This window comes from Pseudarthrobacter sp. fls2-241-R2A-168, assembly GCF_030209335.1.
Classification (GTDB): domain Bacteria; phylum Actinomycetota; class Actinomycetes; order Actinomycetales; family Micrococcaceae; genus Arthrobacter.
On record NZ_JARVSG010000047.1, the window covers coordinates 1 to 85,547 of the forward strand.

The window sequence follows — 85,547 nt, forward strand, 5'->3', positions numbered from 1 at the left end:
CAACCGAACCACCCGGCTGGATCTCACCCACGGGCCGGCACTACAAAAGCGAACATCAGGACTGGGAACCACCCCACTGGCCAGAACAAGCCGTGCCGGAAAGCATCCGCGCCTTTGACGACCTCCTGGACCTGTGGGAGCCGCCCGATGACCCGTCGGATCTGTGCCCACCATCCGGCGACCCGTTGGAGAAATGGCCACCGCCGGACTACTCAGCTGCCGCTGAATCTTGGCGAAACGAGATTCCCGAAGAGACCTTCGCGGACTGGTTCCTATCGGCAGACACCACCACAGACCCGATCCCGGAAGACCTCTTCCCGGAGATGGCGCATGATGCAAACGCTGGCGTTACGTGAACCGTCGTGGAGGGCTTCGTATTGCTTGAGGCTGCGGAGATGGAGTGCCATCGAATGTGACCCGGGCGAGTGTGTCGGGGACAAAGGTCGTCCGAGTCGAGAGCGCCTTGGAACCCTGCGCGTGCGCTCGGTGTGCCTGGGGAAACAGGAACGTGCGGGTCGAGTATGCCGGGATCGAATGGGGCCGGACCCGAAAGCGCCGTCCGAATCGAGGATCCCGCGAGGGCGGGCCCACCGAGCGTCCAGAGTGTCTGCGGTTAGGAAGCAGCAACGCGGCAATCATTGCTGCCTCAACTTTCCCCAACGCACCAAGGCAGCTAGATTCATCAGCAAGATGACTAATTCACGCGCGCCAAGACATGCAACGGCTTACTGGACAACGGCCCGGGAGCACGGTGAGCTCCGGCCCGAGGAGTTGCCGGCACCCGGAGCAGGTGAGGCCCTGGTTCGTACCTTGTACTCGGGAATCAGCAAAGGCACGGAGATGGTGGTCCACCACGGCTCGGTCCCGCCCCGGGTCGCAGAAAAGATGCGCGCCCCGCATCAGGAGGGGCACTTCCCCGGTCCTGTGAAGTTCGGCTACCTGTCCGTAGGCGTGGTGGAGGAAGGGCCGGCGGAGTGGATCGGCCAGCGCGTGTTCTGCCTGAACCCGCATCAGGACCTGTACGTAGTGGAGTTGGCTGCGCTCACCAAAATTCCGGATGACGTACCGTCCCCGCGCGCGGTCCTCACCGGAACAGTGGAAACAGCCGTTAATGCTCTGTGGGAGGCCGGTCCGCGCCTGGGTGACCGCGTCGCCGTCGTCGGTGCAGGCCTGGTGGGCGGCATGGTTGCTGCCCTGCTGCGGAGCTTTCCCTTGCAGCGCCTCCAGCTCGTGGACCTGGATCCGGGGCGGAAGCAGCTTGCAGACACCGTGGGTGTGGAGTTCGTCCACCCGGACGATGCCCTTGCCGATTGCGACATCGTTTTTCACTGTTCCGCTTCCCAGGAAGGGCTGGAGCGCAGCCTGCAGCTGGTGGGTGATGAAGGCGACGTCATCGAGATGTCCTGGTACGCCAACCGCGAGGTCACCCTCCCGCTGGGAGAAGACTTCCACGCCCGCCGGCTGTCCATCAGGGCCAGCCAGGTAGGAGCAGTGGCGCGGGCGCGGCGGCATCGCAGAACGAACGCCGACCGCCTGGACCTGGCAGTATCACTCCTCGCGGATCCGGTGTTCGATGCCTTCCTGACCGGCTCTTCACCGTTCTCCGAACTGCCCGGCGTGGTGCAGGAACTGGCAGACGGCACGCTGGACGCACTGTGCCACGTCATCGAGTACCCCCAGGACGAAAAATCCCGGGAAGCCCACCCCGAAAACCCCATCCGCGAAGCATCCGCCGAAGACCAGAGGTAGCCATGTTCAACCTGACCGTCCGCCGCCATTTTATGATCGCCCACAGCCTTCCCCGGGAGGCTTTTGGTCCTGCCCAGGCCCTGCATGGGGCAACGTTTGTCGCGGAGGTGGCTTTCCGCCGTCGGACGCTCAGCGACAACGCCATCGTCCTGGACATCGGCGCCGCAGGCACCATCATCGAGGAGGTGCTGGCCGGGCTGAACTACCGGAACCTGGACGAGCACCCTGACTTCGAAGGCAAGCTCAGCACCACCGAGGCCCTGGCGGAATACATCGCGCAGTCCGTGGCGGAAAAGCTGAAGGAAGACGACGACGGCGGCCAGCTCGCCGGAATCGACGTCACCTTACGGGAGAACCCGGACGCCTGGGCAACCTACTCGCTGGACCTTCGCGCCGCCTGAACCCATGCGCTCGCTTCGGCTGCTCGTGCCCGCCAACATCCGCCATAACTCGGGTGGCAACGTCTACAACGCCCGGCTGGTAGCGGGCATGCGGGCTTTGGGTGCCGAAGTGGAAGTGCTCCCGGTGGAAGGCTCCTGGCCGGAGTCCACTGCAAAGGAACGACGGCGGCTGGGCACTATGCTCGGCGCAGGGGAACCTGGCGAGGTGCCCGGGGCAGCCGTGGCAATTGTCGACGGACTGATCGCCATGGGTGCACCTGATTCGCTGGAGTCTGCCGCCAAAGCCGGACGGGAAACCTGGGTACTGGTGCATATGCCGGCGCCGGCAAACTACGATCTCGAGGCCCGGTCGCTTCGCGCGGCTTCGGGAGTCATCTGCACCAGCAGTTGGGCCGCGGACATCCTCGAAAAGCGGCACCACCTGCGGGGACTCCGCGTCGCCCTGCCCGGGACCGACAGGGCGCCGTTGGCGGAAGGCTCGGTTCCGCCGCACATCATTACCGTGGCCGCGCTGTTGCCGAACAAGGACCAGGTGCTGGTGGTCGAAGCCCTGGCCAAAATTAGGGAGCTCGAATGGACCGCATCACTGGTGGGTGCGGTCGAGGCGGACCCGGAATACGCCGGACGTGTGCGTGCAGCCGTCGCCGCTCATGGGCTGGAGAGCCGGGTGCGCATAACCGGTGAACGGAAGGGCCCGGCACTCGAAGCCGAATGGAACCGCGCGGACCTCAGCGTCCTGGTTTCAAAAGCTGAGGCGTTCGGCATGGTGGTCACGGAATCGCTGGCACACGGAATCCCCGCGGTGGTACGGGCTGGAACCGGCGCTGTGGAGGCCCTGGGCTTTGCCGCGCCTGGAGCGGGGAAAAACGGACGGCTGCCGGGAACGGCCGTGAGCTTCCAGGCCAATGATGCTCCCGGGAATCCGGCCCTCCTGGCGGGAGTGCTGCGGGACTGGCTGCAGGACGGCGGCACCAGGGTAGCGTGGCGGGCTTCAGCCCTGGAGACAAGGGACAGGCTGCCCGGATGGGAGCGGCCGGCCCGGCTTGTGCTGGAGGCAGTCACCACCATGGCAGGCTCAGAAACAAGGGACACAGAGCCCTAGGGGCCGCCGATGCAGCGGGAACATCCGATCGCTCACAGCTGTTAAATCAGGTGGAGAAACCATCGTGAACACGGCAAATTACACAGCATTGATCATTCCGGCGAACAGTACGGACCCCCTGCGGCTGGAGCGCCTGGAAGACCTTCCGCGCGACCTGGAACAGCTGGTTGGCGGGCCCGCGGAGGGCATCATCCGGGGAGACTGGCACGTCTACGTGAACGCGGAGGGTCACGCTTCGGGCCTGCTTCCCAACCTCCGCGCAACCCAGCTGCTGAGCGAGTGCGGTGCGGACGGCCACCTTGTACGCGGAACAGCCGTATTTCTGGGCCGGGGCAGGCACTGGGAGGAAGCGGACGTTCCGGAGCACCTGGTCCGGCTGGCGGAGCAACACCTCGGCTTCGCCCGGGCGGCCTGAAAAATCGGGGCTTGAAACCAAGCACCCTAAATCCGCGTTCGGTGCTCCAGGAAAAAGTCCCGCAGCAGCCCGCCGCATTCGGCCTCGCGGACCCCCGCGTACACCTCAACCCAGTGATTGAGCCGGCGTTCGCGGAGGACGTCAAACACCGAACCAGCGGCGCCGGCCTTCTCGTCCCACGCCCCAAAAACCACGCGGGGGATCCGGGCCAGGACAATCGCGCCGGCGCACATGGCGCACGGTTCCAGCGTCACCACCAGGGTGCAGTCCGCCAGCCGCCAGCCGTCTCCGCTTCCGTCGTCGGCCATGGACAGCTCCCGCAACCGGGCAGCGGCCTCCCGGATGGCCACTACCTCTGCGTGGGCGGTGGGGTCTCCCAGCTCCTCCCGCTGGTTCCGTCCAGAACCCAGCACAGCGCCGTCGGGCCCTATCACCACGGCGCCGATCGGCACATCCTCAGTCACCAGAGCACGGCGGGCCTCCGCCAGGGCAAAACCCATCCACACATCGTGATTCTTCTCTGCGGAGACCATGGCTCAATGATAGTTTCAAAGGATATCCGGAGCCCGTGACGTACATCCGCCGGGAGGCATAATGAGCACCGTCCGAGACCGTGTGGACATGTGGATCAAGCCGTATGCGGCACTGTGGCTGACCCTGATCATTGGCGGGGCCCTGGTGCTCACACTGGCCCTGCTCGGAGCCGAGGTCTATGCGAATGTGGTGGATGACGAAGGCTTGGCCAGCCTGGATATTCCTGCCCTGGAATACTCGCAAACCCTGCGGAACCCGGAACTCGATGCCTTCGCCACCGGCTTCACCAACGTGGGCGGCGGAATCGGAATGCCCATCCTCGCCAGCATCCTCACGGCTTGGCTGACCTTCCTGAGCCGGACCTGGCGACCCATCGTCCTGGTGGGCGGGGCGGCGCTCGTCTCCACCACCGCCACCACCTTCGGCAAGCGCCTGGTAGGCAGGACCCGCCCGGACCATTCGGAAGCAGTTCCGCCTTACGAGTCAACGCCGTCCTTCCCCAGCGGCCACACGTTGAATACCACTGTTGTGATCGGGGTGCTGGTCTACATCATGTGCCTGCAGTTCCAGATCCTCTGGGCCAGGATTACAGCCATCACCGCCGGAGTGATCTTCATCATCGCCATGGGCCTGAGCCGGGTCTTTTTGGGGCATCACTGGCTCACGGACGTGATGGCCGGGTGGTTCCTGGGGCTCGCCTGGGTGTGCATGGTGATCCTTGCCCACCGGCTGTTCCATCTGATCCGGAAGCGGGAGCATGCCGGGCCTGCCCCCACGTTCGAGCATCCGGTCATCCGCGAGGACCATTCCGGCGAAGAGCAGCAGGGCGCCGGCACTGCGGCAACGCACGACGGCGGCACTCCAGGAAGGAGCGACGGCGGCCCCCCGCAGCCAGGCGCACGGGGCTGAGGCCAGGGGATGTGCGCAACTACCGGGTGGTAGTTTTGACCCATGCGCACTCTCGTTGTGGACCACCCCCTGGTCGCCCATAAGCTCACCGTCCTGCGGGACAAAAACACTCCGTCCCCGGTCTTCCGGCAGCTGACGGAGGAGTTGGTGACGCTGCTCGCCTACGAGGCCACCCGTGAGGTCCGCACCGAACCCGTCACCATACAAACGCCGGTCAGCACCACCGTGGGAACCGCGTTCACCAAGCCCACCCCGCTGGTGGTGCCTATCCTGCGCGCCGGCTTGGGCATGCTCGAAGGCATGACCAAGCTTGTCCCCACTGCCGAGGTGGGCTTCCTGGGCATGGCCCGCGACGAGGAAACCCTGGACATCATTACCTACGCCGAACGCCTCCCGGAAGACCTCACGGACAGGCAGATCTTTGTCCTGGACCCCATGCTGGCTACTGGCGGGACCCTGCGCGAAGCCATCAAGTTCCTCTTCAAGCGAGGCGCCTCCGACGTGACCTGCATATGCCTGCTGGCCGCCCCGGAAGGCCTGGCCAAGCTGGAAGAGGAACTCTCGGGAGCGAACGTCACCATCGTCCTGGCCTCCATCGACGAAAAGCTCAACGAGAAGTCCTACATCGTTCCCGGGCTCGGGGATGCAGGCGACCGCCTGTACGGCATCGCAGGCTAGCCCACAACCCTTTTCCATTCCCCCTCGCGCCGCTAGCCTGTGCGGATGGACTGGAAACTGGAACTTGTGTTTGTCCCTGTATCGGACGTGGACCGCGCCAAGGATTTCTACGTCAACAAGGTGGGATTCAACCCGGACTTTGATGAGCGTCCCTCGGACTCCATCCGCTTTGTCCAGCTGACCCCCCGCGGCTCGGCCTGCTCGATCTGCATTGGGGAAGGGCTTACGGACGCGCCTCCCGGCTCCGGGTCGAACCTCCAACTGGTGGTCAACGATATCCACGCGGCCCACAAGCACCTGAAGGACAACGGAGTGGACGTCAGCGACGTGGACGTGCAGGAATGGGGCCACTTCGTGTACTTTGCCGATCCCGACGGCAACAAGTGGGCGGTCCAGTACATCCCGGGCCGCGAAAGCTGAGATCTACCGGCAGAATGGGAACTATGGCTGCCTCCACCCCTGCTGGAACCTCCACCCCTGCTGGAATCCGGAACCTGACGTGCCGCGCCGTGCTCTTTGACATGGACGGCACCCTGGTGGATTCGACCGCGGTGGTGGAGCAGGTCTGGGGTGAATTCGCCGCGCGCTACGGGCTGGACCTGGAGGAGATTCTCCGCACCTCGCACGGCGTCCAGGCACGCGATACTGTCACCCGGTTTGCTCCTGAGGGTGCTGACGTGCCGGCACTGACGGCCGAACTCGGGGCGATGGAACGCGTCCGGACCGAAGGGATTGTGGCCCTGCCCGGTGCTGCCCGGTTGCTGGCAGCCCTGCCGGCGGACGCCGTCGCCCTGGTCACGTCCGCTGACCTCGTCCTGGCTGGCATCCGAATGGAAGCAGCCGGCCTGCCCATGCCGGCCGTAGCAGTCACAGCTGAACGGGTGACCCGCGGCAAGCCCGATCCGGAGGGATACCTGAAGGCCGCCGCCAACCTTGGCGTGGACCCGGCGGACGCCGTGGTGTTCGAAGACGCTCCAGCAGGAATCGCCGCAGGGGTGGCCGCCGGAATCCGCACGGTGGCCGTGGGACCCAACACCGGCCCGCTGCCCGCAGGCGTCCTGCACGTAGCGGATTACAGTGCTGTCACCGTCCGGACGAGTCAGGACGAGGCGGGCCGGACAGTCATTTCTTTCCGGCTTTAAGGTCGGCTACCACCTTGGCGATACGCCGCGACCGCGTTTCCGGCGTCTTGGCGTCGGCCAGCGGCTCCACGTACCGTCGCTGGGCGCTGTAGCTCAGCGTCGCGTAGAACTGCAGGGCGGCCGGTTCCGCCGCCATCGCAGCGGCAAGGTCTTCGGGGACTTCAACCACGCGGGGTTGGGTGTCGAGCTCGATGACCACGTCAACTGTGTCCCCAGCCGAAACGCCAACGAATTCGCGGTTGGCTGCGCTGAGCGAAATGAGGTTCTGGCCACCCATCACCGCGATGCTGCTGCGGTAGCTCCTGCCGTTGATGGTCACCACTACGGGCGGCCGTTTGCCCGCGTCCAAGGCCGCGAGGACCTCATCGGGAACTTCGATGCCGGTCTTGTTTCCGCTGCCTTGGATGGTGGTGGTGAACTTCATGGGTCACAGTATGCCGGGCCTTTTGCCACTCCCACGGATACGGCGCGCGCCATGGGGCATTGATCACCGAGTGCTCGGTACCAGTTGTGGACTCAGTACCAGTTGTGGGAGAGGTGGAAATTCAGCGCACCACACGGGGACTGGTAGCGCTCCTGGATGTAGTTCAGGCCCCAGTTGATCTGCGTACGGTAGTTCGTCAGGTAGTCCGGACCGGCGCTGGCCATCTTTTCAGCAGGCAGGGACTGGACGATGCCGTACGCGCCGCTGCTGGCGTTTGTAGCCGTGGTGGTCCAGTCGGATTCCTTGTCCCACAGGGTTACCAAGCACTGCATCTGGTCCGGCGCCCAGCCGTAGCTGGCAAGCTGCCCGGCGGCGTAAGCCTGGGCGCCGGCGGGGTCGTTGACCGCGACGGCGGGGGCCGGCTCAGGTGCGGGGGCCGGCTCAGGAGCGGCAGCAGGAGCCGCGGCCGGCTCGGGAGCCGGTGCCGGTGCCGCTTCGGCTGCGGGCGCTGATGCCGGTTCGGCAGCGGGTGCCGGTGCGGGCTCTGCCGCCTGCGGGGCCACGGCAATCTCCTCAGCAGCGGGGGCCGGTGCCGGGTTGGCCCGGATTTCGCTCTTTTCGATGCTGAGGTTGGACTGGGCCTCGGCGGCCTGGGTTTCGGTGGCGGCAACCCTGATGCTTGACTCGGTAGCCTGTCCGGCCGCCCCGACTCCTACCAGGAGTGCAGCGGATGCGGCGAAGACAGCGGCGCGCTTGCCGATGAAGGGAAACTTGCCGGCTTTGCGTCCGGCGTGGGGTGCAGACCCGGATTTCGGGCGCGGTTTAACCAGGAATTTGGACATGATGAATCGCCTCTCACACCTGCGGAGTTAGCTGTCGGGTTCGGATGAGGGCATCCGGCCGCACGGAAAAATTCACGTGCGTGCTTAACCCCAAGGGCACTCATTGCCCGGGACGGTGGGTCCCCCGCCTCTGCCGTTGCTCAAGCGGAATCCGGGAAGCGGCAGAGCTTGGCGTCATCCGGATATGGGTTCCCGATCAGGAACCTCACCCAATCGACGGTACAGGAGTCCGGCGCTTAAGTCACATTTTGGTAACAGAGATCACGACGGCGGCGCGTCGCTTTGCTACGAAAGCGAATGAAGGGGGAGCTGCAGGGCAAACTGGGTGCGCCCTGGCTGTGACGTCACCGTTACCCTGCCGCCGTGGGCCTCGACGATGGATTCCACGATGGACAAGCCCAGCCCGCTGGTGCCTTCGGCAACGGCGGCCCCGGACTGGCCGGACGCGCCCTTCCGGGCCGCGTCTGCGCGGGCGAAGCGCGAGAAGACGTGGTCCACGAACTCCGCAGGGATCCCGCCGCCGTCGTCCGTTACCGTTACTACCGCCGCGCCCTCAGACGACGTGCACACCCCGGTGACCACAGTGGTTCCGGCGGGAGTGTGTTTGCGTGCGTTGGAGAGCAGGTTCATCAGGACCTGGCGCAGCTGAGAGGCATCGCCGTTGACCACCACGGGCTCCTCGGGAAGCTCCAGCCGCCAGTTGTGGCCCGGGGCCATCACCTTTTCGTCGCTGACGCCCTCGATCACAAGCTGCGTGAGATCCACCCCGCTGAGCTTGAGCGGCTGGCCCTCATCGAGCCGGGCCAGCAGCAGCAGGTCTTCCACCAGGGCGGTCATGCGCTCAGACTGGCTCTGCACGCGCGCCAGCGACTTTTCGCCGTCGGGGGTGAAGTTCTCGGTCATCCGCATCAGTTCCGTGTAGCCGCGGATGGCCGTGAGGGGAGTACGCAGCTCGTGCGAGGCATCGGCCACAAACTGCCGCACCTTGGTTTCGCTCTTCTGCCGCGCCTGCAGCGCGTTGGCCACGTTGTCCAGCATGAGGTTGAGCGCGTGGCCCACGCTGCCCACTTCCGTTCCAGGGTTGGAGTTCGACGGCGGGACGCGCACCGCGAGTGCCACCTCGCCGGCGTCCAGCGGCAGCTGCGAAACGCGCGTGGCCACCTCTGACAGCTGCTCGAGCGGCTTCATGGTGCGCCGGATCAGCACTGTTCCTGCCAGCCCGATCAGCAGCAGACCGCCCAGGGATACGAACACAAAGGTCCAAACGAGGGAAGTGAGCGTACTTTCCTTGCCAGCGAGGGGGAGCCCGGTCACCAACACGTCGCCGAAGTCCGTCTTCGCGGCTGTCAACCGGTAGTCGCCGTTGGAGAGGGTGCGGTCCACCGGCTGTGCATCTGTGGCCAAAGCCAGCAGGGCCTGCTTGTCCTCGGCGGACAGTGGCGAGCGGGTGGTGTCCGAGGCCAGGAACCCGGCGCTGTTGACTTGTCCGTTGAGGATGCGGGCGTTCAGGGTGCCCACACTCTGGCCGCGGGCGTCCAGTGGATCCCGGCCTTTGAAGCCGCCCATGGGAGGCCGGCCCGGATCGTTCGACCGCTCCGCCGCCTGGCTGAGCTGGTCATCAAGCTGGCGGGTGAGGAACGCGTCCATGGAGGCGTAGCTGACCACACCCACGGCGCCGCAGATGGCGATCAGCAGGGTCATGGCAAGGAGGATGAGGCGGGTGCGCAGGTGCCAGGTGTTCGGCTTCAGCCAGCTCCGGCGCTGGGACGCAGCCTGTTGTAAGGCCATGGCGCCTACTCCGCTGGCTTGATGACGTATCCGGCCCCGCGCACCGTGTGGATCATGGGCGGATGCACCGCATCCACCTTCTTGCGCAGGTAGGAGATGTACAGCTCCACGATGTTGGCCTGGCCACCGAAGTCGTAATCCCAGACCCGGTCCAGGATCTGCGCCTTACTTATGACCCGCTTGGGGTTTTCCATCAGGTAACGGAGCAATGCGAATTGGGTGGCTGTGAGCTGGAGTTCCTCGCCCGCCCGGCTCACCTCGCGGGTGTCGATGTTCAGGACGAGGTCGCCCACCACCAGCTCAGCCGTATCCATGGCGGCCACCCCGGAACGCTGGACCAGGCGGTGCAGCCGCAGGAGGACTTCCTCCATGCTGAACGGCTTGGTGACGTAATCGTCACCGCCGGCTGCCAGGCCCACGATCCGGTCCTGCACTGCGTCCTTGGCTGTCAGGAACAGTGCCGGGACCTCGGGTGCGAAGGTGCGGATCCTTCCCAGCAGCTCAACGCCGTCGAATCCGGGCAGCATAACGTCCAGGACCAGGACGTCCGGGCGGAAGTCCTTGGCAAGCTTCACTGCTTCCGGCCCGTCCGCTGCCACAGCAACGGACCAGCCGGCCATGCGCAGGCCCATGCTCATGAGTTCTGAGAGGCTCGGCTCGTCATCAACCACCAGCGCGCGGATGGGGGATCCGTCGGGGTGGGAGAGCTGGGGAAGGTTGTTTGTCATGGAGTGCGGTGTGGCCATGGGACAACTCTCCGGTCACTCGTTGAGCCGGGGCTTTGGGATTCCTGTGTCCCGGCTGTGAATCCCAGCCTAGCCAGCTGGATGTGGAAGTGATGCTGCGGTAGGACAGTGCGTGGGGCGGGCAGAGACTTTGAAACTCTTCTTTGGAGGCATTCCCGGGTCTCCCCTGGAAAGATGGGACAAATTTTCTTCGCGGGGACGGCGCGCCACTGGACAAGAACCATCGCTGGCCTGCCGATTTTGGTATTCCACATGCACTTGAACAAAAGGGGGCAAACCGGACGCCGGTCCGAATTAAGTTCCCTAAAACGGCAGCTGGGGGACCGGGAGCTGGATAATGAATGACGTTCTGCCAGCACGCCAGAATGGTGATCTACACCACAAAGCCGGATTCTGTCTCATAATGCGGACTGATCGGTCCATTGTTACTTGCAAGTTAGCATTGTTACGCTGCACACTCTCATTGTGAACAAGAACTCAACAGCACCTGCAGCCGCAGACTATTGGCCCAGCACATCCGCTGCTGCCGACATGCGCTGTTGTCGAATGTACGCCTGACCTTCCCACCCCTCGAAGTTCTCCAGGCATTCGCCCCCCAGCCCAGCGTCGGGCGTCCCTCCCCAGTTTTCAGTGCGGGGAACCCAGCATTCGAGCCGTGATGACGGCCATTCACATTGAGGTAAGCATCCATGTCAGTTGCATCCGGATACGTCCACATTTCTGTCCGTAACGCCGCCAAGGCCGGCCAGCCCTCCGGCCTCCGCCCCGGCTTCGCCCCGCGCCCATCGCTCGCACCCTCAGCTCCCGGAAGCAGCTTCCCCGCCTCTGGCTATGCACCCCAGGGCTACAACCCCAACTCTTACGGCCAGCTCCGCGCAGTAACCCCGGCCGAGTCCGCGCCGGTGACCGCTCCCACGCCCGTCGTGGCCGGACCCAACACGGTCCGTCCGGTCGCCAACGACAATGTTGCCCGCGGCTTCGTCCTCTACATGGGCATCGACGAGGAAACCGCTGCCGCCGCAGGTACCTCCATCGCCAAGCTCGCACAGGAGATCCGCGCCTACGCCCAGTCCCTGGTGTCCGGTGCCGAGAGCTACGCCGCGGTTGCAGTGGCCCCCGCCGGAACGCCCGGCTCGGCGCTCGACGTCGTCCGTTCCACCTTCGGTGACCCCACCGTCAACACCCGGCAGCGCACCGAAACCCCCCGGCCGCAGCAGCCGCAGGAACCGCGCCCCTCCGGCGTCCTGATCGACCTTGCCCGCCGCGAAGTACACCTCGACGGCGAATCCCTGAACCTGACCTTCAAGGAGTTCGAGCTCCTGAACTACCTCGTGGAGAACGGCACCCGTACCGTGGGCCGCGACGAGCTGCTTGAAGGCCTGTGGCGCAACGCCGAAGAAGTGCCCAACGAGCGCACCATCGACGTCCACATCCGCCGCCTCCGCTCCAAGCTTGGCCGTCTCGCCAACACCGTGCGCACCGTCCGCGGCCAGGGCTACCGGTTCTACGAGCACCCCGAGGTTGTTGTCTGGGCCGCTCCGGAATACTCGATCTAACTCTTACTCTGAAGCGCCTGTCCCGCTTGGGCGGGCGCTTCCGCTTTCGCGGCACGATCCCTCGGCGCCTGCGCTCGTCCCGCCCCACCGCCTCCCTCGCCTCGCAAGCTCGGCCAGGGAACCCGGGCGGCGGGGGCCCAGCGACAACGGCGCTTTCGGGATGTCCCGCCTTTGGCGTTCACCCAGACTCTCCGAGCATTAGGCCTCCGCGGCTGGTTTAAGGCTGGTCGCGTGTCACCACGAGCATGCTTTTGTGGGCTTGATCTTGGCTGAGGCCTGATGCGGCGCGGATCTTGGTCGCGTTGGCAGCCAAATGCGTGCTTGGCGTGACGTTGTGCGGCTGGACGGCGGCTGGTTTTGCTGGCTATAGGCTTGGGCCATGAGTGAGCACCATCTTCGACGCCTTGTGATTATGCGCCATGCAAAGGCGGACTGGCCGGGCGGGGTTGCTGACCACGAGCGCCCCTTGGAAGAACGGGGCCATCGTGAGGCACCGCTGGCCGGGCGCTGGCTGCTCAAGCACAACATCGTTCCCGACTTCATCCTGTGCTCCAGCGCCCTCCGCACCCGGCAAACCTGCACCTGGGTATGCTCCGAGCTGGGGGACAAGGCGCCCACGCCCAAACTTGAGGACGGGCTGTATGCGGCTTCTGCGCTCCGCATGCTCACCGTGGTCAATCATGTACCGGACACTGTCACCACATTGATGCTGATCGCGCACCTGCCTGGCGTGCAGGACCTTGCCATGCACCTGGCCTCACGCGACTCCGATCACGACGCCTACATGGACGCCGCCACAAGGTTCCCCACCAGCGCGCTCACCGTCCTCGAAACCGAGAAATCGTGGGCGGAGCTGGACGGCCAGGACGCGCGGATCACAAAATTCAAGGTGCCGCGGCCGCACTGAGGCCGGTTACTTCTTCGGGGCAGGACGCCGCGCAGGCTGCGGCACAGAACCCTGCCGCGCCGCACTCTGCCGCGTGGAACTCTGCCTGGGGACACTTTGTCTCTGGGGCACCTGCCGGGCGGACGACGTCGGCTGCCGCACAGGGGTGCGTCCCGCAGAGGAGGTGCGTGGCGGCGCTGCTCCTGCCGCGCCCTGGCGCCGGGCAGGCGCCTGTCCGCGCGCACCGTTTGCGGGCCGGGAGGAGGCCCGTGCGGAAGCAGCCCGCTCGGGCGGACGCTGGTGTCCCGGCCACGCCGCCCCGAGGAACAGTGCGGCAAGGGCCGTCAACAGCGAGAGGGCGGCCAGGAAGAAGTAGTTGTCGGGGTCGTCCGTGGGAAGCGGGGTACCAAAAATCGAAGATTCATCGGTGAACGCCAGCTCCCACGTGCTCAGGAAAGCTAGCGAACCTGCCAGGGCCAGGCTCGTGGACAGGCCGGCGATCGCCAGCATCACGTACCGCCGCCGCCGGAGGACCTCCATGATGCAGGCAAGGTAGGCCAGGGCCAGCATTCCAAGGAATGCCAGGAAAACAGGCTCGGCCAGCGTCATGCCTGTCAGGACCAGGAGCCCCGCAGCCACGAGGCCACAGATGACCGCAAACTTTCCGCTGTTCCCCATATGACGCATATGCACCATCATCCCCGAGGCGGGGTCTCCCTCAGCACGTAGCCGCGCATGATGGCCATGATTGCCGCAACGCTTTGGTCACGGGTCCGTTCCGGGTTGTACGTCTGCCGGTCCAGCCCCACCACAAAGCAGGCGCCAAAGATGGCTGTCTCCAGGCTGCCGCGCGAGACTGATGGATCCACCGGGTAGACCCTGGCCACCCTTTCCACTGCCTCGCCGATGACCTGCAGGAGTTCAGCGCGCAGGAGGGTGAAGGTTCCCTGCCATTCGCTGGGCGTCCGCCAGTTTTCGCTGACCCACAGGCGGGCGAAGGAAGGGTATTCCGCCATGAAATCCATGGCCTGGCCAATCATGGCTTCCATGGCCAGCAGGGGATCCCCAGCCGCTGTATCCGCCTCTTCCGGCGCGCCCAGCAGGCGGCCTTTGAGGATATCGACGCCGTGCCGCAGGAGCTGGGCGATGAGGTCCGATTTGCTGCCGAAGTTGTAGTAGACCGTTCCCTTGGAAACGCCTGCCGCTGCGGCAATTTCATCAACGGTCACACCCGCCGCCCCGCGCTCACCGATCAGTTCCATCGAGGCGTCGAAGAGCTTCTGCCGGGTGGCTGTGGTCCGGGCGGGACGCAGTTTTTTCGCAGCTCCCGGTTCGGCTTCCTCCCGGGCCGCCGACTCCGGCTGCATGGAAGTCATACCGCGATCTCCGGTTGGAGCGTCTTCAGTGTCCAGAGCTTGCCCTTTCGGACTGCAAGCGTGGACATGGCCAGGCCCAATGCCGTGTAACCCAGCAGCCCCAGGACGGTGGGGAGGATCATCGACAGGTCGGCACCATAGATCAGGTGCCGCATCCCCGTCACCACGTAGCCCATGGGCAGGATCTCATGCACCACGTGCAGTGGCTGCGGAGTCGTCTGCCAGGGGAACGTGCCGCCCGAGGAAACCAGCTGCAGCACCAGCAGGATCAGGACCACCAGTTTTCCGGGGGAACCAAGCAGCGCCACGATTCCCTGGATGATCGCGCTGAAGGCCATGGCCGCCGCCAGCATAAAGAGCCACATCAGGACCGGGTGTGCGGCATGCAGGCCCAGTGCGAGGTTAACCACCAAGGTGAGGAGGGTGGCCTGCACAACGGAGACCGCGAAGAAGGGCAGCCAGCCGCCCAGGGCGATCTTCCACGACCCGGCATTGGAGGCCAGCGCCCTCTGCGTGAGCGGCCGCATGGCCTGGACCAGCATAAAAACGCCGATCCACAGGGCAAGGGTCAGGAAGAAGGGGGCCAGCCCGGCGCCGTAGGATCCTGCCTTCGCCTGCGACACGTTGCTGACGGCCACCGGATCCGCGATCACCCGGGACAGGTTGCTCTTCTGTTCATCGTCAGGGTTGGGAACCTGCCCCGCACCCTTGCCGATTTCGTCCGCCAGGGTCCTCGAGCCGTCAGCGGCTGTGCCCGCCCCCTGTTCGAGCTGTGCCACGCCGTCGTCCACCTTATGGGCCCCCTGGTCCAAGGCGGCGGCGCCGTCCACGGCTGCCTGCTCGCCGGTGGCCAGCGCTGCCGCCCCGGTGTGGAGCTGGTCGGCGCCCCCTGAGGCCTGCCCTATGGCTTCCTTCAATGCCGGGGTGGCTGCGGCAAGCTGCGCTGCGCCCACGCTGACGGCCTCGGAACCGTCCGCCAGTTGCTGGATCTGGGCAGCGTCCGTTTGGACCTTTGCCTTTGCGGCCGTGACCGGGTTCGAGGCAGCCACGGCGTCGAAATCGGCCAGGATGCTGTCCGCCTGGGCCTGGGTGAGTACGCCGGAGGCAATGAGTCTGTTGTTCGACTCCACCACGCGGGTCCGGAGGCCCTGGTCGGCTGCCTCCAGCTGCGCTGCGACGTCCTGGACCTTGGTATTCAGCTGCGCGTTTCCGGCGGCCACCTGCGCGGCACCGGCTGCCAGCGTCTGCGTGTCGCTGGGCAACGTTGCCGTCTTGTCCTTGAGGACGGACAACCCGCTGCTCAGCTGGCCTGCGCCGTCGGTCAGCTGGTTGGCTCCGTCGCGCAGCTTGAGCTGGCCCGCGTAGAGCTCGTCGGCCCCGCTGGCCAGGCTTGTGGTTCCCTCGTGCAGGGTGGCGGTTCCGTCCCGGAGGGCAGCTACGCCGTTGGCAACCTGGCCTGCGCCGTCTGCCGCTTTGACCATCTGGGTGTGGATGGTGCCAAAGCCGGTGAGCAGCTGGTTGGCGGTCTCTTCGCCAACGTCTGCGGCAACAGTGCTGTGCACGGAGGTGGTCAGCTTGTCCACGATGGTGCTCAGCAGGTAGTTGTTGGCATCGTTGGTGGTGACGTTCAGCATGGCCTGGCTGGCGGAATCAAAGCTGCCGGGGGACACGAGGTGGGCGGAAAAGTCCTCCGGAATCTTCAGCGCGAAGGCGTACTTGCCGCTGCTGACTCCCGCATCGGCCTCCTGCCCGCTGGACACCGGGATCCAATGGAAAACATTGCCCTCCACGAGGCTGTCGGCCACCTTCGTGCCGGCCTGGAGTCCGGTGCCGTCGCTGGCGGTGGCGCCGGCGTCCTCCACTACCAGGGCCGCGTCGATCTGGTCCAGGTTGCCGTATGGATCCCAGTTGGCGTAGAGGTATACGGCGCCGTACAGCAGGGGAACCATGGTGAGGGCGAGGATGGTCAGCTTGGGCAGCAGCCCGCCGGTCATCCGCTTCAGTTCTGAGCGGGCCAGCCGCAGTACAGTCACTTGGCATCCTCGATCTCGAAATCAATGTCCCGGGCAACCATGTGGCCCTCCGGCACTGCGTGGCTTGTGTTGTGGGGTTCTCCGGGCGCCACCGTTTCCTCCCGCAGCGCTTCTGCTTGGGTTTCCGCATTGCCGATGCTGGCGAAAGAGCCGGACCACGACGGCGGCAGGGCGGCCACGGTGGCCACGACGGCCAGCGGCCTCCCGGCGTCGGACGCCATCTGCTCAAGGCGGGGGAGCCAATTAGCGGTGTCTGCAGTGTGCCGGTCGGGGGAGTCGACCACGAGCAGGTCAGTGTGCGGGTTGGCCAGCGCCAGGGCCGTCAGGAGTTCCAGCCTGCGCAAGGGGTCCAGCTGCTCGATCCACAGGTCCGCGATGTCCTCGAAGCTGTTCACTTTGAGCCACGGGTTGCTGAGCAGGGCGCCCCGGTAGCGGCGGGGAATCAGTGCCAGGTCCTCGGTCACCAGGTCACGGACGCTGAGGTGGCGCTCGGGCTCATTGACGCCGGGGGCATCGACAAGAGCGCTGGCCATCCGCACACGCCTGGTTCCGCCGTTTCCGTCCCAGCTGATGCTGCCGCCGGTGGGTTTCATCCGTCCGCTGAGTACCAGTGCCAGGGCGGTGCGCTGGTCCTGCCGTTCGCCGGATACGAGGACCAGTTCGCCCCTTTGGACGTGGAGCGATGTATCCGGAAGCAGGGGGTCGCGGCGGCCGCGGACATGGAGCTGTTGAGCTGAGAGCAAGGAAAGCCTTTCACAGACGGTTGCTCCATCCAGTGTATCTAAACTGACCGGTCAGTTCAAATAACTCAAAGCCCGTACTTTTCCAGCAGGCGCAGCCAGACCTCGCTGACGGTGGGGTAGGAAGGAACGGCATGCCACAGCCGGTCCAGCGGCACCCCGCCCACCACCGCGATGGTTGCCGCGTGCAGGAGCTCCGCTACATCCGGCCCGGCGAAGGTGGCTCCGAGCAGGACCTTCCGGTCCTCGTCAATGACCAGCTGGGCCCAGCCCTCATAGTTTTCGGAATGCAGTGAGGATCCGGCCACCTGGATGGGAAGTTCCACCGAGGAAGCGTTGTAGCCGTCCTTCCGCGCAGCTTCCAGGGTGCGGCCCACGGCGGCGAGTTCGGGGTCGGTGAAGACAACGCCGGGTACGGCGTGCTCGTTGGCGGTCTGGGCGAAGCGGCTCCAGGCCGTGGCGGCGCCGGACAATTCCCCCTTGGCGCGCGCGGCGATGGCGTCTCCGGTGGCCCTGGCCTCGTACTTGCCCTGGTGGGTGTACAGGTTCTTGCCGGCGGCATCCCCCACGGCATAGAGCCACGGTTCGGCTCCGGGAGCCCCGTTGACCAGTCCGGAGTTATCAGTGGTGAGCTTCAGGTGGCCGGCTTCGTCAGGCTCAAAGCCCACACTTTCCAGTCCGAGACCTTCCAGGGCCGGATGGCGGCCGGTGGCCACCAGGACCTGGTCTGCCGCCACGCTGGAACCGTCGGCGAATTGCAGCCTGACGGTGCCGTCGTCGTTCTCGCTGATGCTGTCTGTGGAAGTGTTGAGCCGGATCTCCACGCCGTCCGCACGCAGCCCTGCTGCTACAAGGCTCGCAGCCTCCGCCGGGAAGTTCTTCAGCAGCCCACTGCGCGCCACCAGCGTCACGGTGGAACCGAGCCGGGCAAAGGCCTGTGCCAGTTCGGTGCCGGCGACGCCGCCGCCGAGCACTATGAGACGGTCCGGAACCTCCTTGGCGGAGGTGGCTTCCCGGGTTCCCCACACCTGCACGTCCTGAAGTCCCTTGATGGGGGGAGTATTGGGTGCGGAGCCGGTGGCCAGCACCACCGCATGACGTGCCTGGAGTTGGTAGGAGTTGCCGTCCAGCCCGGCCACCTCTACTGATTTGGGCGCCGTGAGCCAGGCGTGGCCGCGGATGAGCTCAATGCCCGTATCGTCCAACCACTTCACCTGGCCGTCATCCTGCCAGTTGGACGTCATGTAGTCCCGGTATTTGAGGACGGCTGCAGCATCGAGGGTGCGGGTGACGGCTTCCTTGGCCCCCGGTAACGTCTGGGCCCCATGGAGCGCTGTGCCGGGACGGAGCAAGGCCTTTGACGGCATGCAGGCCCAGTAGGAGCACTCGCCGCCCACCAGTTCCGCCTCCACTACCACCGCTGTGAGGCCACCCTGGACCACCCGGTCCGCCACGTTTTCCCCCACGGCGCCGGCGCCGATCACCACAACATCGAACTCACGCAGTACTGCCTCGGGCATCATGGGGAAAGCCTACGCCGGGGATCCGACAATGCAGGCCGCTGGGGGCAGCGTTCGAGGCCGCGTGCAGGCAGAGGGGGAGAGTTCCGGCGCAAAGCAAAAGGTCCGCACCGGCGAACCGGTGCGGACCTTTTATCTGTGCGCCCAAAGGGATTCGAACCCCTGACCTTCTGTTCCGTAGACAGACGCTCTATCCAGCTGAGCTATGGGCGCATCTCGTGTTCCTGGAGAAGAACCGCTCTCCCTGAACCTCGAATTACTTTACGCGAGGGTTGGCCGCGATGCCAAATCGGAGCGCGTGTAATCTCCGCGACTAGACCGGTATAGGTGACCTTCGTCACTTAATTACTCCAAATCCGCCTCAAATTCCTTGATTTCGCGCGGAAGTGCTTTTCAAGAGCCCCAAAACGTCAGCATACGTCCAAAAAAGTCCAGTGGTCCGGACCATAGCATTTAGCACACACCGATGAACCCGAGGAAGGGAACCGCAATGGGCGATCTGGCGCAGAAGCCGCTGCTTGATAACGCACCCACTACACATGCCGGTCTGCTGGCATGGGTCGAGGAGGTTGCTGAGCTTACGCAGCCGGACCGTATCTACTGGGTGGACGGCTCCGAAGAGGAGAACACCCGGCTCACCGATGAACTGGTGGCCGCCGGAACGCTGACCCGGCTCAACCAGGACCTCTTCCCCAACTCCTTTGCCGCCTTCTCCGATCCCGCGGACGTGGCGCGTGTGGAGGAACAGACCTTCATCTGCTCCGAGAAGGAGCACGACGCCGGCTTCACCAACAACTGGATGCCGCCGGCACAGATGAAGGAAAAGCTCCGCGGCCTGTTCGCCGGTTCCATGCGCGGCCGGACCATGTATGTCATTCCCTTCGTGATGGGCCACCTTGACGCGGAAGACCCCAAGTTCGGCGTCGAGATCACGGACAGCGCCTACGTTGTCGCCTCGATGCGGATCATGGCGCGCATCGGCACCGACGTCCTGAACCGCATCACCGAAACGAACGCATTCTTCGTTCCCGCCCTGCACTCCCTGGGTGCGCCGCTGGAAGCCGGCCAGGCCGACGTCCCGTGGCCCTGCAACCCGGACAAGTGGATTGTCCACTTCCCCGAAGAGCGGTCCATCTGGTCCTTCGGCTCGGGCTACGGCGGCAACGCCCTCCTGGGCAAGAAGTGCTACGCCCTGCGCATCGCTTCCGTCATGGCACGCGACGAGGGCTGGCTGGCCGAGCACATGCTCATCCTCAAGCTCACCTCGCCGGAACAGAAGACGTACTACGTTTCCGCTGCCTTCCCGTCCGCCTGCGGCAAGACCAACCTTGCCCTGCTCGACCCCACCATCAAGGGCTGGAAAGTCGAAACCCTGGGTGACGACATCACCTGGATGCGGTTCGGCAAGGAGGGCGAGCTCCGTGCCGTCAACCCCGAAGCCGGCCTCTTCGGCGTCGCTCCCGGAACCGGCTGGGGCACCAACCCCAACGCCATGCGTGCCATCGCCAAGGGCAACAGCATCTTCACCAACGTGGCACTGACCGACGACGGCGGTGTCTGGTGGGAGGGCATGACGGAAGAAGTGCCCGCGCACCTGACCGACTGGCAGGGCAACTCCTGGACGTCGGATTCGGACAAGCCCGCCGCGCACCCGAACTCCCGTTTCTGCACCCCGATCGACCAGATCGACATGCTGGCCGAGGAATACCACAGCCCCAACGGGGTTGAGTTGTCCGCGATCCTGTTCGGCGGCCGCCGCAAGACCACCATCCCGCTGGTCACCGAGGCCCGCAGCTGGTCCAACGGCATCTTCATGGGCGCCACCCTGTCCTCGGAAACCACTGCCGCCGCAGCCGGTGCCGTGGGTGTGGTCCGCCGCGACCCGATGGCCATGCTGCCCTTCATCGGCTACGACGCAGGCGACTACCTGAACCACTGGGTCAACCTGTCCGCCAAGGCCAACCCCGAGCGGCTGCCCAAGATCTTCCTGGTCAACTGGTTCCGCCGGAACTCCGAGGGCGGCTTTGCCTGGCCCGGATTCGGCGACAACGCCCGCGTCCTGAAGTGGGCCATCGAGCGCCTCGAGGGCAAGGCTGACGCCGTAGAGACGCCCATCGGCTTCGTCCCCACCGGTGACTCCATCGACCTCGAAGGCCTGGACATGACCCCCGCCCAGGTGGAGGAAGCCGTCAAGGTGGACCCCACCGAATGGGCTGCCGAACTCGCCTCCATCGAGGAATGGTTCGCGAACTTCGGCAGCTCCCTGCCGGATGCCCTCCAGTCGGAGCTTACGAGCCTGAAGTCCCGTCTGGGCTGAACCTCTTAAGTACAACGGCGTCTTAAGATCGACGGCGGCCCCGCACCTTTCCAGCAAAGGTGCGGGGCCGCCGTCGTCCCCGCTACCTCCCCAATCTCGCAAGCTCGATTGGGGCCCCTCGGTGCGTGGGCCCAGCTAGGGAGGCGGGGATTCAGCCGGCCAGCCAGATGTCCGGGCCGAACACCTCGTAGTGGATCTGGGTTGCGGGAATGCCGGCGTTGATGGCCTCGTTGCGGATGTTCTTCATAAAGGGCAGCGGGCCGCACAGATACAGGGATGCGTTGGCCGGCAGGTCAACCTCGCGCAGCGACATGAAGCCTTCCCGGGCGCCCGCCTCAGGCTGTTCCAGCCACAGCTGCAACTCGGCTCCGTCCAGGCGCTCGACGTCGTCCGTCATCTGGCTGCGCAGCGCCCAGTTCTCCAGCGAGCTTTCCGCATGGAGCACCAGTACCTGCCGGTCGGAACCGGCCTCTGCCAGTGAGCGCAGGATCGAGGCGGTGGGGGTGCAGCCGATACCGGCGGAAGCAAGCACCACCGGACCCTCACCGTCCTTGAGGGTGATTTCACCGTAGGGGTTGGAAATCTCCAGGATGTCGCCCACCTGTACGTTGTTGTGCAGTACTGGAGAGACTTCGCCGCCGTCGTCCAGTTTCGTAGTGAAGCTGCGGCTGGTGCCGGCCTCTCCGGACAAGGAGTACTGGCGCACCTGGCGGAGGCCTTCCGGCAGGACCACCTTGACGCTGATGTACTGGCCCGGAAGGGCCGGCGTCACCGGGGTTTCGTCTGCCGGTTCAAGAGTGAATGTCATGGATCCGGCGCCAGCGGGAGTTTTCGCGGCCACCCGCCAGGGCATCCACATCTTGTCGTTGGCCTGGCCTGCATACAGCGCCTTCTCAAGCTTGATCAATGCGTCTGCCATCAGCCAGTACACCTCCGTCCAGGCTGCTGCGATCTCGGGCGTGATGACCTCCGCCAGGTCGTCGGCGATGGCCGCGAACAGGTGCTCGTAGACCACCTGGTACTGCGGCTCCGTAATGCCCAGTGAAGCGTGCCTGTGGGCGATGCGGGACAGGACCGTCTCGGGGAGGGTTCCCGGGTTGTTGACTAGGTGCGTGGCGAAGGCCGCGATGCTGCCCGCCAGCGCCTGCTGCTGGTTGCCCGAGCGCTGGTTGGAGCGGCTGAAAACCCCATCCAGGAGTTCGGGGTGCGCGGCGAAGAGCCGCTGGTAGAACTTGGGCGTGATGGCGCCGATCCGGGAATCAACGAGCGGCAGCGTGGCCTCGATGACAGGGCGGGATTTGTCCGAGAGCATAGGAACTCCTGAGGTAGCGGCCGGGGCCTTCGTCCGGCCTTAGCGAATACCAGCATTCAAAATGCGTGTATTCATATCCCAAGTTCTACACCCTGTAGAAGTTGCAATCAAATTACTCGGGTGGGTCGCGAAATATGGGAGATTCCAGGCCGCGGCAGCCTGTGGACCCGCGGCTTACAGCCCGGGCCGGAGGCCGATCATTTCGAAGACGGGGTCCATTTGCCGGGATACGGGAAGGTCCGCGATCACCACGTTGTCGAGCTCGCGGTAGAAGGCTTCGCGGGCGCGCGACAGGGCGGAGCGGAGCTTGCACTCATTGATCAGCGGGCAATCGCCGCCCGGGGCCACGCACTCGGCCGCATCCGTCCGGGTGTCGAGTTGCCGGAGTATTTGTCCCACCGTTGCAATCCGTCCGGCATGGCTCAGCCGGGAACCGCCGGTCCGGCCCCGCTCCACCTCGATCAGCCCGAGGTTCCGAAGCTTTGCCATCGCCTTGCTGACGTGGTTATAGGGCGTCCCCACACTGTCGGCAACGTTTTGTGTGGTGAGCAGGGTGCCGCCGGGAGCGGCGGCCAGCACCATGAGGGCCCGGAGGCTCACGTCGGCAAAAGCGTTGATTTTCATGGGCTGCGTCCCGGTCTAGTCCACCCAGATGGTGGGCTCGCTGGCGTCAGCCGCAAGTTCGCCGAACTCCCACGTCCGGTTCCTGGCATCGGGGGAGTACGGCAGCACGGCCGCGAAGACCTGGCCGTCGCGGTGCTCGGTGGCAACATGGATGGCGTCTGACTCTTCCTCCACCAGGAGGATGTCGCAGACCACCGCAGCAGCCCGGAAGTCTTCCCGGTTCTGCCGCAGCAGCGCGGTAAGGTCGCTGATCATGCCGTCGGCGTCGAAGTCGCCGTCGGAACCCTCTTCAGCGTCCGCCGGCGAGACGGCAACCATGCGGACTTCGCCGTCGGTCTGCACCGTCAGGGCGAAGGGCAGGAAGCCCCCGTTGCGCTGGAGCTGCTCCTGCGCGGCACTGATACCCGTACCCAAGAGGTTCTCAAGGTCCGTAGCAGTGCTTTCCGGGACGGAGTCGCGCCAGGACGCCTGCCCTCCGGTTCCTGGCGCGGCGTCCAGTCCGTGATCCTCAGCCATGCGGAGGCTAGGCCCGGACGATCGAGAGGACGTGGTCGCGGATCCGCTCCATGGTGGAGCGATCCGTGGCCTCCACGTTGAGCCGGAGGAACGGTTCGGTATTGGACGGGCGCAGGTTGAACCAGTAGCTGCCGTCGTTGGCCGTGAACGTGCTGCCGTCCATTGTGTCGATGGTGAGGTCTTCGCCGTCGAATGCGAGCCGTACCCGCTCCACGGCTGCCGCCTTGTCTTCGACTTCGGAGTTGATTTCACCGGATGAGACGTACGGTTCGTACTCGCGGCCCAGCTCAGACAACGGCCCGTCCTGCTCGCCGAGGGCTGCCAGGACGTGCATCGCGGCCAGCATGCCCGTGTCCGCGTTCCAGAAGTCTCGGAAGTAGAAGTGGGCTGAGTGCTCTCCGCCGAACACCGCCCCTTCCTCTGCCATGACTGCCTTGATGAAGGAATGGCCGACGCGCGTGCGGACTGGCCGGCCGCCGTCGTGCTCCACCAGTTCCGCCACAGCGCGGGAGGTGAGGAGGTTGTGGATGATGGTGGGGGTTGTTTCGCCCAGGGCCTTGGCGCGGGCAATTTCGCGCCGGGCCACCATTCCCGTAATGGCCGACGGCGAGACGGGCTCGCCCTTCTCGTCGATGACGAAGCAGCGGTCGGCGTCGCCGTCGAAGGCCAGGCCGATATCTGCGCCGTGACGCACCACTGCTGCCTGCAGGTCGCGGAGGTTCTCCGGCTCCAGCGGATTGGCGGGGTGGTTGGGGAAGGAGCCATCAAGCTCGAAGTACAGGGGAACGATGTCCAGGGGCAGCTTGGGGAGCAGGGCGTCGCCCAGGACTGCCGGGGTGGTCAGGCCGGCCATGCCGTTGCCTGCGTCCACCACTACTTTCAGGGGGCGTGAGCCGGACAGGTCCACCAGCTTGCGCAGGTACTCGGCATAGTCCTTGAGGACGTCGCGGACGCTGATCTGGCCGCGCTGTTCAACGGCGGGGATGGAGCCGGTGTTGAGGTACTGCTCGGCGAGCGCCTGGATGTCCTTGAGGCCGGTTTCGGAGGAGATGGGCACGGCCCCGGCTTTGGACATCTTGATGCCGTTGTAGCCGGCGGGGTTGTGGCTGGCTGTGAAGGTGGCACCGGCACGGTTGTAGAAACCGCAGGCGAAGTAGAGCTCATCGGTGGAGATCAGGTCCAGGAGTTCGACGTCGGCGCCGCGGGCTGCTGCACCATTGGCGAACGCCTTGCTGAACTCGGGGGACGAAGGGCGCATGTCGCCGCCCACCAGGATGGTCTGTCCCTGGAGCTGCAGGATGTCCACAAACGCGGCCCCCACGGCTTCGACGATTTCGGCCGTGATCGACTCGCCCACGATGCCGCGGACGTCGTACGCCTTGAAGGATGCCGAGAGGTCAAAAGTCGCTGTCTGTTCGCTAGTCACGGGCTTTATCTTACGTGGACGGCGGAGGTCCCTGTGGAGGGCCGGTCGAGCCGCTGTATGTGACGCTGGCTCCAGAGGTGCCGCAGCCCCGTATTTCCACATAGCGCCCCTGCCCGGTGCCGGGTGTCAGGGGCGGCTGGGATACTGAATCAATGGTCGATAACCAGTACGCAACAGCAACTTCAGAGCCTGCCCCGGATTTTGACGGCTTGCCCGGCGATGCACCGTCCGGCGTCTCCGTTTCTGCTTCCTCAACCTCCGGCGAAGCTCTGGCTGTCCTCCGCGAGCTCGTGGGGCATCCGGAAGCTGCCTTCCATGAGGGACAGTTCGAGGCCATCGAGGCGCTGGTGGACGGCGGCCGGCGGGCTTTGGTGGTCCAACGCACCGGCTGGGGCAAATCGGCCGTCTATTTTGTGGCGTCCCTGCTGCTGCGCCGCCGCGGAGCCGGGCCTACGCTGATTGTCTCGCCGCTCCTGGCACTGATGCGGGACCAGGTGGCCGCGGCCGCCCGCGCCGGGGTGCGTGCCGTTGCCATCAACTCCGCCAACCAGCTGGAGTGGGACAGTGTTCGTGAACAGCTCGCCGCAGACCAGGTGGACGTCCTGCTGGTCTCCCCGGAACGGCTCACCAACCCCTCTTTCCGCGAAACCCAGCTGCCGGAGCTGATCCGGCGCACGGGCCTGCTGGTGATCGACGAAGCGCACTGCATTTCCGACTGGGGCCACGACTTCCGCCCCGACTACCGCCGCATCGCGGACCTGATCACCCAACTACCGGATTCTGTTCCGGTGCTCGCCACCACGGCCACGGCCAACTCACGGGTGGTCCATGACATCGAGGAGCAGCTGGGGGACGGGGTGCTCACCATCCGCGGTTCCCTGGGACGTGACTCCCTGCGGATGGGTGTCCTGTCCTTGCCGGACTCGAAGCAACGCCTGGGCTGGCTGCTGACCCACCTGGCTGATCTTCCCGGCAGCGGCATTATCTATACCCTTACCGTGTCCGCGGCCGAGGACACTGCGCGGCTCCTCGCCGAAGCCGGCCACCACGTGCTGGCCTATACCGGCCGGACGGACCCGGCGGACAGGGAGCGTGCCGAGCAGCTGCTGAAGGACAACCAGGTCAAAGCCCTGGTGGCCACCTCGGCCCTGGGGATGGGCTTCGACAAGCCGGACCTGGGTTTTGTGGTCCACCTCGGGGCGCCGTCGTCCCCGGTGGCGTACTACCAGCAGGTGGGCCGCGCGGGTCGAGGTGCCGCCAACGCCGATGTCCTGCTGCTGCCGGGCGCGGAGGACCGGGACATCTGGCAGTACTTTGCCACTGCTTCCATGCCGTCCGAAGAAAAGGCCGCGGCAGTCCTCACCGCCTTGGGTGACGCCGGAACGGCGCTCTCCACGGTTGCCCTGGAGGCACGCGTGGACCTCCGGCGTACTCCGCTGGAACTGCTGCTCAAGGTCCTGTCCGTTGACGGCGCCGTGGAACGGGTGGGCGGCGGGTGGCGGGCCACCGGGCAGCCCTGGGTCTATGACGCCGAGCGGTACCGGCGGATCGCCGAGGCGCGTGTGGACGAGCAGGACTCCATGGTCATCTATCAGGACACCGCAGGGTGCCGGATGGAATACATCACCTCCGTCCTCGATGACGAAACCGCTGCCCCTTGTGGCCGGTGCGACAACTGCGCCGGCCGGTGGTTTCCGGCAGAGATCGCGGAGGCTGCTACGGAGGCAGCCAGCCAGACGCTCAGCCGCGCAGGCGGCGTCCTGGAGGCCCGCTTGCAGTGGCCCAGCGGTATGGACCGGCTGGGCGTTCCGGTCAAGGGAAAGCTCAAGCCGGGGGAGGGGCTCGCGGAAGGCCGTGTCCTGGCAAGGCTGACCGACCTCGGCTGGGGCGGCGCACTGCGGGAGCTCTTTGCCGCGGGAGCTGAGGACCGGCCGGTGGATCCGGGCATGCTTCAGGCCTGTGTGCAGGTCCTGAAAGAGTGGGGCGCCGGGGACGGTCGCACGCCGGGATGGAGTGGCGTTGGCAGGCCGGCTGCCATCGTCAGTATTCCCTCCCGGAGCAAGCCGCAACTCGTGGAATCCCTGGCCCGGGGAATTTCAGAGATCGGGCGGATCCCCTACCTCGGGGCGCTGGAGTTGGCACACGGCGGTCCCACCGGGGGCCGCGGCGGCAACAGCGCCTACAGACTGGCGGGCGTCTGGGACCGTTTAGTGCCGGGGCCCGAGCTTGAGGCTGCGCTGGGCGGCCTCAACGGCCAGGCCGTGATGCTGGTTGATGACCTGGCGGACAGCCGGTGGACCTTGACGGTCGCCGGGCGCGCCCTTCGGCAGGCGGGTGCGGGAGCTGTCCTTCCGCTCGTGCTGGCCCAGGCGGGCTGACCCAAGGGCTGATGTGCCGGGGCCGGGTAAGGGCCGGCTGTTATTACCCGCCTGTTGTTAACTGCCGGTTCAGACCCGCTGCGCCTTGCGCTGGCTGACTTCCGCCCCGGCGTGGCGCGGCAGGAAGAGGCTGTCTGCGGTGCTTGCGAGCATCAGCACCGTCATGGCGAGGAATGCCCCGCGGAAGGGCCCGGCGGAGTCGTCAGGGAAGGTGCTGAGCCCGTCGAACACACGGATCAGCAGGGCGCCCACTGCAATGCCTGAACCGGTGGCGAGCTGCACCAGGGTGGCGGACACCGAGTTCGCGGACGTCAGCTGCGCGGGCGCGATATCCGCGTACTGCACGGAGGCATAGGCGGAGAAGCCGATGGAGCGGAAGGCGCCGCTGCAGACCAGCAGGGCGAACGTCAGGGGCTGCGGCGTGTCCGGGGTCAGCAGGGCGCAGAGGGCGAAGGTGGCCGCTGAAGCGAGAGATGCGAACACCAGCATGGCCCGGAAACCGAAGCGCCGGATCAGCGGTGTTGTGGCCGGCTTGATGCCGATGTTGCCGATAAAGACGGCCGCCACCATGGCCCCGGCATGCAGCGGGGACCAGCCGAAACCTGCCTGGAACATCAGCGGCAGGAGGAAGGGAACTGAGCTGATGGTCAAGCGGTAGGCAAAACCGCCGGTGGCCATGGCCCGGAACGTACGGGTGCGGAACACCCCGAGATCAAAGAGCGGATGAGGGGCCCGGCGCATCCACAGGACTGCGCAGGTAAGGAATACCAGGCCCAATCCGGCACTCAAGGCCGCCCAGGCGGCTTCAGGGTGGGTGCTCACCAGTTCGAGTCCCACTACCACGGCGCCCACGCCCAGCGTGGTGAGGAGCAGCCCGAGCCAGTCCAGCCGCCGGTCCCGGTCACCTGCCACTGACGGGACCAGCCGCAAGGCGGCGATGAAAGCAGCAACACCCAGCGGGAGGTTGATCAGGAAGATCCAGTGCCAGGACAGATACGTGGTCAAGGCCCCACCCACCAGAGGGGCAAGAACAGGTGCCAGCAGCCCGGGCCACACCAGGAATGCCGTAGCGCGGAGCAGGTCTGCTTTGGGCGTGCCGCGCAGGACAAGGAGGGTACCCACCGGAACCATCATGGCGCCGCCGAACCCCTGCACGACCCGGCTGAGGGTCAGCAGGGTGAGGTCCTGGCTCAGTGAACACGCCAGCGAAGCAAGGGTGAAAATGGCGATGGCCAGGCAGAAAACCCGGCGCGCGCCGAGCCGTTCCGCCAGCCAGCCGCTGAACGGAATGCCCATGGCAACCGTCAGCAGGTAGGCCGTCATGGTGATGTTCACGTCCGCGGCCGGCACGTGGAAGTCGGCGGCAATGTTCGGGATGGCCGTCGTGAGGACTGTGCCGTCGAGGAACTCCATAAAGAACGTGGCGGCCACCAGCAGTGCCAGGCGGGGACTCCATGCCTGGGTGGTGCCGGGCGCGCTGTCCACGGTGTTGCTTGCTGCCATCTGCCCATCCTCCCACCGCCCCGGCCTGCGGAACTTCTGGTGTCCGTACCCCGGACGGGAGGAAGACAACGGCCAGCCTTGCGGTCAAGGGGAAACGCAAAAGGCCCCGGTCCAGGACCGGGGCCAAACGCGGAGACGGGGGGATTTGAACCCCCGGTGGAGTTGTGCCCCACACTTCATTAGCAGTGAAGCCCATTCGGCCGCTCTGGCACGTCTCCAATTGCTATTCCTAGCCCACCAAGGATACGCAGATCCGGCCATCCAGCGCAAAACGGGCCGCCAGGAACTCCCGAGCAGCATGCCAAGGACAATTTCACCGGCGAAATACAGGCTGCCCGGGCCGTACCATCCGGATTTCACGCAGGTTTTCCCACTCCGGAATCACGTCGGCGGCCCCATCGGGGGCAAAACCGAAGTGCCCGTAAAAACCGATGGCCTGCGCATTGTCCGCCGCCACCCACAGGCTCGCCGCCTCGCCGTCCAGCGCTGCCTCGAGGAGCCGCCGTCCCAGGCCCAGCCCCTGGTGCGACGCCAGCAGGTACAGCCCCCAGAGTTCCAGGTCCCCGGACGACGGCGGCGCGAACCCGTGCGAAGAAGCTCCCGGCTCCCGGCGGACGCCCGAAAAACCCACCAAGGCGCCGGCATCGGTTGCCACCCAAGCATCAGCCGGCCGGTCGGCTCCCAGCAGATGGTGCCAGAGCCGCAGCCGGTCTGCAGGATCCACCGAGGCAAGGAATTCCTCAGACAGCATTCCGCGGTAGGTCTCCTGCCAGCAGCGGACGTGGACCTCCGCCAGCTGCTCCACGTCCCCGGCCGCAGCCCGCCGCACCAGCAGTGCCAAGGCTACGAGGCCCCGCCGGCCAGCGCCTTCCACAGGAAATGCTGGCTTCGGGCCTGCAGGGCGGCTGCCTGCCGGTTGTCCGACGCTCCGGCGTGACCGCCTTCGAGGGCTTCGTGGAACCAGACGTTGGGGATGCCCATGGCCAGCATCCTGGCAGCCATCTTCCGCGCCTGCACCGGGCCTACCCTGTCGTCCGAGGTAGCCGTCCAGATAAACGTCTCCGGGTACTCCACCCCGTCCTTGAGCAGGTGATACGGAGAGAAGGTGCGGATGTACTCCCACTGCTCCGGCACGTCCGGGTCGCCGTACTCGGCGATCCAGGAGTGGCCGGCGGAGAGCCTGGTGTAGCGGCGCATGTCCAGCAGCGGCACGCCGCAGGAGACTGCCCCAAAGAGCTCCGGGTATTGGGTCAGCATGTTTCCCACCAGCAGGCCACCGTTGGATCCGCCCACGCAGCCCAGCCGTTCCGGTGAGGTGACGCCGCGCGAGATGAGGTGCCGGGCTACCGCTGCGAAGTCCTGGTACGCCTTGTGCCGGTTTTCCTGCAGGGCCGCCCGATGCCAGGAGGGCCCGTATTCGCCGCCGCCGCGGATGTTCGCCACCACATACACACCGCCCCGGGAGTGCGGCGCATCCCCGTTGGTGCCGGCGGACAGGGACGTCCGGCGTTCCAGCCAGGCCCTGCCCACCGTGCCGCTGTAGGCCGGAGTGCGGGAGACCTCGAAACCGCCGTAGCCGGACAGCTGCGTCGGGTTCTGCCCGTCCAGTGCCAGCTCCCGCGATGCCACCTGGAAGTAGGGAACCCGGGTGCCGTCGTCGGACACGGCGAAGTGCTGCTGCACTTCATAGTTCTCGTCGGCAAAGAACGACGGCGACGTCTTCACCACGGCGTGCCGGCTCACCACTCCACTGGTCCCGTCAGCGGCGCACTCCAGGGTGCCACGCATCAGCGTACTGGGGGTAGTGAAGCCCGTGGCGACGAGCCAGAAGTCGTTGCCCGCACCGCCGTCGGCCTCGTCTTCGTCGTCCACGGCGTAGGCGTTGACGTCGTGCAGCGGCGGGCAGGCATCAAGCAGCGAAGACTCCCAGGCCGCCTCCGCTGATGCGCCGGGGCGGGAAGGATCAAGCACCCGGATCTCGGAGGAGACGTCCTTCAGGAGGTTCAGCAGCAGGAAATTCCGGGTCCAGCTCCAGGACTGCAGGGATGTGTTGGCATCTGGGGTGAACAGCACGGAAACGTCGCGTGAGCCCGCCAGGTAGTCCTCAAACGGCGCAGCGAGGAGCGAACCGGCCGGATACGTGACGCCGTCGAGCACCCAGTCCTGCTGGGGCCGGAACAGCAGCCACTCGCGGTGGGCGCTGACGTTGACGTCGGTCGGAACATCGATCACCACCCAGGAGCCATCCCGCAGCACCGCGTTGGAGCGGTTGTAGAAATCGATGTAGTCAACCGCGAAGGTCCGTTCGAAGCCAGGCGTCGAGTCGTGCGCCACCACGGCCATCATGTGGTTCTCGGGCACCTCGAAGAGGCGGGGAGCATCCGGCAGGGAGCCACCGCGCTTGAGGGTGACGGCGGTACGGGCGTAGGAGGAGGCTGTCCGCGGAAGTCCATCAGCAGTGGAGGCGACCAGCAGCGTGTCCGCATCCAGCCATGAAACGTTGCCCTTCGCCGTCGGCAGGTCAAAGCCGCCCTGTGCCGGGTCCACGAAGGTCCGCGTTTCGACGTCGAACTCCCGGTACCGGTTGGCGTCGCCGCCGTCCGGGGACAAAGCCAGCAGCGCATGCCGGTACGGTTCACCGTCCGCCGGACGGAGGAAGGTGGCGCCATGGAAGACCCATTCTTCGCCTTCAGCAGCGGACAGAGCGTCGACGTCCAGCAGGACGTCCCATTCCGGGGCATCGGTGCAGTAGCTCTCCCATGCGGTGCGGCGCCAGAGCCCCTTGGGGTTCTGCTGGTCCTTCCAGAAGTTGTAGTACCAGTCGCCGCGCTTTCCCACCATGGCGATCCGGTCCGTGGAGTCAAGCACCTCCAGGATGCTGCCCTCCAGCTGCACATAGTCGGCGTCTTCCAGCAGGTCCTCCGTGCGGGAGTTCTGCTCCTTTACCCAGGCAAGCTGTTCCTCGCCGTAGATGTCCTCAAGCCAGACGTTCTCGTCCGTGGGCTCGGGCGCAATGCCCTGCGGATCGGTGCCGGAGGAGTTGCCGAAACCGGGGGCGGGCGCTGGATCAGCTGCAGTGGTGGTCATGCGCCCCATCCAAACAACATCGGCAGACGGCTGGCAAGTCAAGCGCCGGGCGCATACTTTCTTTCCAGCCCGTACGCTGGATGCCGTGGAAATATCGCAAAGCATCCGGACCGCCATCATCGGGGCCGGTCCGCGGGGCACCAGCGTCCTGGAACGCCTGCTGGCCCGCTGCGCGGCGCAGGCCGGTTCCGGCCCGGTGCGCCTCCACATCGATGTGGTCGATCCCTATCCCGCGGGCCCGGGGCACGTGTGGCAGCCGCAGCAGTCCCGGCTGTTCCTGATGAACACACAGTCGTTCTATCCCACCCTGATCCCCGAGGACCCTGACCTGGCGCCGCCCCTCGCCGGCACCACCTTCGAACAGTGGCGGGCCCGGCAGCGGCGCAACCCCTCTCCCTCGCTCAGCGAGGAAGAGCTCGCAGAACTGGCCGTCCTGGAGGCCAGCGATTTCCCCAGCCGTGCCCTCTACGGCCGTTACCTCCGCGGCATTGTGGAGGAGCTGACCGGCAACCTGCCCGACGGCGTCAGCATCGACTTCCACGAAACGACCGCGTTATCGGTGCGCCCCTCGGGGGACGGAACGTTCGACGTCGGCCTGGCCACCGGATCGACGCTGCGCACCGGTTCGGTGGTGCTGGCGCTGGGCCACATCCCGTCCCGGCTCAACCCCGAACAGCGGGAGCTGCAGGCTGCGGCGGAGCAATTGGGACTGCAGTACCTGTCGCCGGCGGTTCCTGCGGACGTGGACTGGTCCCGGATTCCTGCCGGCGAACCGGTGCTGGTCAGGGGTATGGGCCTGAACTTCTTCGACACCATGGTCCAGCTGACCGAGGGCCGGGGCGGAAAATTCCTCAGCAACGGCACGGGGCTCCGCTACGAGCCCTCGGGCCAGGAACCGCACATCATTGCCGCCTCCCGGCGCGGAACTCCCTATCGTGCCAAAGCGGCCCTGAACGGCTACTACCCGGAGTCGGTCACGCTGCGGTACTTCACGGAGGCGGCGCTGGAACGCTTCCGCACCGCTGGGATCCGCCCGGCCTTCGACCATGACCTCTGGCCGCTCCTGCACCGGGATGCGCTCTGGGCGTACTACTCCACCCTGGTGCGCTCGCAGCCCAACGCCGTACCTGACTCCGCCGCTTTCCTCGCCGCACTGGACGAGGCCCTCCATCCGCACGCCCACAGCGCCGCGAACTGGGAGGACAGCGTGGAAAGCGTGCTCGCCGTCCACGTGGGCCCCCGGCACCGCCTGGACCTGCCGGCGCTCGCCGCCCCCCTGGCCGGACGCTCGTTTGCCTCGCGCGCCGAACTCGACGCCGCCGTCGTGGACTACCTGCTGGACGACGCCCGCCGGTCCGCGCTCGGCGAGGACGATCCCGTGAAGATGGCCATCGGCGCCCTCCACCACGGGCGTGCCGTCCTGAAGACAGCAGTGGCCGACGGCGGCATCACCGACGAATCATGGGTTGCTGGACTGCGTGGCTGGTTCGAATCGTTCGTGGAGGGCCTGGCCAGCGGGCCGCCCGCCCTGCGCGCCGAGCAGCTTGCCGCACTGGCGAGGGCAGGCGTGGTGAGCTTCGTGGGGCCCGACCCCAAGTTCGCGGTGGACCGCCGGAACCGCACCTTCACTGCCTTCTCGCCCTGGGTCCATGATGGCCCGGTGACGGCAAAGACCATGGTGGAGGCACTGGCGCCCGGCAACAGGATCTCCGCCAATGATTCGCCCGTCCTGGAGCAGTTGCTGGCGGACGGGCTGGTGCGTCCGCGCCTCATGATGACAGTGGAGGGCGCCCCCGTGCAGTCCACCGGCCTGGATGTTGTGCCGCACCCGTACCGGCCCCTGGCAGCCAACGGTTCCGTCACGGAAGGGCTGTACGTGCTGGGACTGCAGCTCTCCTCCGTCCAGTGGGGGACCGCTATTGCCGCCGAGGCCTTCCAGCCCGGCGGGCCGAACTACCGCAGCGGCCAGCGGACCCTCCGCGACGCCGACGAAATCGCCGGCGCCATCCTGGGCTCCTGACTCCTGGAGTTTTCGGGCAGAAATGCAGGGTCCGAGCCCTCAAAAGGCCGCATAGCTGGACAAAAACCCGGGGCTGCGTGAGGACGTGGATCTGTAACACTGTGGCACTCCGGGCAGAAATATTCTGACCATTTCGTCGGGCCTTGCCCGCGTTGCGGCCGCTGTGACTTGCGCCGGGGCTGCCGTGCGTCATGGATCCGGCCGCCCGCATGCACTGTTCGTTGCGCCCTGAAGTCGCGGCGGGACAGCATATGGCCGTACGTGACCTTCCGTGGCCCGGATGTCTTACGGGGCATGAGCCGGTATTTCGGCATACGGCTTTGCGTGTCCCGAAGTGTCACCAGGCGACGCCTTGGAACCTCCCATGACCCTGCACGTCCCGCAGTTTCCCCTTATTTCCTGCGGTTAACCAGCCCCTTCTGCCCCGGATTCTTTCCTGTTCTAGTTGTCCCCACGGCCAGCCCGGCCAGGCTCTCCAACTGCACCGGTCCCCAACGCAACCGGTCCCCAATGAACAGAAGAAAGTACAGCGCCATGAAAATCGGACTCTTCCCCAAACGGCCCCGCCCCGCCGCAGGCGTGGCAGCAGCCATCGCTGCCGCCTCGGCTATCATGCTGGCGCTGTCCGGATGCGGCGGCCCCGCCACTGCCCAGCCGGGGGCACAAAGCGGCCCGGAAACAAAGAAAGTCCGCTACCAGGGCTCGCCCAACAGCGTCGCCCTGCTGGAAGTGGCCGAAGACCTCGGCTACCTGGGCGACGTCAAGCTCGAATGGGTCAGCAACACCACCAGCGGGCCCCAAAGCATCCAGTCCGTCGCCACCGACCAGACGGATATTGGCGGAGCTTTCACCGGCGCTGTGATCAAGCTGATCGAGGCCGGCGCCCCGGTCCAGGCGGTCGTCAACTACTACGGCGAGGACAAGGACACCTTCACGGGGTATTACGTGGAGGAAGGAAGCCCGATCAAAACCCCCAGGGACCTGATCGGCAAGAAGATCGCCGTCAACACCCTCGGCGCCCACCACGAAGCGGTCATCACCACCTACCTGAAGAACAGCGGGCTCACGCCCGAGGAGATCAAGCAGGTGCAACTCGTTGTGGTGCCGCCGAACGAAACCGAGGTGGCGCTGCGCAAGAAGCAGGTGGACGTGGGCACCCTGGGCGGTGTGCTCCAGGACCGTGCGCTCGCCGAGGGCGGCATCCGGGCCCTGTTCACCGACGTCGGGGTCATTGGGGGACCGTTCGACGCCGGACAGTACGTCCTGCGCAAGGACTTCATCGCGAAGAACCCCGAAACCAGCCGCACGGTAGTGACGGGCGTGGCCAAGGCCATCGAATGGGAGCGCACCACCCCGCGGGAGCAGGTGATCGCCAAGTTCGAAGAGATCATCGCCAAGCGCGGCCGGAATGAGAGCACCGAAGCATTGAAGTACTGGAAGAGCGTGGGTGTGGCCTCACCCGGCGGACGGATCCAGGACCAGGACTTCACCCGGTGGGAGGACTACCTGAAGTCCGCCGGGATCATCAACGGCTCCCTGGACACCGCAAAGCTCTACACCAACGAGTTCAACCTGCTGGAAACCTCCGCGCCGGCAGCAACTTCCAAAGGATAAAGATGACTCCCAAGATCAGCCTCCAACACGTGACCAAGGAGTTTGCCGTCCGCCAGGCCAAGGGCCAGGGCAGGGGAAAGGGCAAGGCAGGCCGGCGGCCGGCGGAACCGTCCGTCCTGACAGCGCTGTCCGATCTCAGCCTCGACGTTGCCGCCGGCGAGTTCCTTACGCTGGTGGGCCCCAGCGGTTCCGGCAAAACAACCCTCCTGGACCTGCTCGCCGGGCTCTCCAGCCCCACGTCCGGAACCGTGCTGGTGGACGGCAAGCCTGTGACGGGCCCCGGCCAGGACCGGGCCGTCGTTTTCCAGCAGTACGCCCTGTTTCCCTGGCGCACGGCATCGGCCAACGTCTCCATCGGCCTCGAGAACACCGGGCTGTCCAGGAAAGAGCGGGCCGCCAAGGCCAGCCAGTTCCTGGACCTCGTGGGCCTGGCCGGATTCGAGGACCGGTATCCGCACGAACTGTCCGGCGGTATGAAGCAGCGAGTGGCCATCGCCCGAAGCCTCGCCTATGAGCCGGACATCCTCCTGATGGACGAACCCTTCGCAGCCCTGGACGCCCAGACCCGCGAACAGCTCCAGGACGAGCTCCTGCGGATCTGGAAAGCCACGGGCAAAACCATCGTGTTCATCACGCACGGGATCGATGAGGCCGTTTACCTCGGCCAGCGGGTCGCAGTGCTCAGCGCCCGTCCGGGCCGGCTCAAGGAAATTGTCGACATCAACATCCCCGACCGGGACGGCGACGAGGACATCCGCTCCCACCCGGCCTTTGTGGAACACCGCCACCAGGTCTGGTCCCTCCTGCACGACGAGGTCCGCCTGGCCCAGGACTCCGGCCACCGGAAGATCCTTCCGGACGGCACCGCACCCGACGAAGAGCCCGCTGAAAGGAGCGCTGCCTGATGAGCGCACTGCTGACCCCACCGCACACGGCGGCAGCCGCCGTCGACCCTTCCCGCCCTGCGGAACCATCACCCGGCACACCCGAGCAGCGTACGACGCCGGCAGGACGGTTCACTGCCCTGGCAAACCTCGCCGCACGGGCGGGCTGGAAGTCCCTCGCCGTGGTGCTGTTCCTCGCCTTGTGGGAATTCGGCCCTACTTTCCTGGCCGCCCCGGCCACCAGGGTGTTCCTTCCGCCGCTGCACGAAGTCCTGGCCGCCGGCGCCCGGCTGGTGGAGACCGGGCAGCTGCAAAGCCACCTCCAGGCAAGCCTGACCCGCTCGGTGTCCGGCTTCACCATCGCAGTGGTGTCCGCCGTGCTCTTGGGACTCCTGATCGCCTGGTACGGCTGGCTGAACTCGTTCCTGAACCCGCTCCTGGAGCTCTTCCGCAACACCGCAACCCTGGCACTGCTCCCGGTGTTCACCCTGCTGCTGGGCATCGGCGAGGAATCCAAGATCACCATCGTGGCCTACGCCGCGTTCTTCCCGGTACTGCTGAACACCATCGCCGGTGTCCGGACAGTGGACCCGCTGCTGATCCGGGCCGCCAGGTCCCTGGGGCTGGGCAGCTTCCGGCTCTTCCAGAAGGTGATCCTGCCCTCCGCCGTGCCAACGATCTTCACCGGCATCAGGATGGCCGGCACGTCATCCATCCTGGTGCTCATCGCCGCGGAGATGGTCGGCGCCAAAGCCGGCCTGGGCTATCTGATCGTCAATTCCCAAATGAGCTTCCTGATCCCGGACATGTACGCCGGCATCCTTACGGTCTCCGTGCTCGGGCTGCTGGTAAACGTCCTGCTCGTGGCACTGGAACGGCACTTCTCCCGCTGGCGCACCGCCGTCGGCTCCGGCAACTGACCGCCAACCCAATCAACTGAACCAACCGCACTGAAAGGCAAGGAACCACCATGACCGTCATCACCGAAACCAAACTCGAATTCACCAAACTTGGCGCCCGCATCGGTGCCGAAATCCGCGGCCTGGACCTCAGCGCCGAGCTTAGTGACGACACGATCGCCCAGATTCGCGAAGCTCTAAACACGCACAAGGCGCTGGTGTTCCGCGAGGCCAACATCGGCACGGACGAGGACCAGGTCCGCTTCGCCAGCCGCTTCGGCCCGCTCACCAAGGCACACCCCACCGTAGCGTCGGTGGACGGCAAGCCGGCGGTCCTGCCCGTTGACAGCGAGAACGGCAGCGCGAACAACTGGCACACGGACGTCACGTTTGTGGTGAACCCTCCGCAGGCCTCCACCCTGCGCAGCATCACCTTGCCGGCATACGGCGGGGAAACCCTGATCGCGTCATCCGCCGGGGCTTACCATGACCTGCCCGACGAGCTGCGGAACTTCGCCGACACCCTCTGGGCCATCCACACCAACGACTACGACTACTCAGTGCCCAAGAACCTGGAGCACGCCAACGCGGACGAGCGGCGCAAGGAGTTCACCCGGATCCACTTTGAAACCGCCCACCCGGTGGTGCGCGTCCATCCGCTGACGGGGGAGCGCGGGCTGTTCATCGGCGGGTTCGCCCAGCGCCTGCGGATCGTGGGGCTGTCCAACACCGAATCCAAGGACATCCTCCGCATTCTCCAGGCCTACATCACGCGTCCGGAGAACGTGGTGCGGGTGAACTGGGAGCCGGACCAGCTGGTGCTGTTTGATAACCGGATCACCCAGCATTACGCCCCGGACAACTACGACCGCCAGCCGCGCACGCTGAACCGGGTCACCATTGCCGGCGATATCCCGGTGAGTGTGGACGGCCGCAGCAGCACGGCCATCAAGGGCGACTCGTCCGCATATTCGGAAACCGTGGTGCTCCCCTAAAACCCGGAGCTTTTGTCCAGATCTACAGGGCGGAAGCTGTCAGTGCTTGGGGTGACGGCCGGAACAGCATGTGCCGGCCATCGCACAAAAGAATACCGGCCGGTAGCTTAACGCAAGCTCCGGCCGGTATTTTTAGGGCGGTGTGTCAGGCAGAGGGGCTGGAGATCACCTTGAACATGCCGCCTGTGGGATCGGCAAGTTGCGCCACCCGGCCGAAGTCGCTGTCCGCCGGTCCGTCAAGGAGTGTGCCGCCCATGGCCAGGGCACGCTCCACCGTGGCGTCGGTGTCCTCAACGGCGAAGTACACCTGCCAGTGGGAAGGAACCTCGCCGGGCAGGTATCCGGAAGCATCCATGATTCCCGCCTGCGCCGTTTCGCCCGAGCCCAGGGTGGTGTACCGGAACTCGGGAGCATCACTCATAACGCTCGTCTGCCAGCCGAAGGCTTTTTCATAGAACGTCACAGCGCCCTGGTAATCCTTGGTGTGCAGCTCGTGCCAGGCGGGCGCCCCGGGTTCTCCCGCGACTTCATAACCGCGCATCTCCCGGCGCTGCCACGCACCCACCGACGCCCCGCTAGGGTCGCCGAACATGGCCATGATTCCCTGCGCAGGGACGTCCATGGGCTCCATGTGGACCTGGCCGCCGTTTGCGGCCACCGAAGCTGCAGTGGCTGCGGCATCGTCAGTGCACAGGTACGTGGACCACATGTCCGGGAAGCCGGCCTGGTCCTCCTGCTTCTGCATGATCCCGGCCACCATCTTTCCGTTCCGTGACGCGGTGATGTAGCCGCCGTAAAGTTCCTGGTCGCCGGACTGGAACTCCCAGCCGAAGAGTCCGCCATAGAACTCCCGGGCTTTTGTGGCGTCCGAGGTGATCAGGTCAATCCAGCAGGGGGAACCGGGTTTGATGTCGGGACTGGGCATAAGGATCTCCTGGTGAGGTAGGTGCTCTGATGGCCGGTCCGGAGCGATCGTCAATTCCGGACGGGACACCACGAGGCTATGCGCAGGCTCTGACAGTGGCAATGGTTCGCCCCGCACCAGGCTCCGCAGGGAAAAACGAAGGACCCCTGCCGGCCAGCATGCTGGCGGACAGGGGTCCCAATCGCGGAAGGTAAGAGATTCGAACTCTTGGTACGGGGTTACCGCACACTAGTTTTCAAGACTAGCTCCTTCGGCCGCTCGGACAACCTTCCTCTACTAGTAGTGTTTCATAGGCACTTGCCTGCAACAAAACAGAGGCGAAGAAGGTGTCCGGTGCACACTGGTTGCAGCGAGTATTGAGTCAGAAACGGGAGTGTTCCATGAAAGCCGTCTACATTTCGGAACCGGGCGGCCCGGAGGTCCTGGAGGTCCGCGAAACTGAGGCTCCGGTACCCGGGCCGGGGGAGGTGCTGATCGACGTCGTCGCCGCCGGCCTGAACCGGGCGGACGTGCAGCAGAGAAGGGGCTTCTACCCGCCGCCGCCCGGTGCTTCGGAAATTCCCGGCCTCGAGGTATCCGGCCGGATAGCCGGATTCGGCACTGGCGTCAGCAAACCCTTTTCCCTCGGTGACAAGGTGGTGGCGCTGCTGGCCGGCGGCGGCTACGCCCAGCAGGTGGCCGTTCCTGCCGAGCAGGTCCTGAGGGTTCCGGACGGCGTGGACCTGGTGACGGCCGCGTCCCTGCCGGAGGTGGCCGCCACGGTTTACTCCAACCTGGTGATGACCGCCCAGCTCCAACCCGGAGAAACCGTCCTGATCCACGGCGCCACCGGCGGGATCGGCACCATGGCCATCCAGCTGGCCAAGGCGCTGGGCGCCAAGGTGGCAACAACGGCAGGTTCGGACGAAAAAGTGGGAACGGCGAAGGCTTTCCTCGGCGCGGACATCGCCATCAACTACGCGGAGGAGGATTTCCCTGCGAGCCTCCGCGAGCAGAACGGCGGGCGCGGTGCGGACGTGATCCTCGACGTCGTCGGCGCCAAGTACCTCGCCCAAAATGTGGACGCACTCGCCGACTACGGGCGGCTGGTGGTGATCGGCCTGCAGGGCGGCACGAAGGGTGAACTGGACCTGGGCCAGCTGCTGAAGAAGCGCGCCGCCGTGGTGGCCACCGCGCTCCGGCCCCGCCCTGTCGAGGAAAAGGGTGCCATTATGAACGCCGTCCGCGACGCCGTCTGGCCCATGATCACTGACGGGCGGATCCGCCCGCTGGTGGCCAAAACCTTCCCGCTGGAGCAGGTCCAGGCTGCCCACGCCTACTTCGACAGCGGCGATCACGTAGGCAAAATCCTCCTGCTGCTCTAGGCAGGCGGGGTCCGGGCCCTAGGTTTAGATACTGAGTATTGCCCAAACGAAACTAGTCGGTTAGGCTCGTGCCTATACGCGGTATGCACGGGCCATTGGGGGACCGTGCGAACTGCCGCCCAGACCAAGGAGCACCATGTCCATCCGCCACAGCCTCCTCGCCCTGCTGCAGGACCAGCCGCGCTACGGCTACCAGCTGCGGGTCGAGTTCGAAAGCCGCACCGGTGCCACCTGGCCACTGAACATCGGGCAGGTGTACACCACGCTGGACCGGCTGGAACGCGACGCCCTGGTCACCAAGGAAGGCGACGACGGCGACGGCCACGTGGTCTACAGCATCACCGACGCGGGCAAAGCTGAGGTGAATAACTGGTTCGCGGCGCCGGTGGAGCGGAACAACCCGCCCCGGAACGAGCTCGCCATCAAGCTTGCGCTCGCCGTGACGTTGCCCGGTGTGGATGTCCAGGCCATCATCCAGGCCCAGCGTGCCGCGTCCATGCGGGCGCTGCAGGACTACACCAAGGCACGCCGGGACACCACCGCCAACCAGCGCGCCGGCGATACTGCCTGGTTGCTGGTCCTTGATTCCCTGATCTTCCAGACCGAAGCGGAGGTCCGCTGGCTGGACCTCTGTGAGGCCAGGATGGTCCAGCAGGCGCAGTCCGCCGGGCCGGGCCAGGCACGCAAAACGTCCAACGGGGTCACGGAAGACGCCGCCCCGCTCAACGCGGACAGCCGCCGGTGAGCGTCCAGGGACCGCAGCAGGTCCTGGAACTCGCGAAGGTCAGCAGGACGTTCGGGGAAGGCGCGACGGCGGTCGCCGCCCTCCGCGATGTGGAGCTCACCATCAAGGCGGGCGAGTTTGTCGCGGTGATGGGGCCGTCAGGGTCCGGCAAGTCGTCCCTCCTGGCGCTGGCCGGGGGACTGGACCGCCCGACGTCGGGCGGTGTCTTTGTGGAATCCACCCCGCTGGCGGGACTGGGGCTGAACGAACTGGCGCGCCTTCGCCGCCGTGCCGTGGGCTATGTCTTCCAGGACTTCAACCTGGTGCCCACCCTCACGGCGGCCGAGAATGTGGCGCTGCCGCTGGAACTGGACGGCACAGCCTGGAAAAGGGCCCGCCGGCAGGCACTGGATGCCCTGCGGCAGGTGGGAATACCGGAACTCGCGGACCGCTTTATGGACCAGATGTCCGGCGGGCAGCAGCAGCGGGTGGCCATCGCGCGGGCCGTGGTGGGACAGCGCCGGCTGATCCTCGCCGACGAGCCCACCGGGGCACTTGACTCCACCACGGGCCAGGGGGTGATGGAAGTTTTGCGCGCCCGCGCTGATGCCGGGGCCGCCGTGATGCTGGTGACCCACGAGGCCCGGCATGCAGCCTGGGCAGACCGGGTGGTGTTCCTGCGTGACGGGCGCATCGTGGACCAGGCAGCGGCCATGCACGATCCCGCCATGCTCCTGGCCCAGGCAGGGCTCTGATGCTTGATCTCGCTCCCACGAGGACTGGGCGACGAAGCAGTTTCCGCGTGGCCCTGCGCGTGGCCCGCCGGGACATCAGGAGGCACAAGGGGCGGTCTCTGCTCATCATCCTGCTGATCATGCTTCCTGTTGCAGGCATGACCGGGGCCGCCACGTTGTTCCAGAGCAGCCAAAAAACGCCCGAAGAAATTGTCCGGTTCGAGCTCGGCGGAACGCAGGCCCGGTTCAGCACCCTGCCTGCTCCCAACGCCGACTCCGTCCAGGACCCGCTCAACGACGCCATGGTGGTTTCCAGCTCCGGCGTCTACGATCCGGACTTCAAGCCGGCCAATCCCCGGGACCTTCTTCCGCCGGGCTATGAGGTGTTGCCGCTCCGGCAGCTCAACCTGACAACCGGGGTCGGGGCGGCGCTGGTGTCACTGCAGGGCAGGGTGGTGGACGCGCTGCATCCTGCCTTCGCCGGGAAATTCACGCTGCTTGAGGGCAGGGCTCCGCATGCCGCCGGCGAGGCCCTGGTGTCCCCGGGGCTGCTTGAGCGGTTCAGCCTGGGATTCGGCGAGGAATTTACGACGTCGGCCGGTACCTTCGTGCCGGTGGGAACCGTCCGCGATGCGGATGCCTCTGACCGGAACTCCGTCATTTTCCTCGGGCAGGAGCAGGTGCCGGAGGCAGTCCTCAACGAGGGGCCGCAATCCCCGCACTCGATGTCCTACTACCTGGCTGGCTCCGAACCGGTGACCTGGCCGCAGATCCTCGCGGCAAACCGGCAGGGTGTCAGCGTGCTCTCCCGCAGCGTGGTGCTCAATCCGCCGTCCCTGGCCGAGCGCAGTGTCGACGGCGTCCCGCCGCCACCATCGTCGTCGGGAGCTGTGGCGCTGTACACAACGTTCGGCCTGGTCGCTGCCCTGGCGCTCCTGGAGGTGGGCCTCCTGGCGGGGGCTGCCTTCGCCGTCGGTGCTAAAAGGCAGGTCCGGGAACTGGCTTTGCTGGCAGCATCCGGAGCCGACACCCCCACCGTCCGCTCCGTGGTGACATCGGCCGGGCTCTGGCTTGGCAGCATCGCCGTTCTCGCCGGGGCCGCCCTGGGGCTCGGGTCCGGGGCAGCAGTGGTTTACTGGGTCCGCTCCATGGGTTCGGCCCGCTTTGCCGGCGTCCACCCCGACGTCCTGCTGACGGTAGTGGCCATGGTCCTGGGACTGGTGTGCTGCCTGCTCGCAGCCATGGCCCCGGCCAACCAAGTTGCGAGGCAGGCGGCCCTGGTCGCACTCAAGTCGGGGCGGGCACCCGCCGGTAGTGCGAAGCGAACCACCATAGCCGGCGCCGTGCTGCTGCTTTTGGCTGGCGCACTGCTGGCGGCGGGCTGGCTTCTGGGAGAGTCGGCCGGGGATCCGGACCGGAGGGCCGGGCAACTGCCGGTGGTCACCTCCCTGCTGATTGGGGGCGCCGTGCTGGCCGTCGCCGCGCTGGTGCTCCTGGCCGGATACCTCGTTGCCCTGCTGACCGCGCGGACGGGTGCGCTGCCGTTGTCCTTGCGGATGGCTGCCCGTGATTCGGCCAGGAACCGGGGCCGCACGGTGCCGGCGGTAGGGGCCGTCCTCGCCGCCGCCACGCTGGCCAGCGCCGCACTGGTCCTTGCGGCCAGCCAGCAGGCAATGATGCGGGAGAACCATTCATGGACCGCGCTGGAAAACCAGGCCTTCCTGCCGCTGTCCCTGGAGCAGCCCCTCCTGCCGGACGGAAGCACCCAGCCGGCGGTTGTCGTCGATCCGGCTGAACTCGCTTCCGCCGTGGAAGGTGCCACCGGCAACGTTGCCTGGACCAGGACCATCAGTGCGCCGGGGTACGTTCAAAACTGCGCTTTTGGCAATGGCACGGACGTGTCGGGGCCGGCACGCACTGCCACCTCCAATTGTCTGCAGTACTTGCTGTCCAGACCGGCCGGCAACGAGTGCCCGATGACACCCGAGCGCAGGGTGGCGGACCCTGAGGACTGGCGTTGCCGGGGTTCCCTCGCCCAGTCGCCGGGCTCCCAGGGTTCCATCCTGGTGGGCGGCGCGGACGAGATCAGTGCCGTCCTCGGCATCGAGGCCGGACCTGAGGCCCTGGCAGTTCTGGAGGCCGGCGGCATGGTGGTCACCAACCCGGTCTTCGTTCGGAACGGGACGGTGGTGCTCGAGGGCCAGGACGTGCGCACGCAGGCCCAGGATCCGGCCGACCCTTCCCGGATGCATCAGACGGTTACCAGCAGCACGCTTCCCGCCATTGTGGTTGAACCCGCCCAGGCCCTTCCCTACTACGGAGTCATTTCGCCGGAGACGGCCCGGCGACTGGACCTGCGTCCCGAGCCGGCCGAGCTCCTGGTCCAGCTCAACAGCTTTCCCTCGGCCGGTGAGAGGGACGCTGCAGCCGGGGCCGTCGCCGCCGTGTACCAGCAGCCCGCCGTCGGATTCTGGGCCGAACCGGGCATCACCCAGGGCGACTCATGGATGACCTGGTCCATCGTGGCCATCAGCGCCGTGATTACCTTCAGCGCCGCAGGCATCACCACAGGTCTTTCCCTGGCAGATGCGCGCGCGGACCATGTAACGCTCGCCGGCATTGGTGCCTCGCCCCGCCTGCGGAAGAGCCTTGCCGGTTCCCAGGCGCTGCTGACCGCTGGGCTGGGGACCCTGCTCGGCAGCATCGCCGGGGCCCTGCCGGCGGTGCTCGTTGCAGGTTCCACCGAGCTGCGCACCGCCGTCGAGGTGCCCTGGCTGCACCTGCTGGCGCTCGTCTTTGCGGTGCCCCTGGCCGGCGGCCTGCTGGCCTGGCTCTTCACCCGTGCGCGATTGCCGGCGTCACGGCGCACGCTGGGTACCTGAGAGGGACCCCCGCGCACCTGAACAGGGTCTTTGGTCCCGCGGGGGTCTTTCTGATTGGCGCCGGCAGGCTTACCGTGGGGTGAGGAGCTGCCCTCCGGGCAGCCGTGCAAGGGACCGGCACCACCTTCGACGGCGGTGCGGCCCGACGCTCGTCGCCGGGTGCCTGCCGTTCGGCGCAGGCTGGTCCTGATCACGGCAAAACACAGTCCGGTCCAAGCTCCCCGTTGGTAGGGTGCCTGTCAGCAGATGGGGACGAATCTCAAGGAGGAGACATGGCCGGAACACCGGATCATCGACGGAGCGCAACCCGGGGGGAAGGTGCGGTCGCCACCGACACCTCACTACCGCCGTCGGCAATTGACGAGACCGTCCGCGAGGCGGAAGAGAAGAAATGGACGCCCGGAAAAGTTGCCCTCTGGGCAGCGATTGCCCTGCTGGGCGGCGTGGCCTGGTTTATGCTCGCGATCATCCGCGGCGAGACAGTCAACGCCATTTGGTTCGTTTTTGCTTCTGTTTGTACGTACCTGATCGGCTACCGCTTCTACTCCAAGGTCATCGAGCGTTACATCACCAGGCCTGATGACCGCCGGGCCACCCCCGCTGAATACAAGGCGGACGGCAAGGACTACGTGCGCACGGACCGGAACGTCCTGTTCGGCCACCACTTTGCCGCCATCGCCGGCGCGGGCCCCCTGGTGGGCCCGGTCCTTGCCGCCCAGATGGGCTACCTGCCCGGCACTATCTGGATCATCATCGGCGTCGTGCTTGCAGGCGCAGTGCAGGACTACCTCGTGATGTTCTTCTCGATGCGGCGCGGCGGGCGCTCGCTGGGACAGATGGCGCGCGAGGAACTCGGCGTCATCGGCGGCACCGCTGCCCTGGTGGCCACCCTGCTCATCATGGTCATCATCGTGGCCATCCTCGCCCTGGTGGTGGTCAACGCCCTGGCCGAAAGCCCGTGGGGCGTCTTCTCCGTTGGCATGACCATCCCCATCGCTGTGTTTATGGGCGTCTACCTCCGGTTCCTGCGGCCCGGCAAGGTGATGGAAGTTTCGCTGATCGGGTTTGTCCTGCTGATGGCGGCCATCATCGGCGGCGGCATGGTGGCTCAGACCCAGTGGGGCGTGGACATCTTCACCCTGGACCGGGTGACCATCGCCTGGGGCCTCATTGTTTACGGCTTCATCGCGGCGATCCTGCCGGTCTGGCTGCTTCTGGCCCCCCGGGACTACCTGTCCACGTTCATGAAGATCGGCGTGATCGTGATGCTCGCGCTGGCCATCATTGTGGTCCGCCCGGAGATCACCGTTCCGGCGTTCAGCGAATTCGCCAGCAGGGAGAACGGCCCAGTGTTCCCCGGCGCGCTGTTCCCGTTCCTGTTCGTGACCATCGCCTGCGGAGCCCTGTCCGGCTTCCATGCATTGATCTCCTCGGGCACCACCCCCAAGCTGGTGGAAAAGGAACGGCAGACCCGCTTCATCGGTTATGGCGGCATGCTGATGGAGTCCTTCGTCGCCATCATGGCCCTCCTGGCAGCAATCTCGATTGACCGCGGCCTCTACTTCGCCATGAACTCGCCCGCGGCCCTGACCGGCGGAACCGTCGAAACGGCCGCCACATGGGTCAACAGCCTCGGCTTGTCCGGCGTCAACCTCAGCCCGAACCTGCTCTCGGAGACCGCCGCGAACGTGGGCGAGGAAAGCATCGTCTCCCGCACCGGCGGCGCACCCACACTGGCCGTGGGACTCGCCCACATCATGCAGCAGTTCATCGGCGGCACGGCCATGATGGCGTTCTGGTACCACTTCGCCATCATGTTTGAAGCCCTCTTCATCCTCACTGCTGTTGACGCCGGAACGCGCGTTGCCCGGTTCATGCTCCAGGATTCCATCGGCAACTTTGTTCCCAAGTTCAAGGAAGCGTCCTGGCGGCCCGGCGCCTGGCTATGCACGGCGGTCATGGTGGGTGCCTGGGGTGCGGTGCTGCTGATGGGCGTCACCGATCCGCTGGGCGGCATCAACACGCTGTTCCCGCTGTTCGGCATCGCCAACCAGTTGCTCGCGGCCATCGCCCTGGCTGTTTGCCTGGCCATCGTGGCCAAGCAGGGCACCTTCAAGTACCTCTGGATCGTGGCCTTGCCGCTGGCCTTCGCAGCGGTGGTCACCATTACCGCCAGCTACCAGAAGATCTTCTCGCCCACCCCGGCGGTGGGGTACTTCGCCAACAACGCCGCCTTCAGCAAGGCGCTCGCGGACGGGAAGACCGAATTTGGCACGGCTAAATCCGTGGCAGCCATGGAAGCTGTGGTGCGCAATACCGCTATCCAGGGCTGGCTTTCAGTCATCTTTGTGGTGCTCAGCATCATCGTGATCGTGACGGCGTTGCTCGCCACCGTGAATGCGTTCCGGAGCCGCGCGCACGGGACAGCCGTGAAGGACAACGAGGATCCCGCCAGGCCTTCGCGCGTCTTTGCCCCCGCCGGGCTGATTCCCACACCCGCCGAGCGGGAGCTGATGGCTGAATGGGACAAGGTCCCGGCCGAGCTGAGGTTCGAACGGGCAGGACACCACTGATGAGCACCGGACTGGCTGCCGTCACCCGCGGCTTCCGCGGGTTCGCGCGCTACCTCGGCGGTGTCCTGGGGGCGGACGCCTACACCAAGTACCTGGAGCACCACCAGGCCTCAGGGCACAACACGCCGCCGCTGGGCGAGCGCGAGTTCTGGCGGGACCGGACCGACCGGCAGGACTCCAACCCGCAGGGCCGGTGCTGCTGATTGGGCCCCGCAACGGATGATTGAGCCCGTAGCGGACAGCGTGTCAGCGGAGTTCATGGAGTGGACCCCGGGCGGATCGCTCATGAGAGTATGAACGCATGAGCGATCCGAACGACACTCAGGCACCTGAGGACCTCCCGGTAGAGGGCACCACCATCGATGACGGCCAGCCGGCGCCTGCGCCGGCAGTGCCGGAAAACGGCAGCAAACCTAAAGGCAGCAACCTGCAGGACCTGGTTGATGAACCGGCCAAGGTGATGCGGATCGGCACCATGATCAGGCAGCTCCTGGAGGAGGTGAAGTCCGCCCCGCTGGACGACGCAGCACGGGGAAGGCTCGCCGAAATCCACGAGCGCTCCATCAAGGAACTCGAGGACGGGCTGGCGCCTGAACTGGTGGAGGAACTCGACCGGATCAGCCTGCCGTTCTCTGACGACGCAACCCCCTCCGACGCTGAACTGCGGATAGCGCAGGCCCAGCTGGTGGGCTGGCTCGAGGGGCTGTTCCACGGCATCCAGACAGCCATCGCCGCACAGCACGCCGCCCGCGAGCACGCTGCGGCGCAGTTGCAGCTCCGGCAGCTCCCGCCTGGCACGGTGATCGCGCCCGGTGTGGTGATCGGGGAAAACGGCGAGCCGCAGCGGGCCCCCGCCGGCCCACGGCCCGCCGCTCCAGGCCGCCCCGGCCAGCCGAACGACCCGGACCACGGTCCCGGACAGTACCTCTAGGTTCATTGGGCTTTTTCAGCGCCGCCAGGCAGGGGCGCAAGGACGACGTGGAATTGGGGAAGGGGTTGTGGCGGCGCGCCCACGACCGTTTCCAGAGGGGGCTGGACCGCTTCCACCAGGTTCTCGAAGGCGTGGAGGATGACCAGCTCTACGGCGAGCTCGTGGAGATCGCCAATGAGCTCGCCGCGCTGCTGGAACGGGTCAGGGCTGTCTGTATGGAAGCGCAGCAGCGCTCGCCCAGCGAAGGACTGGACATCCCGGTCCGGCTCGCAGGCGTCCACCGGGCGCTGTCCAAGGCCGGCAATTCCCTGGCCACCACTTCCGAAGCTGCCGCCATGCTCCGGCTCGCCGTTGGCCCCATTCCGGTAGGCGCCGCGTCCGTACGTCGCCGCGCCGAGGCAGTATTCCAGCAGGTGGCCGACGCCGAGAGGCACCTTGCCGAGGAAGGTTCCGGCTCCGATGCCGCCACCGGGCGGGAAGATATTCCCGGTTAAGCGTCTGGCTTACTCTGCGGTATTTCGCCGGCCGGCCCGTTGTGGTTTGGCAGGATAAAAGAATGACTTCTTCACCCACACTGACGTTCAACGACGGTAACCAGATTCCCCAGCTCGGCTACGGCGTATGGCAGGTTGAGGACGGAGTGGCGGAAAAGGTGGTCCGCCAGGCCTTCGAAGCGGGCTTCCGCCACATCGACACCGCCAAAATCTACGGCAATGAGTCCGGTGTTGGCCGGGCCATCGCAGGCTCCGGCCTGTCACCTGAGCAGCTTTTTATCACCACCAAGCTGTGGAACGCGGACCAAGGCTACGAGTCCACCCTCGCCGCATTCGAGGAGTCCATGGACCGGCTGGGCCTCAAGACTCTGGACCTGTACCTGATCCACTGGATGCAGCCCAAGCAGGACAAGTACGTGGACACCTGGAAGGCGCTGATTGAGCTGCAGAAGCGCGGCCGGGTGAAGTCCATTGGTGTCTCAAACTTCACCGTTGAGGGCCTGCAGCGGCTCATCGACGAAACCGGTGTGGTCCCGGCCATCCACCAGATCGAGCTGCACCCCTACTTCAGCCAGCGGGAACTGCGCGAATTCGGCGCTTCCAAGGGGATCCTGACCCAGGCCTGGTCCCCGCTGGGCCAGGGCGGCGAGCTCCTGGAGGACCCGGCAGTGGCCGCGATTGCTGCCAAGCACGGAGCCACGCCCGCCCAGGTTGTCATTGCCTGGCACCTTGCCATCGGCAACGTGGTGATCCCGAAGTCCGTCACCGAGTCCCGGATCCGTGAAAACTTCGCAGCACTGGACGTCTCCCTGGACGCGGACGACGTCGAAGCCATCAATGCACTGGACCGCACCGCCAAGGGCGAAGGCCGGATCGGCCCCGACCCGGCAGTTTCCGACTTCGCCTAATTCCAACGGGGCGTACAACCCGCGTTGCCTGGCATTTTTGCCCGCGCAACGCGGGTTGCTTGCGTTAAGCGGCTGCACGAGTCCTGGGCTTCGCTGGGGAGTGGGAAGGCTCAGGCGGCGATGCGGACCTGCTGCACGGGAACGGCGTCCACAACAGCCCAGCTGTCCTCGCCGTGGCAGTGGCGGCTGGCGAAGCGTTCTGCCTCTGCCAGGGTGTTAAAGACTTCAGCCCGGGCACGGCCGCAGTCGGCGTCGAAGTAGGTGACGTGAAATTCCTGTACGGGTTGGTTTTCCATAAATCCAGTGTGCAACCGGGGTCTGACATTCCTTGGAATCAGGACGGCGTGTCCGTGCTGCCCAGCCGCAGGACCCGCTCATGCGCCAGCATGGCAGTCCGCTCTGCCTTGTCCGCAGCCCGCACCGCCTGCTTTGCCTCGGCAGCAGTGGCGGCGAGGCTTCTGCGCAACTGCTCGAGCCGGTCCTCAGCCGCCCTGAGGCGCGTCCGGAGTTCGGCTGTTTCCTGGAGGAGTTCAGCCATCTCGGTGCGCGCCCCCTCCGCCCGGTTCTGCAGGTCCCGGGCAAGCTGAGCCGTCTCCGCCTGGGCGGCCTCCGCTTCGGCCAGGGCGGCTTTTGCTTTCTCGAGCGCGGGCGGTGACTTTGGCCGCGGTGTTTGCCGGACTGCCTCGAGCCGCGGCTTGTCCGGCTTCGGACGGGAGGCCCCCGCCGTCGTCGTACCCTCCTTCCGCGGCCTGTCCGGTACCGCCCCAGCCGGAGCAGGAACCGGCCGGGGCGCCGCGGGGAGGGCAGCGGGCACTGCCACCAAACCGTCAAGGTCCACGGCGTTTACGCCGTCCGCCGAGAGCGTCTTGAGCAGGCGCCCGCTTTGGACAGCGGCGGCCGCTCCGACATCGGCGGTCAGGGCGCGCAAGGTTTCTTCGACGTCCGTTGCCATGGCCTCGCTGATGGTCCGGCCCTGCTCCTGGGCCACCGCGCGGGCGGTGTCCACGGCGGCGGCCAGCACGGTGCGGCGCTCACGTCCCAGCTCACGCAGTGCCGTGGCGTCCAGTGAGGCCTGCGCCTCACGCATGCGGCTGCCGAGATCACTCAGCCCGGCGAGGACGTCTGGTTCATGCAGGGCCAGCATGTTCACGGCCCAGGCGGCAACCGACGGCTTGGGGAGCCCGCGCACAGCCGCCCCCAATTCTTTGTCCCGGCCGGCGGCTTCCTTCGCTGCAGCTGCGCGGGCGCCGATGAAATCGTCGAGCGGCTTGGCATAGAGCTCGTTGGCAATCTCTGCCAGGGCCTCGTCATCCATGCACGCCATCTTAGGGGCCGGTGTTGCTCCTTGCTGACAGGCCTGCAACCGGGCCCCGGCCTTTAGTGGCTACGGTTCCTCTATGTTCTGCTGCCGCCGCACCATTTCGCCAATCCAGGTTGGCGCAAAGGGCGAAGTGCAGCCAGGAGGAGTGGGGTAGTCCTTGAGGACTTCCAGCCGCTCCCCGATTTCGACAGCCCTGGCGCGGTATTCGGCGTGCCGGATGCCGATAGTGGCCAGGCAGGTGTTCATCGCCCACTGCAGCCGCTCCGGGGCATCCTTCATGTCAGCTTCGATGACGTCGAGCAGCTTGGTGAGGTCAAGGCCGTCAGGCTGTTTCGCCACGCGTTCACTGGTCAGAGCCCAGCCGGCGCTGGCAACCACCGGATCGTGGTCAGCCAACCATGCGGCGCGAAGTTCTTCTGAATGGGCGCTTTTCTTCATCACATAGTTCACAAACCAGTCATGCACTTTGGGTGTGCGGGCCTCCCGCAGCATGGCGTCCAGCTCGTCGCGCCCGAACGCCTTGGGGCGGCAGATGAGGAGTGCCAGCAAACGCGCTGCCGTGTCACCCGTGGCCCACAGCTCACGGGCGAGTTCCGGTTGCGTCTTGAGCCGCTTTGCCACGGCGCGGAGCTTGCTGAGGTTTACACCGTGATCGTCACCGTGCCTTTCGTTAACCTCCCGCGCCCGCGGGTCCTCAAGGGCAGCCAGCTCAGCCATCACCTCGGCCACCACACCGGTCAACGCCGCCTCGTTCAATGCACTCTCGTTTAATGCCGTCCCGGCCACGTCTGGCTCCTTTCCGTCGCCCGCGAGGTTCAGCCTACGACGCAAGCCTGCCGGCCGCATACCTGCAGGGTACTTTCCGGCGGGGCCCGCACTTGCAACCAGTGGTACGACGGCGGCGCGGAGCCTTGCTTGCATGGAAGACTCCAGCGTGCCTTCCTCCCTCGGGATTTCTCCCGAGTCTGCTTTCAGCATCCCGGCAGTGGCGGGGGACGCCTATCCGGCCCTGTATGTCTGCCGGGACAGCCAGCAGAGATCTACACTGAACTATTCCCCCGTGTAGCGGGCTGGGCTGCCGGGCGCACGATTGGATTACAGGTGCATATCGGGAAGGGCCGGTCATGGGCAGTGTCTCGGGGAAAGCTAACCGGGCGGTATCCGAAGCTGCGTCGGCCAGCCGAAGCCCGGCCCTGCGGATCCTGGCTCGAACGGGCTATGTCTTCATCGGACTGGTGCACATCCTGATCGGCGTCATTGCCCTCCAGGTGGACCGGGGCCAGGGCGGGGAGGCCGACCAATCCGGTGCGATAGCATCGATCGCCTCCAAGCCGGGCGGGCCCGTGCTGCTCTGGGCGGGTGTGGTGGCATGTGGGGCACTGGCGCTCTGGATGGTCAGCGAAGCGTTCTATGTGGCCCGTACCGAAAGCGAGTCGAAGAAGAAACTGAAAACGGCGGGGGCAGCCGTTGGAAAAGCAGTGGTCTTCGCCTTCCTGGCCTTCACCTTCGCTGTCTTCGCATCCGGCGGAAGCAAGAATTCCGGCCAGTCCGCGAGTGATTTTACGGCCAGGCTGATGGGTGCACCCGCCGGCGTGGTGCTGCTGATTGCCGCCGGTCTGGCGATCATCGTTGCAGGCGCCTATTACGCCTACCGCGGTGTCACGAGGAAGTTCATGAAGGACCTGCAGGACCCGGGAAACGGCCGTTCGGCCATCAAATGGATCGGGACCGTCGGCTACACAGCAAAAGGCGTTGTCCTTGCGGTGGTGGGTGTCCTGATCATCGCTGCAGCGGCAACGGCGGATCCTTCGAAATCCTCGGGCCTGGACGGCGGCCTGAAAACGCTGGGTTCGCAGCCGTACGGCGTATTCCTCCTCGCCGCAATTGCGGCAGGACTGATCTGCTACGGCGCATACTCCATGGCCCGGGCACGGTTCGGGAAGTTCTAAAGGGGCGCTTGGTCAGCGCCGCTCGGGGCCCCGGACCTGAGGACTGGCTCCCTCGTCATTTCCCGCCGCCACGATAAAAGAATTGATTCAGGAACCGCCCGGAGCCTGCGGGGTCAGCCACGCCAAGGCTTGCTGTTCATCGGAGAAATACCGTATGGGGCACCGCGGCACCGGTAGTCCCCTCCGCCCGTGGGCGATGACCCGGTCCACGTCGGTGGTGCCCAGCGTTGCAAACGCTGTGACGGTGACAGCTTCAACGATGATCCGGACGGCCTCCTTGCTCACGGATTCCACCCCGGTGACCTGCAGCAGGACAGCGGCACCGGCACCGGCAGTCAGCGTCAAGAAACGGTCCCGGATCAAAGTCCCGTCCTCTGCCGTGATCCGGCTGCCCGGAGGCACCGTAATGCGCACCACTCCTTCACGGGCGTATTCGATGGTGGCCTGCCCTCCAGCCGTACCTGAGGCTTCGTCGGGGGCATGCGGGTTGATGGGCTCAGTGGCACTGCGCCCATTCGTAGGAAATTGGCGTCCCAAGTCGGACACGAGAACCATCATCTTCCCCCCGATGTGCTTCAAGTGCGGCCCCGCCGGCGCAGTTGAACCGGCCTGCCCTCAGACCGCGTGGAGGTCAGCCTACCCCCGAATAAACCGGGAGTCCATAAAGATCAGTGTCCGTGGAAGGCTGGCCCGCGGCGCATGCTGAGCCTGCGGCAGAAGCGGGGAAGGGAGGAGTTCGCGGACTGCCGGAACCGGGAACATTCAGCGGCGGCCGGCGCCTGTTGACAGTCTGTGAGGGCGGGAGTAAGACGGCCAGTGGCGGCCCAATCCTGTGCCGCTGCAGATAATTGTGTCCGCGCCGCCGAAGACCATGCCCTGACGCTCACTGCCCCCGGGCCGGTCAGAACGAACAGCGCGGCACGCTTCAAAGGAGAAGCACCATGACCGTTGCAATCATCCTTCACCGCGTCGCCGACTACGACTCCTGGCGCAAGGTCTACGACTCCGTTGGCGACATGCAGAAGGCCGGCGGGGTGACCCAGGAATCGGTACACCAGATGGTTGATGATCCTAACAACGTCCTCGTCATCCATCATTTCGCCAGCGTGGACACCGCCAGGGCGTTCTTTGGCAGGGAAGACCTGAGGGACGCCATGCAGCGCAGCGGCGTCCAGGGCGAACCGCGCGTCGAGCTCTTCGAGTAGCCAAGGGCACCGAAGACCAGGCGCACCCTCTGACGTTCGGCTCCACGACGCCTTCGGCCGCTAACCCTGAGATCTGCGGCCGCAATGCCTGGAGGCGCAAACGGGGTGACGTCGCTTAACCAGCGAAAAACCCCGGAAACCCCTGAATTCAGGGGCTGTCCGGGGTTTATCCCGAGCTTCCTATCAGAATCGAACTGATGACCTTTTCATTACGAGTGAAACGCTCTACCGACTGAGCTAAGGAAGCACCGCATAACCGCCCGGAAGAACCGGGCCCTTCATGCAAGAGTCAACTGTAATAGAGTCCCCGCGCCCGGGTCAAAATGGCCGGGGCTATCCGGCTGAGGCCTTCAGCACACCGTGTTGTCGGCGGGCACTTGACCGCTCACCAGGTAGCGGTCCACCGGGTCCTCAAGGCAGCTGTTGGACCGGCCGTAAGCTGTGTGGCCTTCGCCTGTCCAGGTCAGCAGGGAGGCGTTGCCTAACTGCTTGCGGAGCGAGGCGGCCCACTCCACGGGGGTGGCGGGGTCGCCCGTAGTACCAATCACCACGATGGGGGCATCACCGGTGTATTCCACGGGTGCGGGGGTGCGGAGGTTCTTGTACGGCCAGTCAGCGCAGTTGGTGCCGCCATAGGCGAAAAAGTACCCAAAAGTGGGGGAGTCCTGCATCAGCCGCTCCTGCTCAGCCCGCATGGCTGCGGTATCCGACTCCATGGGATAGTCCAGGCAGTTGATGGCGTTGAACGCGAAGGTTGAGTTGGACGTGTACGTGCCGTTGGACGCCCGGTCCGCACCCAGGTCAGCCAGCCGAAGCATCAGGCTCACGTCCCCCGCCATGGCAGCGTCCAGGGCCTGCGTCAGTGCAGGCCAGCTCTGGTCGTTGTACAGCGGGGTAATCAGGCCACTGACGAACATCGTGGCGTTGACCACCCGGCCATCCTTGGCCGTGCGCGGCGTTTGCTGGACAGCGTTGATGAGGTCGCGGATCTGCTGCACGCCGGAATCGGCGTTTCCGCTCAGAGGGCACCCGTCCTGCTTCAGGCAGCTCTGGACATAAGCCCGAATGGACTTTTCAAAGGCGCGCGCCTGACCCCGGGTGAGCTCCTCGTTGCTGATGGACGGATCAAGTGCGCCGTCGAGCACCATGCGGCCTACGTTGTCCGGGAAAAGTGAGGCATAAGTGGACCCCAGGAACGTGCCGTAGGAGTATCCGAGGTAGTTCAGCTTCGAGTCGTTGACTACGGCGCGGAGGATGTCCAGGTCCTTGGCCGAACTCACGGTGTCGATATGGGCCAGTACGGCCCCGGTCTGCTCGGAGCACTTGGCGGCAATAGCTTTGTTGTCTGACAGCACTTCCTGCAGGCCGGCGTCCGTGTCCAGGTTGTAGATCTTGGCCCGGGCAGCATCGCGTTCGGCATCCGTCATGCAGGTCACGGGGGCCGATCGTTTCACGCCCCGGGGGTCGAAGCCCACCAGGTCGTAGGCGTCGCGTACCGCCTGGGAAAAGTGTGTGCCTGCGGCATCCTTGACGAAGTCGTACCCGGACGCCCCCGGTCCGCCAGGATTGACGAGCAGGCTGCCTGTTCTGTTGCCGGTACTGGGGGACCGCAATGCCGCGAGTTCGATGGTGTCGCCGCCGGGATTGCCGTAGTCCATGGGCACTTCCACCTTGGCGCACTGGAAGCCGTTTTCGCACGGCTCCCACACCACTTCCTGTGAATAGAACTCCTCAAGCCCGGCCGGAGCGGACGCCACAATCGAGGGGTCGGCTTTTGCCGTGGCTGGCTCCTGGTTGCGGTCGCCGCCGTTCAGGAGGCTGCAGCTGGCCAGAATCATGGCAAGGGCCATGGCCCCGGCGGCACGTGCCGCAATCACCCAGGATGCGGGGCGTGCGGGCAGGGGGCGGGCAGTCATCGGGTCTCCTTGGAAGGGTTAGATCAGGCTGGCTGCCATGGACTCAATGGTCAACAGCGGGGCTACGTTGGTGGTGGTGATGCGTTCACGGGCTTTATTGATGGCATCCATCCGGGCAAGCGTGGCTTCTGGAGTGGAGCGGCTCGCAAACTCCTCCAATTCACTCCTCAACTCAACGTTTACGAGCTCCACAGCATTCCCGAGCTGGATAATCATCACATCCCGGTAGAAAGACAGCAGGTCCGTGAGGGTGCGGTCCAGCGAGTCGGTGACGGACCGCTTGGCACGGCGCTTCTGGTCCTCCTCAAGCTGCTTCACCTGGCTCCGCATGGCCGGCGGCAGCGTGCCCGATTCCGGTGCTCCAAGTGTGGCCAGCAGGGCGGCCTTCTCGGCCGCGTCGCGTTCCTCGTTGGAACTCGTGGCCTCGGCCGTTGCGATCTTGACCAGCTTTTCCGCCATCATCACCGCAGCAGTGACCCCGCGCAGTCCCAGTGGGAACCGCACCGTCTCCAGCCTGCGCTCCCGCGCCGCGGGGTCCCGGGCCAACCGCCGGGCGATGCCCACATGGCTTTGGGCCGCGCGCGCCGCACGTTCCGCCAAAGCCGGCTCGACGCCGTCGCGCTTCACCAGCAGGGCGGCCACATCGGCGGCGGGCGGAAGGCGCAAAGCCACGCTGCGGCACCGCGAACGGATGGTCACCAGGACATCGGCGGGGGACGGTGCGCACAGCATCCACACCGTCCGCGGGGTTGGCTCCTCGATGGCTTTCAGCAGGACGTTCGTGGTCCGTTCGGCCATCCGGTCCGCGTCCTCCACCACGATGATCCGCCAGCGGCCGGCAGATGGCCGGTTGCCCGCCGTAGCCACCAGCTCACGCGCCTCATCAATGGTGATGGTCACCTTTTCAGTCCGGACGAACGTGACGTCCGAGTGGGTTTCGCCCAGGATGGCCAGGCACGCGGGGCAATGCCCGCAGCCGCGTCGGGTGACGTCCTCCTGGTCGCAGTTCAGGGCCGCCGCGAATGCTTTGGCCGCGTTCGAGCGGCCGGAGCCCGGCGGGCCGGTGAAAAGCCATGCATGCGTCAGGTTTTCTCCGCTGGCGGCCTGGCGCAATTGTTCGACGACGGCGGCCTGGCCCTGCAGGTCGTCCCAGACCGTCATGCGCTGTCCACCTTCGCCGCGGCCAGCAGGGCGTCCACGCGCTGCAGGATCTGCGCGGCCAGGTCATCGACGGGAAGATGCGCAGGAAGCACCAGGTAGGAACCGGCGCGGCTGGCGGCCAGTTCCAGGAAGGCGTCCCGGATCCGCAGGTGGAACTCGTCAGCTTCGGATTCCAGCCGGTCTTCCGCAGCCTCGCCCGCGGTCCTGCGGCGGCGGCCAACCTCCGGGTCCACATCAAGCAGCACTGTGAGATGGGGCTCCAGGCCGGAGGTAGCCCACGCGTTAATGGACCGTACGGCGTCCTTGCCGAGGTTCCGCCCTGCGCCCTGATAGGCAACCGAGGAATCGATATAGCGGTCCGTCAAAACCACCTCGCCGCGTTCCAGGGCAGGCCGGATCACCTGGGTTGCATGCGCTGCACGGGAGGCGGCAAAAATCAGTGCTTCGGTGTGGGCATCGATGTGCCCCTGGCCGTGGTCCAGGACCAGGGACCGCAGTTTCTCACCTATCGGCGTTCCGCCGGGCTCCCGGGTGCGCAAAACGGTGAGTCCGCGTGATTCAAGGGTGTCCGCAAGCCGGGCTGCCTGGGTGGACTTGCCGGCGCCGTCCCCGCCCTCAAATGCGATGAAAAGACCCGCGCGTTGTTTGCTCACTGGACAAGCCTACCGATCCGCACCGTCAATCGCAGTTTGAGGCCGGCGCTATGTGGACAGGGCCGGAGACGGCTTTCAAGGCTCCCGCATGCGAACAGTACGCTTTTCTCCATGAGCCTTTCCGAACAGCAAGCGGCGTCCCTGGCAGCTGAGACGGTAGTGGTCGCCGCCGGACGTCCCCCAAGGGACCGGGACCAACCGGTCAACCCGCCCATCGTCCTGTCCTCCACATACTTTGGCAGCGGTCCTCTTGCCGACGGGGACCGCGGCTACGGCCGGTACTCCAACCCCACCTGGGATCCCTTTGAAGAGGCGCTCGGACAGCTCGAAGGCTCGGAACTGCCCGGCCTCCTCTACGCGTCCGGCCTGGCCGCCGTCAGTTCGGCGCTTTCCCTCATCCCGGCCGGGGGAGTGCTCGTGATGCCCTCGCACAGCTATTCCGGTTCCCTGGTGATGGCCGCCGAGCTCGCCCAGAAGGGCTTCATCGAACTCCGGACCGTTGACATTGCGGACACGGAGGCCGTCAAGGAAGCGCTCTCGCCCCGCGGTCCGGCCACACGCCGGGCTGCCATGCTCTGGCTGGAAAGCCCCACAAACCCGATGCTGGGCATCGCGGACGTACCTGCCCTCGCCGAAGCCGCGCACGCCGCCGGAGCGATCGTGGTCACGGACAACACCTTTTCCACTCCCTTGGTCCAGCAGCCCCTGCTGCTGGGATCGGACGTCGTCCTGCATTCGGTGACCAAGTACCTGGCCGGCCATTCCGACGTCGTCCTCGGCGCCCTGGTGACATCCAACCCCGATATCCGCTCCGCACTGCTTCATCACCGGATCATCCACGGCGGGATCGCGGGCCCGTTCGAAGCCTGGCTTGCACTGCGCGGGCTGCGCACCCTGGCTTTGAGGATTGAACGGTCCCAGGCCTCTGCACTGGTCCTGGCTGATCGGCTGGCTGCCCATCCACTGATTGAATCCCTCCGGTTCCCGGGACTTCCCGCCGATCCCGGACACGAACGCGCGAAGGCACAGATGAATGGCTTCGGCTCGATCATCTGCATCCAGGTGGCGCCGGTGGCAGGGCTCAGCGGCGCCGAGGCCGCGGACGCCCTGGTGCGGGCCCTGGAATTGTGGCTCCCGGCGACCTCACTGGGCGGGGTTGAATCCCTCATCGAACGCCGCCGCCGGCATACCGCCGAACCGGCCAGCGTTCCCGAAAACCTGGTACGCCTCAGCGTCGGCATCGAAAACGTCGAGGACCTCTGGGCCGACCTGAAGCAGGCGCTGGACGCGCTGGGCGGCTAGGCTGGGCTTGTGGACGGTGAACTGATTATCCAGCCTGTAGAGCGGGCCGTGTACTTCATCCTTGCCTTTGTGGCTTTCGGGCTGGAGTTGTGGGCGGTTGTCGACTGCGCAAGGCACAGGGCCAATGCCTTTGAAGCCACCGGCAAGCGGACCAAGACTTTTTGGCTGGCCCTGACCGGAGGTGCTGCGCTGGTCGGCGCTATCTCCGTTTTCTCGATGCTCAACAACGGTGGCAACGGCGGATTCTTTGGCACGCTGGGCCTGTTCGGGCTCGCGGCCGTGGTGGCGGCGTCCGTCTACCTCGCCGACGTCCGCCCGGCAGTCAAGGATGCCGGCCGTGGCGGCACCCGCAACACGGGCCCTTACGGGCCCTGGTAATCCCCACCGGCCCCTGGACTCCCGTGGTTGATCTACCTGCGCGGGGCCACTGCTTCCCAGTCCACCGTCAGTTCGCCCAGCCGCCAGCGTGCCGGCCCGTCCTGCACCGGCCACCCGGCATCGCGCAGAAGGCGGCACATCGATTGCCAGCGCTGCCGGTTGCCGAACGACGCAAGCGGGGCCGATTCCAGCCATGCCCGGTCCATGGCCTGCATCAGGGCGTGAACCGGTTCGCCGGGGACATTGCGGTGGATCAGGGCTTTGGGCAGCCGCTCGGCGATCTCGGAGGGCAGGGCAAAACTGCCGAACCGGACGGAGAAGCTCAGTGACAGCGGCCGGTGGGCGTCAAGCGCCACCCACGTGACCCGCCGCCCGATCTCGTCGCAGGTGCCGTCGATGAACAGGCCGTCCGCGGACAGCCGGTCCTGCACGAGGCGCCAGATGCCCGCCACATCCGCTTCCTCGTACTGCCGCAGCACATTAAAAGCCCGCACCAGCACCGGCCTGCCCGGAACAGGGATTTCGAAACCGCCCACCTGGAAACTCAGCCCGGGCCGTTGCAGCGGCAAGGCGGCACGGACCCTTTCCGGCTCGATTTCTATCCCGCACACCTGGACGTCGGGCCGGATGGCGCAGAGCCGCTCAAAAAGTTCGACGGCGGTGGCCGGCGTGGCACCGTATCCCAGGTCCACCACGAGGGGGTTTGGGGCGGAGCGGAGCCGCCAGGCCTGCGGCCCGGTCAACCAGCGGTCCAGCCGGCGCATGCGGTTGGGGTTGGTGGTGCCCCGGGTGACGTTGCCCACCGGCCGGCCCTGCCGGCCATTCGGGTTCCTGCCGGTTATCTGCGGGGCGGCCACCCGTTCAGCTTTTTGCACCACCGGCCCACCTTATCGTTGCGGGCATATTGTCCGCTGCCGGCCCCTTCGTAACGCTGGAGCGGCGCCGGCTGTAACGCTGGGCGGGCGGCAGCGGCGCTCGGCTAGGATGAAAATCATGACTTACAAGCTGATTCTGCTGCGCCACGGCCACAGCGAATGGAACGCCAAGAACCTGTTCACCGGCTGGGTGGACGTAGACCTCAACGACCAGGGCCGCACGGAAGCAGCTCGGGGCGGGGAGCTCCTGGTTGAGAACGATGTTCTCCCGGACATCCTTTACACCTCCCTGTTGAAGCGCGCCATCAACACCGCCAATATCGCCCTGGACAAGGCTGACCGCGGCTGGATCCCGGTCAAGCGCGACTGGCGCCTGAACGAACGCCACTATGGCGCACTCCAGGGCAAGGACAAGGCCCAGACCCTGGCCGAATACGGTGAAGAGCAGTTCATGGAGTGGCGCCGTTCCTACGACACCCCGCCGCCGCCCCTGGACGACAACTCCGAGTTCTCCCAGGCCCACGACCCCCGCTACGCAGACCTCGGCGACGCCCTCCCGCGCACCGAATGCCTGAAGGACGTCCTGGTCCGCCTGCTGCCGTACTGGGAATCGGACATCAAGGAAGACCTGAAGGCCGGCAAGACCGTGCTGGTGACTGCCCACGGCAACTCGCTGCGCGCACTGGTCAAGCACCTGGACGGCATCAGCGACGAAGCCATCGCGGGCCTGAACATCCCCACCGGCATCCCGCTGGTCTACGACCTGGACGAAGACTTCCAGCCGATCAAGCGCGGCGGCACCTACCTCGATCCCGAGGCTGCGGAAGAGGCCATCCTCGCCGTTGCCAACCAGGGCAAAAAATAAAGTAAAACGACGACGGCGGGCCGGTCACTTTTGGTGACCGGCCCGCCGTCGTTTGCTCCAAAGTCCGGAACGTCAGCTGTGTTCGATGCCGTTCGGCTGCCAGGCGCCGGTTACCAGGTAGGTGACTTTCTGGGCAACGGAGACTCCATGGTCCGCGAAGCGCTCGAAGTACCGGCTGGCCAGTGCAACGTCCACGGTGGTGGCCGGGCTCTCGGCCCATTCGGGAGCCGCGATGGCTTTAAAGACGCTCAGGTGCAGATCGTTGATGGCGGTGTTGGCCTTCAGGATGTCCCGGGCCACCTCAAGGTCGCGGGTCTCCAGCAGAACGGTGAGTTTGTCCGCAATCTCCTGGTCCAGGTCCGCCATGCTCTTGAACGTTGCCGTCATGGATTCGGGAATAACGGTTGAGGGGAACCGGAGTCGGGCCAGCTGGGCGATGTGCCGGGCGAGGTCACCCATGCGCTCCAGTGACGCGCTCATCCGCAGGGATCCCACGATCATCCGCAGGTCGCTGGCGACGGGACCCTGCAGTGCCAGGATGTCGATGGCCCGCTCATCCAGGCTGTTCTGCAGGAAGTCGATGCGGGCATCCGCCGCGATTACATCCTGGGCAAGATCAACGTCTGCCACCTGGAACGAGGTGGTGGCCTTCGCCATCGCTTCGCTGACCAGCCGGGAGATCTCCACCAGCTGGTCACCAACCTGGGTGAGCTCTTCCTGAAAAACCTTACGCACGTAGGCGTCCTTTCCTTGGAACTCCCGTCCCGCCCGCACCCGGACAGCAGGAATTCATGTCGCCGTTCGGCAGTCCAACTCGTTACTCTGCCAGTATCCGGTAAACGGTTAAGCCTTTGAAGATGAACGTTAGTTGAACCGTTGGTGCAGCAGCCCGGGACGTGCTGATGGCCGCCTGCCAGCGCATAAGGTGGAGCTGTGGATCCTATGCTCATCGGTCTGGTCGCCGGCCTCGTTGGCCTGGCGCTCGGTACGTTCGGAGTGCTTGCCTACAGGGTCAGTGAAAAGCAGCGCCGGTTGCTGGATATTGATGCCGACGAACTCGCCCTGCCAGCCGGTGCAGCCGAGGTGTTGGCCGTCGTCGGGCGCGCCTTTGTGGTGGTGGACGATGTTGACGGCGTGGTCCGCGCCAGCCCCGCCGCCTATGCCTACGGACTGGTCCGCGGGCACACTGTGGTGCACAAGGAACTGCTGGACATGACGGCAGGGGTGCGGCGCGACGGTGTCATCCTGGAGAAGCAACTGGAGCTGCCACGGGGACCGCTGGGGCAGGGCACCATTGTTGTCCAGGTGCGCGCAGCCATGCTCGGTGAGGAATACATCCTCCTGCTGGCAGATGACCGCACGGAAATCACGCGCACCGAGGAGATCCGCAACGACTTCGTGGCCAACGTCTCCCACGAACTGAAGACGCCAGTAGGCGCTATTTCCCTGCTCGCGGAAGCCCTGGAGTCCTCGGCCGATGACGAAGAGGCAGTGCGCCGTTTTGCCAAGCGCATGCACAAGGAGTCCGGCCGGCTCGCTGCTCTGGTGCAGGACATCATCGAGCTCTCCCGGCTGCAGGGCGCCAGCGTTACGCAGGAGGGCGGCCCCGTTGACGTCAACGCGGTGATCGCGGAAGCCGTTGACCGCTCCCAGCTCCCGGCCGAAAGCAAAAACATCCGCATCGTTGTGGGCGGCCGGACCGAGGGTATGGTCTTCGGTGACCAGGACCTGCTGGTGACCGCGCTGCGCAACCTGATCGACAACGCCATCCGCTACTCCCCGCCGAACACCAGGGTGGGCATCGGTGTCCGGTCCAGGGACGGGCTGGTGTCAATCTCGGTAACGGACCAGGGCGAGGGACTTAGCGCCGAGGACCAGGAGCGCGTCTTCGAGCGTTTCTACCGCGTTGACGCAGCCCGGTCCCGCCACACCGGCGGCACCGGCCTGGGACTGAGCATCGTAAAGCACGTCGCCTCCAACCACGGCGGGGAAGTGACCCTCTGGTCCCAGCCCGGCCAGGGTTCCACCTTCACCCTGCGCCTCCCTGAGATGGAGGGCCAGGACGCCGAGGAGGAGCTCCCGCAGCCTGCGGCGAACAGCGCGGCCGGGCAGGGATCCCTTAAGTCAACTGTCACCCAGGTACCACGCGCCGCCGGCGCAAAAGAACGAGGAGCCAACGCTTGAGCAGGATCTTGATTGTGGAGGACGAGGAATCGTTCAGCGATCCCTTGTCCTATTTGCTGGGCAAAGAGGGGTTCGAGGTGGAAGTGGTGGACAACGGCCTTGACGCCATCACCGAATTTGACCGGAACGGTGCGGACCTTGTCCTGCTGGACCTGCAGCTTCCCGGGCTGTCCGGCACGGAGGTCTGCCGCCAGTTGCGCCAGCGCTCCAGTGTCCCGGTGATCATGCTGACGGCCAAGGACGCCGAAATCGACAAGGTAGTGGGCCTGGAGCTGGGCGCGGATGACTACGTCACCAAGCCATACTCCTCCCGTGAACTGGTGGCCAGGGTCAGGGCTGTCCTGCGCCGCCAGGGCGAACCGGAGGAACTGATTTCCTCTACGGTCCAGGCCGGTCCGGTGCGGATGGACATCGAACGCCATGTGGTCAGCGTGGGCGGGGAACAGGTGCTGCTCCCGCTGAAGGAGTTCGAACTCCTGGAGATGCTGCTGCGCAATTCGGGCCGCGTGCTCACGCGGGGGCAGCTCATAGACCGCGTGTGGGGCTCAGACTACGTGGGCGACACCAAGACCCTCGACGTCCACGTCAAGCGGCTGCGCGGCAAGATTGAACCCGACCCCTCAGCGCCGCGGTACCTGGTGACCGTCCGCGGACTTGGCTACAAATTCGAGCCGTAGCACCAAGGGCTCACCAAAAATAGGAGCACAGGGAAAGGGAGGGGCCGGCCGGCTCCTCCCTTTCCCTGTGCTTGATACGTCTTTGTTGACTGGTCCGGCGCTAGTGGCCGGTTCCGCCGGCTGACGGCGAGGGCGTTGCGCTTCCGGAAGCCGTCGAGGACGGGGTAGCCGAGGTGCTCGGTGAGGGAGTGCTGCCGGCGGGCAGGTATTCCTTGTACTCGGGGAGCGTTGCATCCAGTACAGGAACCTTGACGGTGTTGCTGACGTTCGTGCCGTCTTCGGTGACCTTGATGTCCACGAGTGAACCGGGGGCCCCGCCGGACGTGCTCAGGATGGCCTCATCCGAGTTCTCATTCAGCAGCGTGTAGGAGTTGGCCTTGACCGGAACTTCCGTCTGCGAGCCCTCAGCTCCGTTCAGCTTCAGCGTTACATCCTTGGAGGATGAGTTGTAGACGGCACCAATCACACGGCCGGGCTCATCCTCGCCGGAAGAAACGATGAGGATGTTGCGCAGCTGGAGCGGGCCGAGGTCGGCGCGGATGCCGTCCGACGCGGAGTACTGATGGTTTGTCTGCTGGGGTGTGATGTATCCGCAGCCTGCCGTCAGCAGGCCGACGCCAATGGCGGCCGCGGTCAGTGCCAGTTTGGCGTGGTGGGCCCGGTTCATCGCAGTGAAACGCACGTCACGTACTCCTCGAGGGTTTTGAAAGATTATTCAGCCCATAGCCTAGCCGCAAAGGCCGTCAAACGAGGATTCGAGGGCCGTCACATCACCCTTGGCAGGGCGCGCGCGATGCACTATTATCCGCTTTCGTCAAGGGGGTGAAGGGGGTCGATTGTGCTGTTTTTCCGCGGATTTTCGCGGTTCGGGGCCTTTTTGCCGGCCGGTCATATGCCTGAATCGTGATAAACTGGTCTGCGGGAAAGGGGAAATGTCCACATGGTATTTGAGGTCGGCGAGACAGTAGTTTACCCTCACCATGGTGCTGCGAAGATTGAAGAAATCAAGATGCGCACCATCAAGGGCGAAGAGAAAATGTATCTCAAGCTCAAGGTGGCTCAGGGTGATCTGACCATTGAAGTTCCAGCAGAGAATGTTGATCTTGTTGGGGTTCGGGACGTAGTGGGCAAGGAAGGCCTGGAGCACGTGTTTGATGTGCTTCGCGCCGAGTTCACCGAAGAGCCCACCAACTGGTCACGCAGGTACAAGGCAAATCTGGAGAAGCTTGCTTCCGGTGACGTCATCAAGGTTGCAGAGGTCGTCCGCGACCTGTGGCGCCGCGATCACGACCGGGGCCTTTCCGCAGGCGAGAAGCGAATGCTGGCCAAAGCCCGGCAGATTCTGATTTCAGAACTGGCGCTGGCTGAAAAGACCGACGAAGAGAAGGCTGCAAGCGTTCTCGACGAGGTCCTGGCTTCCTAAGAATTGAACCCCGGTGGCACCCAAGTGCCGCCGGGGCTTCTTTTTGCCCGGATTCAGGTCCGGGCGGGGCGGCCCGCAGCGACGTAGGCTAGTCGGCATGAGTGAAACTCCCACGCGCCTTGTCACCGCCGTGATCCTGGTGGCCGCCGGCTCCGGGCAGCGGCTTGGCTACGGCATGCCCAAAGCAGCCGTGCCCCTGGGCGGCGAACCCATTCTGATGCATGCCCTGCGGGGGATTGTTGCTTCCGGCGTCAGCAGCCAGGTGTGCATTGCGCTGCCGGCTGCGGACACTGCCCTGCGGCAACTGTGCGAGGACTTCAGGGAGGAACTGGCCGACGGCGGCCCCCTCCTTTCGATTGTCGACGGCGGCGCCACCCGCCCCGACTCCGTCCGGGCTGGCATTGCAGCCCTGATGGACGGGATCGAGGCGGTCCTGGTCCACGACGCCGCCCGTGCGCTGACCCCCGAATCCGTCTTCCACCGGGTGGCTGACGCCCTGGCGGCCGGCGCTGCCGCGGTGATTCCCGCCGTCGCCGTGGTGGATACCGTCAAAACCGTTGCGGCGACCACAGGGGAGGACAGCGCCCTGGCGCCGGAGATCGTGACCGGCACCGCGCCGCGGGAGGAACTGCGCGCCGTGCAGACACCCCAGGGCTTCCAGCTCGCCACCCTCCTGAAAGCGCATGAGGCCGCCCGCACCCTGGACCAGCAGCAGTCCGCTGCCGTGACCGATGACGCCATGCTTGTGGAAATGCTGGGCATGCCCGTCCATGCCGTCCGCGGTTCCAGCCAGTCACTGAAGATCACCACCCCGCTGGACCTGATCATTGCCGAGGGACTGTTGGAAGGGCCCCTGGGCGCCCGGTGGGTGGAGGGCTAGGCCATGGACATCACAGCGATTCTTCCCCGCACCGGCATCGGCCTCGACGTCCATGCCTACGCAGCCGAGGACGCGCCCCGTCCGCTCTGGCTTGGCGGCCTCTTCTGGGAGGGGGAGCGTGGCCTGGCCGGGCACTCCGACGGTGACCCGGTGGCCCACGCGGCCGCTGACGCCCTTTTTTCGGCAGCAGGCATCGGCGACCTCGGAACGCACTTCGGAACCAGCCGCCCTGAGTTCGCCGGCGCGTCCGGGGTAACGCTGCTCGCGGAAGCCGCCCGGATTGTGCGCGCAGCCGGTTTTGAAATCGGCAATGTTGCGGTCCAGTTCGTGGCCAACCGGCCCAAGTTCGGCCCCCGGCGGGAGGAATCACAACGGGTTCTGAGCGAGGCGGCCGGCGCGCCGGTCAGCGTTACGGCAACAACGAGTGACGGGCTGGGGTTCGCCGGCCGCGGCGAAGGCATCAGCGCTGTGGCCACTGCACTGGTGTATCCAAGCCAGCCCGGCGCCATCGGCTAATCTGGAGCGGTGACCCTGCGCTTCTATGACACTGCCTCCGCCGAAGTCCGGAACTTCGTCCCCCTCGTCGAGGGCAAGGCCAGCCTCTACTACTGCGGGGCCACGGTGCAGGGCATGCCCCATGTTGGCCACATCCGCTCCGCCATTGCCTTCGACCAGCTCACCCGCTGGCTGCAATACCGCGGCCTCCGGGTCACGGTGGTCCGGAACGTCACGGACATCGACGACAAGATCCTTGCCAAGTCCGAAGCATCCTTCGCGCCGGGTTTCACGCCTGAGCCCGGGGAAGTGCCCGGCGAAGAGTGGTGGGCCCTCGCTTACCGCTACGAGCAGGAGTTCCTGAAGGCCTACGACGCCCTGGGCGTCTCCCGGCCCACCTACGAACCCCGCGCCACCGGCCACATCCCGGAAATGCATGCGCTCATCCAGCAACTGATCGACCGCGGCCACGCCTACCCGGCGCTGGACGATTCCGGGGACGTCTACTTCGATGTCCGGTCTTGGAGCAAATACGGTTCCCTCACCCGGCAGAACATCGACGACATGCAGGCAGCTCCCGACGCCGACCCGCGGGGCAAGCGTGATCCCCGGGACTTCGCGCTGTGGAAGGGTTCCAAAGCCGGTGAGCCGGCGACGGCAAGCTGGGCTTCCCCCTGGGGAGCAGGCCGGCCGGGCTGGCACCTGGAATGCTCGGCCATGGTCACCAAATACCTCGGTACCGAGTTCGATATCCACGGCGGCGGCCTGGACCTGCGGTTCCCGCACCATGAAAACGAACTGGCCCAGTCCCAGGCGGCAGGCCACCCGTTCGCCAACTTCTGGATGCACAATGGCATGGTCACCTATGAGGGCGAAAAGATGTCGAAGTCCATCGGGAACACAGTCAGCCCGGCGGAGATGCTGGAACTGGCCCCACCCCGGGTGGTCCGGTACTACCTCGGCCAGGCGCACTACCGCTCAATCCTGGACTACCGGCCCACCTCGCTGCAGGAAGCCGCAGCCGCCGTCGAACGCATTGACGGGTTCATCGCCAAAGCCGCCGCCAAGTTCGGTGCGGACTTCGGTTCTATTGCCGGCACGAACGGTTCCTCCCTGGACACCCTCAGCGCGTTCTCCGCCGCGATGGACGACGACCTCAACGTTCCGCGTGCGCTGGCAGCACTTCACGAAACGGTGCGCGCCGGCAACACGGCCCTCGCCGAAGGCAACGATGACGCGGCCCGCCTCGCAATGCACACGGTGGCAGTGATGACCGACGTCCTCGGCCTCAACGCAGTGGCCGGTTCAGACGCCGGCAACAGCAAGGAAGCCGCAGCCCTCGACGTCCTCGTGCAGGCACAGCTGGAGGCCCGGGCAGCGGCCAGGGCCGAAAAGAACTGGGCAGCATCCGACGCCATCCGGGACACACTCAACCAGGCCGGCGTTGTGGTGGAGGACGGGCCGGACGGCGCAACCTGGAGCCTGAAGCGGGACTGACGCCAAACCCCGCGCCGGGCACCCCCACACCACGGATCGTCCGATTTTTCTTCGGTCAGTAGACTGGTATGCAGACTCAGTCAGCACAATCAAGGGTGGAACACAATGGCCAACAATGGTCGCCGATCGGTTAAAGCGAAGAAGGGCCCAACCATCGGAACCGGTGGCCATGGCCGCAAGGCCCTCGAAGGCAAGGGCCCCACGCCCAAGGCGGAGGACCGCCCGTACCACAAAGCGCACAAGGCCAAGCAGCTCTCCGAGCGGTCCGCCGCCAAGCGCAACACGGGTGCCCGCAGCGCCGGTGCGGCCAAGTCCGGCCCCAAGGGACGCGCCACCGAAGAAGTGGTGACCGGCCGGAACTCCGTGGTGGAAGCGCTCCGGGCCGGCATCCCGGCCAAAGCCCTGCACGTTGCCATCCGCATCGAAATGGATGACCGGGTCAAGGAATCCCTGAAGATTGCAGCCGAGCGCGGCATCCCGTTGATGGAAACCGGTAAACCCGAGCTGGACCGGATGACCGACGACGCCGTCCACCAGGGCCTGGTGCTCCAGATCCCGCCGTACGAGTACCAGGACGCCTACGAGCTCGCCGAGGACACCGTGGCGAAGTGGAAGAAGGGCCACGTCGCCAACGCGCCGCTCTTCGTCGCCCTCGACGGCATTACCGACCCCCGCAACCTGGGCGCCATCATCCGCTCCGTTTCCGCCTTCAGCGGCCACGGCGTCATCGTCCCGGAACGCCGCTCGGTGGGCGTCACCGCTTCCGCCTGGAAAACCAGCGCCGGCGCGGCCGTGCGTGTCCCGGTGGCCCGCGCCTCCAACCTGAACAACGCGCTGAAGCAGTTCAAGAACATGGGCATCTTTGTCCTGGGCCTGGACGGCGACGGCGACGTCTCACTGCCGGACCTGACCCTCGCCACCGAACCGGTGTGCATCGTGGTGGGCTCCGAAGGCAAGGGCCTCAGCCGCCTGGTCCGCGAAAACTGCGACCAGATTGTGTCGATTCCGATCGACTCCGCGATGGAATCCCTGAACGCGTCGATGGCCGTTGGCATCTCCCTGTATGAAGTGTCCCGCCAGCGCGCGGCAAAATAGCAGGTCAGTGGCGGCTAAAATTTAGGTGATGGTCATGCCGCTCTTTGATACTGCCGCTTCCGCCACGGATGCCTCAACGGCTCTTCCACTTGGTGTCAGTGTCCCGCGCGGGGCCACAGCCCGTGCGGGCTCAGCCGGCAACGGCAAGGGGCCCTCTGCTCAGGCCAACGTTGCCTGCTACGCCCCCGGGGTCCGGAACCTGGAGATTGTCTACAAGGCTCCCGGCGGCGACTGGCGTGTCCAGGCGCTTCCCAACGTGAGCCAGGACGTCCATCACGGGATGGTGGACAACCTGCCATACGGCTCCAGGTATGGCTTCCGGAGGGCGGCCGCCGGTGAGTCCCTGCCGCTGGCTGTGCCGGCAGGCGGCATGGACGACGACGGCGGGCAGCCGCTGCTGCTGGACCCTTACGGCCGCGCCGTGGACCAGTCAGAGGGTTTCCTGGCGAGCGTGCGGACGGCCGCCGACTTCGACTGGGGATTGGACGCGCGGCTGAAGCTGCCGTGGCGGGACACCATTGTCTATGAGGCCCATGTCCGCGGGCAGAGCATGCTCCACCCGGACGTGCCTGAGGAACTCCGCGGCACCTACGCGGGCCTGGCCCACCCTGCCATCATTGAGCACTTCAAGAGCCTGGGTATCACGTCGGTCCAGCTGCTGCCCGTGCACTTCCATCTGGATGAACCGCATTTGCAGGACCTGGGCCTGACCAACTACTGGGGTTACAACACCGCGGCCTTTTTCGCCCCGCACCCGGGCTACGCCACCAGGGCGGCGCAGGAAGCCGGCCCGCAGGCGGTCCAGGACGAGTTCAAAGGCATGGTCAAGGCGCTGCATGCCGCCGGGCTGGAAGTCATCCTGGACGTGGTGTACAACCACACCGCCGAGGGCGGTGCCGGTGGCCAGACGCTGAACTTCCGGGGCCTGGGGGAGGACACCTACTACCGCACCGACGGGAACGGCAGGTATGTGGACACCACCGGCTGCGGCAACAGCCTGGACTTTTCCCGGCCCCAGGTGGTGCAGCTGGTCCTGGACTCGTTGCGGTACTGGGTGGATGAGTTCCACATCGACGGCTTCCGGTTTGACCTGGCGGTGACGCTCTGCCGGAATGCCGCCAACGAGTTCGATCCCAAACACCAGTTCCTGGAAGACATTGCAGCGGATCCCGTCCTGTCAGATGTGAAACTCATCGCCGAACCCTGGGATGTGGGCTACGGCGGCTGGCAGACCGGGCGGTTCCCGGCGGGCTGGGCAGACTGGAACGACCACTTCCGCGACGCCGTGCGCTCCTTCTGGCTGGCGGACCGGGCTTCCCTTGAGTCCGGCGGCCAGGGCGGTTCGGTGTCCAGGCTCGCGGATGTCCTCTCAGGCTCTGCCGGCCTCTTTGCCGCATCCGGCCGTTCCCGCCTGGCCTCGCTGAACTACATCACCTCCCACGATGGCTTCACCATGAACGATCTTGTCTCCTATGACAGGAAGCACAACGAGGCCAACGGCGAGCAGAACCGGGACGGGCACGGCGACAACCGCAGCTACAACCACGGTTTTGAAGGCCCTACCGAGGACGGCGCCATCCTCGCCGCGCGTGCGCAGTCGCGCCGGAACCTGATGGCTTCGTTGATGGTTTCCCTCGGCGTCCCCATGATCACCGCCGGGGACGAGCTGGCCCGGACCCAGCAGGGAAACAACAACGCCTACTGCCAGGACAACGCCATCGCCTGGCTCGACTGGACTGCGACTCCCGAATCCCACGAGATGCTCCGCAGCACCAAGCGGTACATCCGCCTGCGGAAAGAGTTCCTGGCCGCCCAGCCCCATGACTTCCCGGTGCAGGACGGACAGTCCTATCTCCACTGGTTCGACCACACCGGCCAACCCATGTCCATGGAACGCTGGAACGATCCGCAGCACCGCGTGGTGCAGCTCCTGCTCGGCTCCGATGACGGCACCCTGGCCGGCCTGGTGGTAGTGAACGGCAATACCTCGGACGTGCAGATCACCCTGCCCCGTGTCGCTGCAGAAGGCGCCGACCACGGCCAGTTCGAGCTTCGGCTGACCACATCGCCGCTGCACGAGCTCCGGCAGGGCATCAGGGTTTCCCCCGGGGAGAAGGACCTCGTCGAGGCCAACTCCATCAACATCTACCGCACGTAGCCGCCGGAGAATCCATGCGCAACCGCAACATCCTGTCCTTGCTGCTGGCCGCACTTGTTGTGCTGGCGCTCCTGGCGTTCGGCGGCACCGGCGTCCTGGGCCAGCTCACGCAAGGTACGACGGCGGAGGGCACCTCGAGCGCGGCGCCGCTGCCGCCTGTTTCCACTGCTGCTGCGCCTGGCTCAGGGGGCGCCGCTGCGCCCCCTGCAGCCGTCCCGGACAACCCGTCAGGACTGCCGGAGGTGCGCGAGTCCGCCCTTCCTGCCGAAGCCCGGAGCACGCTCGGCCTCATCCGGTCCGGGGGCCCCTTCCGCTACAGCCAGGACAACCAGGCGTTCGGAAACTTCGAACGCATCCTCCCGCGGAGGGACAGGGGCTACTACCGCGAATACACTGTGCCCACGCCCGGAGAATCAGACCGGGGAGCCCGGCGGATCGTCGCCGGCGATGGCGGGGAAAAGTACTACACCGATGATCACTACGAGACATTTCGATTCATTGCGGAAGGCAGCTGAGCACAGCCATGAAGATCTACTCCGGCGACACCTGGACTCTGGAAGAACTGCAGGAGCAGGTGGCAGACGCCGGACGCCGCAGCCTGGTGGTCCCCGCAGCCGACAGCAAAAGAGCAGTCCTGGAAACCTTCGGCGAGGTCCTGAACTTCCCGGAACACTACGGCGTGAACCTGGATGCCCTCAACGATTCACTCCATGACTTCGCGGACAGCATCACGGAGAACGGCAATCCGCCGGTCACGGTCCTCTGGCAGGTGGCTGCCCCGTTCCGCGCCGACCGGTCCTTCGGGGTCATGTGCGAGGTCCTCCAGGACGCCGAGCGCTACGCCGGAAAGGACCTGGCCGTCACCGCCGTCCTGCTGTAAACCCGGCCTGCTGTAAATCCAGCCCTGTTTTTAGCCAGCCCCGCCCTGGCCGCGCTCTTCCTGTCCGGTGTAGGTGTCCAGCAGGCGCAGTGCCCGGCCGCCGCCGTCCTCTTCGGCCAGGGCCTTGCGCATGCTTTCGGCTTTCTCCTTGCCACCCGGGAAGGGTGGGAGGAGGGGGACCTCGGGGTCGGTCAGGACCTCGATCACCACCGGCCGCTCCGCTGCGAACGCCCGCTCCCAGGCGTCCCCAAGAAGCTCCGGGTCCTCCACCCGGATACCCGTGAAACCCAGCAGTTCGGCGTAGCCCGCGAACGGAAAGTCCGGGAGCTCCTGGCTGTCCTTGAACCTGGGTTCGCCCTCGGACTCGCGCTGCTCCCAGGTGACTTCGGTGAGCTCCCGGTTATTGAAGACGCACACAATGAACCGCGGGTCCTGCCACTGCCGCCAGCGGTGCGCCACGGTTACCAGTTCGGCGATCCCGGCCATCTGCATGGCGCCGTCCCCGGCCAGCGCTACCAGCGGCCGGTCCGGATGGGCAAGCTTTGCGGCAATGCCGTACGGGATGGAGCAGCCCATGCTGGCCAGCGTGCCCGAAAGGTGCGCTGGAACGCCGGGCGGAAGGACCAGCTGGCGGGCATACCAGTAAACGCAACTGCCGACGTCGATACTTAACTGCGCGTTGGCCGGCAGCCGGCCGTTCAGCTCCCGCACCACCCGCTCCGGGTTCACCGGACTGGCCGGGACAGTTGCGCGTTCCTCCGCCAACGCCCGCCAGCGGAGAACCTCCTGTTCGACGTCGTCGCGCCACTGTCCGCGGGGACGCGCTGTCAGCCGTGAACTGAGCGCTTGCAGTGCGGCCGCGGCGTCGCCGGCCAGGCCGACTTCGACAGGGTAGCGGTTGCCGATCTTCCGCTCGTCGATGTCGATCTGGACGGCCCGTGCGGCGCCGGGCGGGGGATAAAACTCGGTCCAGGGATCGTTCGAACCCACGATGAGCAGGGCATCGCAGTTTCCCAGCAGGTGTGCACTGGCCGTGCTGCCTAAATGTCCCATCGTGCCCACGGCAAAGGGCAGGGTTTCATCCACGTACGGCTTGCCCAGCAGGCTGGTGGCGATCCCGGCGCCAAGCTGTTCTGCGACAGCCACCACGTCCGCCCCGGCGTGGCGTGCGCCCTGGCCAACCAGGAGCGCCACCTTCGTGGCGCCGTTGAGGATCGCCGCGGCAGCATCCAGGTCTTCCGTACGCGGGGTCTTGGCCGAGGTGCTCCAGGACGGCGCGGTGACCACCACGCCGTGCTCCTGCTCCGGCTCGGGCGCGGGCGCGGACTGGATGTCATGCGGCAGGATCACCACGCAGGGCGAGGAGGTGGCCTTTGCCGTCCGGAACGCACGGTCCAGGACCATGGGCAGCTGCTCAGGGGCGTTGACCTGTTGCACGAACTGGGCTGCAACGTCCTTGAACAGAACGGTGAGCTCAATTTCCTGCATGTAGGCCGAGCCCAGCACGGTGCGGCTCTGCTGGCCCACGATGGCCACCACGGGCACGCCGTCGAGCTTTGCGTCGTACAGGCCGTTCAGCAGGTGGACGGCGCCAGGTCCCTGGGTGGAGGTCACTACGCCCACCCCGCCGGTGTACTTGGCGTGGCCCACGGCCATGAAGGCCGCGGTTTCCTCGTGCCGTGCCTGCACGAATTCAACGCGGCCTTCGGCCCGGCGCAAGGCGCCCATAAACCCGTTGATCCCGTCCCCGCTGTAGCCGAACACGCGGCTGACGCCCCATGTTTCGAGCCGGTCAACTATCAGGTCTGCCACGGTACGGTCGTTCATGGGTTCCTCCTGCTGCGTTTCTCCTGCCGCGCGTCCGGCGTCAGCCGTTACGCGTTGACGATCAGTCCCAGCTCAGCCTTGGACGCCAGTGCGTCATGCCGCGGCAGCACCCTGACGGTGTAACCGAAGGACCCGGAACGGTCGATCACCAGGGAACCGCTGAACAGGTGCCGGCCGCTGCCCAGGTCTTCCTGGACCTTGAGTTCCATCACGGTGATCTCTGCCAAGGTGTCGCTTTCCTCGGCCCGGCCGTAGGCCACTTCCACGCTGACGTCCTCCGGGGTGAGGCTGTTCAGGGCCACGTAGGCATTGACCTGGAGAGTGTCGCCGATCTGCGGGTCCTCGGAAACCCCCACCGAGTCCACATGCTCAACATGCACGTGCGGCCACGCGGAGCGGACGTTGGCCGTCCAGGCTGCGAGATTGCGGGCCTGCGAGTACGAGTTCGCTCCGGCGCTGCGTCCCGCCTCGGCCGCCGGGCGGTAGAGGATGTTCACGTAGTCGCGCAGCATTCGCTCGGCCGAGACCTTCGGTCCGAGGTGCGAGAGCGTGTGCTTGATCATGGACACCCAGTGCGTCGGCACCTTCTCGGCGCCCGACGCTGTGGACGGCCCTGCGGCGCCCGCGCTTTCGGACACCGTGCTGCCGTAGAAGCGCGGGGCCACCTGGGTTTCCAGGAGTTCGTACAGGGCGGCGGCCTCGATATCGTCGCGTTCCTCCGGCGATGCGCCGTTATTGGCGGTGGGGATCGCCCAGCCGTTTTCGCCGTCGTACATCTCATCCCACCAGCCGTCCAGGACGGAGAGGTTCAACGAACCGTTCAGGGCGGCCTTCATGCCCGAGGTTCCGCAGGCCTCAAGCGGACGGAGCGGGTTATTCAACCACACATCGCAGCCCGGGAAGAGGGTGCGCGCCATCGCGATGTCGTAGTTCGGCAGGAACGCGATGCGGTGGCGGACCTCGGGATCATCCGTGAAGCGGACCAGGTCCTGGATCATCTTTTTGCCCGCGTCGTCAGCGGGATGGGATTTGCCGGCGATGACCAGCTGGATGGGGTGTTCCTTGTGTAGCAGCAGTGCCTTGAGCCTTTCGGGCTCGCGCAGCATCAGCGTGAGGCGCTTGTACGTGGGAACACGGCGGGCGAACCCGATGGTGAGCACGTCCGGGTCCAGGACGTTGTCCGTCCAGCCCAGCTCGGCGTCGGCGGCGCCGCGTTTCTTCCAGGCTGCGCGCAGCCGCTTGCGGACATCCTCCACCAGGGCTGCCCGCATCTCGCGGCGCAGTGCCCACACGTCGGCATCGCTGACGTTGTAGGCCAGGTCCCACCGGCCGTTGGCTTCCGCTTCACTGCCGAACTGGTCCCGGGCGAGCTTGGAAATCCGGCTGTCCACCCAGGTGGGCACGTGCACGCCGTTGGTAACAGAAGTGATGGGTACTTCGGAGTGGTCGAATCCCGGCCACAGGGCAGAGAACATGCCGCGGGACACTTCGCCGTGCAGCTTGGCCACGCCGTTGGCGCGCTGCGCCAGCCGCAGGCCCATCACGGCCATGTTGAACACTGACGCGTTGCCGTCGGCGTAGTTTTCCCGGCCCAGCTCCAGGATCCGGTCCACGGGCACAGATGGTGCCAGGCCAGCCTGGAAGAAGTGGTGGATCTGTGCGATTTCAAACCGGTCGATGCCCGCGGGCACCGGCGTGTGGGTGGTGAAAACGGTGGAGGCACGGCCGGCAGCCAATGCCTCGTCGAAGGTAAGTGCCTCGTCCCCGGCCATCAGTTCCTGGATGCGTTCGATGCCCAGGAAGCCGGCGTGGCCCTCGTTGGTGTGGAAAACCTCCGGGGCCACCGTTCCGGTGAGCTTCTGGAAAGCGCGCAGTGCCTTAACCCCGCCCATGCCCAGCAGCAGTTCCTGCTGCAGCCGGTGGTCCCCGCCGCCGCCGTACAGGCGGTCGGTGATGCTGCGGGCCGCCTCGTCGTTGCCCGGGACGTTGGAATCCAGGAGCAGCAGCGGGACACGGCCGACGTCGGCCCGCCAGATGTGTGCCAGCAGGCGCCGGTTGTTGGGCAGGGGCAGCGAGACCTGCAGGGGGCGGCCGTTGCCGTCCGGGGAAGGCTCGCGGAGCAGGGTGAGCGGGAGTCCGTCAGGATCCAGGACCGGGTAGGTTTCCTGCTGCCAGGCATCCCGGGAGAGGGACTGCTTGAAGTACCCGGCCTGGTACAGCAGGCCAACGCCGATCAGGGGCACGCCCAGGTCCGAGGCGGCCTTCAGGTGGTCCCCGGCCAGGATGCCCAGGCCGCCGGAGTACTGCGGAAGGACTTCAGTGATGCCGAATTCGGGGGAGAAGTAGGCAATCGCGGCCGGCGCATCGGGTCCCAGGCTCTGGTACCAGCGCGGCTCCTCGAGGTAGCGGTCGAGGTCCTCCTCGGCGGCCCGGACGCGTTCCACCACGGACTGGTCCGCAGCCAGCTGCTGCAGCTCTTCGCGGCTCACCAGGCCCAGGAAACCGACCGGATCCTCGCCGCTTTCAGTCCAGAGCCGGGGGTTCAGCCCGGCGAAGAGTTCGCGGGTGGGGCGGTGCCAGGACCAGCGCAAATTGCTGGCCAGCCGGGCCAGCGGGCGGATGGGCTCGGGGAGCACTGTACGGACCGTAAATCTGCGGATTGCCTTCACCTGCGTCACACTAACGGACAACATGGGCAGCCGGAACCAGCATCAGGTTTCTTTTGGGTAAATGACCGGTGGCATGAAGTAAATGACACGGGGCGCAACAAAATTAGTGCGCAAGGCTTAGCATTCCCGGCCATTTCTCGCTAACGTCGAGCGTGTGACGACTAACTCAGGAACCAGTGCCGCATTAGACAATAAGCCGAAGGGCCGCATCACTGACGGCCTGCGGTTTGGACGTTTTCCCATCACCGCCGTGCAGCCGGTGGTCGAAGGTGGAAGATTCCCCGCCAAGGCCCTGCCGGGTGAGGGGATAGTCGTTGGAGCCACCGCCTTCCGCGAGGGGCATGACATGCTCGGCGTCAGCGCCGTGCTCCTGGATCCCGAAGGCAACGAGCGCCAGCGGGTGAGGCTCGCACCGCCGCGCGGGGAACGCGGCATGGGAACGGACCGCTGGGAAGGCGTCCTCACGCCGTCGGACGTTGGCGACTGGTCCTTTGTCATCGAAGCCTGGCACGACCGCTACGGCACCTGGCACCACAACGCCGAGGTGAAGGTGGCTGCCGGAATCGACGTGGAGCTGATGCTCGCCGAGGGCGCGGCGCTGCTGGGTGAAGCGTCCGACGACGCCTCCCGCAGCGAGGCGGACCGGGCAACATTGCGCTGGGTCGCCGACCGGCTGGCAGACAGGTCGCTCAGCCCCGAAGAGCGCCTCGCCGCCGGGTTCAGCGACGGCGTGGCGGACATCGTGCGCCGCGAGCCCATCCGCGAACTGGTGACAGTCTCCGAGCAGTTCCCGCTGCTGGTGGAGCGCGACCTCGCCGGCCGCGGCGCCTGGTACGAGTTCTTCCCACGTTCCGAGGGAGCCGTCCGCAACCACGAAACGGGTACCTGGACCTCCGGCAACTTCCGCACCGCCGCAAGGCGCCTCGACGCCGTCGCCGCCATGGGCTTCGACGTCCTGTACATGCCGCCCATCCACCCCATCGGCGTCCAGCACCGCAAGGGTCCCAACAACACGCTGATCGCCGGCCCCAACGATCCCGGGTCGCCGTGGGCCATCGGCGCCAAGGAAGGCGGCCACGACGCCATCCATCCGGACCTTGGCACGTTCGAGGACTTCGACGCTTTTGTGGCGCGGGCCAACGAACTGGGCCTGGAAGTTGCCCTGGACCTGGCGCTGCAGGCGGCGCCGGACCACCCCTGGGTCCAGTCGAACCCGGAATGGTTCACCACCCGCGTGGACGGCAGCATTGCTTATGCGGAAAACCCGCCCAAGAAGTACCAGGACATTTACCCGCTGAATTTCGATAATGACCCGGAGGGGCTCTCAAACGAAATTCTGCGTATTGTCCTGCTGTGGGTCAGCCACGGCGTAAAAATATTCCGCGTCGATAACCCGCACACCAAACCGGTGTGGTTCTGGGAATGGCTCATCGCGGAAGTGAATAAAGAGGTTCCGGGCGTTGTCTTCCTCGCGGAAGCCTTCACCCGCCCCGCCATGATGCACGCGCTGGGCCGGGCCGGGTTCCAGCAGTCCTACACCTACTTCACCTGGCGGAACACCAAGAAGGAGATCGAGGACTACTTCACCGAGGTCAGCCACGAGTCCCCGGCCTTCTTCCGGCCCAACTTCTTTGTCAACACCCCGGACATCCTCACCGAATACCTCCAGTTCGGCGGCCCCGCAGCCTTCAAGATCCGGGCTGCGCTGGCATCCACGGCAAGCCCCTTGTGGGGCGTCTACGCCGGCTACGAACTTTATGAGCACGTTGCCCGGCCAGGAGCCGAAGAATACATCGACAACGAAAAGTTCGAATACAAAGCACGTGACTGGGATGCCGCGGCCCACTCCGGGCGGACCCTGGCACCGTACATCACCCGGTTGAACGAGCTTCGTCACGCGCACCCCGCGCTGCAGGACCTGCAGAACCTGACCGTGCATTACACAACGGACGATTCCACCGTTGCGTACTCAAAGCACAAGACGCTCCCGGACGGATCCAAGGACACCATCATCGTGGTGGTGAACCTCGATCCGCACGTCACCAAGGAGGGCAGCGTTTCCCTGGACCTCGCGGCCCTGGAGCTGGACCCGGAAGACCGCACTGCGAATGGCGGCTTCTATGTGGACGACCTCATATCCGGGGAAAGCTGGGAATGGGGCGAGTTCAACTACGTCCGCCTCGACCCGCACGTTGAGCCCGCACACATCCTGAGTGTCAGGAGAGCGCATCAGTGAGTTTTAATCCGCAAAGTTCGGGCCGGCATTTCACGCCGAAGAGCACTTTCGAACTGAACGCGCCGGGCCTGCAGCACGATCCTCTGTGGTACCGGAAGGCCGTTTTCTACGAGGTCCTCGTCAGAGCTTTTGCGGATGCCAACGGTGACGGCTCGGGAGATTTCTCGGGCCTCATCGACAGGCTCGACTACCTGCAGTGGCTGGGCGTGGACTGCCTCTGGCTGCCCCCGTTCTTCCAGTCGCCGCTGCGTGACGGCGGGTACGACATCTCCGACTACAACTCGGTGCTGGACGAGTTCGGCACCATCACCGATTTCAAGCGGCTGGTGGCAGAAGCGCACGCCAGGGGCGTGCGGGTCATCATCGACCTGCCCCTGAACCACACCTCGGACCAGCATCCGTGGTTCCAGGAATCGCGCAAGGACCCCGACGGCCCGTACGGCGACTTCTATGTGTGGAGTGACACGGACGAGAAATACCAGGACGCCCGCATCATTTTTGTGGACACCGAGGAATCGAACTGGACGTTCGACCCCATCCGGCGGCAGTTTTTCTGGCACCGGTTCTTCAGCCACCAGCCCGATCTGAATTTCGAGAACCCCAAGGTGATCGAGGCCCTGTTCGACGTGGTGCGGTTCTGGCTGGACCAGGGCATCGACGGGTTCCGTGCCGACGCCATCCCGTATCTCTTTGAGGAGGAGGGCACCAACTGCGAGAACCTGCCCGCCACCCACGAATTCCTCCGCAGGCTCCGGGCCATGGTGGACGAGAGCTACCCCGGGCGCGTCATCATCGCCGAGGCCAACCAGCCGCCCAACGAGGTGGTGGAGTACTTCGGCACGGAAGAGGAGCCCGAATGCCACATGGCCTTCCACTTCCCGATCATGCCGCGCCTGTACTACGCGCTCCGGGACCAAAAGGCCGCGCCCATCATCGAGACGATGCAGGACACCCCCGATATCCCCGAGGGCGCGCAGTGGGGAACCTTCCTGCGGAACCATGACGAGCTGACCCTTGAGATGGTCACCGCGGACGAGCGGGCCGCCATGCTTGGCTGGTATGCGCCGGACCCCCGGATGCGGGCCAACATCGGCATCCGCCGCCGGCTGGCGCCCCTGCTGGACAACTCCCGGGCAGAGATCGAACTGATCAACGCGCTGCTGCTCTCGCTGCCCGGCAGCCCGTTCCTGTATTACGGGGACGAGATCGGGATGGGGGACAACATTTGGCTCGAAGACCGGGACGCCGTCCGCACCCCCATGCAGTGGAACCCCGACCGCAACGCAGGCTTCTCCCACGCGGACCCCGGCAAGCTCTACCTGCCGGTCATCCAGTCCCTGGTCTATAACTACAACATGGCCAACGTCGAGGCCGAGGCTGCGCACTCGGGCTCCCTGCTCCGCTGGACGCGCCAGATCCTCAGCGTCCGCAAGAACCATCCCTCCTTCGGCCTCGGTTCCTTCAAGCACGTTGAGGCAGACCACGACGCCGTACTGGCGTACCTCCGGGAGCTGCCGGACGGCAACTCCGCCGGGGTGGACGGTGAAACCGTCCTGTGTGCCTTCAACCTCTCGCAGCATCCAGTGGCCGCCAGGCTGCGCATTCCCGATTACGCCGGCCGCGGCCTTCGGGATGTGTTCGGCGGCCAGCCATTTCCTGGCATCAACGAGGACGGGACGCTGACACTGACCCTGGGCAGCCACGATTTTTTCTGGCTGCGGGTCCGCTCGGCAGCGTCCAATCCTTCGTCCCCCTATACGCAGGCTATGCCGATCCTCTCGATTGAGAACTGACATGAACCAGCCCATCCTTACCCCCGCCCTGACCGCGCTGCTTCAGGAATGGCTTCCGAGGCAACGCTGGTTCCCCGTCAAAACCCCCGGATTCGAGGTAGCCCAGGCAGGCAGCCTGGGGCTGGACGATCCCTCCGGCCACGCCGCGCTGGCGGTGTTCCTCCTGAAAGTCACCACCAAGGGAGCCGACGGCGGCCGGCGCACCGAAGTGGTGCAGGTCCCCCTGAGCTTCCGGCCCGCACCGGCCGCGGGCATGGAGCGGGCCCTGATCGGCGAGGCCGCCGGCACTGATCCTTCGAGGCCATGGGTCTACGACGCAGTGCACGATCCCGACTTTGTGGGGGCCTGGCTCGAACTCATGCGCGGCGGGGAGAAGGCGCCCAGCGGCACCGCCGCCGGGTTCCGTACCCCGGGAGGGCCCAGGCTGCCCACGGCGCGCGGCGTGGTCAAAGTGCTGTCCGGAGAGCAGTCCAACAGTTCAGTGATCGTGGACGACGGCGAATCAGCCGCCATCGTGAAGTTCTTCCGTGTCCTCTCGGCAGGGACCAACCCGGAAGTCGAAGTGGGCGCCGCCCTCACTTCCGCGGGTACAGCTGAAGTTCCAGCCACCCTCGGCTGGGTGCGCGGTGAGTGGTTGGCACAAGGCCTTCCTTCCCCTGACGGCACTGCTGCGGGTTCCCGGCACGCGGAAGGGGAGTTGGCCGTGGCGCACGAGTTTCTGGCCGGCGGGCTCGATGCCTGGCGCCTCGCTGTTGACGCAGCGCGGTCCGGAACGGACTTTACGGCAGAGGCGCGCGCTCTCGGAGCCGCCACCGCAACCGTCCACCGCCGGCTCGCCGAAGCCCTCGGACAATCCGAAGAGGCTGAACCCGGCAAGGTGATTGCCCCGGCAGTAGCCCAGCGCGTCCGGCAGGCCTGGGCTGAAGCGGCCTCCGCCGTCGGGCCCTTTGGCACGGCATTGGATACCTTGCTGAAGGGGCTCGACGGCGTCCCTGCCGGTCCGCTGCAGCGGATCCACGGGGACCTCCACCTCGGCCAGATCCTTCAGGTTCCGGGGCAGTCGGGGGCGGCGCCACGGTGGGCCATCCTCGACTTCGAAGGCGAACCGCTGCGTCCCATCGCCGAGCGCAACGTTCCCGACGTTCCCCTCCGCGACGTGGTGGGAATGCTCCGGTCCTTCGACTACGCGGCAGGGGCCGCCCACCGCGAGCAGGAAGGCGCGCAGGTGCCGGCCTCCTGGGTTGACGATTGCGCCGATGCCTTCCTTGCCGGCTACGCGGAGGTCACGCCCGGCACCGTGGACAAGGACGCGCCCCTCTTTGTGGCATTGTGGCTGGACAAGGCACTGTACGAAGTAGTTTATGAAATGCGTAACAGGCCCGACTGGCTGGCGATCCCCGTGAACGCCGCCAGGCGGCTCCTCAGCGGTAACGGCGCCGGTCAACAGGCCGGGGCAGCATCGGAAGGTAACGAAATGACAGGCTCAGCACGAACCGACCATCCCGGGGTGCCGCTGCATGTGGATGCAGGCACCTTGGGCAAGATCGCGAACGGCGAACACCACGCCCCCCATTCCGTCCTTGGGGCGCACCTGGACGACTACGGCCACGTCACCATCCGCACCGTGAAGCATCTGGCCGAGTCCGTCACCGTGATCACGGCCGTGGGCGAGGTTCCCATGGAGCATGAAGCCCACGGTGTATGGGTGGCCGTGATGGAGCCCCTGCAGCAAGGCCACGTCCCGGACTACCGCCTTGCCGTCACGTATGCGGGGGCCGAACCCGTCATCGTGGACGAGCCGTACCGCTATCTGCCAACCGTGGGTGAAGTTGACCTGCACCTTATTGGCGAGGGCAGGCATGAGAAGCTCTGGCAGGTGCTTGGTGCCCATGTCCAGCACTACAAGTCCTCGCTGGGCGACGTGGACGGTGTCTCCTTTGCCGTTTGGGCACCCAACGCGCAGGCCGTGCGGATCAAGGGTGACTTCAACGGCTGGGACGGCCGCGAGAATTCGCTCCGCTCCCTGGGCTCATCCGGTGTCTGGGAAATCTTCGTTCCCGGCGTCACAGCCGGTGCATGCTACAAGTTCGAGATCCGCACCCGATCCGGCCACTGGGTGGAAAAGGCGGACCCGCTCGCGTTCGGAACCGAGGTCCCGCCGCTGACCGCCTCCCGTGTTGTGGAGCCCGCGTACGCCTTCAAGGACGACGCGTGGATGGAAGCCCGGGCCCAGCGGGATCCGCACAACTCGGCCATGAGCGTCTACGAAGTGCACCTTGGTTCCTGGCGGCTGGGGCTCGGCTACAAGGAACTGGCCAAAGAGCTGGTGGACTACGTTAAGTGGCTTGGCTTCACCCATGTGGAATTCATGCCCGTGGCGGAGCATCCCTTCGGAGGTTCCTGGGGCTACCAGGTCACGTCGTACTTCGCCCCTACCTCCCGGTTCGGCCACCCGGACGAGTTCCGGTACCTGGTGGACGCACTCCACCAGGCCGGAATCGGTGTCCTGCTGGACTGGGTGCCGGCACACTTCCCCAAGGACGCATGGGCCCTGGCCCAGTTCGACGGCGAGCCCCTCTATGAGCACTCCGATCCGGCCTTGGGTGAGCACCCGGACTGGGGCACGTTGATCTTCGACTTCGGCCGGACAGAAGTCCGCAACTTCCTTGTGGCCAATGCCCTGTACTGGCTGGAAGAGTTCCACATCGACGGCCTGCGGGTGGATGCCGTAGCGTCCATGCTTTATCTGGATTACTCCCGCGAGGAGGGCCAGTGGCGGCCCAACCGCTTCGGCGGCCGGGAGAACCTGGAGGCCATTTCCTTCCTGCAGGAAGTCAACGCCACGGTGTACAAGACGCACCCCGGCGCCGTCATGATTGCAGAGGAATCCACTGCATTCCCCGGCGTCACTGCCCCCACCAGCCACGGCGGGCTGGGCTTCGGCCTGAAGTGGAACATGGGCTGGATGCACGATTCCCTCAAGTACGCCTCCGAGGATCCGGTCAACCGCAAATGGCACCACGGCACGGTCACGTTCTCCCTGGTGTATGCCTTCACCGAGAACTTCCTGCTGCCCATCAGCCACGACGAGGTAGTGCATGGCAAGGGCTCCATGCTCCGGAAGATGCCCGGTGACCGCTGGCAGCAGCTGGCCAACCTGCGTGCCTTCCTGGCGTACCAGTGGGCCCACCCCGGCAAACAGCTCATCTTCATGGGCACGGAATTCGGCCAGGAAGCCGAATGGTCAGAACAGCACGGCCTCGACTGGTGGCTTGCGGACATTCCGGCCCATAAGGGAATCCAGCTGCTGACCAAGGACCTCAACGAGCTCTACGCCTCCACTCCCGCGCTCTACACCCGCGACAACGAACCGGGCGGCTTCCAGTGGATCAATGGGGGAGACGCGGACCGCAACGTTCTCTCATTCATCCGGTGGGACAAGGAGGGCAACCCCCTGGTGTGCGCCATCAACTTCTCTGGCGCGCCGCATGCCGGCTACACGCTGGGAGTGCCGGAGGCAGGTGTCTGGACCGAGGTGCTCAACACCGACTCCACCACTTACGGCGGATCCGGGGTGCTCAACAACGGAGAACTGAAGGCCGCCGGGGAAGGGCAGGACGGACAGCCGGCCACCCTGAGCGTCACCTTGCCGCCGCTTGGTGCTGCCTACTTCAAGCCGGGTACATCAGCCGCTGGCTGACCCTTGGTTCCAAGTGTTGACGAAGGGCCCGGGATCCTTGTGATTCCGGGCTTTTTCGTAGCCAGATCTGGGCTGCCTGGTATCGGGGGGAGGCCGGTTGGCTATCCGGTTGGCTATCCCGGCAGAGTGGTGGTAGAGTTTATTTCCGCGCTGGTCCACAGAGTCAGCCGGAAAAACCGAAACTCAAGCCTCACGGCGATCAGGGTTGCGGACGCCGGTTTGACAAGTAGGAAGCCAGCCGGTAAGTTTGAAAAGTTGCTCCGGAGCGATCCATGACTGGTTGTTGTTGTGGTGGTGCCGGGTGTGTCTGTTGTTTGAGAACTCAATAGTGTGCCAAGTTTGTTGATACCAATTGTTTTATGAATTGGTTGAATTGACTGGATCGGTCCGCCCCTGTGGATGGGTCTGGTTTTTACAGCTGGTTTCAAATTTTTGCAGTCGGGTTTCCGCGTTTTCC

At 65.7% G+C, this 85,547-nt stretch carries 75 protein-coding genes, 4 tRNA genes, 1 pseudogene and 1 riboswitch; of the genes and pseudogenes, 45 read left to right on the forward strand and 35 right to left on the reverse strand.

Annotation, left to right across the window (positions count from 1 at the left end; translation table 11 throughout):
- The 5 genes and pseudogenes from QRN11_RS21010 to QRN11_RS21030 form a co-directional block, all read left to right on the forward strand.
- Positions 1-356, forward strand: a pseudogene (locus QRN11_RS21010) (hypothetical protein); the annotation flags it as partial.
- 334 nt (positions 357-690) lie between these two features.
- Positions 691-1,749, forward strand: coding sequence for a zinc-dependent alcohol dehydrogenase (locus QRN11_RS21015; protein ID WP_285314370.1), 1,059 nt, complete (start codon positions 691-693; stop codon positions 1,747-1,749).
- A gap of 2 nt (positions 1,750-1,751) precedes the next feature.
- Entirely contained in the window at positions 1,752-2,150 is a 399-nt protein-coding gene (locus QRN11_RS21020; protein ID WP_285314371.1) for a 6-pyruvoyl trahydropterin synthase family protein, read from the forward strand.
- Positions 2,151-2,154: 4 nt separating this feature from the next.
- Positions 2,155-3,252, forward strand: coding sequence for a glycosyltransferase family 4 protein (locus tag QRN11_RS21025; protein WP_285314372.1), 1,098 nt, complete (start codon positions 2,155-2,157; stop codon positions 3,250-3,252).
- Between the two features lie 64 nt (positions 3,253-3,316).
- The gene (locus QRN11_RS21030) at positions 3,317-3,667 is read left to right on the forward strand and encodes a DUF3846 domain-containing protein (protein WP_285314373.1); all 351 of its coding nucleotides are present in this window, start codon (positions 3,317-3,319) and stop codon (positions 3,665-3,667) included.
- A 26-nt stretch (positions 3,668-3,693) separates the two neighbouring features.
- On the opposite strand, the gene QRN11_RS21035 is transcribed toward QRN11_RS21030, so the two are convergent.
- A complete protein-coding gene (locus tag QRN11_RS21035; protein ID WP_285314374.1) occupies positions 3,694-4,200 on the reverse strand; it encodes a nucleoside deaminase in 507 nt (168 codons plus the stop codon).
- Positions 4,201-4,261: 61 nt separating this feature from the next.
- Between QRN11_RS21035 and QRN11_RS21040 the strand changes: the two genes are divergently transcribed.
- From QRN11_RS21040 to QRN11_RS21055, 4 genes are read left to right on the forward strand one after another with little or no spacing between them, the layout of a single operon-like run.
- The gene (locus QRN11_RS21040) at positions 4,262-5,110 is read left to right on the forward strand and encodes a phosphatase PAP2 family protein (RefSeq protein WP_285314375.1); all 849 of its coding nucleotides are present in this window, start codon (positions 4,262-4,264) and stop codon (positions 5,108-5,110) included.
- A 42-nt stretch (positions 5,111-5,152) separates the two neighbouring features.
- Positions 5,153-5,788, forward strand: coding sequence for a uracil phosphoribosyltransferase (upp, locus tag QRN11_RS21045; protein WP_285314376.1), 636 nt, complete (start codon positions 5,153-5,155; stop codon positions 5,786-5,788).
- Positions 5,789-5,833: 45 nt separating this feature from the next.
- Complete coding sequence (locus QRN11_RS21050) at positions 5,834-6,208, forward strand: glyoxalase superfamily protein (protein WP_091422124.1); 375 nt, start codon at positions 5,834-5,836, stop codon at positions 6,206-6,208.
- Positions 6,209-6,231: 23 nt separating this feature from the next.
- Positions 6,232-6,930 carry an HAD-IA family hydrolase gene (locus QRN11_RS21055; RefSeq protein ID WP_285314377.1) on the forward strand — a complete coding sequence of 233 codons (699 nt, stop codon included), beginning with the start codon at positions 6,232-6,234 and terminating at the stop codon, positions 6,928-6,930.
- Here QRN11_RS21055 and QRN11_RS21060 read toward each other — a convergent pair.
- The 4 genes from QRN11_RS21060 to QRN11_RS21075 form a co-directional block, all read right to left on the reverse strand.
- Positions 6,911-7,354 carry a YdeI/OmpD-associated family protein gene (locus QRN11_RS21060; protein WP_285314378.1) on the reverse strand — a complete coding sequence of 148 codons (444 nt, stop codon included), beginning with the start codon at positions 7,352-7,354 and terminating at the stop codon, positions 6,911-6,913. The two genes, QRN11_RS21055 and QRN11_RS21060, sit on opposite strands and share 20 nt — an antisense overlap.
- Positions 7,355-7,446: 92 nt before the next feature.
- A complete protein-coding gene (locus QRN11_RS21065) occupies positions 7,447-8,196 on the reverse strand; it encodes an aggregation-promoting factor C-terminal-like domain-containing protein (RefSeq protein ID WP_285314379.1) in 750 nt (249 codons plus the stop codon).
- 5 nt (positions 8,197-8,201) lie between these two features.
- A riboswitch (cyclic di-AMP (ydaO/yuaA leader) is annotated at positions 8,202-8,363 on the reverse strand.
- Positions 8,364-8,481: 118 nt separating this feature from the next.
- Positions 8,482-9,984, reverse strand: a complete 1,503-nt coding sequence (locus tag QRN11_RS21070; protein WP_285314380.1) for a sensor histidine kinase — start codon at positions 9,982-9,984, stop codon at positions 8,482-8,484.
- A 5-nt stretch (positions 9,985-9,989) separates the two neighbouring features.
- The gene (locus QRN11_RS21075) at positions 9,990-10,730 is read right to left on the reverse strand and encodes a response regulator transcription factor (RefSeq protein WP_285314381.1); all 741 of its coding nucleotides are present in this window, start codon (positions 10,728-10,730) and stop codon (positions 9,990-9,992) included.
- A gap of 689 nt (positions 10,731-11,419) precedes the next feature.
- Here QRN11_RS21075 and QRN11_RS21080 point away from each other — a divergent pair.
- Positions 11,420-12,286 (forward strand): winged helix-turn-helix domain-containing protein, encoded by an 867-nt coding sequence (locus tag QRN11_RS21080; RefSeq protein ID WP_091422146.1) that lies wholly within the window; start codon positions 11,420-11,422, stop codon positions 12,284-12,286.
- A gap of 379 nt (positions 12,287-12,665) precedes the next feature.
- Positions 12,666-13,193 carry a SixA phosphatase family protein gene (locus tag QRN11_RS21085; protein ID WP_285314382.1) on the forward strand — a complete coding sequence of 176 codons (528 nt, stop codon included), beginning with the start codon at positions 12,666-12,668 and terminating at the stop codon, positions 13,191-13,193.
- 6 nt (positions 13,194-13,199) lie between these two features.
- On the opposite strand, the gene QRN11_RS21090 is transcribed toward QRN11_RS21085, so the two are convergent.
- The 6 genes from QRN11_RS21090 to QRN11_RS21115 all read right to left on the reverse strand — a co-directional run bounded on the left by QRN11_RS21090 (position 13,200) and on the right by QRN11_RS21115 (position 19,054).
- Positions 13,200-13,850 carry a hypothetical protein gene (locus QRN11_RS21090; protein ID WP_285314383.1) on the reverse strand — a complete coding sequence of 217 codons (651 nt, stop codon included), beginning with the start codon at positions 13,848-13,850 and terminating at the stop codon, positions 13,200-13,202.
- A gap of 17 nt (positions 13,851-13,867) precedes the next feature.
- Positions 13,868-14,548: a TetR/AcrR family transcriptional regulator gene (locus QRN11_RS21095; RefSeq protein ID WP_091422158.1), complete on the reverse strand. Its 681-nt coding sequence runs from the start codon at positions 14,546-14,548 to the stop codon at positions 13,868-13,870.
- The gene (locus QRN11_RS21100; RefSeq protein WP_285314384.1) at positions 14,545-16,581 is read right to left on the reverse strand and encodes a YhgE/Pip domain-containing protein; all 2,037 of its coding nucleotides are present in this window, start codon (positions 16,579-16,581) and stop codon (positions 14,545-14,547) included. The genes QRN11_RS21095 and QRN11_RS21100 overlap by 4 nt, the downstream gene beginning before the upstream one ends.
- Positions 16,578-17,324, reverse strand: a complete 747-nt coding sequence (locus QRN11_RS21105; RefSeq protein WP_285314385.1) for a sugar ABC transporter ATP-binding protein — start codon at positions 17,322-17,324, stop codon at positions 16,578-16,580. Before QRN11_RS21105 ends, QRN11_RS21100 begins: the two co-directional genes overlap by 4 nt.
- A 65-nt stretch (positions 17,325-17,389) precedes the next feature.
- The gene (locus tag QRN11_RS21110) at positions 17,390-18,844 is read right to left on the reverse strand and encodes a dihydrolipoyl dehydrogenase family protein (protein WP_285314386.1); all 1,455 of its coding nucleotides are present in this window, start codon (positions 18,842-18,844) and stop codon (positions 17,390-17,392) included.
- A gap of 136 nt (positions 18,845-18,980) precedes the next feature.
- Positions 18,981-19,054: transfer RNA gene (locus QRN11_RS21115), tRNA-Arg, on the reverse strand.
- 277 nt (positions 19,055-19,331) lie between these two features.
- Between QRN11_RS21115 and QRN11_RS21120 the strand changes: the two genes are divergently transcribed.
- The gene (locus QRN11_RS21120; RefSeq protein WP_091422169.1) at positions 19,332-21,158 is read left to right on the forward strand and encodes a phosphoenolpyruvate carboxykinase (GTP); all 1,827 of its coding nucleotides are present in this window, start codon (positions 19,332-19,334) and stop codon (positions 21,156-21,158) included.
- Positions 21,159-21,309: 151 nt separating this feature from the next.
- Here the strand turns inward: QRN11_RS21120 and QRN11_RS21125 are convergent, their stop codons facing one another.
- The 4 genes from QRN11_RS21125 to QRN11_RS21140 form a co-directional block, all read right to left on the reverse strand.
- The gene (locus tag QRN11_RS21125; RefSeq protein WP_285314387.1) at positions 21,310-22,470 is read right to left on the reverse strand and encodes a globin domain-containing protein; all 1,161 of its coding nucleotides are present in this window, start codon (positions 22,468-22,470) and stop codon (positions 21,310-21,312) included.
- Positions 22,471-22,644: 174 nt separating this feature from the next.
- On the reverse strand, positions 22,645-23,094 hold the full coding sequence (locus tag QRN11_RS21130; RefSeq protein WP_285314388.1) for an RrF2 family transcriptional regulator: 450 nt from the start codon (positions 23,092-23,094) through the stop codon (positions 22,645-22,647).
- 15 nt (positions 23,095-23,109) lie between these two features.
- Complete coding sequence (locus tag QRN11_RS21135) at positions 23,110-23,610, reverse strand: hypothetical protein (protein WP_285314389.1); 501 nt, start codon at positions 23,608-23,610, stop codon at positions 23,110-23,112.
- A gap of 7 nt (positions 23,611-23,617) precedes the next feature.
- Positions 23,618-25,036, reverse strand: coding sequence for a phosphomannomutase/phosphoglucomutase (locus QRN11_RS21140; protein ID WP_285314390.1), 1,419 nt, complete (start codon positions 25,034-25,036; stop codon positions 23,618-23,620).
- A 152-nt stretch (positions 25,037-25,188) separates the two neighbouring features.
- Here QRN11_RS21140 and QRN11_RS21145 point away from each other — a divergent pair, with 152 nt between their 5' ends.
- Complete coding sequence (locus QRN11_RS21145) at positions 25,189-27,414, forward strand: RecQ family ATP-dependent DNA helicase (RefSeq protein ID WP_285314391.1); 2,226 nt, start codon at positions 25,189-25,191, stop codon at positions 27,412-27,414.
- Between the two features lie 69 nt (positions 27,415-27,483).
- On the opposite strand, the gene QRN11_RS21150 is transcribed toward QRN11_RS21145, so the two are convergent.
- From QRN11_RS21150 to QRN11_RS21165, 4 genes are all read right to left on the reverse strand, one after another.
- Entirely contained in the window at positions 27,484-28,917 is a 1,434-nt protein-coding gene (locus QRN11_RS21150) for an MFS transporter (RefSeq protein WP_285314392.1), read from the reverse strand.
- Positions 28,918-29,047: 130 nt separating this feature from the next.
- A tRNA-Ser gene (locus QRN11_RS21155) sits at positions 29,048-29,135 on the reverse strand.
- Positions 29,136-29,230: 95 nt separating this feature from the next.
- Positions 29,231-29,791, reverse strand: coding sequence for a GNAT family N-acetyltransferase (locus QRN11_RS21160; protein WP_285314393.1), 561 nt, complete (start codon positions 29,789-29,791; stop codon positions 29,231-29,233).
- Complete coding sequence (locus QRN11_RS21165; RefSeq protein ID WP_285314394.1) at positions 29,761-32,004, reverse strand: prolyl oligopeptidase family serine peptidase; 2,244 nt, start codon at positions 32,002-32,004, stop codon at positions 29,761-29,763. The genes QRN11_RS21160 and QRN11_RS21165 overlap by 31 nt, the downstream gene beginning before the upstream one ends.
- Before the next feature lie 85 nt (positions 32,005-32,089).
- Between QRN11_RS21165 and QRN11_RS21170 the strand changes: the two genes are divergently transcribed.
- The 5 genes from QRN11_RS21170 to QRN11_RS21190 all read left to right on the forward strand — a co-directional run bounded on the left by QRN11_RS21170 (position 32,090) and on the right by QRN11_RS21190 (position 38,416).
- The gene (locus QRN11_RS21170) at positions 32,090-34,024 is read left to right on the forward strand and encodes an FAD/NAD(P)-binding protein (protein ID WP_285314395.1); all 1,935 of its coding nucleotides are present in this window, start codon (positions 32,090-32,092) and stop codon (positions 34,022-34,024) included.
- A 534-nt stretch (positions 34,025-34,558) separates the two neighbouring features.
- Positions 34,559-35,638, forward strand: coding sequence for an ABC transporter substrate-binding protein (locus QRN11_RS21175; protein WP_285314396.1), 1,080 nt, complete (start codon positions 34,559-34,561; stop codon positions 35,636-35,638).
- 2 nt (positions 35,639-35,640) lie between these two features.
- The gene (locus QRN11_RS21180) at positions 35,641-36,543 is read left to right on the forward strand and encodes an ABC transporter ATP-binding protein (protein ID WP_285314397.1); all 903 of its coding nucleotides are present in this window, start codon (positions 35,641-35,643) and stop codon (positions 36,541-36,543) included.
- Positions 36,543-37,442, forward strand: a complete 900-nt coding sequence (locus tag QRN11_RS21185) for an ABC transporter permease (protein WP_091422193.1) — start codon at positions 36,543-36,545, stop codon at positions 37,440-37,442. Before QRN11_RS21180 ends, QRN11_RS21185 begins: the two co-directional genes overlap by 1 nt.
- A 50-nt stretch (positions 37,443-37,492) precedes the next feature.
- On the forward strand, positions 37,493-38,416 hold the full coding sequence (locus tag QRN11_RS21190; RefSeq protein WP_142059838.1) for a TauD/TfdA dioxygenase family protein: 924 nt from the start codon (positions 37,493-37,495) through the stop codon (positions 38,414-38,416).
- 145 nt (positions 38,417-38,561) lie between these two features.
- Here the strand turns inward: QRN11_RS21190 and QRN11_RS21195 are convergent, their stop codons facing one another.
- Both QRN11_RS21195 and QRN11_RS21200 read right to left on the reverse strand, forming a co-directional pair.
- Complete coding sequence (locus QRN11_RS21195; protein WP_142059840.1) at positions 38,562-39,341, reverse strand: VOC family protein; 780 nt, start codon at positions 39,339-39,341, stop codon at positions 38,562-38,564.
- 184 nt (positions 39,342-39,525) lie between these two features.
- Positions 39,526-39,613 (reverse strand) — tRNA-Ser (locus QRN11_RS21200).
- Between the two features lie 108 nt (positions 39,614-39,721).
- On the opposite strand from QRN11_RS21200, the gene QRN11_RS21205 reads away from it, so the two are divergent.
- The 9 genes from QRN11_RS21205 (at position 39,722) to QRN11_RS21245 (ending at position 49,951) form a co-directional block, all read left to right on the forward strand.
- Positions 39,722-40,705, forward strand: coding sequence for an NAD(P)H-quinone oxidoreductase (locus QRN11_RS21205; protein WP_142059843.1), 984 nt, complete (start codon positions 39,722-39,724; stop codon positions 40,703-40,705).
- 136 nt (positions 40,706-40,841) lie between these two features.
- A complete protein-coding gene (locus QRN11_RS21210) occupies positions 40,842-41,450 on the forward strand; it encodes a PadR family transcriptional regulator (RefSeq protein WP_091422203.1) in 609 nt (202 codons plus the stop codon).
- Complete coding sequence (locus QRN11_RS21215) at positions 41,447-42,184, forward strand: ABC transporter ATP-binding protein (protein ID WP_091422206.1); 738 nt, start codon at positions 41,447-41,449, stop codon at positions 42,182-42,184. The genes QRN11_RS21210 and QRN11_RS21215 overlap by 4 nt, the downstream gene beginning before the upstream one ends.
- 47 nt (positions 42,185-42,231) lie before the next feature.
- Entirely contained in the window at positions 42,232-45,045 is a 2,814-nt protein-coding gene (locus tag QRN11_RS21220; RefSeq protein ID WP_285314398.1) for an FtsX-like permease family protein, read from the forward strand.
- Positions 45,046-45,317: 272 nt separating this feature from the next.
- Positions 45,318-47,618: a carbon starvation CstA family protein gene (locus QRN11_RS21225; RefSeq protein ID WP_285314399.1), complete on the forward strand. Its 2,301-nt coding sequence runs from the start codon at positions 45,318-45,320 to the stop codon at positions 47,616-47,618.
- Positions 47,618-47,821, forward strand: a complete 204-nt coding sequence (locus QRN11_RS21230; RefSeq protein WP_285314400.1) for a YbdD/YjiX family protein — start codon at positions 47,618-47,620, stop codon at positions 47,819-47,821. The genes QRN11_RS21225 and QRN11_RS21230 overlap by 1 nt, the downstream gene beginning before the upstream one ends.
- Positions 47,822-47,919: 98 nt before the next feature.
- Complete coding sequence (locus QRN11_RS21235) at positions 47,920-48,549, forward strand: bacterial proteasome activator family protein (protein WP_285314401.1); 630 nt, start codon at positions 47,920-47,922, stop codon at positions 48,547-48,549.
- A 5-nt stretch (positions 48,550-48,554) separates the two neighbouring features.
- Entirely contained in the window at positions 48,555-49,043 is a 489-nt protein-coding gene (locus QRN11_RS21240) for a hypothetical protein (RefSeq protein ID WP_091422221.1), read from the forward strand.
- A gap of 62 nt (positions 49,044-49,105) precedes the next feature.
- Positions 49,106-49,951, forward strand: coding sequence for an aldo/keto reductase (locus QRN11_RS21245; protein ID WP_142058980.1), 846 nt, complete (start codon positions 49,106-49,108; stop codon positions 49,949-49,951).
- A 110-nt stretch (positions 49,952-50,061) separates the two neighbouring features.
- On the opposite strand, the gene QRN11_RS21250 is transcribed toward QRN11_RS21245, so the two are convergent.
- From QRN11_RS21250 to QRN11_RS21260, 3 genes are all read right to left on the reverse strand, one after another.
- Positions 50,062-50,247 carry a hypothetical protein gene (locus tag QRN11_RS21250; protein ID WP_091422226.1) on the reverse strand — a complete coding sequence of 62 codons (186 nt, stop codon included), beginning with the start codon at positions 50,245-50,247 and terminating at the stop codon, positions 50,062-50,064.
- 38 nt (positions 50,248-50,285) lie between these two features.
- Positions 50,286-51,266, reverse strand: coding sequence for a hypothetical protein (locus QRN11_RS21255; protein WP_285314402.1), 981 nt, complete (start codon positions 51,264-51,266; stop codon positions 50,286-50,288).
- A gap of 69 nt (positions 51,267-51,335) precedes the next feature.
- Positions 51,336-51,989, reverse strand: a complete 654-nt coding sequence (locus QRN11_RS21260; protein ID WP_285314422.1) for a DNA alkylation repair protein — start codon at positions 51,987-51,989, stop codon at positions 51,336-51,338.
- A gap of 407 nt (positions 51,990-52,396) precedes the next feature.
- Between QRN11_RS21260 and QRN11_RS21265 the strand changes: the two genes are divergently transcribed.
- Positions 52,397-53,221: a DUF1206 domain-containing protein gene (locus QRN11_RS21265; RefSeq protein ID WP_285314403.1), complete on the forward strand. Its 825-nt coding sequence runs from the start codon at positions 52,397-52,399 to the stop codon at positions 53,219-53,221.
- 87 nt (positions 53,222-53,308) lie between these two features.
- Here QRN11_RS21265 and QRN11_RS21270 read toward each other — a convergent pair whose 3' ends face one another.
- Positions 53,309-53,767, reverse strand: coding sequence for a DUF7793 family protein (locus tag QRN11_RS21270; protein WP_285314404.1), 459 nt, complete (start codon positions 53,765-53,767; stop codon positions 53,309-53,311).
- A gap of 395 nt (positions 53,768-54,162) precedes the next feature.
- Between QRN11_RS21270 and QRN11_RS21275 the strand changes: the two genes are divergently transcribed.
- On the forward strand, positions 54,163-54,426 hold the full coding sequence (locus QRN11_RS21275; protein ID WP_285314405.1) for a hypothetical protein: 264 nt from the start codon (positions 54,163-54,165) through the stop codon (positions 54,424-54,426).
- Positions 54,427-54,600: 174 nt separating this feature from the next.
- Here the strand turns inward: QRN11_RS21275 and QRN11_RS21280 are convergent.
- The 4 genes from QRN11_RS21280 to tmk form a co-directional block, all read right to left on the reverse strand.
- A tRNA-Thr gene (locus QRN11_RS21280) sits at positions 54,601-54,673 on the reverse strand.
- 103 nt (positions 54,674-54,776) lie between these two features.
- On the reverse strand, positions 54,777-56,342 hold the full coding sequence (locus tag QRN11_RS21285) for an alpha/beta hydrolase (RefSeq protein WP_285314406.1): 1,566 nt from the start codon (positions 56,340-56,342) through the stop codon (positions 54,777-54,779).
- An 18-nt stretch (positions 56,343-56,360) separates the two neighbouring features.
- The gene (locus QRN11_RS21290; protein WP_285314407.1) at positions 56,361-57,503 is read right to left on the reverse strand and encodes a DNA polymerase III subunit delta'; all 1,143 of its coding nucleotides are present in this window, start codon (positions 57,501-57,503) and stop codon (positions 56,361-56,363) included.
- Positions 57,500-58,156, reverse strand: a complete 657-nt coding sequence (tmk, locus tag QRN11_RS21295) for a dTMP kinase (RefSeq protein ID WP_142058993.1) — start codon at positions 58,154-58,156, stop codon at positions 57,500-57,502. The genes QRN11_RS21290 and tmk overlap by 4 nt, the downstream gene beginning before the upstream one ends.
- A gap of 111 nt (positions 58,157-58,267) precedes the next feature.
- Here tmk and QRN11_RS21300 point away from each other — a divergent pair, with 111 nt between their 5' ends.
- On the forward strand, positions 58,268-59,458 hold the full coding sequence (locus QRN11_RS21300) for a trans-sulfuration enzyme family protein (protein WP_285314408.1): 1,191 nt from the start codon (positions 58,268-58,270) through the stop codon (positions 59,456-59,458).
- Between the two features lie 9 nt (positions 59,459-59,467).
- Positions 59,468-59,836 (forward strand): DUF2516 family protein, encoded by a 369-nt coding sequence (locus QRN11_RS21305; protein WP_091422246.1) that lies wholly within the window; start codon positions 59,468-59,470, stop codon positions 59,834-59,836.
- A gap of 32 nt (positions 59,837-59,868) precedes the next feature.
- Here the strand turns inward: QRN11_RS21305 and QRN11_RS21310 are convergent, their stop codons facing one another.
- Entirely contained in the window at positions 59,869-60,714 is an 846-nt protein-coding gene (locus QRN11_RS21310; protein WP_285314409.1) for a class I SAM-dependent methyltransferase, read from the reverse strand.
- A gap of 115 nt (positions 60,715-60,829) precedes the next feature.
- Between QRN11_RS21310 and QRN11_RS21315 the strand changes: the two genes are divergently transcribed.
- Positions 60,830-61,576: a phosphoglyceromutase gene (locus QRN11_RS21315; RefSeq protein WP_285314410.1), complete on the forward strand. Its 747-nt coding sequence runs from the start codon at positions 60,830-60,832 to the stop codon at positions 61,574-61,576.
- 72 nt (positions 61,577-61,648) lie between these two features.
- Here the strand turns inward: QRN11_RS21315 and phoU are convergent, their stop codons facing one another.
- A complete protein-coding gene (gene phoU / locus QRN11_RS21320) occupies positions 61,649-62,311 on the reverse strand; it encodes a phosphate signaling complex protein PhoU (protein ID WP_285314411.1) in 663 nt (220 codons plus the stop codon).
- Positions 62,312-62,518: 207 nt separating this feature from the next.
- On the opposite strand from phoU, the gene QRN11_RS21325 reads away from it, so the two are divergent.
- Together QRN11_RS21325 and QRN11_RS21330 are read left to right on the forward strand one after the other, a co-directional pair.
- Positions 62,519-63,760 carry a sensor histidine kinase gene (locus QRN11_RS21325; protein WP_285314423.1) on the forward strand — a complete coding sequence of 414 codons (1,242 nt, stop codon included), beginning with the start codon at positions 62,519-62,521 and terminating at the stop codon, positions 63,758-63,760.
- Positions 63,757-64,437 (forward strand): response regulator, encoded by a 681-nt coding sequence (locus tag QRN11_RS21330; protein ID WP_050056313.1) that lies wholly within the window; start codon positions 63,757-63,759, stop codon positions 64,435-64,437. The genes QRN11_RS21325 and QRN11_RS21330 overlap by 4 nt, the downstream gene beginning before the upstream one ends.
- A 100-nt stretch (positions 64,438-64,537) precedes the next feature.
- On the opposite strand, the gene QRN11_RS21335 is transcribed toward QRN11_RS21330, so the two are convergent.
- Positions 64,538-65,104 carry a hypothetical protein gene (locus QRN11_RS21335; protein WP_502935064.1) on the reverse strand — a complete coding sequence of 189 codons (567 nt, stop codon included), beginning with the start codon at positions 65,102-65,104 and terminating at the stop codon, positions 64,538-64,540.
- A gap of 273 nt (positions 65,105-65,377) precedes the next feature.
- Here QRN11_RS21335 and QRN11_RS21340 point away from each other — a divergent pair, with 273 nt between their 5' ends.
- From QRN11_RS21340 to QRN11_RS21375, 8 genes are all read left to right on the forward strand, one after another.
- On the forward strand, positions 65,378-65,860 hold the full coding sequence (locus tag QRN11_RS21340; RefSeq protein WP_011690592.1) for a CarD family transcriptional regulator: 483 nt from the start codon (positions 65,378-65,380) through the stop codon (positions 65,858-65,860).
- Positions 65,861-65,957: 97 nt separating this feature from the next.
- Positions 65,958-66,740, forward strand: coding sequence for a 2-C-methyl-D-erythritol 4-phosphate cytidylyltransferase (gene ispD / locus QRN11_RS21345; protein ID WP_285314413.1), 783 nt, complete (start codon positions 65,958-65,960; stop codon positions 66,738-66,740).
- A gap of 3 nt (positions 66,741-66,743) precedes the next feature.
- Positions 66,744-67,256, forward strand: a complete 513-nt coding sequence (ispF, locus tag QRN11_RS21350) for a 2-C-methyl-D-erythritol 2,4-cyclodiphosphate synthase (RefSeq protein ID WP_091422257.1) — start codon at positions 66,744-66,746, stop codon at positions 67,254-67,256.
- 9 nt (positions 67,257-67,265) lie between these two features.
- Complete coding sequence (gene cysS, locus QRN11_RS21355; RefSeq protein ID WP_285314414.1) at positions 67,266-68,732, forward strand: cysteine--tRNA ligase; 1,467 nt, start codon at positions 67,266-67,268, stop codon at positions 68,730-68,732.
- Positions 68,733-68,837: 105 nt separating this feature from the next.
- Positions 68,838-69,827, forward strand: a complete 990-nt coding sequence (rlmB, locus tag QRN11_RS21360; RefSeq protein WP_142059001.1) for a 23S rRNA (guanosine(2251)-2'-O)-methyltransferase RlmB — start codon at positions 68,838-68,840, stop codon at positions 69,825-69,827.
- Between the two features lie 28 nt (positions 69,828-69,855).
- Positions 69,856-71,985 (forward strand): glycogen debranching protein GlgX, encoded by a 2,130-nt coding sequence (glgX, locus tag QRN11_RS21365; RefSeq protein ID WP_285314415.1) that lies wholly within the window; start codon positions 69,856-69,858, stop codon positions 71,983-71,985.
- 14 nt (positions 71,986-71,999) lie between these two features.
- On the forward strand, positions 72,000-72,500 hold the full coding sequence (locus QRN11_RS21370) for a guanyl-specific ribonuclease (RefSeq protein ID WP_285314416.1): 501 nt from the start codon (positions 72,000-72,002) through the stop codon (positions 72,498-72,500).
- A gap of 8 nt (positions 72,501-72,508) precedes the next feature.
- A complete protein-coding gene (locus QRN11_RS21375; protein ID WP_142059007.1) occupies positions 72,509-72,865 on the forward strand; it encodes a barstar family protein in 357 nt (118 codons plus the stop codon).
- A gap of 30 nt (positions 72,866-72,895) precedes the next feature.
- Here QRN11_RS21375 and QRN11_RS21380 read toward each other — a convergent pair whose 3' ends face one another.
- On the reverse strand, positions 72,896-74,692 hold the full coding sequence (locus QRN11_RS21380; RefSeq protein ID WP_285314417.1) for a thiamine pyrophosphate-requiring protein: 1,797 nt from the start codon (positions 74,690-74,692) through the stop codon (positions 72,896-72,898).
- A 47-nt stretch (positions 74,693-74,739) separates the two neighbouring features.
- A complete protein-coding gene (gene glgP, locus QRN11_RS21385; protein WP_285314418.1) occupies positions 74,740-77,361 on the reverse strand; it encodes an alpha-glucan family phosphorylase in 2,622 nt (873 codons plus the stop codon).
- A gap of 154 nt (positions 77,362-77,515) precedes the next feature.
- Between glgP and QRN11_RS21390 the strand changes: the two genes are divergently transcribed.
- The 3 genes from QRN11_RS21390 to QRN11_RS21400 are packed head-to-tail and all read left to right on the forward strand — an operon-like array spanning position 77,516 to position 85,090.
- Positions 77,516-79,597: an alpha-1,4-glucan--maltose-1-phosphate maltosyltransferase gene (locus tag QRN11_RS21390; protein ID WP_285314419.1), complete on the forward strand. Its 2,082-nt coding sequence runs from the start codon at positions 77,516-77,518 to the stop codon at positions 79,595-79,597.
- The gene (treS, locus tag QRN11_RS21395; RefSeq protein ID WP_091422274.1) at positions 79,594-81,390 is read left to right on the forward strand and encodes a maltose alpha-D-glucosyltransferase; all 1,797 of its coding nucleotides are present in this window, start codon (positions 79,594-79,596) and stop codon (positions 81,388-81,390) included. Before QRN11_RS21390 ends, treS begins: the two co-directional genes overlap by 4 nt.
- Before the next feature lies 1 nt (position 81,391).
- A complete protein-coding gene (locus QRN11_RS21400; protein WP_285314420.1) occupies positions 81,392-85,090 on the forward strand; it encodes a 1,4-alpha-glucan branching enzyme in 3,699 nt (1,232 codons plus the stop codon).
- A gap of 113 nt (positions 85,091-85,203) precedes the next feature.
- On the opposite strand, the gene QRN11_RS21405 is transcribed toward QRN11_RS21400, so the two are convergent.
- Positions 85,204-85,547, reverse strand: a 344-nt coding sequence (locus QRN11_RS21405; RefSeq protein WP_285314421.1) for a hypothetical protein, incomplete at its 5' end; no start/stop codon positions are given.

Excerpts from the sequence above, each read along its gene's own strand:
- QRN11_RS21050 (WP_091422124.1), top strand. The coding sequence starts at position 5,834 with ATGGACTGGAAACTGGAACTTGTGTTTGTCCCTGTATCGGACGTGGAC.
- QRN11_RS21180 (WP_285314397.1), top strand. The coding sequence starts at position 35,641 with ATGACTCCCAAGATCAGCCTCCAACACGTGACCAAGGAGTTTGCCGTC.
- QRN11_RS21370 (WP_285314416.1), top strand. The coding sequence starts at position 72,000 with ATGCGCAACCGCAACATCCTGTCCTTGCTGCTGGCCGCACTTGTTGTG.
- QRN11_RS21135 (WP_285314389.1), bottom strand. The coding sequence starts at position 23,610 with ATGGCTGAGGATCACGGACTGGACGCCGCGCCAGGAACCGGAGGGCAG.
- QRN11_RS21315 (WP_285314410.1), top strand. The coding sequence starts at position 60,830 with ATGACTTACAAGCTGATTCTGCTGCGCCACGGCCACAGCGAATGGAAC.
- QRN11_RS21085 (WP_285314382.1), top strand. The coding sequence starts at position 12,666 with ATGAGTGAGCACCATCTTCGACGCCTTGTGATTATGCGCCATGCAAAG.
- QRN11_RS21325 (WP_285314423.1), top strand. The coding sequence starts at position 62,519 with ATGCTCATCGGTCTGGTCGCCGGCCTCGTTGGCCTGGCGCTCGGTACG.
- ispD (WP_285314413.1), top strand. The coding sequence starts at position 65,958 with ATGAGTGAAACTCCCACGCGCCTTGTCACCGCCGTGATCCTGGTGGCC.
- QRN11_RS21245 (WP_142058980.1), top strand. The coding sequence starts at position 49,106 with ATGACTTCTTCACCCACACTGACGTTCAACGACGGTAACCAGATTCCC.
- QRN11_RS21375 (WP_142059007.1), top strand. The coding sequence starts at position 72,509 with ATGAAGATCTACTCCGGCGACACCTGGACTCTGGAAGAACTGCAGGAG.
- QRN11_RS21075 (WP_285314381.1), bottom strand. The coding sequence starts at position 10,730 with ATGGCCACACCGCACTCCATGACAAACAACCTTCCCCAGCTCTCCCAC.
- QRN11_RS21090 (WP_285314383.1), bottom strand. The coding sequence starts at position 13,850 with ATGGGGAACAGCGGAAAGTTTGCGGTCATCTGTGGCCTCGTGGCTGCG.
- QRN11_RS21020 (WP_285314371.1), top strand. The coding sequence starts at position 1,752 with ATGTTCAACCTGACCGTCCGCCGCCATTTTATGATCGCCCACAGCCTT.
- QRN11_RS21290 (WP_285314407.1), bottom strand. The coding sequence starts at position 57,503 with ATGACGGTCTGGGACGACCTGCAGGGCCAGGCCGCCGTCGTCGAACAA.
- ispF (WP_091422257.1), top strand. The coding sequence starts at position 66,744 with ATGGACATCACAGCGATTCTTCCCCGCACCGGCATCGGCCTCGACGTC.
- QRN11_RS21065 (WP_285314379.1), bottom strand. The coding sequence starts at position 8,196 with ATGTCCAAATTCCTGGTTAAACCGCGCCCGAAATCCGGGTCTGCACCC.
- QRN11_RS21110 (WP_285314386.1), bottom strand. The coding sequence starts at position 18,844 with ATGATGCCCGAGGCAGTACTGCGTGAGTTCGATGTTGTGGTGATCGGC.
- QRN11_RS21340 (WP_011690592.1), top strand. The coding sequence starts at position 65,378 with ATGGTATTTGAGGTCGGCGAGACAGTAGTTTACCCTCACCATGGTGCT.
- QRN11_RS21150 (WP_285314392.1), bottom strand. The coding sequence starts at position 28,917 with ATGGCAGCAAGCAACACCGTGGACAGCGCGCCCGGCACCACCCAGGCA.
- QRN11_RS21145 (WP_285314391.1), top strand. The coding sequence starts at position 25,189 with ATGGTCGATAACCAGTACGCAACAGCAACTTCAGAGCCTGCCCCGGAT.
- QRN11_RS21250 (WP_091422226.1), bottom strand. The coding sequence starts at position 50,247 with ATGGAAAACCAACCCGTACAGGAATTTCACGTCACCTACTTCGACGCC.
- QRN11_RS21060 (WP_285314378.1), bottom strand. The coding sequence starts at position 7,354 with ATGAAGTTCACCACCACCATCCAAGGCAGCGGAAACAAGACCGGCATC.
- QRN11_RS21080 (WP_091422146.1), top strand. The coding sequence starts at position 11,420 with ATGTCAGTTGCATCCGGATACGTCCACATTTCTGTCCGTAACGCCGCC.
- rlmB (WP_142059001.1), top strand. The coding sequence starts at position 68,838 with ATGGCCAACAATGGTCGCCGATCGGTTAAAGCGAAGAAGGGCCCAACC.
- QRN11_RS21130 (WP_285314388.1), bottom strand. The coding sequence starts at position 23,094 with ATGAAAATCAACGCTTTTGCCGACGTGAGCCTCCGGGCCCTCATGGTG.
- QRN11_RS21255 (WP_285314402.1), bottom strand. The coding sequence starts at position 51,266 with ATGGATGACGAGGCCCTGGCAGAGATTGCCAACGAGCTCTATGCCAAG.
- QRN11_RS21165 (WP_285314394.1), bottom strand. The coding sequence starts at position 32,004 with ATGACCACCACTGCAGCTGATCCAGCGCCCGCCCCCGGTTTCGGCAAC.
- QRN11_RS21195 (WP_142059840.1), bottom strand. The coding sequence starts at position 39,341 with ATGCCCAGTCCCGACATCAAACCCGGTTCCCCCTGCTGGATTGACCTG.
- QRN11_RS21260 (WP_285314422.1), bottom strand. The coding sequence starts at position 51,989 with ATGGCTGAGCTGGCTGCCCTTGAGGACCCGCGGGCGCGGGAGGTTAAC.
- QRN11_RS21210 (WP_091422203.1), top strand. The coding sequence starts at position 40,842 with ATGTCCATCCGCCACAGCCTCCTCGCCCTGCTGCAGGACCAGCCGCGC.
- QRN11_RS21235 (WP_285314401.1), top strand. The coding sequence starts at position 47,920 with ATGAGCGATCCGAACGACACTCAGGCACCTGAGGACCTCCCGGTAGAG.
- glgX (WP_285314415.1), top strand. The coding sequence starts at position 69,856 with ATGGTCATGCCGCTCTTTGATACTGCCGCTTCCGCCACGGATGCCTCA.
- QRN11_RS21185 (WP_091422193.1), top strand. The coding sequence starts at position 36,543 with ATGAGCGCACTGCTGACCCCACCGCACACGGCGGCAGCCGCCGTCGAC.
- QRN11_RS21335 (WP_502935064.1), bottom strand. The coding sequence starts at position 65,104 with ATGAACCGGGCCCACCACGCCAAACTGGCACTGACCGCGGCCGCCATT.
- QRN11_RS21095 (WP_091422158.1), bottom strand. The coding sequence starts at position 14,548 with ATGACTTCCATGCAGCCGGAGTCGGCGGCCCGGGAGGAAGCCGAACCG.
- QRN11_RS21400 (WP_285314420.1), top strand. The coding sequence starts at position 81,392 with ATGAACCAGCCCATCCTTACCCCCGCCCTGACCGCGCTGCTTCAGGAA.
- QRN11_RS21025 (WP_285314372.1), top strand. The coding sequence starts at position 2,155 with ATGCGCTCGCTTCGGCTGCTCGTGCCCGCCAACATCCGCCATAACTCG.
- QRN11_RS21230 (WP_285314400.1), top strand. The coding sequence starts at position 47,618 with ATGAGCACCGGACTGGCTGCCGTCACCCGCGGCTTCCGCGGGTTCGCG.
- QRN11_RS21035 (WP_285314374.1), bottom strand. The coding sequence starts at position 4,200 with ATGGTCTCCGCAGAGAAGAATCACGATGTGTGGATGGGTTTTGCCCTG.
- QRN11_RS21275 (WP_285314405.1), top strand. The coding sequence starts at position 54,163 with ATGACCGTTGCAATCATCCTTCACCGCGTCGCCGACTACGACTCCTGG.
- QRN11_RS21055 (WP_285314377.1), top strand. The coding sequence starts at position 6,232 with ATGGCTGCCTCCACCCCTGCTGGAACCTCCACCCCTGCTGGAATCCGG.
- QRN11_RS21040 (WP_285314375.1), top strand. The coding sequence starts at position 4,262 with ATGAGCACCGTCCGAGACCGTGTGGACATGTGGATCAAGCCGTATGCG.
- QRN11_RS21380 (WP_285314417.1), bottom strand. The coding sequence starts at position 74,692 with ATGAACGACCGTACCGTGGCAGACCTGATAGTTGACCGGCTCGAAACA.
- QRN11_RS21015 (WP_285314370.1), top strand. The coding sequence starts at position 691 with ATGACTAATTCACGCGCGCCAAGACATGCAACGGCTTACTGGACAACG.
- upp (WP_285314376.1), top strand. The coding sequence starts at position 5,153 with ATGCGCACTCTCGTTGTGGACCACCCCCTGGTCGCCCATAAGCTCACC.
- QRN11_RS21125 (WP_285314387.1), bottom strand. The coding sequence starts at position 22,470 with ATGCTCTCGGACAAATCCCGCCCTGTCATCGAGGCCACGCTGCCGCTC.
- QRN11_RS21175 (WP_285314396.1), top strand. The coding sequence starts at position 34,559 with ATGAAAATCGGACTCTTCCCCAAACGGCCCCGCCCCGCCGCAGGCGTG.
- QRN11_RS21285 (WP_285314406.1), bottom strand. The coding sequence starts at position 56,342 with ATGACTGCCCGCCCCCTGCCCGCACGCCCCGCATCCTGGGTGATTGCG.
- QRN11_RS21205 (WP_142059843.1), top strand. The coding sequence starts at position 39,722 with ATGAAAGCCGTCTACATTTCGGAACCGGGCGGCCCGGAGGTCCTGGAG.
- QRN11_RS21120 (WP_091422169.1), top strand. The coding sequence starts at position 19,332 with ATGGGCGATCTGGCGCAGAAGCCGCTGCTTGATAACGCACCCACTACA.
- QRN11_RS21225 (WP_285314399.1), top strand. The coding sequence starts at position 45,318 with ATGGCCGGAACACCGGATCATCGACGGAGCGCAACCCGGGGGGAAGGT.
- QRN11_RS21300 (WP_285314408.1), top strand. The coding sequence starts at position 58,268 with ATGAGCCTTTCCGAACAGCAAGCGGCGTCCCTGGCAGCTGAGACGGTA.
- QRN11_RS21070 (WP_285314380.1), bottom strand. The coding sequence starts at position 9,984 with ATGGCCTTACAACAGGCTGCGTCCCAGCGCCGGAGCTGGCTGAAGCCG.
- QRN11_RS21190 (WP_142059838.1), top strand. The coding sequence starts at position 37,493 with ATGACCGTCATCACCGAAACCAAACTCGAATTCACCAAACTTGGCGCC.
- QRN11_RS21265 (WP_285314403.1), top strand. The coding sequence starts at position 52,397 with ATGGGCAGTGTCTCGGGGAAAGCTAACCGGGCGGTATCCGAAGCTGCG.